Annotated in this window: 104 protein-coding genes and 5 pseudogenes (2 of these 109 running past the window's edge); 69 read left to right on the forward strand and 40 right to left on the reverse strand. The window is 39.3% G+C overall.

Going from position 1 to position 115,343, the window contains the following annotated elements; translation table 11 throughout:
- Window position 1, forward strand: partial view of a hypothetical protein gene (locus QI031_RS30915; RefSeq protein WP_281486407.1) — a 1-nt sliver only. Its footprint begins 866 nt before the window's first position; just 1 of its 867 coding nucleotides falls inside the window; its start codon lies beyond the left edge, outside the window; the stop codon is cut by the window's left edge — 1 of its three bases falls inside, at window position 1.
- Between the two features lie 140 nt (window positions 2-141).
- Here QI031_RS30915 and QI031_RS30920 read toward each other — a convergent pair whose 3' ends face one another.
- Window positions 142-399 carry a hypothetical protein gene (locus QI031_RS30920; protein WP_281486408.1) on the reverse strand — a complete coding sequence of 86 codons (258 nt, stop codon included), beginning with the start codon at window positions 397-399 and terminating at the stop codon, window positions 142-144.
- 264 nt (window positions 400-663) lie between these two features.
- Window positions 664-1,557: a tyrosine-type recombinase/integrase gene (locus tag QI031_RS30925; RefSeq protein WP_281486409.1), complete on the reverse strand. Its 894-nt coding sequence runs from the start codon at window positions 1,555-1,557 to the stop codon at window positions 664-666.
- Window positions 1,558-1,653: 96 nt separating this feature from the next.
- Here QI031_RS30925 and QI031_RS30930 point away from each other — a divergent pair, with 96 nt between their 5' ends.
- Together QI031_RS30930 and QI031_RS30935 are read left to right on the forward strand one after the other, a co-directional pair.
- Window positions 1,654-2,112 (forward strand): double zinc ribbon domain-containing protein, encoded by a 459-nt coding sequence (locus QI031_RS30930; RefSeq protein WP_281486410.1) that lies wholly within the window; start codon window positions 1,654-1,656, stop codon window positions 2,110-2,112.
- Window positions 2,113-2,253: 141 nt separating this feature from the next.
- The gene (locus tag QI031_RS30935) at window positions 2,254-2,859 is read left to right on the forward strand and encodes a Uma2 family endonuclease (RefSeq protein WP_281486411.1); all 606 of its coding nucleotides are present in this window, start codon (window positions 2,254-2,256) and stop codon (window positions 2,857-2,859) included.
- On the opposite strand, the pseudogene QI031_RS30940 reads toward QI031_RS30935, so the two are convergent.
- Window positions 2,856-3,335: pseudogene (locus QI031_RS30940) on the reverse strand (ATP-dependent DNA helicase); the annotation flags it as partial. The gene QI031_RS30935 and the pseudogene QI031_RS30940 overlap by 4 nt on opposite strands.
- A gap of 59 nt (window positions 3,336-3,394) precedes the next feature.
- Window positions 3,395-4,492, reverse strand: a complete 1,098-nt coding sequence (locus tag QI031_RS30945; RefSeq protein ID WP_281486412.1) for a glycosyltransferase family 1 protein — start codon at window positions 4,490-4,492, stop codon at window positions 3,395-3,397.
- Window positions 4,493-4,835: 343 nt separating this feature from the next.
- On the opposite strand from QI031_RS30945, the gene QI031_RS30950 reads away from it, so the two are divergent.
- Genes QI031_RS30950 through QI031_RS30965 form a run of 4 tightly spaced genes read left to right on the forward strand, consistent with a single transcriptional unit; the run spans window position 4,836 to window position 9,289 of the window.
- Window positions 4,836-5,984 carry a glycosyltransferase family 4 protein gene (locus QI031_RS30950; RefSeq protein WP_281486413.1) on the forward strand — a complete coding sequence of 383 codons (1,149 nt, stop codon included), beginning with the start codon at window positions 4,836-4,838 and terminating at the stop codon, window positions 5,982-5,984.
- A 6-nt stretch (window positions 5,985-5,990) separates the two neighbouring features.
- On the forward strand, window positions 5,991-6,911 hold the full coding sequence (locus QI031_RS30955) for an FkbM family methyltransferase (protein ID WP_281486414.1): 921 nt from the start codon (window positions 5,991-5,993) through the stop codon (window positions 6,909-6,911).
- Between the two features lie 41 nt (window positions 6,912-6,952).
- Window positions 6,953-8,098: a glycosyltransferase gene (locus tag QI031_RS30960; protein WP_281486415.1), complete on the forward strand. Its 1,146-nt coding sequence runs from the start codon at window positions 6,953-6,955 to the stop codon at window positions 8,096-8,098.
- Between the two features lie 6 nt (window positions 8,099-8,104).
- A complete protein-coding gene (locus QI031_RS30965; RefSeq protein WP_281486416.1) occupies window positions 8,105-9,289 on the forward strand; it encodes a glycosyltransferase family 4 protein in 1,185 nt (394 codons plus the stop codon).
- Here QI031_RS30965 and QI031_RS30970 read toward each other — a convergent pair.
- Complete coding sequence (locus QI031_RS30970; RefSeq protein ID WP_281486417.1) at window positions 9,275-10,411, reverse strand: acyltransferase family protein; 1,137 nt, start codon at window positions 10,409-10,411, stop codon at window positions 9,275-9,277. The two genes, QI031_RS30965 and QI031_RS30970, sit on opposite strands and share 15 nt — an antisense overlap.
- Before the next feature lie 279 nt (window positions 10,412-10,690).
- A complete protein-coding gene (locus tag QI031_RS30975; RefSeq protein WP_281486188.1) occupies window positions 10,691-12,778 on the reverse strand; it encodes a GumC family protein in 2,088 nt (695 codons plus the stop codon).
- A 613-nt stretch (window positions 12,779-13,391) separates the two neighbouring features.
- Between QI031_RS30975 and QI031_RS30980 the strand changes: the two genes are divergently transcribed.
- Window positions 13,392-14,000: a hypothetical protein gene (locus QI031_RS30980; protein WP_281486189.1), complete on the forward strand. Its 609-nt coding sequence runs from the start codon at window positions 13,392-13,394 to the stop codon at window positions 13,998-14,000.
- A 666-nt stretch (window positions 14,001-14,666) separates the two neighbouring features.
- Window positions 14,667-15,242, forward strand: coding sequence for a hypothetical protein (locus QI031_RS30985; RefSeq protein WP_281486190.1), 576 nt, complete (start codon window positions 14,667-14,669; stop codon window positions 15,240-15,242).
- Here the strand turns inward: QI031_RS30985 and QI031_RS30990 are convergent.
- Window positions 15,231-15,431: a hypothetical protein gene (locus QI031_RS30990; protein ID WP_281486191.1), complete on the reverse strand. Its 201-nt coding sequence runs from the start codon at window positions 15,429-15,431 to the stop codon at window positions 15,231-15,233. The genes QI031_RS30985 and QI031_RS30990 overlap by 12 nt on opposite strands.
- Before the next feature lie 371 nt (window positions 15,432-15,802).
- On the opposite strand from QI031_RS30990, the gene QI031_RS30995 reads away from it, so the two are divergent.
- From QI031_RS30995 to QI031_RS31005, 3 genes are all read left to right on the forward strand, one after another.
- On the forward strand, window positions 15,803-17,170 hold the full coding sequence (locus QI031_RS30995) for an IS4 family transposase (RefSeq protein ID WP_281486192.1): 1,368 nt from the start codon (window positions 15,803-15,805) through the stop codon (window positions 17,168-17,170).
- A gap of 183 nt (window positions 17,171-17,353) precedes the next feature.
- Window positions 17,354-17,518 carry a hypothetical protein gene (locus QI031_RS31000; protein WP_281486193.1) on the forward strand — a complete coding sequence of 55 codons (165 nt, stop codon included), beginning with the start codon at window positions 17,354-17,356 and terminating at the stop codon, window positions 17,516-17,518.
- Window positions 17,508-17,717, forward strand: coding sequence for a hypothetical protein (locus QI031_RS31005; RefSeq protein ID WP_281486194.1), 210 nt, complete (start codon window positions 17,508-17,510; stop codon window positions 17,715-17,717). The genes QI031_RS31000 and QI031_RS31005 overlap by 11 nt, the downstream gene beginning before the upstream one ends.
- Before the next feature lie 58 nt (window positions 17,718-17,775).
- Here the strand turns inward: QI031_RS31005 and hpsJ-A (QI031_RS31010) are convergent, their stop codons facing one another.
- Window positions 17,776-18,327, reverse strand: a complete 552-nt coding sequence (gene hpsJ-A, locus QI031_RS31010) for an HpsJ-like protein, cyanoexosortase A-associated (protein ID WP_281486195.1) — start codon at window positions 18,325-18,327, stop codon at window positions 17,776-17,778.
- 304 nt (window positions 18,328-18,631) lie between these two features.
- Window positions 18,632-19,863: pseudogene (locus tag QI031_RS31015) on the reverse strand (ISAzo13 family transposase).
- A 345-nt stretch (window positions 19,864-20,208) separates the two neighbouring features.
- Here QI031_RS31015 and QI031_RS31020 point away from each other — a divergent pair.
- Window positions 20,209-21,028: pseudogene (locus QI031_RS31020) on the forward strand (transposase).
- A 640-nt stretch (window positions 21,029-21,668) separates the two neighbouring features.
- Here QI031_RS31020 and QI031_RS31025 read toward each other — a convergent pair.
- Both QI031_RS31025 and QI031_RS31030 read right to left on the reverse strand, forming a co-directional pair.
- Entirely contained in the window at window positions 21,669-22,280 is a 612-nt protein-coding gene (locus QI031_RS31025) for a hypothetical protein (protein ID WP_281486196.1), read from the reverse strand.
- A gap of 1,000 nt (window positions 22,281-23,280) precedes the next feature.
- Entirely contained in the window at window positions 23,281-23,892 is a 612-nt protein-coding gene (locus QI031_RS31030; RefSeq protein ID WP_281486197.1) for a hypothetical protein, read from the reverse strand.
- Window positions 23,893-24,813: 921 nt separating this feature from the next.
- Here QI031_RS31030 and hpsJ-A (QI031_RS31035) point away from each other — a divergent pair.
- The 13 genes from hpsJ-A (QI031_RS31035) (at window position 24,814) to QI031_RS31095 (ending at window position 40,338) form a co-directional block, all read left to right on the forward strand.
- Window positions 24,814-25,545: an HpsJ-like protein, cyanoexosortase A-associated gene (gene hpsJ-A / locus QI031_RS31035; RefSeq protein ID WP_281486198.1), complete on the forward strand. Its 732-nt coding sequence runs from the start codon at window positions 24,814-24,816 to the stop codon at window positions 25,543-25,545.
- Window positions 25,546-25,573: 28 nt separating this feature from the next.
- Window positions 25,574-27,142, forward strand: a complete 1,569-nt coding sequence (locus QI031_RS31040) for a cyanoexosortase A system-associated protein (protein ID WP_281486199.1) — start codon at window positions 25,574-25,576, stop codon at window positions 27,140-27,142.
- A 412-nt stretch (window positions 27,143-27,554) separates the two neighbouring features.
- Complete coding sequence (locus QI031_RS31045; RefSeq protein ID WP_281486200.1) at window positions 27,555-28,763, forward strand: glycosyltransferase; 1,209 nt, start codon at window positions 27,555-27,557, stop codon at window positions 28,761-28,763.
- Entirely contained in the window at window positions 28,760-29,890 is a 1,131-nt protein-coding gene (locus QI031_RS31050; RefSeq protein ID WP_281486201.1) for a glycosyltransferase, read from the forward strand. The genes QI031_RS31045 and QI031_RS31050 overlap by 4 nt, the downstream gene beginning before the upstream one ends.
- The gene (locus QI031_RS31055; RefSeq protein WP_281486202.1) at window positions 29,887-30,600 is read left to right on the forward strand and encodes a class I SAM-dependent methyltransferase; all 714 of its coding nucleotides are present in this window, start codon (window positions 29,887-29,889) and stop codon (window positions 30,598-30,600) included. The genes QI031_RS31050 and QI031_RS31055 overlap by 4 nt, the downstream gene beginning before the upstream one ends.
- Window positions 30,601-30,615: 15 nt before the next feature.
- A complete protein-coding gene (locus QI031_RS31060) occupies window positions 30,616-31,530 on the forward strand; it encodes an FkbM family methyltransferase (protein WP_281486203.1) in 915 nt (304 codons plus the stop codon).
- 147 nt (window positions 31,531-31,677) lie between these two features.
- Window positions 31,678-33,051, forward strand: a complete 1,374-nt coding sequence (locus tag QI031_RS31065; protein ID WP_281486204.1) for a hypothetical protein — start codon at window positions 31,678-31,680, stop codon at window positions 33,049-33,051.
- The gene (locus QI031_RS31070; RefSeq protein WP_281486205.1) at window positions 33,048-34,181 is read left to right on the forward strand and encodes a glycosyltransferase family 4 protein; all 1,134 of its coding nucleotides are present in this window, start codon (window positions 33,048-33,050) and stop codon (window positions 34,179-34,181) included. Before QI031_RS31065 ends, QI031_RS31070 begins: the two co-directional genes overlap by 4 nt.
- A 10-nt stretch (window positions 34,182-34,191) precedes the next feature.
- Window positions 34,192-35,373, forward strand: coding sequence for a glycosyltransferase family 4 protein (locus tag QI031_RS31075; RefSeq protein ID WP_281486206.1), 1,182 nt, complete (start codon window positions 34,192-34,194; stop codon window positions 35,371-35,373).
- 408 nt (window positions 35,374-35,781) lie between these two features.
- The gene (locus tag QI031_RS31080; protein ID WP_281486207.1) at window positions 35,782-36,867 is read left to right on the forward strand and encodes a glycosyltransferase; all 1,086 of its coding nucleotides are present in this window, start codon (window positions 35,782-35,784) and stop codon (window positions 36,865-36,867) included.
- Between the two features lie 45 nt (window positions 36,868-36,912).
- Entirely contained in the window at window positions 36,913-38,052 is a 1,140-nt protein-coding gene (locus QI031_RS31085; RefSeq protein ID WP_281486208.1) for a glycosyltransferase family 4 protein, read from the forward strand.
- Window positions 38,037-38,702 carry a class I SAM-dependent methyltransferase gene (locus QI031_RS31090; RefSeq protein WP_281486209.1) on the forward strand — a complete coding sequence of 222 codons (666 nt, stop codon included), beginning with the start codon at window positions 38,037-38,039 and terminating at the stop codon, window positions 38,700-38,702. Before QI031_RS31085 ends, QI031_RS31090 begins: the two co-directional genes overlap by 16 nt.
- 94 nt (window positions 38,703-38,796) lie before the next feature.
- On the forward strand, window positions 38,797-40,338 hold the full coding sequence (locus tag QI031_RS31095) for a lipopolysaccharide biosynthesis protein (RefSeq protein ID WP_281486210.1): 1,542 nt from the start codon (window positions 38,797-38,799) through the stop codon (window positions 40,336-40,338).
- Between the two features lie 334 nt (window positions 40,339-40,672).
- On the opposite strand, the gene QI031_RS31100 is transcribed toward QI031_RS31095, so the two are convergent.
- Together QI031_RS31100 and QI031_RS31105 are read right to left on the reverse strand one after the other, a co-directional pair.
- Window positions 40,673-41,014, reverse strand: a complete 342-nt coding sequence (locus QI031_RS31100; protein ID WP_281486211.1) for a DUF5615 family PIN-like protein — start codon at window positions 41,012-41,014, stop codon at window positions 40,673-40,675.
- On the reverse strand, window positions 41,011-41,235 hold the full coding sequence (locus QI031_RS31105; RefSeq protein WP_281481552.1) for a DUF433 domain-containing protein: 225 nt from the start codon (window positions 41,233-41,235) through the stop codon (window positions 41,011-41,013). Before QI031_RS31105 ends, QI031_RS31100 begins: the two co-directional genes overlap by 4 nt.
- 862 nt (window positions 41,236-42,097) lie before the next feature.
- On the opposite strand from QI031_RS31105, the gene QI031_RS31110 reads away from it, so the two are divergent.
- On the forward strand, window positions 42,098-43,270 hold the full coding sequence (locus QI031_RS31110; protein WP_281486212.1) for a hypothetical protein: 1,173 nt from the start codon (window positions 42,098-42,100) through the stop codon (window positions 43,268-43,270).
- A gap of 306 nt (window positions 43,271-43,576) precedes the next feature.
- On the opposite strand, the gene QI031_RS31115 is transcribed toward QI031_RS31110, so the two are convergent.
- On the reverse strand, window positions 43,577-43,753 hold the full coding sequence (locus QI031_RS31115; RefSeq protein WP_281486213.1) for a hypothetical protein: 177 nt from the start codon (window positions 43,751-43,753) through the stop codon (window positions 43,577-43,579).
- A gap of 212 nt (window positions 43,754-43,965) precedes the next feature.
- Between QI031_RS31115 and QI031_RS31120 the strand changes: the two genes are divergently transcribed.
- Both QI031_RS31120 and QI031_RS31125 read left to right on the forward strand, forming a co-directional pair.
- Window positions 43,966-44,361: a hypothetical protein gene (locus tag QI031_RS31120; RefSeq protein WP_281486214.1), complete on the forward strand. Its 396-nt coding sequence runs from the start codon at window positions 43,966-43,968 to the stop codon at window positions 44,359-44,361.
- Between the two features lie 163 nt (window positions 44,362-44,524).
- Window positions 44,525-44,731, forward strand: a complete 207-nt coding sequence (locus tag QI031_RS31125) for a hypothetical protein (protein WP_281486215.1) — start codon at window positions 44,525-44,527, stop codon at window positions 44,729-44,731.
- Here the strand turns inward: QI031_RS31125 and QI031_RS31130 are convergent.
- Window positions 44,661-44,828 (reverse strand): annotated as a pseudogene (locus QI031_RS31130) (IS4 family transposase); the annotation flags it as partial. The gene QI031_RS31125 and the pseudogene QI031_RS31130 sit on opposite strands and share 71 nt — an antisense overlap.
- A gap of 224 nt (window positions 44,829-45,052) precedes the next feature.
- Complete coding sequence (locus tag QI031_RS31135; protein WP_281481729.1) at window positions 45,053-46,393, reverse strand: transposase; 1,341 nt, start codon at window positions 46,391-46,393, stop codon at window positions 45,053-45,055.
- Window positions 46,394-47,478: 1,085 nt separating this feature from the next.
- On the opposite strand from QI031_RS31135, the gene QI031_RS31140 reads away from it, so the two are divergent.
- Window positions 47,479-51,447, forward strand: a complete 3,969-nt coding sequence (locus tag QI031_RS31140) for an ELWxxDGT repeat protein (protein WP_281486216.1) — start codon at window positions 47,479-47,481, stop codon at window positions 51,445-51,447.
- 134 nt (window positions 51,448-51,581) lie between these two features.
- Window positions 51,582-51,842, forward strand: coding sequence for a hypothetical protein (locus tag QI031_RS31145; protein ID WP_281486217.1), 261 nt, complete (start codon window positions 51,582-51,584; stop codon window positions 51,840-51,842).
- Between the two features lie 562 nt (window positions 51,843-52,404).
- On the opposite strand, the gene QI031_RS31150 is transcribed toward QI031_RS31145, so the two are convergent.
- Both QI031_RS31150 and QI031_RS31155 read right to left on the reverse strand, forming a co-directional pair.
- Window positions 52,405-52,773 (reverse strand): calcium-binding protein, encoded by a 369-nt coding sequence (locus QI031_RS31150; RefSeq protein ID WP_281486218.1) that lies wholly within the window; start codon window positions 52,771-52,773, stop codon window positions 52,405-52,407.
- Between the two features lie 280 nt (window positions 52,774-53,053).
- A complete protein-coding gene (locus tag QI031_RS31155) occupies window positions 53,054-53,710 on the reverse strand; it encodes a hypothetical protein (protein ID WP_281486219.1) in 657 nt (218 codons plus the stop codon).
- Between the two features lie 177 nt (window positions 53,711-53,887).
- Here QI031_RS31155 and QI031_RS31160 point away from each other — a divergent pair, with 177 nt between their 5' ends.
- The 3 genes from QI031_RS31160 (at window position 53,888) to trxA (ending at window position 55,846) form a co-directional block, all read left to right on the forward strand.
- Window positions 53,888-54,250 carry a cupin domain-containing protein gene (locus tag QI031_RS31160; protein WP_281486220.1) on the forward strand — a complete coding sequence of 121 codons (363 nt, stop codon included), beginning with the start codon at window positions 53,888-53,890 and terminating at the stop codon, window positions 54,248-54,250.
- A 60-nt stretch (window positions 54,251-54,310) separates the two neighbouring features.
- The gene (locus QI031_RS31165) at window positions 54,311-55,276 is read left to right on the forward strand and encodes a DUF4351 domain-containing protein (RefSeq protein WP_281486221.1); all 966 of its coding nucleotides are present in this window, start codon (window positions 54,311-54,313) and stop codon (window positions 55,274-55,276) included.
- Between the two features lie 246 nt (window positions 55,277-55,522).
- Window positions 55,523-55,846, forward strand: coding sequence for a thioredoxin (gene trxA, locus QI031_RS31170; protein WP_281486222.1), 324 nt, complete (start codon window positions 55,523-55,525; stop codon window positions 55,844-55,846).
- Between the two features lie 24 nt (window positions 55,847-55,870).
- Here trxA and QI031_RS31175 read toward each other — a convergent pair whose 3' ends face one another.
- The 4 genes and pseudogenes from QI031_RS31175 to QI031_RS31190 all read right to left on the reverse strand — a co-directional run bounded on the left by QI031_RS31175 (window position 55,871) and on the right by QI031_RS31190 (window position 59,760).
- Complete coding sequence (locus QI031_RS31175) at window positions 55,871-56,956, reverse strand: hypothetical protein (protein WP_281486223.1); 1,086 nt, start codon at window positions 56,954-56,956, stop codon at window positions 55,871-55,873.
- A 4-nt stretch (window positions 56,957-56,960) separates the two neighbouring features.
- A pseudogene (locus QI031_RS31180) lies at window positions 56,961-57,937 on the reverse strand (RpoD/SigA family RNA polymerase sigma factor).
- Between the two features lie 115 nt (window positions 57,938-58,052).
- A complete protein-coding gene (locus QI031_RS31185; RefSeq protein ID WP_281486224.1) occupies window positions 58,053-59,054 on the reverse strand; it encodes a ParB/RepB/Spo0J family partition protein in 1,002 nt (333 codons plus the stop codon).
- Complete coding sequence (locus tag QI031_RS31190; protein WP_281486225.1) at window positions 59,008-59,760, reverse strand: ParA family protein; 753 nt, start codon at window positions 59,758-59,760, stop codon at window positions 59,008-59,010. The genes QI031_RS31185 and QI031_RS31190 overlap by 47 nt, the downstream gene beginning before the upstream one ends.
- 390 nt (window positions 59,761-60,150) lie before the next feature.
- On the opposite strand from QI031_RS31190, the gene QI031_RS31195 reads away from it, so the two are divergent.
- The 3 genes from QI031_RS31195 to QI031_RS31205 all read left to right on the forward strand — a co-directional run bounded on the left by QI031_RS31195 (window position 60,151) and on the right by QI031_RS31205 (window position 62,206).
- Window positions 60,151-60,354 (forward strand): hypothetical protein, encoded by a 204-nt coding sequence (locus QI031_RS31195; protein WP_281486226.1) that lies wholly within the window; start codon window positions 60,151-60,153, stop codon window positions 60,352-60,354.
- Between the two features lie 569 nt (window positions 60,355-60,923).
- A complete protein-coding gene (locus tag QI031_RS31200; RefSeq protein ID WP_281486227.1) occupies window positions 60,924-61,883 on the forward strand; it encodes a ParM/StbA family protein in 960 nt (319 codons plus the stop codon).
- Window positions 61,884-61,888: 5 nt separating this feature from the next.
- Entirely contained in the window at window positions 61,889-62,206 is a 318-nt protein-coding gene (locus tag QI031_RS31205) for a hypothetical protein (RefSeq protein WP_281486228.1), read from the forward strand.
- On the opposite strand, the gene QI031_RS31210 is transcribed toward QI031_RS31205, so the two are convergent.
- From QI031_RS31210 to QI031_RS31220, 3 genes are read right to left on the reverse strand one after another with little or no spacing between them, the layout of a single operon-like run.
- A complete protein-coding gene (locus QI031_RS31210) occupies window positions 62,158-62,640 on the reverse strand; it encodes a DUF1186 domain-containing protein (RefSeq protein WP_281486229.1) in 483 nt (160 codons plus the stop codon). The two genes, QI031_RS31205 and QI031_RS31210, sit on opposite strands and share 49 nt — an antisense overlap.
- Before the next feature lie 23 nt (window positions 62,641-62,663).
- Window positions 62,664-62,894 (reverse strand): hypothetical protein, encoded by a 231-nt coding sequence (locus QI031_RS31215; RefSeq protein ID WP_281486230.1) that lies wholly within the window; start codon window positions 62,892-62,894, stop codon window positions 62,664-62,666.
- A gap of 5 nt (window positions 62,895-62,899) precedes the next feature.
- On the reverse strand, window positions 62,900-63,106 hold the full coding sequence (locus QI031_RS31220) for a hypothetical protein (protein ID WP_281486231.1): 207 nt from the start codon (window positions 63,104-63,106) through the stop codon (window positions 62,900-62,902).
- Window positions 63,107-63,279: 173 nt separating this feature from the next.
- Between QI031_RS31220 and QI031_RS31225 the strand changes: the two genes are divergently transcribed.
- Window positions 63,280-63,666, forward strand: coding sequence for a hypothetical protein (locus tag QI031_RS31225; protein WP_281486232.1), 387 nt, complete (start codon window positions 63,280-63,282; stop codon window positions 63,664-63,666).
- Here QI031_RS31225 and QI031_RS31230 read toward each other — a convergent pair.
- Window positions 63,632-64,942, reverse strand: coding sequence for an IS701 family transposase (locus QI031_RS31230; protein ID WP_281481597.1), 1,311 nt, complete (start codon window positions 64,940-64,942; stop codon window positions 63,632-63,634). The genes QI031_RS31225 and QI031_RS31230 overlap by 35 nt on opposite strands.
- 167 nt (window positions 64,943-65,109) lie before the next feature.
- Here QI031_RS31230 and QI031_RS31235 point away from each other — a divergent pair, with 167 nt between their 5' ends.
- Together QI031_RS31235 and QI031_RS31240 are read left to right on the forward strand one after the other, a co-directional pair.
- Window positions 65,110-65,409, forward strand: a complete 300-nt coding sequence (locus QI031_RS31235; RefSeq protein ID WP_281486233.1) for a DUF2958 domain-containing protein — start codon at window positions 65,110-65,112, stop codon at window positions 65,407-65,409.
- 145 nt (window positions 65,410-65,554) lie between these two features.
- Complete coding sequence (locus QI031_RS31240) at window positions 65,555-66,349, forward strand: P63C domain-containing protein (protein WP_281486234.1); 795 nt, start codon at window positions 65,555-65,557, stop codon at window positions 66,347-66,349.
- A 153-nt stretch (window positions 66,350-66,502) separates the two neighbouring features.
- Here QI031_RS31240 and QI031_RS31245 read toward each other — a convergent pair whose 3' ends face one another.
- Together QI031_RS31245 and QI031_RS31250 are read right to left on the reverse strand one after the other, a co-directional pair.
- Window positions 66,503-66,757 (reverse strand): hypothetical protein, encoded by a 255-nt coding sequence (locus QI031_RS31245; protein WP_281486235.1) that lies wholly within the window; start codon window positions 66,755-66,757, stop codon window positions 66,503-66,505.
- Between the two features lie 75 nt (window positions 66,758-66,832).
- The gene (locus QI031_RS31250; protein ID WP_281486236.1) at window positions 66,833-67,111 is read right to left on the reverse strand and encodes an HNH endonuclease; all 279 of its coding nucleotides are present in this window, start codon (window positions 67,109-67,111) and stop codon (window positions 66,833-66,835) included.
- 215 nt (window positions 67,112-67,326) lie between these two features.
- Between QI031_RS31250 and QI031_RS31255 the strand changes: the two genes are divergently transcribed.
- The 6 genes from QI031_RS31255 to QI031_RS31280 all read left to right on the forward strand — a co-directional run bounded on the left by QI031_RS31255 (window position 67,327) and on the right by QI031_RS31280 (window position 74,983).
- On the forward strand, window positions 67,327-67,740 hold the full coding sequence (locus QI031_RS31255; RefSeq protein ID WP_281486237.1) for a hypothetical protein: 414 nt from the start codon (window positions 67,327-67,329) through the stop codon (window positions 67,738-67,740).
- 170 nt (window positions 67,741-67,910) lie between these two features.
- Window positions 67,911-68,165, forward strand: a complete 255-nt coding sequence (locus QI031_RS31260; protein ID WP_281486238.1) for a hypothetical protein — start codon at window positions 67,911-67,913, stop codon at window positions 68,163-68,165.
- Window positions 68,166-68,258: 93 nt separating this feature from the next.
- On the forward strand, window positions 68,259-72,521 hold the full coding sequence (locus QI031_RS31265) for a strawberry notch family protein (RefSeq protein ID WP_281486239.1): 4,263 nt from the start codon (window positions 68,259-68,261) through the stop codon (window positions 72,519-72,521).
- Between the two features lie 227 nt (window positions 72,522-72,748).
- The gene (locus tag QI031_RS31270; protein WP_281486240.1) at window positions 72,749-73,159 is read left to right on the forward strand and encodes a hypothetical protein; all 411 of its coding nucleotides are present in this window, start codon (window positions 72,749-72,751) and stop codon (window positions 73,157-73,159) included.
- Between the two features lie 89 nt (window positions 73,160-73,248).
- Window positions 73,249-74,040 (forward strand): hypothetical protein, encoded by a 792-nt coding sequence (locus QI031_RS31275; protein ID WP_281486241.1) that lies wholly within the window; start codon window positions 73,249-73,251, stop codon window positions 74,038-74,040.
- A gap of 136 nt (window positions 74,041-74,176) precedes the next feature.
- A complete protein-coding gene (locus tag QI031_RS31280; protein WP_281486242.1) occupies window positions 74,177-74,983 on the forward strand; it encodes a hypothetical protein in 807 nt (268 codons plus the stop codon).
- A 52-nt stretch (window positions 74,984-75,035) separates the two neighbouring features.
- Here the strand turns inward: QI031_RS31280 and QI031_RS31285 are convergent, their stop codons facing one another.
- Both QI031_RS31285 and QI031_RS31290 read right to left on the reverse strand, forming a co-directional pair.
- Entirely contained in the window at window positions 75,036-75,800 is a 765-nt protein-coding gene (locus QI031_RS31285; RefSeq protein ID WP_281486243.1) for a tetratricopeptide repeat protein, read from the reverse strand.
- Window positions 75,801-75,805: 5 nt separating this feature from the next.
- A complete protein-coding gene (locus QI031_RS31290; protein WP_281486244.1) occupies window positions 75,806-76,732 on the reverse strand; it encodes a hypothetical protein in 927 nt (308 codons plus the stop codon).
- Between the two features lie 149 nt (window positions 76,733-76,881).
- Here QI031_RS31290 and QI031_RS31295 point away from each other — a divergent pair, with 149 nt between their 5' ends.
- Complete coding sequence (locus tag QI031_RS31295) at window positions 76,882-78,303, forward strand: IS4 family transposase (protein WP_281481373.1); 1,422 nt, start codon at window positions 76,882-76,884, stop codon at window positions 78,301-78,303.
- An 87-nt stretch (window positions 78,304-78,390) separates the two neighbouring features.
- Window positions 78,391-78,792, forward strand: coding sequence for a hypothetical protein (locus QI031_RS31300; RefSeq protein WP_281481374.1), 402 nt, complete (start codon window positions 78,391-78,393; stop codon window positions 78,790-78,792).
- Between the two features lie 13 nt (window positions 78,793-78,805).
- Here QI031_RS31300 and QI031_RS31305 read toward each other — a convergent pair whose 3' ends face one another.
- Entirely contained in the window at window positions 78,806-83,128 is a 4,323-nt protein-coding gene (locus QI031_RS31305) for a hypothetical protein (protein WP_281486245.1), read from the reverse strand.
- 39 nt (window positions 83,129-83,167) lie between these two features.
- Here QI031_RS31305 and QI031_RS31310 point away from each other — a divergent pair, with 39 nt between their 5' ends.
- Entirely contained in the window at window positions 83,168-83,368 is a 201-nt protein-coding gene (locus QI031_RS31310) for a hypothetical protein (protein WP_281486246.1), read from the forward strand.
- On the opposite strand, the gene QI031_RS31315 is transcribed toward QI031_RS31310, so the two are convergent.
- Complete coding sequence (locus QI031_RS31315) at window positions 83,346-84,686, reverse strand: transposase (protein WP_281481729.1); 1,341 nt, start codon at window positions 84,684-84,686, stop codon at window positions 83,346-83,348. The genes QI031_RS31310 and QI031_RS31315 overlap by 23 nt on opposite strands.
- Before the next feature lie 266 nt (window positions 84,687-84,952).
- Here QI031_RS31315 and QI031_RS31320 point away from each other — a divergent pair, with 266 nt between their 5' ends.
- Entirely contained in the window at window positions 84,953-85,162 is a 210-nt protein-coding gene (locus tag QI031_RS31320; RefSeq protein WP_281486247.1) for a hypothetical protein, read from the forward strand.
- A 465-nt stretch (window positions 85,163-85,627) separates the two neighbouring features.
- Here QI031_RS31320 and QI031_RS31325 read toward each other — a convergent pair whose 3' ends face one another.
- From QI031_RS31325 to QI031_RS31340, 4 genes are all read right to left on the reverse strand, one after another.
- The gene (locus QI031_RS31325) at window positions 85,628-85,993 is read right to left on the reverse strand and encodes a hypothetical protein (protein WP_281486248.1); all 366 of its coding nucleotides are present in this window, start codon (window positions 85,991-85,993) and stop codon (window positions 85,628-85,630) included.
- 349 nt (window positions 85,994-86,342) lie between these two features.
- Window positions 86,343-86,759, reverse strand: a complete 417-nt coding sequence (locus QI031_RS31330) for a hypothetical protein (RefSeq protein WP_281486249.1) — start codon at window positions 86,757-86,759, stop codon at window positions 86,343-86,345.
- Window positions 86,756-87,958 (reverse strand): AIPR family protein, encoded by a 1,203-nt coding sequence (locus QI031_RS31335; protein ID WP_281486250.1) that lies wholly within the window; start codon window positions 87,956-87,958, stop codon window positions 86,756-86,758. The genes QI031_RS31330 and QI031_RS31335 overlap by 4 nt, the downstream gene beginning before the upstream one ends.
- 75 nt (window positions 87,959-88,033) lie before the next feature.
- Complete coding sequence (locus QI031_RS31340; protein ID WP_281486251.1) at window positions 88,034-90,208, reverse strand: ATP-binding cassette domain-containing protein; 2,175 nt, start codon at window positions 90,206-90,208, stop codon at window positions 88,034-88,036.
- Window positions 90,209-90,343: 135 nt separating this feature from the next.
- Here QI031_RS31340 and QI031_RS31345 point away from each other — a divergent pair, with 135 nt between their 5' ends.
- Together QI031_RS31345 and QI031_RS31350 are read left to right on the forward strand one after the other, a co-directional pair.
- A complete protein-coding gene (locus tag QI031_RS31345; protein ID WP_281486252.1) occupies window positions 90,344-90,571 on the forward strand; it encodes a hypothetical protein in 228 nt (75 codons plus the stop codon).
- Window positions 90,572-90,760: 189 nt separating this feature from the next.
- Entirely contained in the window at window positions 90,761-90,964 is a 204-nt protein-coding gene (locus QI031_RS31350; protein ID WP_281486253.1) for a hypothetical protein, read from the forward strand.
- Between the two features lie 128 nt (window positions 90,965-91,092).
- On the opposite strand, the gene QI031_RS31355 is transcribed toward QI031_RS31350, so the two are convergent.
- On the reverse strand, window positions 91,093-91,326 hold the full coding sequence (locus QI031_RS31355) for a hypothetical protein (protein ID WP_281486254.1): 234 nt from the start codon (window positions 91,324-91,326) through the stop codon (window positions 91,093-91,095).
- A 153-nt stretch (window positions 91,327-91,479) separates the two neighbouring features.
- On the opposite strand from QI031_RS31355, the gene QI031_RS31360 reads away from it, so the two are divergent.
- Window positions 91,480-92,286, forward strand: coding sequence for a P63C domain-containing protein (locus QI031_RS31360; protein ID WP_281486255.1), 807 nt, complete (start codon window positions 91,480-91,482; stop codon window positions 92,284-92,286).
- A 51-nt stretch (window positions 92,287-92,337) separates the two neighbouring features.
- On the opposite strand, the gene QI031_RS31365 is transcribed toward QI031_RS31360, so the two are convergent.
- Complete coding sequence (locus QI031_RS31365; protein WP_281486256.1) at window positions 92,338-93,558, reverse strand: ParM/StbA family protein; 1,221 nt, start codon at window positions 93,556-93,558, stop codon at window positions 92,338-92,340.
- Window positions 93,559-93,578: 20 nt separating this feature from the next.
- Complete coding sequence (locus QI031_RS31370) at window positions 93,579-94,016, reverse strand: hypothetical protein (protein WP_281486257.1); 438 nt, start codon at window positions 94,014-94,016, stop codon at window positions 93,579-93,581.
- Window positions 94,017-94,515: 499 nt separating this feature from the next.
- Here QI031_RS31370 and mobV point away from each other — a divergent pair, with 499 nt between their 5' ends.
- Window positions 94,516-96,225, forward strand: coding sequence for a MobV family relaxase (gene mobV / locus QI031_RS31375; RefSeq protein WP_281486258.1), 1,710 nt, complete (start codon window positions 94,516-94,518; stop codon window positions 96,223-96,225).
- Here mobV and QI031_RS31380 read toward each other — a convergent pair.
- Complete coding sequence (locus tag QI031_RS31380; RefSeq protein WP_281486259.1) at window positions 96,222-96,875, reverse strand: hypothetical protein; 654 nt, start codon at window positions 96,873-96,875, stop codon at window positions 96,222-96,224. The two genes, mobV and QI031_RS31380, sit on opposite strands and share 4 nt — an antisense overlap.
- 380 nt (window positions 96,876-97,255) lie before the next feature.
- On the opposite strand from QI031_RS31380, the gene QI031_RS31385 reads away from it, so the two are divergent.
- From QI031_RS31385 to QI031_RS31455, 15 genes are all read left to right on the forward strand, one after another.
- Window positions 97,256-98,878, forward strand: coding sequence for an AAA family ATPase (locus QI031_RS31385; RefSeq protein WP_281486260.1), 1,623 nt, complete (start codon window positions 97,256-97,258; stop codon window positions 98,876-98,878).
- A gap of 253 nt (window positions 98,879-99,131) precedes the next feature.
- Entirely contained in the window at window positions 99,132-99,692 is a 561-nt protein-coding gene (locus QI031_RS31390; protein ID WP_281486261.1) for a DUF192 domain-containing protein, read from the forward strand.
- 323 nt (window positions 99,693-100,015) lie between these two features.
- Window positions 100,016-100,972, forward strand: coding sequence for a tyrosine-type recombinase/integrase (locus QI031_RS31395; protein WP_281486262.1), 957 nt, complete (start codon window positions 100,016-100,018; stop codon window positions 100,970-100,972).
- Between the two features lie 533 nt (window positions 100,973-101,505).
- Window positions 101,506-102,090, forward strand: coding sequence for a hypothetical protein (locus tag QI031_RS31400; RefSeq protein ID WP_281486263.1), 585 nt, complete (start codon window positions 101,506-101,508; stop codon window positions 102,088-102,090).
- 303 nt (window positions 102,091-102,393) lie between these two features.
- Complete coding sequence (locus QI031_RS31405) at window positions 102,394-102,723, forward strand: hypothetical protein (RefSeq protein WP_281486264.1); 330 nt, start codon at window positions 102,394-102,396, stop codon at window positions 102,721-102,723.
- Between the two features lie 21 nt (window positions 102,724-102,744).
- Entirely contained in the window at window positions 102,745-105,567 is a 2,823-nt protein-coding gene (locus QI031_RS31410) for a hypothetical protein (RefSeq protein ID WP_281486265.1), read from the forward strand.
- Window positions 105,568-105,569: 2 nt separating this feature from the next.
- Window positions 105,570-106,277 carry a hypothetical protein gene (locus QI031_RS31415; RefSeq protein WP_281486266.1) on the forward strand — a complete coding sequence of 236 codons (708 nt, stop codon included), beginning with the start codon at window positions 105,570-105,572 and terminating at the stop codon, window positions 106,275-106,277.
- A 250-nt stretch (window positions 106,278-106,527) separates the two neighbouring features.
- Window positions 106,528-107,640, forward strand: coding sequence for a hypothetical protein (locus tag QI031_RS31420; protein WP_281486267.1), 1,113 nt, complete (start codon window positions 106,528-106,530; stop codon window positions 107,638-107,640).
- Window positions 107,641-107,850: 210 nt separating this feature from the next.
- On the forward strand, window positions 107,851-108,573 hold the full coding sequence (locus QI031_RS31425; RefSeq protein ID WP_343217881.1) for a hypothetical protein: 723 nt from the start codon (window positions 107,851-107,853) through the stop codon (window positions 108,571-108,573).
- A complete protein-coding gene (locus QI031_RS31430; RefSeq protein WP_281486269.1) occupies window positions 108,570-110,123 on the forward strand; it encodes a TrbI/VirB10 family protein in 1,554 nt (517 codons plus the stop codon). The genes QI031_RS31425 and QI031_RS31430 overlap by 4 nt, the downstream gene beginning before the upstream one ends.
- Complete coding sequence (locus tag QI031_RS31435; RefSeq protein ID WP_281486270.1) at window positions 110,120-110,845, forward strand: hypothetical protein; 726 nt, start codon at window positions 110,120-110,122, stop codon at window positions 110,843-110,845. The genes QI031_RS31430 and QI031_RS31435 overlap by 4 nt, the downstream gene beginning before the upstream one ends.
- Window positions 110,846-110,864: 19 nt before the next feature.
- A complete protein-coding gene (locus tag QI031_RS31440) occupies window positions 110,865-112,073 on the forward strand; it encodes a hypothetical protein (protein WP_281486271.1) in 1,209 nt (402 codons plus the stop codon).
- A 164-nt stretch (window positions 112,074-112,237) separates the two neighbouring features.
- Entirely contained in the window at window positions 112,238-114,025 is a 1,788-nt protein-coding gene (locus QI031_RS31445) for a type IV secretory system conjugative DNA transfer family protein (protein ID WP_281486272.1), read from the forward strand.
- 205 nt (window positions 114,026-114,230) lie between these two features.
- Window positions 114,231-114,737, forward strand: coding sequence for a relaxase/mobilization nuclease domain-containing protein (locus QI031_RS31450; RefSeq protein WP_281486273.1), 507 nt, complete (start codon window positions 114,231-114,233; stop codon window positions 114,735-114,737).
- 233 nt (window positions 114,738-114,970) lie between these two features.
- Window positions 114,971-115,343, forward strand: the start of a protein-coding gene (locus tag QI031_RS31455) for a DUF3854 domain-containing protein (protein WP_281486274.1). The gene runs 3,161 nt beyond the window's last position; 373 of the gene's 3,534 nt are visible here — the first part of the coding sequence; its start codon is at window positions 114,971-114,973; its stop codon lies beyond the right edge, outside the window.

Here is a 115,343-nt window from a genome sequence, read left to right on the forward strand (position 1 = left end):
AAGGCAGTATTTTCAGTTTGTGTTCTAGTAAGTCTTACTAGAACAATAAAGGTACTTGCCCTTGGAAACATAGAAAAAAGCTGTTAAGTGATTTTATTAGTGATTTTATTCTAGTAAGCTTTACTAGAACACGGACGATTTTCAACGGTTACAAACCCAGAAACTATTGCAGAAACTAATTCGTCGCTTCAATTCGTCTACCTCTCCCTTAGTAACAGCTGGTTTAGGTTGAGTAGGCTGGGTAGATAGAGAAAGAGAAACTGTTAGACGATTTTTTAAAGCATCCAACACAAACTCTTTGAGAGAAATACGCTCATCCTGCGCCCGTATTTTGACGGCTTCAAGTAATTCTTTCTCTCCCTCACCATTAAACTTAATGTTTAGTTGTGGTCTGCTCATGGGTAGACTAGCTAGACTTGTCTACCCAAATCATACATTACTGCGATCGCTCTGAGAACTATTAGCGATCGCCAACTTCTTAGCACAAGTAATACCGGGAGCAAAATAAGTTGGCGCAGAGATTTTTACCGCGTAAAAACTAGACGGTACAGTTTATTTTCGTAAACCCATATTTTGTTGAAGCGGAGTATGTATCATACTCTGTACCAATTTAATTATTTGAGATATTTGCTGTTTTAACAAAGCTTTTATACTACCTGCATTTTATATATTATTTATCAAATTATCTAAAGCCGTTTTTGCTACTAATTCTGCTCTAGAACTAGTTACTTTTTGATAGCGTAAGGTCGTTTGGATATTCTGATGTCCCATCAATGCCCGTAACTCCTCAATCCCCATGAGTCCCACCCGTTCTGTCGCAAAGGTATGGCGCAGGTCATGTAGTCGTATCCCTTCTAATTCGTCATTTTCCCCAATTGCTGCTTTCCAGTCTGCATTTACAGTTCGATAACTGACTGGAGTTATAACTTTGCTCTTTGGCTGTTGAGCCGTAAATAATGCTATTGAATCAGAATGACGATAATATTTTATATACTTATTTAAAGCTATTTCTGCATCTTCACTATAAAAACACCAACGTTGTTTGTTACCTTTACCCACGACTTGAAACTTACGTTGCTGTTGATTTATCTGCGATAGTTCCAGTGCTAGTAATTCCCCTACTCTAGCTCCGCTTCTATGTAACAGACGAGCGATCGCCTCTAACCGGGAATTAGCTTTTACGCTTGCATACATAGTTTCTAGCTGGGATGGTGTCAGATAGCGGATTATTTCATCTGTCTTGTGTTCCCCTCTTTCTCGTTCTGGTTTTCGCAAGCCCAGGCGACTAGCTGGGTTTGATTTAATGTAACTTTCTTCTACAGCAAAATTAAACAGAGCGCTGATTATTGCTTGATGACGATTATGGGTGGTATACCTTAATTCATCTAAACTTTGAAGATAATTTTTCAAGAGTTGACGATCTATCAATTCTATAGGTAATCTACCATGTTCTTTAAGCAAAGGTAGTAGCGTATATTCGTATGATTTAACTGTACTAGCTACTAATCCATTTCTGGTTAAAAATGCTGTAGCTACTTGTGCTAAAGTAATTGTCAATTTGCACCTCTTAATTATAGTAAAAGTATAATGTATGATTTAGATTAATAAAGTTGTTTTTACTGTTATATACATATTTAATTACATACTATACTCATGGATAATACCCCAAAACCTCAAGAATCATTGGCAGAATACGTCAAAAGAATACGTGCCAGCTTGGGCATGAGTCAAACTGAACTGGCACTTAAAGCTGGGATTCATCTTCAAAGCTTGGGTAAGATTGAACGCGCTATGACTACCAAGCTTAATAGTAAAAGTCAGCGTGGGTTAGCTGTAGCTTTGCAGGTTCCTAGCGAATATCTTGATGCTGTTGTTCGTGGTATACCTTTAGGTGCATCCGATTCTCTCAAGTTCTGTCCTCACTGTTGGCAGGCTGGAACAGCACCTGAAGAAATCTGGCTGTTGCCACGATCTCAGTTTTGTTTTCTGTGCGGTAATGGCTTACGTAATAGTTGCTCTCAGTGTCATGAACCAATTACGTCTTTAAAATTTAGATTTTGTCCTTACTGTGGTTTTCCTTACAAAGGACTTCAGAAACAGGATGTGACTTGAAGGAGATTTTGAATATGTTGTCCAACTTTACCTAACAAAAGTGGATGTCCAAGTTTACTATAAAAAAGTTAATTAACTATAATCCATCCGTTTTCTGCTGAAATTTCTAATTATGCTCTTCCCCATTTTGGAGATTTTTAGATGACATACACTCCACCTAAAATACTCAGCTTCGAGGAATTCATCACTGAATATGGAGATAATACACGCTACGAACTAATTGACGGAGAACTAAGAGACATGGAACCGACAGGCCCTCATGAAGCTGTGGCTGGTACTATCGCAGGTCGAATCTATGTCGAAATTTTTCATTCTCAGTTCAACTGGACAGTGCCGAAAACTTGTTTAATTAAACCTCCTGCGGCTGAAGCTACAGCTTTACGTCCTGATGTGATTGTTTTAGATCAAGAACAATTAAGTAATGAACCACTTTGGCAAAAAGAACCTATTATTTGTAACGGTAGCACTATTAAGCTTGTTGCTGAAGTTGTCAGTACAAATTGGCAAGATGACTATGCCAGAAAAGTGGAAGAATATGCTTTTCTTAACATCCCTGAATATTGGATTGTAGACTTTCGGGGATTGGGAGGTTTGCAATTTATTGGTAATCCTAAACAACCTACTTTTACTGTGTGTCAGTTAGTTAACGGTGTATACGAACAGCACCAATATCGTTTAGGAGATAATATTCTATCTAATTTATTGCCTAATTTAAAGATGAAACTTAACGATGTTATGCCGATTTAGACAGTCTGCAACAACCTCTGCCACAATCTTGTATATCTCTGCTGATCATCTGTAGTTCGCACAGCCAGGGATATCGCTTTCTTGGAACCCACTACAATTACCAACTTCCTCGCACGAGTCAGTCCTGTGTAAAATAAATTTCGCGTTAACATCATATAATGTTGCATGAAAAGAGGAAATATAACTACGGGAAATTCTCCCCCTTGGGACTTGTGGACTGAGATACTAAAGGCAAGAGCAATTTCATTCAAGTCAGCATAGTCATAAATTACACTACGTTCACCATACTGCACCATAATTTCTTGTTCTACGGTGTCAATGGTTTGGATAATTCCCAAATCACCGTTAAACACTTCCCGGTTATAGTCATTGGTTAGTTGGATAACGCGATCGCCTTCACGTAACAGATTTCCACCCCTATTAATCTCCACTTTGTCTGGTGCTGGTGGATTAATCAACTGCTGTAATACAGTATTGAACGGTCACACTCTTCTATTTCCTTGGTTTCAGCCGCTTTGTCACCCAGTCAGATTTCTCATTTTATTAAACAATTAATAAAAGTATGAGCTTGCATCGATAATTGATGATTTTGATACCAAGAGTAAGCGTTGTCTGCAACTATCTGCCCTGCTGACAAATTCATCTTGTACTGGTACTTGTCTCCTAGCCAGTAGTGTTTTCCTGCTTGCAAACCATCTACATTTTGTCCTTTATACCATGTGCCTATAGGCAGCAATCTGTGAGCGCAGTAAGCTGCAAAAACTCCTGATTTTGCCAAAAATTCAATAGGGTAGTTTAAAAAACCTGTCACCGAGTTTGCTAGTAGATTGCTTACTTCTTCAGCAGACTTAACTCCTAAACAGATGACAGGGATATTATTCACTGGCTTAATTTCAAAATTGAGAGGAGTACCAATATCTAGAATTGTCTCAATTTCTAACTCTAGACAAGTACGCTGTAACGCTAATTGTGATTGCTGATAAACACGTGATCGCATTCCAGCACCACCAAAAATTATCAATTGTCGAGGACGTTCTGATAAAGAAATTAAATTCTTTGGCTCACCAACATTGGAAAAAACAGGTAAAGTCGGAACTTGATGATGTTTTCCTTGACTTAATTTCGTGAGAATTTCAGCATAACCTTGTTTATTAGTAAGACAGCGATCGCTCAAACAAACCAAACGTGTAGCTAGATTTCTTTGCAGTGGTGATGTCCAAAATTGACTCGTCCAAATAGAACCAAAGGCATAGATTTCGTGAAACATCGTTACCAAATGCCGAGAAGTTCCAGCTTTTCGCCAACGCTCTAAACCTTCCACCAACCAAACTGGACAGCCTCGTTTTGCATAACCGTAACCTACATAATGTAACAAAACAGTAGTTCTTGAGTGCTGGTCTTTAGGTAGTAACTTTAACAAAGCTGCACTAGAATGTTCCGCTACCTGCTTAACTGTAAATCCCCTGATTAAAGGATCGCCAGACCAATTAGAATCACCAACAACAAAATCAGTCAGCAAGCCAAAGTATTGACGCACTTGTTCAGCTAAATTCAACCCATAGTCTCCTAAGCCATCAATAGCAGGGGGTAAACGAGGAACAATTGCGATGATGCTATCAATAATAGGTTTCATTTTAATAATACTTAGTCAGATCAATCAGATTAGCTACCATGCTACAGCAGTCAACATTTTGTACTTTAATTCGTCATACTGATAGTGTCATCAGTAAAAATATGGCTGAGTTAATATATCAACAGATCAAGTTGAAAAAGACAGAATATTAGGATACACAAGCTCTTCACCCGACTTTATCGAATCCTAATTAGTCAAAAACATCATTATTTTCCGCATTTCTCTACAAAATATCAGTGAAAATGCTACTTTCAGTAAATTTTTGGGAAACCTACAAGTACGGCTACTGAAATTTGTCAGTTAATTAGAAATAGGAATATATACGTAAGCGAGAATTTGATGTATGCCTAATACTCGAAAACTTCTCTCTATTGGTCACTCTTATGTGGTTAAATTAAACCGCCGATTGGTCAATGAAATAGCCCGTTTGGGACAAAGAGAATGGGAAGTAACTGCGGTTGCGCCTTCATTTATGCACGGAGATTTACGATCCATGCATTTAGAAGCTGACCTCAACGAAATCTGTAGGCTACAAGCACTACCAGTATATTTCAGTAAACCTGCTCACATTTTGACTTATGATTGGCGACTCAAAAAGATCATGCAGCAAGGTTGGAATTTAGTTCATTGTTGGGAGGAACCTTACATTGTTGCTGGTGGACAGATTGCCTGGTGGACACCAAAAAACACTCCACTTGTTTACTCTAGCTTTCAAAACAAATCTAAGCGATATCCACCCCCATTTAACTGGATTGAGCAGTATGCTATGAACCGCGCAACTGGATGGATTACTGGTGGACAAACTGTTGTGGAAACTTTAAAACATCGGCAAGGATATTCACTTCCGATGCGACTCATCCCGTTCGGTGTAGATATTGACCATTTCTATCCTTGTGTTAATGCTAAACACCAAATCCGCCGCTTTCTAAGTTGGGAAGAACAAGGAACACCAGTTATCGGCTTTCTGGGACGCTTTGTTTCTGAAAAAGGATTAGATTTACTGATGCGGGTTCTAGATAGTTTACAAACTCCTTGGCGAGCTTTGTTTGTTGGTAATGGCTCAATGGAATCATCTCTACGAACGTGGGCGAAACGTTATCCCGAACAAGTACGGATTTGCACAGATGTCAAACATAGTGAAGTTCCCCAATATCTCAACGCTATGGATATACTTGTCGCCCCCAGTCAAACTGTACCAAATTGGCGAGAACAATTTGGGCGGATGCTGATTGAGGCCTTTGCTTGTGGTATTCCTGTGATTGGTAGTGATAGCGGGGAAATTCCTTATGTTATTCAAGATGCGGGTTTGGTTGTGAGCGAGAAAGATGAGTCAGGTTGGGTTGCAGCTATTTCAGACTTGCTTAACAGTCCATCTCGACGACAAGAACTTGCTCAAAAAGGTTTAGAGCGATCGCATACACTCTATGCTTGGCCATTTGTTGCTAAACAACATTTGCAATTTTTTAACGACCTTTTAGACAATAAAAATTAAGTAGTTATGAAAGTAGCTTTACGTAATTCACTTGCTTACTTTTTGCGTTCTTTACCTTACTTTCGAGGTAAATATAGATTAAGTACAGCCTTAGTACCTTTAATGACAAACTATCAAATTGACGAAGATTGCTTAGTACAAATTAAAATGCAAGACGATAGCATTATACATCTTGATTTACGTAGCATTTTAGAGCAAAAAGTCTTTTTTTCAGGAGAATACGACAGTGGAATTATGCAAATGCTATCTAGTATTTTATACCCAGGAATAGTAATATTTGATGTTGGTGCAAATATTGGACTTTACTCTATATCTTTAGGTAAAAAACTCAAACAAATAGATGGCAACTCTCAAATATGGGCTTTTGAGCCAGTATCATCTAATTTTAATCGTCTAGCTAATCTAGTTAAAGTTAATCAATTAACAAATATAGTTTATCCAGTGAATACTGCTTTGGGAAACCAAGAGGAAACAATACAACTTTGTATGGTAGATGAAAAAAATAATTCATCTACTGGTAATGCTTTTTTGCTTAAGGAAAGTCTTATAAATCAACACAAACCTACTTGTTCATCGCCTATTACTAAGTTAGATAATTTAGTCGAAAAATATAATATTTCCAAGTGCGACATTATTAAAGTAGATATTGAAGGTGCTGAAATGGATTTTGTTTTAGGAGGAATGAACTTTCTCAAAAAGAGTAGACCAATTATTTATGGTGAGTTCAATCCATATTGGGTAAAACATTTTGGTTATTCATTTGTAGACGTAGCAGAGTTAATAATCCCTTTAAAATATAAATTGTATCAACAAGTAGGACGCAGAAATTTTGTTGAGATAAAGGAAATCAAAGCGGATATTTCAGATGTTCTAATGGTTCCTACAGAAAAATTGCCTCATATACTATCCAAATTAAATATACTCTAATAATTTATTGACTTTGGCAATTACTATGCAGCATCAATAAAATGTCTCAACTGCGTCTTGCAATTATTTGTGACTATATCGAAGAAAACTGGTATAGCATGGATCTCTGTTCTCAGATGCTACTCAAATACCTGAAAGCTGAACACATTGCATCTATCCAAGCTATGGAAGTTCGACCAAGATTTAACGGGCGTTTTCAAAAAATTCCCCGACTTTGCAAAAAGCGCTTTGCCTACAATAGCGATCGCCTAATTAATCGATTTTGGGACTATCCTCAATATCTTAGACAGCGATTAGCAGACTTTGATTTATATCACGTTACTGACCACAGCTATGCCCATTTAGTTCATGTTTTGCCCCCAGAACGCACGGGTGTATATTGTCATGATATTGATGCCTTTCGCTCCTTGCTAGAGCCAGCACAAGAACCTCGACCTAGATGGTATCAAGCCATGTCTCAAAGAATTTTGCGTGGTTTACAATCATGCGCCGTTGTATTTTATTCCACCGCAGAGGTAAAGAGACAAATTGAGCATTATCAATTAGTGGAGCGATCGCGCTTAGTTTATGCTCCTTTAGGTATCGCTCCAGAGTTTAGTACGACTCCTGAAAAAGCTAGTATTGCTGATCAACAAATACTAGCACAAATAGGTAAAGCGCCTTTTTTGCTTCACGTCGGTAGTTGCATTCCTCGCAAGCGCATTGATATTCTTTTACAAGTTTTTGCCCAATTACAAGCTATTTACCCCCAGTTGAGGCTTGTCAAAGTTAGTGGCGAGTGGACATCAACTCAACAACAACAAATTGCTCAGTTGAATATTAAAAACTCAATAATTCACCTACAAAATTTACAGCGTACAACCATAGCAGCACTTTACCGACAAGCATCGGCAATATTATTAACCAGTGAAGCAGAGGGCTTTGGTTTACCAATTTTTGAAGCCCTTGCCTGTGGAGCGATCGCAGTTGTTAGCGATATTCCTGTATTGCGTGAGGTAGGACAACAAGCAGTGGTTTACTGTCCAACTGCGGATGTTTCAGCTTGGGTAAATACGGTAGAACAGCTATTACTAAACCCCACTAGCGCCCCAGATATCAATCTTCGCTTGAGTCAGGCTCAAAAATATTCTTGGTCTACTCACACCCAGATTATTGCTCAATCTTATTCAGAATTAATCAGTGATTAAGACTATATGAAAATAGTATTTGTTAATCCAGTGGGAGTAATTGGCGGTGCAGAAAGAGTTTTGTTAAATATGTTGACTACTTTAAATGCACAGTCAAACATCCAACTTCACTTAATTGTAGGTACAGATGGAGCATTAATAGAGGAGGCTAAAAAGTTAGGCGTAGAGGTGACATTACTAAAATTGCCAGAAGAATTTAATCAATTGGGTGATAGTGCCTTTAAAGGTCGTAAAGCGATCGCAATATCAATATTGCTATTACAACTAGTTAAAATTTTACCCAGTATACAGAAATATCTCAGAGAATTTCAGCAATCGCTACGTGAACTGAATCCAGATTTAATTCACTCTAACGGTATTAAAACTCATTTACTAACTTCATTAGTTCGAGTCAAAGGTATACCCGTTGTTTGGCACATTCATGATTTTTATAGCTCACGACCATTAATAGCACAAGCTTTAAAATGGTTGAGCGATCGCGCCACTCTCGGAATTGCTATTTCTCAAGCTGTTGCTAAAGATGCTACAAGTTTACTACCCCGCTTACCCATAGAGGTAGTTTACAACATGATCGATGTCAATTACTTTTCCCCTGCTCCTTTATCTTTACATCTTCCTTTGCGGGTAGGACTAGTAGCTACTTTTGCTCGTTGGAAAGGTCATGATATTTTTTTAAAAGCAATAGCTAACATTGTGCGATCGCGTCCTGATTTAAAGGTTCGTTTTTATATCGTCGGTGGAGCGATTTATCAAACTCGTGGTTCTCAATTTTCTGAGCAAGAGTTAAAAAATCAAGCTTCAGATCTTGGGATTGCAGATAAAGTTGACTTTCTAGGTTTCCAGCAAGATATAGCAGAGATTTACCGTTGGTTAGATATAGTAGTTCATGCCAGTACCCAACCAGAACCATTTGGATTAGCAATAATAGAAGCTATGGCTTGTGGTAAACCAGTCATAGTATCCCAAGCAGGTGGAGCAGCCGAGCTATTTACTCACAATTATGATGCAATTGGTGTATCTCCAGGAGAACCAATTGCTCTGGCAGCAGCTATTTTAGACTTGCTCGAAAATACCGAAAAGCGCCAAGCAATATCACAAAAAGCGAGGTATACAGCCACCGAACGTTTCAGTAATGAGGATTTAGCTCAAAAAATTATGGCAGTATACAACTTTGTTTTAAATAGCAAGTAAAAATCTGGCAGCAGTTTTATTTAGAGAAATTAAATGTGTAATTATTAGACTAATAAAAAATATTATCATAGAAAATATAATTAGCGTCAATGGTGATAACTCAAAAGCCCAAATTTTTGGATATAATTTAACCATAATTGGCAGAAAGCCAGCAGTTATCAAAGCATGTGATAGATAGATTCCAAAACTAAAATAACCCAGTTTATTCGCAATTGAGCTAATTAATGTATTCTGAGAAATTAACCTAGATATTAAAATAGCATAAATAAACAACATATATGGTAAAAGTAAGTATAGTAAATGTATTTTAGATAGAAGAATTAAACCAATAAATAGGGGTACAAAAAGCCACAAAAGCAATTTAATTGACAAATTTTTTGGGTCAACAAGCATATACTTATAAAGTATCTTTTGAGACTGATGTTTATTAATAATAATACTGAATATTATGTATGGTATACACTTGATTGACCAAGATAAAATAACAAGTATCAATCTCATAAACTGAAATAGCCATAAATTGGTAAATGATGATGTATCAATTATCTGTTTGAATGCAATTCCTTTTCCTAATACAAAATCATTTCCAGTCGTAGACATCAAATCAAAAATATAAATACTTAGCAAAAAACAAAAGATAAGTAAGAAATAGTTTTGAATATTTTTTAAAATTTTTGTGGTTAGAATTACAGCTAAACTACCACATAATAACATTGGTAGAAAATATAATTGGACTCCAGATGCACCGAAAAATATAATGTTGATTGGATCAGCAACTAATCTATGGAAAGATTCTTGATTGCCTATTAATGAACCAATAAATCTCGCTAACAAATAAATTATTGTCCAAGCAAGGTAAGGAAATATAATTCTTTTAGTGCGATTGTTTAGATATGCTTTTGTATTTTTCGATAAAAGCAAATTACTACTAAAGTAAAAAGAGGTTATCAAAAAAAAAGGAACGCAAAAAATAACAAAAAAATTAGAAAGAGCTAGAGCTTCTTCATCTCTAGGTATTTCTCCAAGTCCATGAATAACAACTACCCCAAAAGCAGCTATACCTCTAAAAAGATCAATTCCTAATAGTCTTTTGTTCTGAATGCCAGCATTTTGTAAGAGCATAAGTAACTATTGTTCATCATCGTATTAAATCTATATGCATGAGATAAAAAAGAGACAGAGAATAGGGAACTCTTCAGATTATTAAATCTAAATTGAGAACTTTTCACGGAGTATTAAATTTGTTGCATGAATCAAAAGCCCTCACCCTAAATACCTCTTTCGGCTTTGGAGAAGGGACTTTAAGATTGGCTCGCCTTCTTCCAAAACTGAGAGAATAGATTGTAGAATGAGGGCATACAAGAGGTTGGTTATGGAATTGAAAACTGCTGTAATTCACATTTAAACTTTACTCATTGCGTAACCAGAATATTGCTGATTAGCTTTAATCCCATTAATTGCTATACCCAAAACATTTTGGTGAGCTTTCGCCAATAGTTCTTTAGAAAGAGAAATATTATCAGTATCAGCTACTCCTGGACGAACTACAAACAAAATTCCATTCGCCAGTTTGCCCAAAATAGTTGCATCAGCAGCTACCGTTAAAGGTGGAGTATCAATAATTACGAAATCATATTTTTGTGCGACTTGTCCGACAAATACAGCCATTTGGCTGGAATCAAGCAGTGCAGCAGGGTTGTTATTTAATTCACCAGCAGTTAAAACTTCCAGGTTGGGTACAACTTCAGTAACAGCTTCTTCCAAATCAGACTGGTTTCTCAAAACGTGACTTAACCCCACCTCATTTGAGATTTTCCAGATTTTGTATTGACTAGGATTACGTAAATCTGCATCTACTAACAAAACCTTACGTCCAAGTTGAGACATAGAAACAGCTAAGTTAGCAGCAATTGTCGATTTACCTTCTTTAGGTACAGCGCTCGATACCACAGTAACTTTGATTGGTTGCTCTGAATTAAAAACTCTTAGGTTAGTTTGCAGCATCCTAAAAGCTTCGCTGACAGGAGAATTAGGTTTATCTTTAACGATTAATTCTGGGATAAGATTCCCATTATTGAACGGCGGAATATAACCAAGTAAAGTGTACCCCAATAAATCTTTAGCCGATTGAGTAGTTTTGACAGTTTTATCAAATTTTTCCAAGACAAAAGCAGTGGCTGCACCCAGCACAAGACCACCAATTAGCCCTTGCAATAAGTTTATATATTGACGGCTTTTAATTGGTACTCCTGGAATTAATGCAGGTGTCACAACCAAAGCATTACTTACCTGTAGATTTTCTGCCACTTGCAGTTCTTGATATCGAGCTAGAAGGTTTTGATAGCTGGTATCAGTTGCGCTTATTTCACGCTCTAGCTGGCGTTGCTGCAATTCTAGCTGTGGCAAGGTATTAGCTCTTTGTCTGTAAGATACAATGACTTGACTTAAAGCTTTCAACCGCACTTGTAAACTAAGACGTTCCGCCTCAACGCTAGCATAGTTCCCTAAGATTCCCTGTTGCAGACCTTGACCTCTAAGCTGCACAATGTTTTCAGGATTTTTGCTTTGATTTAAACGTCCTGCGCTACCTATAAAACTTTGTTCTATGCGCCTTTTTAGTTCTTTTTTGAGAACAACTTCTTGTTCTTTGAGGTTAATGACTGTAGGGTGAGTATCTGTCAAACGTAGCCTCATAAGTTCAAGTTTTTGTTGGGCATCTTGCAACTGTCCGAGAACTAAAGTAGTTGATGGAGACTCACCTACAAAACCAGCAACTACAGCCTCCTGGGAACTCACACCAAATAGTTGCTTAATTGATTCCATCCGTGCGGTTTGAGAGGCTAAATCTGATCTAGTTGCAGCCATTTGTCTGTCTAAATCAGTAAGAATTGCAATGCTCGATGCTGCTTCTGCTTTCAGGTCTAAAACTCTGTTCTGTTGTTTAAAAACTTGCAACCTTTGTTCAGCTTCTTGTAATGCAGCTTTCCTCAGCGGTAGCTGTTGAGCAATAAAGTCTCTGGCTGACCTAGTTTGAGCGCGGTTGGCATTGATATCATTTTCTATATAGACCTTCATTAAGGTATTGACAATTGAAGCAGCCTTTCTGGGGTCTGTATCTACATAAGAAAGTTCTAGAATATCAGTATTTTCTAGATTTTTTACTTTTAGCTCGTTTAAGAATGCAAAAGGGTTGATATTCAAGTGGAGAGCGTTGATAGTCCTTTCGGCTATGGGCAAAGAACGCAGAACTGCAACTTCAGTTCCCATAGGTCTACCACTTACCGAACTCTCTAACTGTCCTAATTGGTTGCCGACTCCAGTAAGCGAAGAAGTAGAGTTCTTTTTTAAGACTAGTTGGCTGGTTGCTTGATAAACTGGCGTTTCTATTACAGTTTTAACTATAGCTAATGTCAAAAGTAGCCCAAAAACTATAGAAGCAGGCAACCATCGACGCTTTAGAATCGCCCAATATTGCAAATGTTCTTCCATATCTTTTGCTAGTTACTAGCTTGAATAGTGTTTTGCTTTATCCAATACATGAATATTTTGTAAAGTTCGTAGTGAGGACTTTAGTCCTCAAAAGTATGAGGGCTGAGAGGATGTCTCAAAAGTATACACGAGGTATAAATTTCTGATTTTGAGCGTCATGAAGTAGAACGTAGTATCCCACATAGGAGAGAAGAATCACTCCGTATCCGGCGCAAGTGACAGCATGACATTTTTGGCTTTTTAGACATCCTCTAAAGTCTTCACTATGAAATCTTTACTATTTGGCATTGGAAGTAGGACAATCCTATACGAAAAATAAATAATCAGACCTAGTAAAAATACTGAAATGACTCAGAATAAATCCGCTTGTGAATGATTTTTAGAGTCTATATTACTTACGTATGTGTTGTGTATAAAAAGTATTGACACGTATATATTTTATGGCTAGAATGTACAAAATTCGATAAGAACTAAATACACACGCAAATTAGTAGCTACAAAAACTGAAAACATCTATTTTTAAAGAAAAATTAGGCTCACTACTACTGCTCTTTTATGTGCTGTCTTGGTCTGATTGTTTTTAGTTTTTAAGTAATAAGAGGTAGAATTTTCTATGAAACTTTTTCAGATTTCAGTATTAGTTAGTGTTGCAACTGTTACGAGTATTCTTGCTACAACATCTCCATCTCAAGCTCTATCAAAGACTTTTAATCTGAACTTAGTATTACAATCTGGTACTGGCTCTGCAACAGGAACAGCGACTTTTGACGATAGTTTGTTAACACCTAACCAGTACATAGCTAGTACGAGTAGTACGGCAGGATTAGATGGATTTCAAATCAATTTTACAGGTTTATTATCTACACCTAGTGCTACAACCTTTACATTATCTGATTTGACTGGGTGGATATTGACCACGAATTCTAGTAGTCAAATAACTGACCTTAACTTTTTTATGAATTCTCCAAAAACAAACGCAAATGGTCTTTCAATACAAGGGGTTAGTCCCTTCACTTTGAACGTATATCAAGGCAACTCCAGTGGTTCAGCAATTGCCCAATTTGGCATTAACCCTACAGAAGCAGTTCCCTTCGACATACCTGGAGGTGCTACAATTCCGGCAGTGGGTGGGCTACTAGCTTTGGGATTGATGAGAAAAGCCAGAAAGAGCATAGCATCAAGTACCCGCGTCTCTCATCCCATCAGCGAGATGGTTAGTTAGGTTAAATTTTGCCACCGCTCAATTTGCTGTCATCATTGCAATTAAAACAGGTCAGCTTTGGCGTTGCATATTTGCAGAATAATTTAATTGATTTTATGGGATGGGTGTTTTGCTCGTCCTTTAATTTTTAAGTAGACAAGATACTTATCCAGTTGGCATTTAAACTACATCTATTTTAAGGAACGTAGGCGCAGCCTTCTTGAAGGGTAAACCAACATTATCAACCGTTCGTTGGGTAAAACGATCGCTCCATCCAACCTACCATTCTTATCCTATAAGTATTGAGTGCGATTGTTTTGTTCCTCTCTATGAAACACTGGGCGATCGCAATCCCATATTACATCTAATTACATCTGCCTACTTCAAGTCTAGAATACTTACGTAGTTGTTTATGTATACAAAATTGACAATAATCTATTTTCTGGCTAGGATGTACCAAATTCAATGTATAACCAAGTACACACGCGAATTGGTAGCCATAAAAGCTGAAAACATTTGTTCTTAGAAAAAAATTAGGCTGACTGCTACTGCTCTTTTCTGTGCTGTCTTAGTCTGATTGTTTTTAGTTTTCAATTACAGGTCATCTTGATTTTGCTGTTTTTCAGTTTATGTTCTTTTCTTTGACAACAGCAGAACAATCTTAATTCGTTTTATTGGAGAACTTTGATGAAGCTATTTCGTATTCTTCCATTAATTTTTAGTAGTGTTTCTGCTAGTATCCTTGCCAGTACATCCCCAGCCCACGCTATCACATGGAACTTTTCTATTAGTGGTAGTGGTGGTAACTATACTGGAACATTTGATACCACTGGAAATACTGGATCACAAAAATACACTAACCTAAGCTTTACAAATGTTGGTTCAGGGATAGTATACACACAAGATCCTAATGACACGTATAGAACCATCCAATTTAATGCTCCGAATATTTTCACCGCAGGCACGCAACTAAGAGGGGTAAACTCTGCGTTCTTGAATACTTCCAATTACGGACGGAATTTTGGAAACTTTCAAACAGGGACAACTTCAGGTACAGGTTATCAAGTATTTATTAGTAGTGTTGAGTATTATACTAATCCAAGCTCATCAGTGTCTAGTCTAGGTTCTGGAACTATGTCTTATTCTACGGCAGCAGTTCCTTTTGACATGCCTGGAGGTTCAACAATACCCGTATTAGGCGGGCTATTAGCTTTGGGCTTGATGAGAAAAGTCAGAAAGAGCATAGCATCCCTAGTTGTCTAATTGGTATGAAAGAGCTTGAGATTCAAGGATAGTAAGAATTTCTGTATGTTCATTGACCAAAGCTTGTATTGCACTAATTGGGTCATGATGAAGGCGATATTTGCGTTGGCGAGGAGCTTCTGCAAAAGCTAATCTACGACGTTGAACTTTATACTCCGTTATAAATATTTGCTGGATTGATTTGCTCAAGTAACTGTTTTTCACTTTCAGCCAGAAAAAGAACTTGATATTGACCTTGCATCACGTAATTCGGCAGTTGATTTGCGCCCACTAATCCGCCGCTGGTGACGACGCAAATGGCTAAACATAGCTTCCATTTTGAGATTATCTGGTGGCAAGCCAGGGATGTCATAGGAATGGCACTAAGAAAAGCTCTAAGCTATGCGGAGTAGAAGCTACAGCTTGAATGCCCACTCGCGTAGTCATGGCATGAGTCAGGCGATCGCTTCCTCCAAGATGATGTATAGTTGCCCCAACAATTTTTGAAGGTAGAAAAAGCTTACTCGTCCGTGAAATACTGTGTTTGAGACGAATAAGCTAAAACCAAAATTATTACTACTGTGACATTACGAGTACAAATTCTCAAGGACAAATTTAGTCAGAGTTTAGGGCTACCTTTTAAAGAACTATTGCCGGAATCAGCAATAAAACTTGCAATATCCGAGCTAAAAATTAAATATAAAAAGCGGTTATTTGACCCGTTAATAACTTTATGGGCATTTTTATCGCAAGTACTAGATACTGATAAAACTTGCCACAATGCTGTAAGTAAAATAATTGCACATTTGGCAGAATCAGAGTTAGAAATTCCATCAACTGATACGAGTGGTTACTGCCAAGCTAGGGCGAGACTCCCAGAAAAATTATTGGAGAAACTCTTCAATTATTCAGCACAAAATCTAGAAGAGAAAGTGACAGAAGAAAACTTATGGTGTGGTCGGAATGTGAAAGTGATAGATGGTTCGACTGTCTCCATGCCAGACACTGTAGAGAATCAAAAACAATACCCTCAACCTAGTAGTCAACAAACCGGATGTGGATTCCCAATTGCCAAAATTGGGGTGATATTCAGTTTAGCTACAGGAGCCGCTATTGCTTTATGTATCGATGTTCTGAACACCCATGATATTAAATTAGCAAGGAGATTGTACAGTTTTCTCAAACCAAATGATGTGCTTTTAGGGGATAGAGCGTTTTGCGCTTATGCTGATCTGTTTGCTATTAAACAACTTGATTGTGATGCTATATTTCGTAAGCATTCATCTCGCACAACTACTATGCGAAAAGGTAAAATTATTGGAGATTGTGACAAATTAGTTACTTGGTATAAGCCTAAAAGTTGTCCAAAAGGTTTGAGTAAAGATGAATTTGATGCTCTACCTAAAAATATAACTGTGCGAGAGATTTATTATTACATTGTTATTCCTGGTTTTCGCACAGGGCGAGTTAGCTTAATTACTACTCTTTTAGATAAAGCAACTTATTCTACTCTGGATATTGTTGGACTTTACGGTAAACGGTGGGATGTTAAACTAGATTTAAGACATTTAAAAACTACTTTGGGTATGGATATTTTACGATGTAAATCTCCTTCCATGATCCGCAAAGAAATTCATGTTTATTTACTGGCTTACAATTTAATTCGGAGCTTAATGTGGTCGGCTGGGATTACTCACAATACTCCTCCAAATCGTTTATCGCTTCAAGGTACTCGACATCATTTACTGAATTTTATTCCTAAATTGGAAACTGCTCACTCTCAAAAACGCATCCGACTTTATCGTAGTTTGCTGAAAATTATTGTTCACAAGGTTGTCCCCGACCGTCCTGCACGCACCGAACCACGAGTCACCAAACGCCGCCCCAAAGCTTATCCCAGATTGACCAAACCCCGGCATGAATTACGCAAACAATTACAAACTGCTTAATTAATAAGCATTTCGGCTTTTCTTAGTGCCATTCGGATGTCATAGCAGTGCGATAAATTAGTATCGTGGCACAAAGCAGGTCATGAACGAGTATTCAGGTTTGAACAGTTGGATAGCAATCGTTAACCAAAAGCTACCACACCTAAGTCGGCCACAAGGGAAAGTTTTGGCAATGTGGATGGAATGCGCTCTTGGATTGAATGCGGTTTCAAGGATACTAAACGTGGTGGACTACACTGGCATTTGACCAAAATCACTGACACCAAACGTGCCGAACGACATTGGTTAGCCATCGCTGTGGCTACTTTCTGGCTGGTCGGTGTTGGCAATGAGGCTGATGCTACATAGTAATAGTAGTTATGATGACTTGCCACCAACTCACATAGCACGTACTCAGCCACCAGCTAAAAAACCAACACGTTTTTTAAGTTGTTTTCGACGTGGTTTTATTCAGATTATTGTTGCCTTGTTACTCGCTCAACCTTTGCCTGTTGCTAGCTTCTTCCCTGAATCTTGGAGAAGTCCCACTGCTTTCTCATCTGCTTAAACAAAAAACCTACCCTTGAAAGCCCTGCCCTCTGCTCCTTTTCCTAATAACTGACTTTTCACCCAACATTCTTTTCAATAATCCTTGTCCAGCGAGTCAATCTCCATAGGATAATGAAGCAAACACCTGATATGATTGCGCCTAAATTAATTCTGACAGCAGTTTTAATTAGGTTTTTAATTTGCTCTCGCTTGGCTACATTCGCCGTGCTTACAGCATTTTGAGCAGATGTTTGAATTTGCTGATATATTTTATTCTTCAAATCTTGAGGAGATTTGCTAGCTGCGATTTCATTTTGCAGGTTTAAGCTATTGGCGATGTTAGTTAATTCTTGCTGAGAATTAACTGTTTTAAGTTTTTCGGTTACTTTTTGTAGTTGCTCTTGTTGTTGTGCTTGTTGATTAGTAAATTGATTATTAATATTTTTATAGAGGGTCAGGCTGTTATTAATTCCTAAAGGCAACATTAATAGATAAACTATACCGATTGGCAAAGCAACCCAAGAGAAAAATTTTAGAATAGATAGTTGTTTAGGTTTAATAATGCTGCTTTGGCTATACAAAAATATAAACATCAATCCCAGTAAAATAGACCATACATGATCTACCATTTGTCTGATCGCTTGAAATTCCCAGTTGGGATCTGTTAAGCGGGGGGGATAAGAATACCAAGGTAGTCAATCACGGAAAATATAATTAATGGGACTTCCAAAGAATAAATTATTCCAAGAAAAACAAGAGATAGGTTTTCTCAAGAATGATAATTATTTTAAGGGGGAGAAAAGGGGTTGCCGAGAGCAACCCCTTTTCTCCCCCTCATCTATGCATGAAGAATCTATACACTTGTCGTCTGCTTTGAAGTTAAACAGTGTAAATAAGGGATGTTTTGTAGCTAAATAAATGCTGTTATTAAAATCAAATAACTTTTGTTTTATTACAATAAATATCAATAAACCAATTACCTAAATTTGGGAAGACTTCATGAGTAGAATCGGTTAGCCGCTCAATCTGTTTTTCAATTTGAGCCATAGCTTTTTTTGTAAGTTTTACCCCATTCTCATAAGTTTCGTGTACTAGCTTAACTACTGGATGAGAACCTTTCCATTTCATAGTACTAGCAAACTTTAAAGCTGTCTCAACTTCATCTAAAATGCTGCCATTCCAATGATTCTCTAGTATTGCCAATGTCCTTTCTATCGGATTATATTTACTATGATAAGGTGGATAGTAAGCTAAACGTATATTTACTTGATGTTTGTGGGCAAACTCTACTATACGTTTCATAAATTGGGTACGCCGTGAACTATTCTGCGGCCCATTATCTTGATTGAGAAGTAGGGTTTGAATATCAGAAAAACGATGCTTTTCTGATAACCAAAAATCTTCTAAAATATCAACAATAAAATCGCTTGTAACTTTCGATTCCGTAAAGTATAAAAATAATTCATCAAACTCTGGAAGGAATATACCATAAGGAGTTACAGTTGTTTTTGGATTATAATCATGGTCATCAGCTTTCGCTCCATCCCTGCTTTTACCCCCGCGATCAAATGAGCCAATCTTAACGCGAGCTTTTGCATCCATGCTTAGACGTAAAATACTTTTATCTTCCGAAGCATCAATATTAACTAGGTCTAATTGCTCAAAGATGGCATCAGTTTGTGGGATTTTTTTTGAGGTTGAACTTTCTTTACCCTTCTGAGCTTATAACCTAAATTATTTAATTTGACTTGAATTGTTTCTGATGTATGTAAATTTTCATCACTATAACCATATTTTTCAATTAATTGCTTTCTGACTTCGGCTGTACTGAGTCTGCTATATAGTCTTTGACTTTTAAAACTAGGATCAGTCTGACTTTGCGAATCTACTATATTTTTTATATCTTCTAAAAGATTTGGCAAATGTTCTTCTGCTTTATAACGTCCTTTGCCACTCGTGTTATCAACGCAAGTAATACCACTTTCTAATTCTCTCATTCCTTTCCTAATAGTATCTCGATTCCATCCTAATTCTGATTATGTAAGTCTTTGCCCTCCTAAACCTAAGCCCTGAACTGTCGAAGCCATAAATTTACGTTTTGCTGCACCTTTTAATTGAGATGCAGTTTCAATCAACAACTTTTTGAGAGAATCAGTTAATACTATAGCCACCAGTTACCACACTCAAAAACAAACATCATTATTCAAATTACTACAAAAGGGGAATGAAGGGGCTGCTGTCGGCAGCCCCTTCATTCCCCCCTTTAAAATGATTATCATTCTTGTTAATGGAATAGTTTATTTTCTGGAAGTCTCTAACCCTCTTCTGTCACTCTCCGAAAACATTTGCCATTTCTGGTTTCTAGAGCTATTGTATAGCAAGCGATCGCGCAATTATTTTCTAATAACAAATACCAATACCGTTGCCAAAATAAGAGCATGAAGAGGTAGGGCGTTTCGTAGTAGAGTTATTGTCTCTCACAACGACAACTCGAAAGCTACAATCAGCCCATGCCAGACATTTTATCACTACTACAATGCTTGCTACCGCAGATAAACGCAACAACAATGCGGCAGTTGAACCAAATAATCTTGGCGATGTTAGCAATGAACGGCCGAGTCACTATGTTAGGAATATCACGTTGGGCTCTTATTGGTGGCAGTTATCGGACAATATTGAGGTTTTTTGGGACAGTAATACCTTGGGCGACGTTATTGTGGCTATTTTTTCGCAAGCATTTGTTTCGTGAAAATGAAGTATATTTGCTTGCAGGAGATGAAGTTGTAGTCAGCAAGTCAGGTAAACAGACTTATGGGCTGGATAGATTTTTTTCTAGCCTCGTCAGCAAACCTATATTAGGGCTATTTTTTTTACATTATCATTAGTAAGCGTTGAGCGAAGACACTTGTTTCCGATTCAAATGTTAGTAGTCATGTAATTTTATTTTCTAGCGACTTAAACCTATCATTTGACAAAATAATAGATTACTACAAACTCCGCTTCCAAATCGAGTTTAACTTCCGTGATGCCAAGCAATTTTGGGGGTTGGAAGATTTTATGAATCTGAGCCAAACTGCTGTGACTAATGCAGCCAATTTAGCATTTTTTATGGTCAATTTATCCCATCATCTTCTATCTGATTTTCGTCAACACAATCCTGATTCTGGCATTATTGACCTTAAGGCTCATTATCGTGGCTTTCGATATGTACATGAAATCTTAAAAATGCTTCCTCAAATCCCTGAGCCTATTTTATTGAATCAGATTTTTGCCAAGCTTACTTCTTTGGGACGTATTCATGCCGTTTCTACAGGCTTCAAAGCCTCGTAAATTGGCAACGGTATTTAAATACAAGACCAATTTTTTTCTAATAGTATAGCTTGTATTGATTGCCTCATCAGGCTTCTAGCGATCGCCATCCCGGAAAGTGACAGAAGAGGGCTAAGCAGGGTATAGCCAAGAAACCGCAATAAGCCGAATGATCGCTTTTCAATAATTTCTGTGATTTCAACTGGCGTTTTAAATAGTTTCTCGTGTTTTTTAGTCTTCATTACATTACGAGTTACAACAAAGTTTGTTAAGGTAGGGTGCGTTACCTTCTTAACGCACTCTCTTGATTTGATATTTGCACTTAGAAAGATATTTGGATAAATGCACTAAAATAGGTTGAGTTGTTTACCAGGTAAAGAAAAGGGCAAATCAGGAGATGAAAAAATTTATCCTAGCTACAGCATAATCTTGATTCCCGCTCGGCTTTTTTAGAGTTAGGTAACTCTCTGGATGATTGTGCCAAACGCTATAAGGGCTTTTGTAAGCGATACAAGTCACCCAAAAAGAAACAACAAAAATGCAGTTGGGGGAGTCGATTGTTGACAGATTTGGGCATCAGTAATAGCAGCACACCGTCCAAGAGGACAAAAGCCTCACCCCAACAGTTAAAACGGTAAATCAGGAAGTAGAAAAATTTGTTCTAGCTAACCGTTGCTGTGACAGGGTTGGCGAGGTGAGTTTTTGATGCTACGCTCTTTCTAGCCTTTCTCATTACGCCAAGAGCAAATAGTCCTCCCAATGACGGAATTGTTGCTCCTCCAGGGATCTCCAAGGGAACCGCAGCGCTAGCAGCAGAGTAGGTTACGCCAGTAAAACCACTGAAACCTGAGGAAACACAATCAGCAGCACCACAATTTCCAAAAAAGTTAAAGCCGTTATATGAAGAACTATTTGCAGGGTTTAGCATTAGTAGACGCGCCGTAGAGTCATTACTATATACTAAGAAATGAGCATTAGTTATTACCCCCCCTGCGACTGTGAAAGAATTCTCCCGAGTATAAGCTGTGTTTTGGGATAGCCCTAAGAAGTTAACTCCCAGCCAGTAGGGAGTCTGAAGAGCTGTAGAATTAGTTGATGTCACGATTACCTGTGACGCACTACTCGTAGCATTATCCGACAATCCATAGATAGTACCCGAAGCTGTCTTCGAGCCACTTGATATAGTGAAATTGAAATTCAGTGCATTAGCAGGTGATGTACTGGCAAGAATAGCAGCACCAACAACTAATGAAAAAATATGAGATAGCTTCATCAAAGTTCTCCGATAAAACGAATTGAAATATACCTGCTGTTGTAGAAGGAAAGAACATAAACTTGATTTCAGCAAAGTCAAGATTATGCACACTCAAGCTAAGGGGAGATGCTTATCTGCGTTTTGCTATATCGTTGCGGCTTGTTGTGGAACACTCAGAGGCCTTTAACACATAGAAAAAACAAGAAAACTGGCACCACGCAACGCAAAAAATAACTAACAATGATGCCTAATAAACAACCAATTCTGACTGTATTGGCTGTATAAACTGCGCAATCCTTGTTTCATTACTTACCATGATATTTCTACCTCTCCCGTATCTGTCAATAGATAGACAATAAATTTTACCTTAAAACTTTTACGTACGTAGATATCGCAAAAAACATCCCTGATTTTCTAAGTGCGAATAAAGAAATAAAGTATTTACACGCAAAGCTATGTAAAGTAGTCATTTGGCATTTAGTATTTACACTAGAAACCCTAGAACTATAACTCAATAAGCCAGCTTTTACGAAAAAATCACACTGATTATGATTAATATTTTGTATAAAATATACCAGTAATTACAACATAAGAATTATGTTGTAGAAACAAACGATCTTCATACCCCAAGAGCAGGGCGATCTTAGGCGATCGCTTGCTTCGCACCGAGCAGTAGCTCATCCACAAAAAAAGCGATCGCAGATTAAATCTAACTATGAGGGCGATCGCTTCTCATAACTCCTGCGTCAAGATCATCTCTGCAAAAAAACATTGCTGATTATGTCTTTGCTTTTCAATACACAAGGTTGGGTTGAACGAAGTGAAACCCAACAAAACCCCTCCTAAAAAGAAACCACAAAAATGCAGTTGGGGGAGTCGATTGTTGACAGATTTGGGCATCAGTAATAGTAGCAAACCGTCCAAGAGGACAAAAGCTTCACCCCAACAGTTATCTCTGCCTTTAGTCGTGGAGTGCCGGGTATCAAAAACGGCAAATCAGGAGGTGGAAAAATTTATCCTAGCTAATCGTTGCTGCTACAGAGTTGGCGAGGCGGGTTTTTAATGCTATGTTCTTTCTAGCTTTTCTCATTGCGCCAAGGGCTAGTAGTGCGCCGAATGCGGGAACTGTTGCACCACCGGGGATATCAAAGGGAACAGTTACATCACCAGCTTGATAGTTTCCAACCAAGGTTCCTCCAGCATCCAAATTGACATTACCACCAGTTCCCAACTGCACTACATTAAAATACCCACCTGATGCAGCCACAGTTCCTATGGAGCTGAAAGGAGTTGCACCATCAATATGAAAATACCCACCAGTTGTACCATTCCAACCATTAGTCACATAATCTATCGCATTGTAATTATTAGCCCAACCAGCAGATAAATGACTATTAGCATCAGTAAAAGTGAATGACTGTGCAGTAGCAACTTTAGTAAAAGTTATATTGATATTAGAATAACTACCATTGCTACTGTCATAATCAAAACTACCTGAACCCGTATATTGCCCGTTTGAGTAAGTAAAATTATTCAAAGTCCATTGAATAGCATGAGCTGGTGATGTATTGACAAGCATACCAGCAGCAACACTACTAACAACTAATAAAAGAATACGAGATAGCTTCATCAAAGTTCTCCAATAAAACGAATTGAAATATACCTGCTGTTGTAGAAGGAAAAAACATAAACTTGAACACAACAGAGTCAAGATTATGCACACTCAAGAATTACGGAAGATGCTTATCTGTGTTTTGCTATATCGTTGCGGCTTGTTGTGGAACACTCAGCGGCCTTTAACACATAGAAAAAAACAAGAAAACTGGCACCACGCAACGCAAAAAAATAACTAACTATGATGCCTGATAAACAACCAATCCTGACTGTATTGGCTGTATAAACAAAACAGCGCAATCCTTGTTTCATTACTTACCATGATATTTCCCCCTCTCCCGTATCTGTCAATGGGTAGATGATAAGTTTTTACTTTTTTTTGTTTACGTACGTAGATATCTCAAAAAACATCCCTGATTTTCTAGGTGCGAATAGAGAAATAAAGTATTTACACCCAAACCTATGTAAATTATTCATAAGGCATCTAGTATTTACACTAGAAACCATAAAGATTGAACTCAATAAGCCAGCTTTTCCGAAAAAATCACGCTGATTATGATTAATAATTGGTGTAAAATATACCAGTAATTACAACATAAGAATTATCTAAACACATTAATCGCACTGTAAGTCTGCAATAATTCTTTAATTATTTGACGATATTGTTCTACGTTTTGCCATTTAACAGTCATCTCTTCTTGAGGGTCAAAAACAATCAGTCGAACTTGGTAGCGTTGGATCGATCAACAATCGTGGTAGCTCCAAAGTGAAAAAGGAACCATTAATTACGTCTGCTTTTCTAATCTTGTGGTGGCGACTTTGGGTTTAAAAACCTATCTTAAGTGTTATTACTGAGGTTTTTAATTAAAGATTTAAGAATAATATACAAATTAATTACTGTTTGATGAAGAATGAGACTTTTTACAATTCAAATCGAATGACAACACAAAAACCGGAGAAACTTTCTCACAAGTCAATAGAAATAACAGAAGCTGTAGAAAAACGTTCATTTGCTTTATTACGTTTTCTTGGCTATACCTTGCTTATATTTTCTTTAATTGATTACCTTGGCATCCTTATTCCTCCCCGTTTAACAGATCCTGTTTGGGAATTTCAAGCTATTGGACAAATGGTAGATCACGTATGGTCTCCTTTGTTGGGATTGACATTTATATTTTTATATAATCAAACCAGTATCGTTAAACCAAGACGGGTTTCAAATCTCAAGTTTTTATCTTGGTTTGCCTTAGCAATTGGCATATTATATTTGCTGCTACTACCTTTAGGTATTAACAATAGTCTCACACTTTATAAAAACCTTAATGCTCAATTTACAAATCAGCAGGCACAACAACAAGAACAACTACAAAAAATAACTGATAAATTAAATGGAGTTGTATCTCTCCAAGAATTAAATAATCTAGCCAATAATCTAAATATTCAAAATGAAGCAGGTTCTAATCAATCTCCACAAGGTTTAAAAAGTAAAATATCTCAGCAAATTCAAACTGTTGCTCAAAATACTTTAGCCACAGCTAAAGTAGTCAAGCGACAACAAATTAAAAATCTAATTAAAGATGCTGTAAGAATAAATTTAGGAGCAATAATATCAGGTATTTGCTTTATTACTCTTTGGAATCTGACTCGTTGGACACGTGTCAATCATTAAGATATCTGAAATTAGCTGTTAGTAAAAAATGTTCATCAATAAACAAATACTTAGTCAAACAAAACAAGTATTTTCTCTTCGCCTTCAACCTTTATTTAAATACCAGCGGTTTTACATACTTGGTATTTTCAGTGTATTTGCTATTTTACATTTACATATAGTTAGTAATCATCCAGTTGAAGGTGATAATATTTCTTTTTATGTACTCTATTGGCTAGGTATTTTATTTTTACTGTGGCAAAATCAACAGCAAGATTACATAACAACTTGGTTTTCCAATCTACTAGGTTTAGGACTAACACTCATAGTTATAATCAGACCGCTACATTTGTGGAGTTTAGACTTATTGTTGTTTCGATTCGGCCCAGTTGTTGCGGTTTTTGGTTTAGGATTACTATCTTTTGGTTTTTCAGGCATCAAATATCACTGGCGCTTATTTTTGTTGTTGTGCTTGATGCTTTCTCCCTATGGCTTCATCAACGAAATTTTTGCTTTTCGACTGCATTTTAGTGAATTAACTGCAACTATATCTGCTTTCTCACTTCATTATTTGGGATTGAAAGCTACTGCACGAGATGCTTTCGTCACATTACCTACGGGTCAAGTCGAAGTTCTTTATTACTGCACAGGTGGATTATTGATTTTATGGCTACTAAAGCTCACTTTGTTAATCATGATAGTCATTATTCGCTTAACTTGGCAGCAGAGATTAGGACTAATTTCATGCGCTGTATTTACAGGATTTATAGTTGGCTGTATTCGTGTAGCATTGTTAGCTGTTGTAGTTAATAATCACAATTTATTTGAATATTGGCATAGCTATACGGGAGGTGCTTTGTTTATGGCACTAGCAACTATTACTTATGCAGCTTTATGTAATTGGATACTTCCATTAGAACTATTGTATTCTACAGAAAAAGATGATACTGATACTAAAATTATAGTAAATCATCAAAGAATTTTGTTTCTTGTTGTTACCTTAATAGGAATTATATTAACTAATATTTATTTGATTACTACTGGGCGATCGCTCGATACATTTGTTTTACCAGACTCAATTAATTTAAATAGTTGGCAGCAAGTAAAAGTTAAATCCTGGAGTAATCAAAAATCTAATACTCCAACAGATACTAAGGCTATAATAGTGCGATCGCAAAAAGATTATAGCTATGTTAAAAATAACCAGCACCTAGAGTTACAGATGCGCTATTTTACGAATACTAGAGGTGAATCAAATCCTTTTTTAGAGCAGACAAGCGCAAATCAAAAAAATATTAGATATGTAAAAGGAGTTGGCTATTATCTGTTATACAGCGATGCTAAACAAACTTATTTAACAGCTTGTATAAATCCGCGTGGAGGTAGCACCGTTACCTCAACTCAATTTATGCAAAATCGATACACTTATGATTTGACTTGGAGTCGTATAGTACCTTGGATTTTTGGTAAAGAAATTCTAAGGGATAATCGTTGTATATGGGCGCAATTGTCTATTCCCTTAAATGAAGTAGCAGATACTGAAGTTTATGCAATTTTAGAATCATTTTGGGTTGCTAATTATGCTAACTGGCAATCTATTTTTTTGAATATAAATTAAAAATTTAGTATAAATTCGTAAGTAATTATTTGTTATTTAAAATTTTTTCATTCATTTTTTGAATTTACGTATATTCTCTATTATTAAATTTATTCATTTCCAAATATAACTAAAATTGCTGATGATCACAGCAACTGACGTAGCATATTTTCACAGAAAATAATTTAGGATTAAACAATTATAAGAGAGCGCTGAATTACAAATAGAGCATATAATTTCACAAAGTTTTATATCTGTAGTCAAACAAGTTGTTAGTTTTTTTAAAGACTAAGCTAAAATCTGCTACTTGTAGTTTTATTTGACTCTGAGTTTACTTCAAGGTGCAACATTATTAACTCCAAGATTTTAAAAATACTTTTTGAGTTTTGGATTGCTCTTTTCATTAACCTTAACTGAAATGTATTTGGTTTAGATGCTAAAAACACTAAATTATCGCATCATCCATTTGTCTAAATACTATCCACCAGACCGTGGAGGCATTGAAACACATGTTCAAACCTTAGCTAGATCTCAAGCTGCTTTGGGTGCGGAAGTTCATGTGATTTGTGTGAATGCTTTTGATCAGCATGGACATTTTTCTAATAGAACTCAGACTGTTAACGAGACAGATTGTAATGTACAGGTCACACGACTGGGTCGCTTTTTGTCATTTGCGCGATTTGATTTTTGTCCAAAAGTTTTAAGTAATCTTTGCCGATTGCTTAACGAACCAAATACCTTACTTCATCTTCATACTCCTAATCCAACAATGCTCCTAGCTTTAACTTTGCTACCTAGGCGTTTACCTTTGGTAATTACGCACCATAGCGATATTATTAAGCAAAGAATATTGAAGTATGTATTACGTCCTTTTGAATATCTAGTTTACAGTCAAACATCACGAGTTCTTACCACTAGTTCTCAATATATTCAAGGATCAAAACTTTTACGTTTATATCGTCATAAATTAAGTATTCTTCCATTAGGAATAGACTTTTTGAATTATATTGAACTAAATCAATTAGCAGTTGATTTTAGCCAGTATTTAAAAGCAAAATATGGAGAGACAATCTGGCTAGTAGTTGGTAGACTCGTTTATTACAAAGCACTGCATATAGCAATTGAAGCTTTAACTTTAGTGCCAGGAACGCTAATTATAATTGGCACTGGCCCTCTAGAACAAGAACTAAAAGCATTAGCAAAAAAACTAGGAGTCAATGACCGCATTGTCTGGTTAGGCCATGTCAGTGAAGATGAGCTTATAGGTGCTTATCAGGCTGCGACATCTCTTTGGTTTCCTTCTAATGTACGCAGTGAAGGATTTGGTTTAGTTCAGGTGGAAGCTATGGCGAGTGGTTGTCCTGTAATTAATGCTGATATTCCTTGTAGTGGTGTTCCTTGGGTAAGTCGGCATGAACAAGAAGGCTTGACTGTACCAATTAACGATTCAATTGCTTTAGCGAGTGCAGCAAAACGTCTGCTCTATGAACCTGGTTTGCGTACCAAATTAGTAATAGCAAGCCGCAAACGATCTGAGTATTTTAACCAAGAAACTATGGCTCAACGAAGTTTTGAATTATATGAAGAAGTTTTGAGTCAAGAGAGTAACTATATTGGCATCGCAAAACCAGTTAATTTATGATGAAAGTTTTGCATATTTATGCGGGAAATCTATTTGGTGGTGTAGAAACACTACTGGTAACATTGGCAAAAGAGCGAAGTTTATGTATGCAGATGCAGCCTTACTTCGCTTTATGTTTTGCAGGTAGATTAACAAATGAATTGCGAAGCTGGAACGCAAATATTCAGCAGCTAGGTAATGTAAGGATTAGTCATCCTTGGACAGTGTGGAGAGCAAGATTACAACTTCAGCAATTATTGAGGCGAGAGCAATTTGATGTTGTGATTTGTCATTCTTGCTGGTCACAAGCGATTTTTGGCTCAGTTGTCAAAGCAAACAATTTACCACTTATCTTTTGGTGTCATGATGTGCCTAATGGTCAGCATTTTTTAGAACAGTGGGCTAAAAGGGTTTCACCAGATTTAGTAATTGCCAATAGTCGCTATACTCAAGCTGCTGTGCCAAAACTTTATCCTAAAATTAATTGTGAGACTCTCTATTTACCAGTAGCCTGTGCTGATATTGGTAATGATGCTTCGATTCGCCATACTGTAAGAGCCGAACTTAACACTTCCGATGATGCAATAGTAATTATTCAGGCATCTCGTCTAGAACCTTGGAAGGGACAAAGGGTGTTACTTTCAGCTTTGGCACAACTGCGCCATATACCAGGTTGGGTATGTTGGTTAACTGGAGGAGTACAACGTCCTCATGAAGCTGAATATCTACAAGAACTTAAAGTACAAGTACAACAACTCGGTATAGGCGATCGCGTGCTATTTTTAGGACAACGGCATGATGTACCCCGCTTGTTGGCTGCTGCTGATATCCACTGTCAACCTAATACTAGTGCAGAACCATTTGGAATTGCTTTTGTAGAAGCCCTTTATGCAGCCTTGCCAATAGTGACAACAGCCATAGGGGGAGCAGCAGAAATTGTCGATAATTCCTGTGGGCGTTTAGTTGCACCAAATGATATCAATATTTTGAGTGAAGTTTTAGGTTCTTTGATTGCCAATCCTAGCGAAAGAGCTACTTTAGCGGCTGGGGGCAAATCACGGGCTGAGTATCTCTGTAATCCTGTAAAGCAGTTAACTCAGCTTTACAATCTCCTTTGTGAAGTTGTTGAACATAAGGTTTTAGTATGATTGCATCTGATGACACAAAACAAATAGTACAAGCTGATGTTGAAAACCGAGCGCAACAAAGCCTTGGTGCTAGTAGTGAGCCTGTTTACCAAATGGTATCTCGAACATTAGCACAACAATATTCTGGTAATGGTGTACTTGTAGATGTTGGTTGTGGTAGTGGGAAGCTCTGGTCGTTTGTAGGCGATCGCTTTAACCACTATATTGGTGTAGATGCTGTACGTTATGCTGATTTACCGGCAGATACAGAATTTATTCCTTTTAATTTGGATGTTGGTAAAGCACCTTTGCCAGATGGCTGTGCTGATGTAGTGTGTGCAGTTGAAATTATTGAACATCTCGAAAACCCACGGGCTTTTGTACGGGAACTAGTCAGGTTAACCAAGCCGGGAGGATTAGTAATTGTCACTACTCCCAATCAGTTAAGCTTACTCAGTAAATTGACTTTAATACTGAAAAATCAGTTCAACGCCTTTCAAGAAGCACCCGGTCTTTATCCGGCGCACATAACAGCTTTACTTGAAATTGATTTTTACCGTATTTATACGGAGTGTAATCTTACTGATCTTCAAATACAATACAGCAACTATGGACGTATACCTTTTACGTCGTGGCACTGGCCAGAAAATCTAGGCTTTCGTGGACAGGCATTTAGTGACAATATTCTTTGTGTAGGGCAAAAGCCAAAGGTACAAATATATACTATTTAACTAAAGGTTGAGATTATGAGGCTTTCTGGAATATTGAAACCGGAATATTTTTATCAACCAAAAGTCGCTTGGCAAAGATTATTACCATTTCGAGCAGTATCAACTGCTGAATTTGTCAATCAAAAACTTCCTTGGGGTATGCATATTAGAGTTCGTCCACAGGAAGAACATGGACGAATTCTTGCTACACTTGGAGTCGTTGATCTAGCCGTAACAGAAACTCTTTGGCGATTAACTGAACCAGGAGAAATAGTAGTAGATGTTGGAGCTAATATCGGTTGTATGACCGCAGTTTTGGCGGCTCGTGTTAGTTCTATTTCTGGTAGTTGTATTTGGGCTTTTGAAGCTCACCCAGAAATATTTACAGAGTTGAAATACAACGTTGATCAATGGCAAGAGCAATTAACAAATACACAGTTTATTATTCAAAACCTTGCCATTTCCGATCAAAGTGGTACTGTAAAACTTCTCATTCCTAAATCATTTAGTAGCAACCGAGGACTCGCTAGTATTATTGCTAATGATGAAAATTTAAATTCAAACAGTTTAATAAACTCAGAAAATATAATTGTCAACTCATGCACTCTAGATAATATATTTCCTACACAACTAATAGGAGTTATGAAAATAGATGTAGAAGGTCATGAACTGAAAGTAATTAAAGGAGCAATAAATTTACTAAAACAAGGTAGAATTCGTGATTGCATTTTTGAGGAACATCTTGACTATCCTACTCCTGTAACTACATTATTTGAGACAATGGGCTACAAAATTTTTAGAATTGAGAGAAATATTATTAGCCCTATACTATTAGCTCCTGATTCTAACGATGCACGTACTCATTGGCAACCAACAAGTTTTATTGCTACCCGTAATCCTGAAAGTGTGATGAGTAAGTTTCAGAAACCTGGATGGCAAGTATTACAGTAAAAAAAATAATACTTTTTAATATAACTATGTTTAAAAGCTTATTTATATGGTGGCTCAGTTGACTCTAGTGAGGAATATTTTAGTAATTTTTAGCTAGATTATAAGTAAAAAATGCACATATTTTAAAATACTTTGTTAAATGAATTAATGAACATAAAAAATAGTCAAAGATTACAAGATTACTCTATATTGGAAAAGCTAAATTGGACATGGGCGCACACCTTTATTCTCTTACAATTTACCTTTCAAATATTGTTGTTATTTCCGCAACTTGGCATTCTCCGAGTCCCACTAAGAATTGCTTCTTTTGCTTTTTGTCTATTTTTATTAATATTGTTACGTCCAAAAGGTTCTAAGCATCCCGCTCATAACTCAGCAATTGTAGTACTAGCAATCATGCTGTTAGAGCTATGCCTACATCCATATATTAATTCAATGACGGCAGGAATAGCTCAATGTGCGATGTATCTTGCTATTTTCAGCCCCCTATTCTGGGTAAGAAGCCTAAAAATTACACAAATTGGTTTTCAAAGTTTAATGTTTCTCATGTGGGGTATTCATACTTTGAGTGCCAGCTTTGGAGTGTTACAGATATACTATCCTGGAAAATTTCAGCCTTCTCTTTCTACATTTATTCAAAACAGTACTTTTAAAGGAGACAACCTTTTAATTACTTTAGCTAATGGTGAAGAGGTTTATAGACCGATGGGTTTAACTGACACACCCGGAGGAGCAGCAATTGCTGGTTTTTATGCTTTTTTATTTGGTGTTGTGATTGCACTCAAATACAAAAACCCAACTGTACGTATTGCTGGTATAAGTAGTGCTGCTTTTGGTCTGTTTTGCATTTACCTAACTCAAGTTCGTTCTATTTTGGTATTCGCTGCTATTTCTATGATCTTTTTGGCAGTTGTGTTGATGAGGACAGGTCAAATTGCGCGTCTAACGATGATGGTATCAGGTGTGACAGCTTTGTTTGCAGCCACGTTTTCTTGGGCGATCGCAGTTGGCGGAAAGTCAACACTGCAAAGGTTATCTAGCTTGTTTGTTAGTTCTCCTCAAGAAGTTTATCAACAAAACCGGGGGAATTTTTTGCAAACTACTATTGAAACCCTACTGCCTCAATATCCTTTAGGGGCAGGTCTGGGGCGTTGGGGAATGATCAATAATTATTTTGGTGATAATACTGACCTGATATCTCAGCCAATTTGGGTCGAAATTCAGTGGACAGGATGGTTGCTCGATGGCGGAGTTCCACTGATATGTGCTTATATTGTTGCACTTTATTTAGCGTGTCAGACTGCTTGGAATATTGCCACTAGTAAGCAATTAGGTGACTTTGCGCTATGGGGTGGGTTGATTTTTGCCTATAACATCGGTGCTGTGGCAATTACTTTTAACTATCCTCTATTTATAAGTCAGGGCGGCATGGAGTTTTGGTTACTAAATGCCGTACTGTTTGTAGCTACTCGTAATAGCAAAGTTGGGGATAACAAACTTTTACAATCTGTCCAGCTATGAAGTCTTATCTACTGATAACAGGTGATTTTGTGAGAACGGGTGGGATGGACAGAGCTAATTTTGCTTTGGCTGACTACCTAGCAAGACAAAAACAACAAGTATATTTAGTTGCCCATCGGGTGGCAAATGAGTTGTTAGCTTATCCTAATGTTAAATTTCATCGAGTATCCAAGATAGCTAAGTCTTATTTATTCAGTAGTCCCTTGCTAAGTAGCATGGGACGCACTTTAGCACAACGCTTAACAAACGCTGGAGGACGAGTGCTAGTAAATGGCGGTAACTGCCAATGGGGAGATATCAACTGGGTGCATTACGTTCATGCAGCTTATCGACCTAACAATCCGACTGGGTTGTTACGTCAGTTGAAAAATGTAGTCTCTTATAAGCTGTTTTTGAAAACAGAACGACAAGCTTTGCAATTGGCGCGGGTAATTATTGTTAATTCAGATAAAACAAAAAGAGATTTAGTAGAGAAACTAGGGATTGCAGAACAGCGCCTCCACAAAGTTTATTATGGCATCGATCCCCAAGTCTTTTTTCCAGCGACACAACAGGAGCGTGTAGCACTTCGTCAGCAGCTTGGATGGCCTGCTGACAAAACGATTGTAATGTTCATTGGTGCTTTAGGCGATCGCCGCAAAGGATTCGATACACTTTTTGCAGCTTGGCAACAGTTATGTAATTTACCAAATTGGGATGCTGATTTGGTAGTAATTGGGGTTGGTACAGAACTGAAACTGTGGCAACACCGCGCTATTGTTGCAGACATCAGTTCACGTATTCATTTTCTGGGCTTTCGTACTGATGTGCCACATTTATTACAGGCGGCTGATTGCTTAGTTGCTCCTACTCGTTATGAAGCTTACGGTTTGGGAGTACATGAAGCCCTCTGTTGTGGTTTACCAAGCATAGTTAGTGCTAACGCTGGAGTTGCCGAACGCTATCCGCCAGAGTTGCAAGACTTGTTAATTACTAATCCTGAGAATGCTGTTGATTTAGCGGCGCGACTGCAAAAGTGGTGGTGCAATAAAAACCATTACAGCAAATTAGTATCTTCTCTTTCGCAAGCATTACGAGCTTACACTTGGGACGATATGGCAAAAAATATTTTAAACCATATAGAGCAATAGTTTTAAACAGATGAAATCTCTACGGATTTTGCTAGTAATCAATTCACCACCAATACCATTTGGTAATGCTGATGCTAGGTGGTACTACGTTTTGCTTAAAGGTTTAGTTGAAAAAGGTCATCACGTTACTGCATTTGCAACCTCTAGCAAATCAGAAGACATCGCCAAAGCTCAGGCTCTTTTTCCATCACCTAATTATGACTTGCGTTGCTATCTCATTCCTAAACAAAGTACTGGAATAATGGCAAAGATAAAAACTATACGGCAACCTTATTCCTACATCTTTAGTCAAGAGTTACGCCAAGATTTAGCGACAGAACTGACTAAACCTTATGATATTCTTCATCTAGAACAGCTTTGGAGTGGTTGGCTAGGACTTCAGCATCGCAAAAGAGCAGTAGCTAATGTTCATTATCTATTTTCATTAGATGGAGCTTTTGAGTATAACAACTCTCTAGAAACTCACTTTAGACGATTTTTTACCTACCAAGCTGAACAGAAATTGCTCAAAGCTTTTCCAAGAATAATTACATTATCAGAACGTTTAGCAAAGCATATTCAACAAGTTAATTCTCAAGCTCAAATTTATACAGTTCCATTAGGAATTGACTTTTCGCTCTATCCATTTGCTGAAAAAAAGCAGCTAAACCAGCAGCCAACAGTTGGATTAATTGGTGGATTTAACTGGACACCATCCTATTCTGCGGCTGAAAGACTTATAAATAAACTATGGCCAGAAATTAAACGCCGTGTTCCTAATGCCAAACTGCAAATTGTTGGGCGGTCTGCTAAAAATGCCCTTGCAGCATTCAGCCATATAAAAGATTTGGAAATTCACCAAGATGTACCAGATACTTTACCCTACTTTGCTAATACAGATGTGATGTTATATGCACCTCTTGCAGGTAGTGGCATGAAGGTTAAAGTAATGGAAGCTTTTGCTTTAGGTACACCAGTTGTTACCAATTCTGATGGTATAGAAGGTATCCCGGCTTGTGATGGTATTCACGCTGGTATTTGTGAAGATGATGAAGGTCTAATCAAACGAACTGTGGAGTTATTAGAGAATACATTTCTTCAAGATAAACTACGCCTAAAAGCTAGACAGTTAATTGAAGAATATTGTAGTCCTCAAGTAACGGTTGAGCAAATTGAACAAATTTATCAAATAATAAATAGTAACTTATTATGAATATTAAAAGTAGTTTTCGTGACTTATGGTTATTAACTAGTTTCTGGAATGGATGGGAAATGGTACGCTATTTACGAAACCCACAACCAGTTAAACAAGCAACATTATTTAACGGCAATAATATCGTACATCCACACGATAAAATAGGATTGGTTGAATCCATTCTCGAATTATGCTACGAACAAGCTTATTTTCCTCATGACTTCTATATGTAAAATTTAGTAACTATTAAAAATCACGTCTTTCTGTAGAGTAAGTCAAATAAATTTTTGAGCAGCTTTTACAAAAGCATTAAAAACCTCATAAAAAATATGATCAAGATTGTAGTCCTCAAGTAACGGTTGAACAAATTTATCAGAAAAAATATTAACACTTTAAGGAAGCTATATTTTTAATTTATTAACTAACATGCCAAAAATTATTGTTGTCAATAACTATTCTCTGAATTGGGATATTGAAGAAATTACAAATTTCAAAAAACCAAATCAGACTATCTGGGGAATAAATTATTTGCAAGAATGGGGTTATGATATACTATTGATTCCACAAACAACATCAAGTAATTTACATAGGTTAAATAATTTAATCAATAAGTTTTCTCCTGCTGACATGGGAGATTTTGGTCAACAATTTAAAGCTCTAAATGAATTAAATGAAGCAGATTTAATATACGATACTTCAGGAACTCAGGCACAAATTCTATCTTACATGAAAGCTATGGGTTTACTCCAAGTTCCTATTGTTAGTATTTTTCACAAAAAGCTTCAACCATCTAGATTTAAAAATATAAAAAAACCATTCATCACCTCATACGTGAAAGGAATAGATGCTTTTATATGTTTAAGTAAAACTTTTCAAAATAGCATCATTGCTTATGGAGGAGAAAAAAAAGCTTTTAAAGTGGACTGGGGGCCTGATTCTAATTTCTACTCTAGCTATGTTAAAAGCGACAGGGGTGACATTGTAGCTATAGGTAGAACTAACCGAGACTTTGTAACTCTGGGACTAGCAGCTTCTCAAATAAAAGTGCCTGTACATATTATTTGCTGTGAGTTTAATGTGACAGAAAAATTTAACAGCTTCGGAGAAAATGTAAAAGTTACTGTGATGCCAAATGATCAAGTTATCGATGGAAAACAATTTTATGATATTTTAGCTGGTTGTAGAGCGATCGCTATACCTCTGACACATTTAGGAGTAACACATCTAGCAGGATTAACCTCATTACTAGATGCTCTTGGAATGGGTAAACCAGTGATAATGACTAAAAATAACCACATCGACATTGATATTGAAGCAGAGGATATTGGCATTTCGGTAGAACTTGGAGATGTAACAGGTTGGGTAAAAGCAATGCAATGGTTTGAAGCAAATCCAAATAATGCATTAGTTATGGGGAAAAAAGCCAGAAAACTTGTTGATAATCATTTAAATTCTCGTATTTTTGCAGAGCGAGTCAAAGAGATTTTTGAACAGCTTTTACAGAAGCATTAAAAACCTCATAAATAATATGCAATTAAGTCAAAATACATAAAAAATATGATCAAGGTTGCATTTAATGCCAGACTTCTGACAACACCTACATTGAGAGGATGGAACCGCTACACTATAAATCTGTTGCAAGAATTAGCAGCATTGGGTATAAAACTTTTTTTGTACTCAGACCAGCCTTTACATTCAACGCATTTAGAAAAGTTACCTATAGATAGCTATTATGTACGCATTGCTCCCCCTATGCGCTATGTTTTATGGGAACAATATTGGTTGCCAAAACAATGTGAAAAAGACAAAATAGAGATTTTACACTGCCCAATGAACTTTGGTCTTCCTTGGTCAAGTCCTTGCCCTCGCGTATTGACTTTGCATGATGCAATAGACCAAGTTTATTACTCCCAAGATAAATCTTGGTATCAACAGTTGAATCTGACAGATATACAAAATAGAATTTATCATTGGATTGCGAGAAATCAAGCAGAGCGTATTATTACTGTTAGTCAGCATTCCAAACAAGATATTATTGAATATTTACATATCCCAGAAAACAAAATTACAGTTATTTACGAAGCTGCTAATAAAACTTTTCATCAGAAAATAACTCAATCTGAATCCTTACGAGTTCGTGATAAATATCAGTTACAACGTAGTTATATTTTTTATATTGGTGGCTGGGAAAAACGCAAAAATATTCCTTTCTTAATGAATGCTTTTGCTCAAGCTAATATAAAGGGCGTAGATTTAGTACTCGCTGGTGGTAAAGATGAAGAGCGTACTACACTAGTTAATTTGGCAGAATCGTTAGAAATAAAAAATCGTTTGCAGCTTTTAGGTTGGGTAGATGACGTAGATTTGCCAGCACTTTATGCTGAAGCTATCTGTTTTGTTTATCCTAGCGAATACGAAGGTTTTGGTCTGCAAATGTGTGAAGCAATGGCGGTTGGTTGTCCAGTTTTTGCTGCAAGATCTACTTGTTTACCAGAGGTTTTAGGCAATGGTGGTGAAACTTTTTCAATTTCTGAAACTGAAGAGCTAGTTAATTTATTGCAGTGCTTAGTAAACGATAGATCCTACTATTATCATCTAGCTAATCGAGCTAAAAACCGCAGCCAACAATTTAGTTGGCAAACCACTTCTCAAAGAACGCAAGAAGTTTACCAACAAATATTATGCAAGACAATCTAGTTTATTTAAATTATTGGGAAAGAAAAGAATTGCTAAAATCAGGAGTACCAAAATTCTTTTTAATTCGGTGGTGGTTATCATCAGAACTTTGTGAGGTTGAACAAGTTATTTTTAACACAATTAAAAATCGAGATACTATTCTTGATGTAGGAGCTGGTGATCTGAAAATAATGCAAAAAATGAAACAAGCAGGTTATTCAGGACAGTATCATACGCAAGATATAGGTGCAGAATTTAAATATGAATATACAACTTTAAATGAAATAAAACATCAATACTCAGCTATTTTATGTTTAGATATTATCGAGCATTTACAGTTAACAGAAGGTCTAGCAATGATTCATAAAATGATTGGTTTGTTAGCTCCAGGTGGTGTAATTATTTTACAAACTCCTAATGGACGCTGTGTAAGAAGTCCATTAGCTTCAGATATGACGCACATTCATTGTTACAATATCAATGATTTATGGTCTTATTTAACATGTATGGGATTACAAGTTGAAGGATATAGAGTTGTTTTTGAAGCAAAACAAAAAACTTGGAATCAGCGAATGATAGAAATAGTAGGGAAATATATTATTACTCGCATTTTAGGTCTTGATTATGCTGATAATATAATTTTGATTGGTTATAAGCAAAGTGTTAAATAATAAATGTGATATATAAATATTATCAAACTCTAAAAAATCCTCAACTTCCTTTCTTTTACTATTCCTAATATCCAATAAATTTAATATAAATAAAATGCATCGTACTGGACGTTCAGTAGTTAACTTTGCCACTGGACTTATGTTGCAAGTGATAACACTGAGCATAGGTTTATTCGCTACCCCTGTGCTACTAAGTTGGCTAGGTGACGATCGCTATGGAGCATTTCGCGCTGCAACTGATTGGGGAAATTATCTTAATCTCTTAGAACTGGGAATAGGTGGTTCATTATTGGCGCTGTTGGCAAAAGCGGTTGGAATTGGCGATCGCCACCAAATCCGTCTCACACTAGCAACGGGAATCAAAACCTACCTCAACATTATGGGTGTCATGATGCTGGTAGGAGTTGGATTGGGCTGTTTCATAACTAATTTAGTGCCTGTTAAAGGATTACTCGTAGGCGAACTCCAAAAGGGCTACTGGTTGGGATTGTTGGGTATTTTATTACTACCTTTAAGCCCTTTTCGCCTCTTAGCAGCCGCTAGTCAACGCAGTTATGCTGATAACGTGTTTATTATTTTTCAAAGTTTGATAGTTACTAGTGTGTCATTACTACTTGCACGAGCTAAATTTGGCATCACTGGACAATATATAGCTATATTATTAGGGAATATTTTCTTTCAATTAGTTATGTGTTGGGATGGGCTGCGTCGTTATCCAGATGTTTTTAGATATTTAGGCGATCGCAAATCCCAACTTCCTATCGAAAAACAAATCTGGCAACTGAACTGGCCGACATTAGCTTTAAATCTTTCTGGTCAGATGAGCTTGTTTACCGATAACATTATCATCTCCTCTAGCCTTAGTCCGGCAACCGTTGTGCCGTTTTTTGTTACCCAACGTTTGACAATGCTGGCACAATCGCAAATACAAGGCATTGGCAATGCTACCTGGGCAGCTCTTGCCGATCTGTATGCTAAAGGAGAACGAGAAAAGTTTAACACCCGTTTGATTGAATTAACACGGCTAGTAGCAGTGATGGGACTAGCTTTTATGGTGGCGATCGCAGCGTATAACCATTACTTTATTAAACTATGGGTAGGAGAAGACCGCTTCGGTGGTGATGGAATTACCTTACTAGCTGCCTGTAATGGGTTTTTGCTAGGGCTGTTGTCGCTTTGGGGATGGTGTTTTTCTGGTACTGGCAACCAAACTAAATTAGTGCGACCTGCTACACTAGCTGCTGTAATTAATTTTTTAGCCAGCATTATCAGTACTCACTTTTTTGGTATTATCGGACCGTTGTTGGGTACTTTTATTGCATTTACAACTGTTAGTTTATGGCAATTACCATTACTAATGCGGGAAGTTTTTGGTACATCTTTAAGACAACTTTTTTTAGCAGTTGCTCAACCTCTGACAGTTAGCCTTCCTTATAGTTTATGCATTTGGTGGATTGCCAAAAACCATACTCCGTGGGGATGGTTAGGATTAGCTACGGAAATGATTTTGACTGCACTCATTTACTTTGCGCTCACTTGGTTGTTAGTGTTAAATGAGTCTGAGCGTAAACAATGGGGTAATCGCTTAAAAATGCTATATTCAAGTTTAAAACAGTACGCTCATCATTCCAAATGATAACGGGAAAAGTCAGATAAGCCATTGAGGTCAACACACTCGCTGATTCAACCTCCTGTTATTCCCATACCCCTACAGCACCATCAGCACATTCGCCAGTACCGCAATCTGCCGCGCCACCAGTTGCTTCGCTTCAGTAACCGAACCGTGACGTAGTTCGTAAATGGCTTGGTGCAGTCCTGTGTGGGCATTGGTTGCACCGTTGGTTTTAAAGAGCGATCGCACTTAGACTAGGTATCTTTTCAAGTAAACTGTCAAAAGCAATCCGATCAATGCGGATACTTAGTAATTTTCTCTACTTCAGCACTTAGTACTGAGTCAAGTCAATTGATGGCTATTTGAATGCTTCGATCTGGTCTAGATAAACATTAATTAGCTTATTATCAATAACTAAATCTTCAATTTGTGGCCAAACACGGGCTAGAAACGAGTGAAATTCACTTTTTCGCAGATTTCCAAAGCGTAGATGCACTACTTTTGGTGGGGACAAATCAAGCATCAATCGATCCGAAAAATCTGCATCTTTGGTAACAATCACCAAATCTTTCTCTTTTGCATACTGCAATATCTGAGTATCACTCGGACTATCACCTAATATTGAAACATGGATGATGGAAAAAGATGGCGTAAATTGGATTTTAGAAGGTAGATTTTCATCAAATAAAAATCCATTCATGCAATTTTTCTAACTTCGTAGTGATTTGCCATTAACTTTGCCGCGAATTGCATACAAGCATAAATATCTTCTCGTTTTAGAGAGGGATACTCTTCCAGGATTTCTTCGATGGAATCACCTGCACCTAAAAATTCCATAACCGTTTGCACAGTAATTCGAGTGTTGGCAATAACAGGTCGTCCATTACAAATATCTGGATGAATATTTATTCGATTTTGCATCAGGATTCTCTCTTCTTCTTGAAAATCTCAAATTAGACTGTTAATACAATATTAGCCATACAGTACCACGCCTCACATTCGCTGTCTTCCGCAATCTACCACGCCACTATCTGCTTCGCTTCAGTCACGCCCACCATGCCGTAGTTCGTGGATAGCTTGATGCAGTCCGGTGGGGCATTCGTTGCGCCTGTGATTGCTGTTTGTAGAACTTGTGGCTCTGTCATGCTCACATTTTTTTGAGCATTCGTTTTTGATATTGCTGAAGACATCGCTTGTTACTCAGACTTAGCTAAACTTCCTGTAATTTCTGAGATGATTGAATTTCTGGCATTGGCTCTAATGCGGTAGTTACTGGGGAATATCGGCAATAGCAAATAACCACAGCCTCAAAATCATGATTGGGAATTTCTGGGTGGTTCCAGTGGGCAGATTAAATCTTTGAATCAAATAACTACAGCCTCAAAATCATGATTGGGAATTTCTGGGGCATATTCCCCTTACTTACTGTTTACGGTTTTCTTTGTGATTATACTTTCCTCGTAGCAATAAAAGAGGGATTAGGTGAAACTGATTGATTTAAGATTGTTTAGTAACTAGTGTTAGATGATTGATTGTAGGTAAAGGGTGATTACATGAAATGCGGTGAGCTTTACCAATTCTGGTTGCGCTGTACATTCATTTCTCACACCTTCATGATTTCATGTGAGGAAATCCAATGTTTGACTCCAGGAAAGTTATCCAATTTTTTGCCTTATCCAGTGTGTATGTAGTTTATCTTCTCACCACTGTAGAGACTTCTTTCGCAGCATTGTCAGTGATCGAAACTTCCAATGTATTACGGGCTGAAAAACTAAGGCAGCGAATGTCAGTGATTCTGGCATCAAGCGATGATAAAAAATCACAATTGCACCAGCAAACAAATGTAAAACTTGAAGAAATAGAAAATATACCACAAGTGATCCAAATAGGTGAACGTGAAGTAAACTACCGCGATATTCGTCTCGATTATTACAATAAATATCTCCGAACACTTAAACGTCTACCTTCTGAGGGGCAGTCAATAAAAATCCATACCAAAGACAGTAATATTCAACGACTACTCAAGCAACAGCTAAATGATGCACTTGAGATATATCAAATTGTTGGACAATTGCTAGATACTGGAGAGGTAGATATTAATTTAAATCATCCCTCAACGCTTCCAGCTATTCAAGTGGCGATCGCTGAAATGAATTTAGCAACTAATCCAAACGATCAGGCAACAGCTAACGAGGTATGTTTAAATATTGCCCAAAGATGGCAGCAGGATAGTCGAGCTTTAGAGAAAGCTGGTTTGGGTACACGTTCAGATGTGTTGCAAGCTCGTTATTGGGCAATGCAATGTGGAATTCAAAGAATGAGATTGGAAAAAAATAATTTGAATTCAAGTGTTAATAGCGAGTTTCAACCACAGCTGCAAAGACCTATAAAGTTAGAAGAGATAGAGCCGATCATTTTGGGAAAAAATAACATGATTGATCTGGCACCCATAGACAGTAAAGAACGCTTACGTCGAGAAGTTGAACAGATTATTAACCCTCTTATTGGTTACTACAATGCAAATATCAAACTTTTAAAACCAGTTACTACAAAACAGTTATTAGAGATTCGTACCGAGGATAGCGATCTTCAAAAGCTGCAAAAGCAGCTTTTGCCTGTAGCAGTTGAATTTAATCGACTTCAGGGACTTAGATTAACTGCTGGGATACTAACTAATACTATTGGTAGAGGAAGAAATACTGGTAAAGCAATAAGTAATTCTACTGCTGAGATAATGTTGTCAGCTATTCAGATTGCACTCGCTAACATGAATTTAGCAACTAACCTAAATGAGCGGGCGTTAGCTAACGAAGTAAGTTTAAAAATTGCTCAAACTTGGGAAAAAAACGCTGTTCTTGAGGAAAAAACTGCTTTTGATAAACGCATCGCAGTTTTATCAGCTCGTTATTGGAGAAGACACTGTGAAATTCAAAAGCTTCGGACAGAATCTAAGTAGTCGTGGCTGATCCAATACTTTTCGGTTACGATTTAAGGCTCTTCCATAGGTGTTATGCTAAACTTTAAAATAAAATTAGAGGCTATTTATAAAGTAAATCTAAAGGCGAGTAGGAGGGGATGAGCGCCCAGGCTGTCTAATTGGTATGTGAGAGTTTGAGACTCAAGCATAAAAAGAAGTTCCTGACATTGATTAACTAAAACTTATATTTTGCTAACTGAATGAGGATGAAGATAGCGTTTTTGTTAATAGGGTGCTTCTGCTAAAGCTAGTCAACAACGTTGAGCATTGTACCGTCCTACACCCCTACAACACCATCAGCACGTTCGCCAATACCGCTATCTGCCGCGCTACCAACTGCTTCGCTTCACTCACTGACCCATGCCGCAGTTCGTGAATGGCTTGGTGCAGTCCAGTGTGGGCGTTAGTCGCTGCTGCGATCGCTGTTTGTAAAGTTTGAGGGTTTGTTATTGGTTGACTCATTTAACCTGGTGTGGGCTTTAGCTGCAAGAGCGATTGCTCTATCTAGTGATTGCTGCTTTTTGGATTAACCTTTTAGCAGTAATTCTCTTGTCACCCAAAATTCTTTACCTTAGTTGCTAATATGACTTACATTGCAAGGGCTACCGTTGCTAGAGCCTTAAAAATCTAATAGCTTAGACATTGCTATTCCCAATTTTAGTAAAGCGATCGCATTGCTATGGAAAGTAGGCGATCGCTTTTGCTTTACGGTAGACAACTCAGAGCATAACATTTATTATATGGTGGAGTCAAGCCAGTCTTGTCAAGAATTGATTATGTTGGAATTAGATGTTATCGCCAGTATTAACTGGAATCCTGCCTATGGAGAGCGATTAAGAGAGATGCGCGGTAAAGTGTCTATGCAAATGTTAGCAGACGAAGTTACCGAAAAATTTGGTTATCGCGTTACTAAGCAGTATATTCAAATGATGGAAAAGCCCTTTGGTGAAAGAGCTTCCAAAACTGTACCTTTTCTACTGCTTCGTTATATATGCGCTTCATTAGGCAGGGACGTACAAGAAATATTTGATTCCCCAAAAATTACTAAAAAAATGACAAGACAGTCTTGACTTTTGACAAGACTGTCTTTACTATTAAATTAGTAGAAAAACAACATAATACCTCTAGGTAAGCGTTGTAAAACTACTGAAACAAAAGGCGATCACCCACTTCTTGGCCGGAGAGGAGATCGCCTTTTATGAAAACCCTATACATTTGTACAGGATCTATATTATGGCTTATCCCAAATACACACAGCAAGCATCTTCACGTTACAGCCTCAAAACAATTACTGTTGCCCCCAACGACGAACAAGTCACAGCCCAAGCCGGACTCGACCAGTTCATCACCTTAACGGGTGACAACGTGGTTAAAGAGCTTGTTGAATCAAGGATAGAGCCTGAAAGCCCCGCTGAAAATAGAGGCGTTTGTGAGGTTTGAGGTTCATCAATTCATGAGCTAAGTCAGACCATAATTCCATCCCGTAGATCCATAGCTGTCCATAGAGAGCAAAGCTAAAATCGCTCTGTCGAGGGGTCAGGGGAAACGCACCTTATTTTCTAACAAAAACTAATAAGGATTTCAAAATCATTTATATAATAGGACTTACGCAACTGGCACAGTGCGATCGCCTTAATAGTAGATAAGTATTACTTTGGCACAGTTCTGAAAGCTTTGTATTCGGAATAGAAATGGTATTAGTGAAGCACTATTGAAATATTTATGAGAAAATAAGTATCTTAGTCCAATACCTCTGCCAAATTACGAGGGTTCAACGCCCGTAGAAACGGGATGAATGCGTCCTAAAGAAGTAAGCTTGGCAAAAATCTGGTTTAATAAAATAGGCTCAGGGATTTCTGGAAGCATTTTTAAAATTTCATGGATATATCGAAAGCCACGATAATGAGCCTTAAGGTCAATAATGCCGGAGCCGGGATTAATGAGGCGAAAATCAGCGAGAAGATGATGAGATAAATTAACCATAAAAAATGCGAAATTAGCAGCGTTAGTTACCGCAGTTTGCCTCAGATTCATAAAATCTTCCAACCCCCAAAACTGCTTTGCATCACGGAAGTTAAACTCGATTTGAAAGCGGAGTTTGTAATAATCAATTATTTTTTCAAATGATAATTCCAGGTCACTGGAGAATAGAACTACATGGCTACGAACATTAGTCTTAAGATTGGTTTTGACTAAAATCACTACATTTAGAGCTTGGGCAAATTCTTTGTGAAGGAGAGTGGCTTGATAAATATCACTTTGAATCTCATCCTCAATGCTACTTTTAGATAAATATTTGTCAGGTATATTACTATAGTCTAGTTTGTCACCGTATTTACGACGAGAGCGTTTATGATAGTCAGGATTTTCATAAGGGATATATAATGCTGAATCGTGGCGCAACTTGGAAATTATGTGCAAGTTCACTTGTCGTGCCATCTGTAAAGCGTTGTTGTTACCAAAATGACCATCTACTACCAAGTATGTTAGGGGAATAAAATTAGCTACTAACTTGAATAGTGAATTAATCATCTTTTTAATTAGCAATAGTTCAGATGTGAATATCACTTCGGTTTTATTTTTGTTTTTACTCCCTTTTGGTCGTCCACGTCCACGTTTTTCTTTGGTTTTTATTTTTTCGCTTGACAACTGAATATTTGTTTTAGTATTACTCTTGATTACTTGTTCTATTTGAATCGGAAATGACTGTCTTTGCTCAACACTTACTAACGACAAGACAAAGAAAGATAGCCCTGATATAGGTTTGTTTACTAGGCTAGAGAAGAATCTATCCAACCCATAAGTCTGTTTACCCGACTTGCTGACTACAACTTCATCTCCGGCAAGCAAATATACTTCATCCTTTCGCCATAAATGTTTACGAAAAAACAGCCAAAACAATGTTGCCCAAGGTATTACTGTATGAAAAAATCTCAACATTGTCCGATAACTACCACCAATGTCTGTCCAACGAGAAATTCCCAACATGGTGGCTCGGCCGCTCATTGCTAACATGGCCATGATGATCTGGTTCATTCGGCGCATCGTCGTAGCGTTGATCTGCGGTAGCAGGCATTGTAACAGTGATAGGATGTCCAACATGGGCGAATTGTAGCTTTTGAGTTGTCGTTTGGGAAGACAACAACTCTACTACAAAGCGCCCTCTCTCTTCATACTCTTTTTTTGGCGAAGGTATTGCTAATAAAGAAAACTTCAATACCAGTCGTCTCTAGCTTGAGGCATACTTGCCTGTAAATTCATGCCTCCAAAGTAATACTTGAGAAATAGTTTGCGGATGGCAAAGTGTATTTTCTTCTGGCTGCTTTGTACTTTAAACATCTTGCAAAAGTAACTTTTGCTTTCCGGTTGGGGTGCATGTTAAAGGGAAAATTCCATCCCTTTCCCAAATGATATTCTCCAAACTCTTACCCAAGGCTGGAAAGGGCTGAAGCTGAGATTGCAGCAGGGGTTGGAGAGCGCTGGTCAGTTTTACACTGATCTAGTATCTAGGATTGGCGAGGCTGTTAATATTGCTGATGGGGAGCCTTACTGGAACGGCTATTTGGGTCAGTGGCAAGTCTGGGTTAACTTTGAGGGAGGGTGTAAGTCTGTGGTGTGCGATTGGTTGGTGGTAGTTTAAGTGCCTATATTCTGGATAATTTTTGTATTTATACAATTGTAGAAAGGTACATCTTACAACTATGAATATCTTATACATGAATTGCTACAGAAAGATTTCTACTAACGCATCAGTCGCTCATGAGCAGACACTCCGTTGAGCAGCTAGTTGTGCCGACAGACGCGGAAGTGGCGTAGAAATTCCCTCTTCTCCGTACTGCTTCACCTGTTGTACAAAATTACTACCAGTATCTTCATCATTATTTTATCTATGTAAAGTAGAAATAAATCTTCGCTACATCAAAATTTTGACATTGCTTTTTCAGTGCTAGTGATTTATTCTAAGTACTGAGTTATCAGCAATTTAACTGATAGCTGATTGCTGTTTAATTAGAGTTTTGTAAAGAATAGTTTTATTACTAAGCCAAAACAAATTTACAAGTTTATTTGATAAGTGTAAATCGAATTTTACTAATTTAAATATGATTTACTCTTGAAATAAAAGCTCAATTTATCTCAGAAAAACTATATTAATCAAGTATTTCTTCCACTAATTGAGATAAACCTTAATGGAAAGCACTCAAATATTACAATTATTTAACAAAACAAGCTCTCTAAGCCGCCTAGTATTCATTGACCCTACAGTTGAAGACTACCAAAGTCTAGTTGCAGGGGTATTACCGAATACGGAAGTTGTGATTTTGGATGCTGCACGAGACGGAGTAGAGCAAATTAGCGAAATATTGACACAAAGAACTGGAGTCACTAGTTTGCATCTTGTCTCTCACGGCGCGCCGGGGCGGATATATTTAGGTAACACTCAACTGGGACAATATACTCTCAATCGCTATGCCGAGCAATTGATGCACTGGGCTGATGCTTTGAGTGCTGACGCTCAAATATTGCTTTATGGTTGCAATGTTGCCCGAACAAAATTAGGCAAAACATTTGTGCAATGCTTGAGCGAACTAACAGGTGCTGTTGTATTGGCATCTGATGACAGGACAGGCAGTGCAGCACTAGGAGGAAACTGGGAATTAGAAGTTAGAACTGGAACTAGTAGTGTTGCTCTTGCTTTTGAATCAGCAACCTTGGAAGCATACGGGGAAGTGTTTGCTAAACCCTACTTAATCAAAGACATTTTTCTTGGCTCTAGTAGTTCTAAGATATCAGAGTTAATAAACGTTAATGGCACTGTTTATTTCGTTGCCGATGACGGCATTCATGGCCCAGAGTTATGGAAAAGTGATGGTACAAAACAAGGTACTGTCTTAGTTAAAGATATCTATCTAGGGACTAAAAATTCTAGAGTTTCCCAACTAACTCAGGTTAATGACACTCTATATTTTGCTGCTAACGATGGCACAGGTACAGATTACTTTGGGGATAAATTGTGGAAGACCGATGGTACTGAAACTGGTACTGTTGTAGTAAAGGGAGTAGACTATGGTTTTCGTACCAAAGTCGGCTCACTTGTAAATTTTGATGGCGTCCTCTATTTCGGTTTTGATGATGGTAATCATAGAACTAGCGAAAACACTAATGACTTATGGAAAACTGATGGCACAAAAGAAGGTACTGTTAAAGTCAAAGACTTAGGGAATCAAGGTTTCTTTGTTATTAATTCATTTTTGAACGTCAACGACACGCTGTTTTTCAATTTTTTCAGTACTGACTTTTATGGCTCTTTTGACTTGCCTTTTGATTTGTGGAAGAGTGATGGTACACAAGAGGGAACAATCCAGCTTTATAACCAAGATTCTATTTTATTAACTAGTATCAACGATACTCTCTATTTTTTCACAGTAAATAATTTTGACGATATTGAGGGCAATATTATTGGTTTAGAATTATGGAAAAGCGATGGCACAAAAGAAGGCACGGTCTTAGTTAAAGATATTAACTCAGGATCTTCTGGTTCCTTTCCCTTTAATGCTATTGACTTCAATGGTATCTTATATTTCAGTGCTAATGACGGTACTCACGGTGCAGAATTATGGAAAAGTGATGGCACAAAAGAAGGCACGGTCTTAGTTAAAGATATTAACTCAGGATCTGGTAATTCTGCTCCTTTTAACCTAACCAATGTCAACAACACCCTATATTTCGTAGCTAACGACGGTACTTACGGTGCAGAATTATGGAAAAGTGATGGCACAAAAGAAGGCACGGTCTTAGTTAAAGATATTAACTCAGGATCTGGTGATTCTGCTGCCTCCAGCCTGATTAACGTCAACGGAACTGTGTATTTTGTTGCAAATGATCGCATTCACGGTTTAGAGTTGTGGAAAAGCGATGGTACAGCAGAAGATACTGTCTTAGTCGCAGACATTAATCCTGGATCTGGTAGTTCCGATATATCTGACCTGAACTACTTTGATGGCATTCTCTACTTCTTAGCTGATGATGGCATGTACGGTAAAGAGTTGTGGGCATTAAGCATTAATCCTGCCGTAACTAATCCCGTAATCAGCATTACTGCCATCGATGCCAATGCTGCGGAAGCCGACAATGACCCAGCAGTATTTCGCATTAGCCGCAGTGGTGATACCAGTACTGCTCTTATTGTTAAATACAACATAGATGGCACTGCCATCAACGGTAAAGACTATAACCAACTCAACGGTACTATCACCATCGCCGCAGGTCAATCATTTGTAGATATTACTATTACCCCAGCAGATGAGATATTGAAAGAAGGCAGTGAAACTGTAAACCTAACTCTATTTAATCAATCTTACTACGCTGTAAATCAATCTCAAATCACTGCCACTGCTGTCATTGCCGATAATGTCAATACCGCAGCAGTGCCAACTCAACCATACCTAGTAAAAGATCCTGAATCTATTGATTTTAATTCATCAGAAATGATTAATATCAACGGCATTTTTTACTTTTATAAGTATGACAACATCTATGGCAATGAGTTGTGGAAAAGTGATGGTACTCAAGCTGGTACTGTTTTAGTCAAAGATATTAACCCTGGCGTTAGCAATTCTTTTAACAATAACAACGGCTATCCGTATTTTGAACCCGAACTCATCAACTTGAAAGATACCCTCTATTTCTTTGCCAACAACGGCACAAACGGTTATGAGTTATGGAAAAGTGATGGTACTCAAGCTGGTACTGTTTTAGTCAAAGATATTAATCCTGGTAGTTTTGGTTCATTTCCCTCTCAAGACTTCAATTACAACTTTCCATCCAATCTGACCGTTGTTAACGACATCCTTTATTTTGCTGCCAATGACGGTATCCACGGCGCAGAGTTGTGGGCAAGTGATGGTACAAAAGAAGGCACTGTCTTGGTCAAAGATCTTAACCCTGGTAGTAACGATTCTTTTGTCAAGAACGACGAATATTATCTGTTTTTTGAACCCGAACTTATCAACTTTAAAGATACCCTCTATTTCTTTGCCAACGACGGTACAAACGGTTATGAGTTATGGAAAAGTGATGGTACTCAAGCTGGTACTGTTTTAGTCAAAGATATTAATCCTGGTAGTTTTGGTTCATTTGCCCCTCAAGACTTCAATTACAACATATTTCCACCCAATCTGACCGTTGTTAACGACATCCTTTATTTTGCTGCCGATGACGGTACCCACGGTATAGAGTTGTGGGCAAGTGATGGTACAAAAGAAGGCACTGTCTTGGTCAAAGATGCAATACCTGGGGCTGATAGTTTTTATCCCTCTGATTTGACTAACGTTGATGACATTCTTTATTTTACTGCTGATGACAGGGTGAATGGGAGAGAGTTATGGGCATTGAACACTAATACAAGTCCATTCATCTCTACAGTCAGCATTACTGCCACCGATGCCAATGCTACTGAAGCTGGTAGTTCCCCTAGTATGTTGCGTATCAGTCGTACTGGCGATACTAATATCGCTTTAGCTGTCAAATATACCATTAGCGGTACTGCTATCAACGGCAGCGATTACACCCAACTCACTGGTATTGCCGGTATTGCCGTTGGTCAATCCTTTGTAGATATTAACATCACACCTGTAGATGATGACTTGGTGGAAACCAGCGAAACCATTATTCTCACCCTTACTACAGGAACTGACTACGATATAGATGCATCAAAAATATCTGCCAGCGTCATGATCGCCGATAATGACTTGAATATCATCAACGGTGGTAATAGTCGTGACCCATTAACTGGTACTGATGACAGCGATCGCATAGTTGGTGGTACTGGTGGCAAAACAATCACAGGCGGTACTGGCAATGATGAATTTGTTTACACTGATATTCGTGAAGTCGGCCACCGCATTACTGATTTTACTGTTGATAGTGACAAAATCGTTTTAACTCAACTGCTCGATAGCCTAGTTTCTGGTGGTTATAACGGCAGTGATGCATTTGCTGATGGTTATGTACGAGTGGTGCAAGGCAGCACTACTAATAGCACCATTCTTCAAATTGACCGTGATGGTCTCACAGGTTCGGCAGTTTTTAGACCATTCATTCAGTTGGACAATGTTACCCCACAGGCAATGAATAATATTAATAACTTTGTCTTTTAACCTAGTATCTCCCAAAGTCGGGACTTCCACCAATCTTAGCTTCCCCTGGGGAGGCGATCGCTGATGACCAAGGGCGGGAATTTGTCACACCGCCTGCTTTTGTTGTCGATAGAGATAAATCGGAGCGCAAATATTTGAGTATTTGTACCGACTGGAGTAATCATTCTACGGCTTGGCTCATACGTCATCGCTTGGGATTAAGAACGGTGCTGACGGATTTGATGGATGGGATTGAGGTGACAGGATCTGAAGCGATGATTGAGGCGATCGCAGATTTCTCCAAATGTACTGAAGTATCGGCAACGGCAGCGCGAAGAAAAGGAAAGAAGACGGCAGTAAGAACAGGAACAAAATGCGGCTTATGCGGCGAGGATGCAGACGCAATATGGAGTTAGTACGATTAGACCTTCATCTAATCTTTCGTCCACACCCCCCAATAATGGAGATGGAAGTAATAATTGGGGGGGTATGGACACAACCCATAGCATCAGTAACACATGGTGTCAGCGAGTTAAATATTATGCTCAGTTAGTTGCCCAGAAGGTACAATGCGGGGTGGGTATGGTACAACAAATACTCAGTGCGTTGACGAGTGATGAAAGGTGGGGGGTCAATCCAATTCGCAATTATAAATTCGCAATGTGCTAAACGCCCCGCTACCTCTAACGCAATTTATACAGTGGGGGCTTTGACTCCAAGGATGAAGCAATTGACAATTACGTTCACAATTGCGAATTGCGTTAGCGCAGCGTTAGCGAGTCTTCGAGCGTCACTGCGAATTGCGAATTGCTTGGTGATGGTTGAGTTTGAGGAGGTTTGCCCCGATGGGTTTGCTCAACTGGTGGCAGCTGCGCCTGAATGGGTTGCGTGGATGGGGTGATTTCCCTTTGCTTGCCACATAGCAGTTTCCTTGCTCCCAAGATTAGAGATTAGAATGCGCTTGCCGTCAGGTGGACATTAAAATTCGTATCCCATTGCTACCCAATAATGCCAGTCAGCTATGACTTGGGCAGTTTCTTGGTCAACATCAATGGGATTAATTTCAGATAGACGTGCGGAAAAAATATCGTCAAGGGTTCCTTCTTGGTATCGCACTTCTACGAACATATCGTGGGAACAATCATCTCCTACGGACATTTCTACAACTTCAACATCCCTTCCTTCAGGACGTTTGCGGGTTGTCCATTTTGCTTTGAAGGGGAAGCTCATGTTTTCGGCAAGGTAATAGTACCATCCAATTGCTCGTTCTTCTTCGTCGTATGCATCGACTACGACTTCCATGTCAATGCGTTCTTCTCGGTTTTCGTCTCGTTCCATCTGTGACATGGGTTTTCTTCCTTGTTTGAGCCTTGTAGTTATTAGAAAGTTTACAAAATCTTTGTACGTAAAAAAACTTTGGTAACAAATCAAAATTGGCTTTACTTGAGAGGACTTGTACTAGGCAAGAGTTATTGCCTTCAAACACGCTGATCAAAGTGTGCGTTATTTTCGGGAATAAATTGTGTAGGTTAATAATTGCCGTCTTACCCAACACTGGTATCCCTTGCTAAAACTTAAGTTTTCCGGTTTGAACAATTTCACTCACGGTTATTGGGTTTAAGAAAAGTTATTTCATAAGGGACTTAAGTGCTTTTTTTTGTGAAGAATTAGCAATTTTTAGTGCTTGTTGAAGATGTTCATCGGAGTTATAATCGACATGTTTTCTTACAAGTTCGACAATATTTTGAGCGTACTCTTCTGGCTTAGCAATCGCAGCGAGTGATTTGAAATAATAAGGTAGAACCCTATTCCAGTCAACACCTACCTGCCAAGAACCTGCCTCATCCGCGAAGAAAATGATGTCGTCACGACATTCATCAATCTCATCAAGAAGATTGATAAGCATCTCAAAAGCCTCTCTTATTTCAGTTAAATCCCCAGTTTCGCTTTCATCTATGCAACGTTGCATCAAGCGTTGAAATTCGGCAATAAAATTAATAGTGCCACGAGAAAGATCCATAAAATTGTGTGAATTAACTTGAAAATCCTCGTAGTAAACACCAGACATACTTTCTTCAAAAAAGATGCGGACTTCAACAAGTAATACCTGCTCAGAAGTCTCATCGACTAGGTTCAACGAATCAGGGTCGAAGAAATTCTCGATCAACTCAGACAAATGCTCTTGTGGTATTAGTTCTACTGCTCGATCTAGAAGTGATAGTAGATCTTCAGTTTTAAGCTCAGTACGAATTTTCTTTCTAAGAACTCGTATATTTATAGGCATACAGTTTTAACCTCATAGAGTGGAATGTGTCACAAATAAACTTTGAAACCATTGCTAGGATTGAGTAGGCATAGGAGAGAGGAAGAGTTGATTTATGAGTCTGATTCAAAGTTTATTGAGTTACCAAGCTTTTAACTACTACTCAAGTACAATTACAACAAATAACACTAAAGTAGTATGACAAAATCTAATAAAACTTACTGGAATCCATTGATTTTAGAAAACAGAGAAAAATGGCAAGCGATCAAAGGATTGGAAAAAATTGCCGAAGAACTGACCCTCAGCATAGATGAAGAAACTGGCGAATACACTCGTTTAACTCGATTTTACCCTGGTGCAGATACCACTTCTTTTGGTGCGAAAAGCCATCCTTATCCTGAAGAGATTTTTGTAGTTAATGGTCGTCTTTATGACCAAGCTTTTGATATGTGGTTAGAGAGCGGACATTATGCTAGTAGACCACCCGGTGAGATTCATGGGCCATTCAAGAGTGACATCGGGTGTGTTGTACTGGAAATATCTTTTCCTCATCGTACTTAGAAGTAAGTATTTTTTAATACTCATGATTCAGCAAGAGTTTAATTTCTGCTCTATCAAGCTATGACTGAAAAACGCGAAAGAGCAGACCAAGACAGCCCTTGGAAAGAAATTTTAGAAGCATACTTTCCTCAAGCAATGCAATTTTTCTTTCCACAAACATCTGCATTAATTAACTGGGAACTTCCCCACCAATTCCTTGATAAAGAATTTCAACAAATCGCCCGTGATGCAGAACAAGGAAGAAGATATGCAGATAAATTAGTTAAAGTTTGGCAACATCAAGGAGAAGAAATTTGGCTATTAATTCATGTAGAAATACAGGCAAAATCAGAAGACATTTTTGCACAGAGAATGTTTTCATACAACCTACGGATTTTTGACCGTTTTGCCAAACCAGCTATTAGTCTCGCTATTTTATGTGATACAGACCCGACATGGCGACCAAATCAATACAGTTATAATTACCCTGATACAAGGCTTAACTTTGAATTTGGAATAGTCAAGCTGCAAGATTACCAAACCCGTTGGACAGAATTAGAAATTAGTGATAATCCTTTTGCGACGGTGGTAATGGCACATTTAAAAACACAACAAACCACTAAAAAACCTCAAGAACGCAAAACCTGGAAATTCAGCTTAATTCGTCGATTGTATGAGCAAGGTTTGCAAGAAAAAGATATTCGTAACCTTTATCGTTTTATAGACTGGGTTATGATTTTACCAAAAGCATTAGAAGTCGAGTTTTGGCAAGAGTTCACACAATTTGAGCAGGAGCGTACTATGAGCTACATTACCACAGGGGAGCGCATTGGTTACGAGCGAGGAAGAGAGGAAGGTAAACAAGAAGGTGAGCAAAGTCTTGTGCTACGACAACTACAAAAACGGGTTGGGGATTTACCAGAAGATGTCCGGGTACATGTTCAAAATTTACCCATAAACCAATTGGAGGAACTTGGTGAAGCATTATTAGACTTTACAGCTATTGAAGACTTGTTTAACTGGTTAGCAGCCAATCAACTAGAGTAGAAAGTTTGACACACAATCTTCCCCAAATATTAGATGAAGCTGTCCAAGGCTGGAAAGGGCTGAAGCTGAGATTGCAGAACGGGTTGGGTAGCACGGGTCGATTCTACCAAGAACTTGTCTCTAAAGTTGGCAAGGCTGTTGTTTAAGAGTTAATTTCTCAATTAACAGTATGAAGTGACTGATTATCACATCGTGTTGAAGTAGGTGCAACACAGCTATGAGATAATGCTCTTTTGCAGAAAACTTATGACTGCCCTTTATATTCAAGACGAAACCGAGTTCGATATGCTCCTTGAGGGCGAATCGCTATTTGTAGTAGATTGCACTGCTACTTGGTGCGGCCCGTGCAAACTTATTGCCCCCTTGATAGATAAACTGGCATCAGAGTACAGCACTCGTGCCAAAGTCTTCAAGCTAGACCTCGATGCCAACCAACCTGTTGCTAAACGATTTGGTATTCGTAGTATTCCCGCCGTCATGATCTTTAAGCAAGGCGAGTTAGCAGAAACGATGGTCGGTGTTAAACCTTACGAAGAATTTAGCAGCACTCTCGATAAATATTTGGCTTGATTATCACAGATGAGTCACAGCATTTTAGCTAGCGTTTGCCTTTGATAACAACTTTGAATCCCAAGTATAAAGTCCTATTTCTCCAGGCACTCTTGAGAACCGCCCTGTACGATGTCCTCGTGATAATTCTTTTAGCACCTTGGATTTAATCTGATTGAATTGTTGAGTATCAACTTCTCCACATAATCCATTTATCACTTCAGCTATAGTGAATGTTTTACCTGGATTTTTTTGCAACAAACAGCTTATGGCATCAATCAGAACTTTTCCTGAAAATTCTTCAACCATTGGGAGCGAATTGGTTTGTGCTGCTGGTGAAGGTTTGTTGTTTTTACTCTGCTTAGAACTACTACTACGATTGGTGTTGAGCAATTTTAAATCAAGCGTGTAATACCCAGGTTTCCCAGGAACAAGCCACCATTTACCTGTTTCTCTACCGCGAGTCAGCGTTGATTGGACTCTGCCTTTTACTACTTTGAAAATATCTGGCTCCAACTCACCATAAAGCGATCGCATGATCAAACTTATGTGACATACACCTCCAGCATGTTTCTGCAATATTTTTAGAATCGCTTCAGTGCGATTTAGAGATTGATATTCCGGCAACATGGGAATTTCCGACCACAAGAGCGATTTTTCTTGAGATTCTTCTGGTGTATCTTGCTCTGTAGATAGTGACTCTGGTGAATCGTCGTCCTCTTGTGATGCTGAAGTTTCTGGTACAGAATTAGTCAGCTCCAACAATTCCAATGGTGGTTTAACAACGGCAGCACTGTTTACTGGTAGCATCTCGATATCTGGAAATTCCTCGGATGAAGTCTCTACTTCTAAATCGTTTATTTCATCAGAATCTACCAAGTTATCAGACGGCTCTGGGGTGCTAGTGTCATCTTCAAAGGGCAAAGTTTCTAAGCTGAAAGCTACTGGTTCAGTTACCTCGTTTGTATAACCCCAGCCAGATAACAATGCTTCTACATGATGGAGATTTGATATCGCTTGTGTGTATAACTTTTCGTACTTTTCTACAATCGGAGCATAGTAATCTCGTAATTCCAATAGTGGAGCAACAAAAGCATCAGGAGGAGACGGTAATTTTGATTCACTATCCATAGATTTAATTTAAAAGGTAATCTTTAACAGCGTGTTGCTGACGGCTTAGAATACTGATTGCTTTGTTCTGGATTTGCCGAACTCGTTCTCGACTGAGGTTGAGTTGTCTACCAATCTGTCCCAAATTTAATTCTGGTTCTGAACCAAGTCCAAAGCGCAAAGTTAGTACTTGCTGCTGTATGGGTGTTAAAGATCCCAGCATCGCCGTCATGTCGTGGTGTAGACATTCCTGAACAATATGCTCATCTGACAAGCTGCTTTCGTCAGGTAAAATGTCTAATAACTCTGTATCTTTATTGTCTCCCACACGCAAATCTAAAGAAACTGGCTGACGTGATTTACTGAGGTATTCCCTGATCTGGCTTGGTTGCAAGTCTTATGTTTCAGCAATTTCTATCACGCTGGGGAGACGACCGAGTGTTTGAGTTAGTTCGCGCTGTACCTTCTTGATTTTGTTCAGCTTTTCGCTAATGTGAATCGGTATGCGAATAGTCCTTGATTGTTCCGCGGTAAGCGAAGCCATGCCGTTAGGCTTATCGCTCTTGTTATTCCTTGGGTAATCCACCAGTATGCGTATGTAGAAAGTTTGTAACCACGGTTAGGGTCGAATTTTTCTACACCGCGTTGCAATCCCAGCGCCCCTTCTTGAATTAAGTCTAGCAATTCCATGTTGCGGTTCTGATACTTTTTGGCAATCGAAACCACCAGCCGCAGGTTTGCTGTCACCATCTTTTGTTTGGCCCGTTGACCAAGCTTCAGGATTTGGGTTAACTCGGCTTCCGTTTTACCTATGTCCGCAGCTAATTCAGTTACAGTTGGTTGGCGGTGTAGTTCTTGTGCGAGTTCAACTTTGTGTTGCTCAATTACCATCATCTGCTGTACTTGTCGAGCGTAGGCTATTTCTTGGGAGCCTGTCAACAAAGGGAAGCGTCCGATGTCTTGCAGGTAGAGGCGAACTAGATCTGAAGTGGGGGTAGGCATAAAACTTAGATAGTTGTACTTCAGTAATTGAAGATATTAAGTAATTAAGTATACATTTAATCAAAAAACCTAAAAATTTATTTTTCTTTTATAACCAGTAAATTTCACACAATTTTTATTCTAATAATGCTTCGATTTGTCCTAACAACTTCTCTAAAGTTTTTGCTTTCTTTGGATCTTCCCAAGCCTTAGTCTGCTTAACACGCTGGTAAGCTTCCTTCATCCGATTAGGAAGAACAAGATGTTGAGAAGATTTAGTAGGCTTAATTGACTGAAGATAACTTCTGATGTCTCTAATTGAAAGGTTTTCTTCAATAGTTTTTGCCAGAAGTTCATGTCGTTGATCTTCGTCTTTTAGTTGAGCAATGACACGGGCTTTGGTATATTCTAGTTGTCCTTGGCGCAAAAATTCGAGAACATCTTTAGGTAAGTTAAGTAAAGGTAAGCGGTGACTGCGAAAGCTATCTGGAGTTACCCTTCCTATTATTCTAAAGATATGCTCTACGATTTCCCATTGGCTACGAACAACGTTGTTCGTAATTTCTGCTTTTTGTTTTTGGAGGTTAGAAATATGGTTGAGCAGAGAAATTACTTCTCCTTGAGAACATTCTAAACGGATGGACAGCAGCTGCAAAATAGCTTCAGTTTCTTCAACCGGGTTTAAGTCTTCCCGTTGCAAATTTTCGAGGAGTGCGACCTGGAAAGCATCTTGGTCATTGAGGTTGCGGACAATAACCGGAACTTCTTCCATTCCAAGAGTTTGAGCCGCACGATAGCGGCGTTCCCCAGCTATAAGCTCATAATTACCGGATTCTAAAGGACGGACAAGCAATGGTTGCAAGATGCCATGTTCTTGAATAGAAACAACTAAGCTTTCCATTGCCTGAGTGGAAAAGTAACGCCGAGGTTGATGAGCAGCTAAATGAATTTGAGTTGTTAATAAAAATTGTTCAGTAGATTCGTTTTCTGTAAGTTGAGGATTATTGGTAACTCCCACTAAGTCAAGGAATTGTTTAGTTTTATTTGGAAATTCCATTTCATCTGCCATTGATAAGCGCCGTTTAGCCATATTAAACCTGTCCTGCCATTTCTCTGGCGATCGCTTGATAAGGTTCAATCAATTTTCTTTCAGTGGTATATCGATGGATTGGTTCACGCGCCAAGTTAGACTCTGGAAACTGAACAGACTTAGGAACTGGTTCAAAAATTTTAACCCCAGGAAGTTTAGTTTTAAGAGTTTTGAGAGCATCTTGGGTAGTGAGGGTACGGTCTGCCATTGTAGGCAAGACCCCTAAAATTTGCAAATTCGGATGAGTATCTTCATCACGAAGACCTTCGATAGTTTCTAACAATTGTCGCAAACCTTCCAAAGCAAAGAACTGGCATTGAACGGGGATCAAGACTGCATCTGCGGCCATTAATGCATTTAGAGTCAACATACCTAAGCTAGGTGGGCAATCAATGAGAATATGAGCAAATTCTTGTCGTAAAGGATTCAATTTCTTTCTCAGGATTCGACTGTTATCTGCTGAGGTTAGAATTTGCTTTTCTCCAGACGCTAAAGATATGTCAGCAGGAATTAGCTTGATACCATATTCAGTATCAATAATAGTCGCAGATGCACTTTGTTTGCGCTCTGTAAGTACTTCATAAGCAGTTTTCTGTTCTGGCTGAATCTTAATTCCTAGCCCTGTAGTCAAATTACCTTGAGGATCGAAGTCAACTACAAGACAGGATGAACTTTCAGCCAGCAATCCACCGAGCGCAATAGTGGAGGTTGTCTTAGCTACCCCCCCCTTTTGATTCGTGATTGCAATGATCATATTTTTTTCTTAGTATTATGTGATTAAAAAAATCTCAGTTTAATGGAATGAACTGATTCTAAGATAATTCCAGTAAATCGAAAAAAATTTTAAATGAAATCTACCTAACGTCCATCAAAGCCACCAAAGCAGCAACCAAAATCCAATGACCCCAGCCCCAAGACAGACTTAACTCCTATTGCTAATGAATCAGTAAAATCTCAGCCAGTTGTTAAGACTGTTGATAAGCCAGTAATATCTGAAGAAAAGCCGCCAAGCGTCTACACAGATCCACTTCAGGAATTAAACCAAAAATCCAAACCGCAACCAACAGATTCAATCTACCCAGAAAAACCACAGTTATCAATAGACCACTTTCAACATATCCAATTCCTAGATTGCGACAAACCAGTGGGTCGAATTATCTTTGAATGCTATTACTGCCAGCAAGGAATAATTAGCGAGTTTACTGGAGAGCCAGCAATGGGAGAATATAAAGGTCGTCCTTCAGCAATTAAAGTTAATATCCAATGCCCAAATTGTGAGCAAACAGCTATCAGGTTGACTACAGGGGAGGTACTTTCAACAACGGCTATTCCTTCACCGTGGCAGTAATGACGGCACACGCCAAGATTAAAACAGTTATCAGTTATCAGTGCTGACCCAAGGATTTAACTGATAACTGATAACTGCTCACTGTTAAAAGTGATTGGTGAGCGAGATTAACTTAGGAGTAATGCAAAAGTTAAAGCATATTCAACACGGTAGACTTTGCAATTGACTTTGTGTGTGAATGATAATTCAGTTGAAAAAACTGAACCGTAAATAAGTAGCAACCCATTTTTGCTTCGTTCTTCAAAAATCTCAATGGGTTACATATAGGGGCTTTATATACCCCAAAAACAATTTAGAATTTTAGTGATAATTTAACACCTAAATAGGGTATATATAGGTGATGCTTAGGATACTTTTTGATAACTTATAGTTTGTACCCCACTTGACACCCAACACATTTCTGATAAGCTCTTAAAGTTGAAGGAAACAGGGCAGAACATTCGGTGTAGCTCAGTCGAGCCATTCAGTCACTCTCTGCCTAACTCAATCCCCCTGCTTTAGTTCTTCTGTTTTTCCCAGTTACCCTAAACACATCACTTTCCTAATCGAACCGTATTGCCTTTCGCCTTATGTCCAACATTCACACCTTGCAAAAAATTTTTGCTGCTGGCTTTGATAACGGTTATGGTAGCTTGAAACTTTTAGTCGATGGTTTTGAAGTCGTTCGTGTCCCCAGCTATATTTCCACTGCCGACATGGAAGATGTCCCAGGAAGAGTCGTTTTCAAAGGTACTGCTTTCACTGTGGGAGAATCTGCTTTCCGTACTGGGTATCACTTTGATCGCAACACTGACCATAATGAAAACAAAGTCAATAATGCGCTGTTGATATTATTGGGTGCATTGGCACATCTGCCACACCGTAAGGCTTGGCATTTAAAATTAGTCGTCAGCTTGCATGATGTTGGTCTAGCCTCACAGTTAAGAAAAGTCCTTAACGGAGAATATCAACCAATACTTGCTGGCAAACAATCAGACGTAAAGATAGAAGTCCTCAAAGTAGTCCCTGAAGGAATGGGTGCATTGTTTGGGCATCAACTTCCCTCCAAATTAACCGTTTTAGATTTTGGTAATGGCACGACTTTGTATTCTCGCTACAACCAAGGTAAGCGAGAAGTTCATACCCCTTACCCCGCAGGTGTTGAAGTTCTTATCGATGATATCTCCAAAAAAATGAAACATCTTAACGGCGGTAAAATCGGCGATCCTTCCAAGATTAGATTTTGTCTAGAAATGGGACATACCAAGTACAACCGCGACATTGATATTAAAGATATCTACAGCGCTTGTTTGAAAGATTGGTATGATAAATACCTCAAAAAACCAGTCAGTCTCACACTTGATGCCAAACACCAAGGGGATGAAATCTGGGCGATTGGTGGAGGCTGTCTGTTACCTGGATTTAAGAAACTACTGGAGAAGAACGGGTTTACAATTCTGGAAAATCCCGTAGAAGCTAATGCCTTTGGGCTTTTAGAAATGGCGAAAACCATTATGAATAAAAATTCTGCAACCACATTAGGTAAGTGAGCGCAATGGCAGACAAACAAGATTTGGCACCAGAAAAGATTCGTATCAAAGATAGTTATCGTGAACGTATATTTGCAGAGTCACAACAACTAGGTAAAAGTTACCTAGAGACGCTTTATTTTATTGTTGATTGCTACTTTGCTTTTAAAAGGGGTGCATTCCCTATGCAACAACAAGTAGCTATCCCGCATACACCTACACCTACTTTCACCTCAATTACTACTGAGCAAAACCAGCAAGAGCAGCCGACTCCCCAGCCATCTACACAAGAAACTCAACAAGATTCTGATAGCGAAACATTCACCCTTGACTTTGATTTGTAACTGTTTAGTGTTTCAATACCTGCAAATATGTAGCTGTACTTGTGGGCGATCACAGTTTTCTGCTTTGGATTTTCTATTAATTGTTTTATTGGTTCAATATTCCCTTGACTAACAGAAGCCATTATCCTAGATAAATCCTCTGTTACCACATCTCCAGTTACATCTAATGCGATTTCTCCTGGAGCCGAAAAAAACTTGATAAATATAGGATATGCTAGTGGCTCTCTGAATTGCGCTAGAAGATATAAGCTATAAATATGTAGAATATAGTCATCTTTCCCTAATAACTCTTCGAGATTATTACTCCAGTTCTCTAAGGTTGATAGTAAGATGGGAGTAATAGCTTCCCTTTCTTCAATCGCTCTTTCTAAAGCTAAACGGGGAAACGTTCCAGTATTGTTTTCTAATTCAGATAAACTTTCTTCTAGTTGCATCTGTTTAAAGAATAAATCTTGCTCTAAAAATCAATTTCACATCCCTCAACAATTCCGTTGTATGCCGTTAATGGTTGAGTTTTCAAGTGCGGTGGTAATGAATCATCATCAAAAGTCAGCGTAACAATATGTGTATCTTTAATGCTGAGGGGTGATTTTTGGATATCAGTGATCTTTGCAGCTTGACCGTTACGCATACCGATTAAGTATCGCACTGGCTGACCAATCTCTATTTCTGAGAGTTTAATAGTCATCAATCTTAATCGCTAGGCTCATCTTGAGAGTGATTCTTGATTAGTTCTAATAGAGCTGACCTCGCCTTGTTTTGCCAGCCGGGGATTGCTTTTAACTCTGTCTTCATTGTCTGTGTAAGCCTTAGCTCAATTTTAGCGTTAAGTGGCTCATCTCCGGCGGCTTTAAACTGTGTAGCCTCTCTTATACCTTCAAAAGCTTTACGATTACTCATAAGTTTTACCGTGTCTACTTGGTAAATAATAGCAGAAATGATTAGATAATTATATAGATTTACTAGAGTTAATACCTTGTAGACATGGTATTGTATTAATATAAGGAATCAAAGAGCGATCGCTCACCCTAGGAAAGTCTGCGATCGCCCCTTCACCAAAACCGATAAAGGAAATGATGATTGTTACAACATTAGCACCAATTCAACAAGCACAGTCTACCGACGAAAACTCTGTCGCTTCCTTGCGATTGGCTTATATAGAAACCAGAGTGGACTACCAAATCCTTGAGCAGCAAATTAGAAATACTCCGATAGACCAATTCAATTTGCTGGTGCAACTCAACGAAAAATTAGTAGCAGCAGCACAGAGGATGGAAGCTGCGCTTGCTGCTTGGAGCGATGAACTAGACAGACTTATAGGCATACCAGTAGAGCTAGACCTATTACCCACCCCAGGGCTGAGATTGATTGACGGGTGGTTGCACGATAGCAGTGGCGGACGCACTTTAACCCTCTTTTGTCACTCTAGGCAGAGGAAAAATAGAAATAAGAGATATTGAAGTTTTGAAAAATTGAGCAAGTCAGATTATTAACAATCATTTGAAGTTGAAAAAATCCCTCAGATAGCTTAGGGACTGTAAAGACCGCTAACCAAGGTTTAATTAAGTTAAATAATGTAAATGGCTGAAGTATCAAACGGAGGTTATTCAGAATACTATTCCAACCATTGCCTTGATTCCACCCAGGATGTGATGAAAATCTAGATTCAGATTGTGGTGGTAATTTTAGCAGTTGTTCGGAATGAAGACTAACCAACAGATAGGCACTAAAAACAATTTCCCACCACTTCTCTATTTGTGAATAATGAGTTAGGCGAAAATCTGCCCATCCTAATTCATTTTTACTTTGTTTTAAACCATATTCTACCCAAGTTCTTAAACCATAAAAATTGCCCACATCTCTTGGAGTAATCTCTGGATATTTACTCATGACATACCAAGTCGTGTTTTTTGGAAGAACTTCAATATCCGTTGTTATTTGCCAATACCTTACTTCCGATTTTTTGCCACATATTATCTCTCTAATATATCTATTCTCTGAACTTAAATCCGAGAAAACACGCTTGAATCTTTGCCAATCTGAGTATTTTACTTTTGAGTCTGTAATTCCCCATGCTCTATGGTTTGAGCGAATCGCTACAATAAAATTAAGATTTAATTCATTTAGTACGCTTAAAAAACTTTTACTACTTTCACCATATAAACTATCCGCCAGCACCAGATTGAATCTAAACCCCATCGACCGCAATTTTCTTATCATTATCCCGGCGATTTCGGGTTTGGTTAAATATTTCTCTCCTGGTTGTAGTCTTTCCCTCGGTTTATATACTTCAAATATTAGAGGAAACGTCATTCCAGATAAGACTGCATATGCTGTAACCGCCACAATACCGTTATCTGTTTTACCTAAATTTCCAATGTATTGTCGTTTCACATAATCAGTCGTATTTCCTTTTTTCTTATCCCCTGTCTCATCAATTATTAGTATGATTGGGCGACCTTGAAGTATATATAATATTAATTCTAACCTTTGCCTCCTTAATTCTTGTACATCCCAGGGTGATTCTGTTAAAAAATGGTGTAATGCTTGATGATTATCTAGCCCTACAATTTTCGCTATTTCCGGTAAAGTTTTACGTTTTATATCAGAAACACATCCCATGTGTAGGTACTTAAAAGCTTCAAAGCTTCTAACTTCTGGAAAGAGGTTTTGATACAAATGGCAGTATTCGTCCACAAATTTTACTGTGGGTGCGCTTCGGCGAGGCTCAACCATACTCTCTGTCTGGTGTTTTTGCGATCGCTCCTAATTATACTTTGTCGAGAGTGATAAAAGAGGGTTAATGCTTGGCTAGTCCCAATAACAGCTAGAACTCTTACCCCACAAAGAGTTTTAGCTGTCCTTTGTATTTTGTTCGCTTCATTTAACAACGAGGTTTCGCAATGGAATTATTAACCGCAGAGATTCGCGCTCAATTGCCTGCTCTTTACGCACAAGAAAAGATTGCTGACCCGATCGCTTATGTGAAATTTTTTAATCCCACCAGTGACTGGACTTGGTATGCAACCGAGTTTGACGGTGAGGATACTTTTTTTGGTTTGGTGCAAGGGTTTGAGTCAGAGTTAGGGTACTTCAGCCTTAGCGAATTACAAGAATATTGTGGAGCGCTGGGTATTGGAATTGAGAGAGATTTGCAGTTTAAACCCACACCGCTTTCACAACTTCGCAGCAGCGACGACTAATCAATCATAATCCCCGCAAATTACCGGGGATTCAAACTGCATAGGGAGCGCGTTAAATCACCACTAGACGGATTTTCTACCTGTTGGGCGTTCTCTTCAAAAATTTTCACTAACCACAATCATAAACTTTAAGGACAATCGAAATATGTCTGATGATATTCTACGGCAAGAAATAGACGGTATCGAATATTTTACCGTTGCCAGTACTGGAGAATCAGGAATGAGCCAACGGGGATTATCTCGGCTATGTGGAGTTCGGCTAAGTACAGTGCAGAACGTACTAGAAAACCTGACCGAAAACAAAGCCCCCCAATGGCTTCAAACCCTTGCAGAAGGAGGATTATACCTGACCGATAAAACCACTGTTAAAGGCGGTGAAACCAGGCCAATTAAAGCTAATGTTTGCTGGGGAGTCCTTCGCTACTACGAGCGCAAGGGGAAGCTGGAAGCAGCTAAAGCTTTAGATGCGATTGGGACAATTGGTATAAACAGCTTCATCCAAGCCAAGACGGGATGGTTGCCAGAGCGATACCAATCATCTCGTAAACAACGGCAGGAAGTTAGCCGTATTCTAGAAACCCCGCAACCTTGGACTCGCATGTTTGAGAGCGAGTTTGAAGAACATTTGTCCAGGATTACTAAGCTGCATAAGAAGAGTATTAGAAATGGGCTGTATTATTGGGAACTAGTATACAACTGGATGACTCCTGAAGAGAAAGCCAAGCTTGATGAAGTCAACCCTGTTCTTTCCAGTGGACGAAGACGGCACAAAATCCACCAGATGTTAGACGAAGAAACCAAACAAAGACTATCACCACATGTCACATCAGTACTAACTCTAATGCAATCAGCAAACACGATTGCAGAATTGCGGCGATTAATACAGCGACGTTATGGTGTTGACCAACCCAATTTGTTCGATGGCTGGAATTTGGGATAGTTGAGATATTCGTTTAATAGTACAATAGTACTGTTAATGTTGAACTGCTTGAAGGTTCAAAGTCAAAACATACCTAAGAAGCTTCTGGGATAATCAGCCAGAAGCTTTCTTAATCTGCGACAAGCCGTCCTTAAGCGTGTACGCACCTAAATTTCAAAGACTATTCGCCAAATCCACATCACTTTTATAAGTCATAGGTCTAGCCTTCCTTGTCCTGAGAGGGACGGCTGATTTTTTCGGTGCTTGTGGTGGCCGGCATCTTTCGCAGTACAGCGGACGAACCCCAAAAGTTTCTCTTTGCGTGGGTTGATCGCACTTCTTGCAGACGAAGTTGAAGATGCGCGTGTGGATCTCGCGTTTATGCGCTTTGACTGTGTACTCTCGGACTTGAATTATCTTGCTGGGCATTGATTAGCTTTGTGGTCTTACTTCTTCAATCATAGTTTCTGGTTGTGGTTTTGCAATATTTGTGCATCGCCAGGACTAGAACAATGACAATTGCCCAGGAGAAACATTGCCTCGTCTGAATTGGTGGTATGAGAGATGACAGCGAGGACAAAGGCAGCCTAAGTTCTCCAAGCGATTGTCAGACGGGTCGCGGTTCCAGTGGTGAACTTGCAGGGTATAGGCGCGGCGCTTTCCGGTCAAATCAGGATTTTTCTCGCCAGGGCGCAACCCAGGACGACCGCACTTACTGCAACGCCAGTTGGAGGATTCTTTGATAGATGTGGCGAGTTGTTTCCAGTTTTGGGGATAGGACATACCCTGTAATTAAAATGTGATCAACCTCAAAATTAACACGTCACACAAACAACGAGTCAATTTTCGGCAGCAGAAAGTTCAAGTAGCTCTATAGAACTAGGAAAGAAAGGCTACGCCTGAAATTGGTGAAAATATTAGCGCGCTTTTCATTTAGCTAAAGAAAGAAAAGCTGCGCTTAAAAAATGTGAACAATAAAAGTATTGAGGAAAAATTCAATGGACATTCAATCTATTCTGACAATAGCTATCGAAGTTGTGTTCTGGGCTTTTACGGGTCTAATAATTTTCGATTTTATCAATGGACTTTTCGTTTTGGATATTAACCCCATTACAGTAGTTTCAGATCTACAACCACAAGTAAAACAAGAAACTATGCCAGCAGTGACTCCAGCGCCTCAAATTGAATTACCGATTGACCCTTGGGAACTGAACGCAGAAACTCAACAAGTTAGTGTCAAAACTTCATCAGTTGTACCTCCATTTTCTGAATTAAAATTGCTGCCACAAGCTAAACAAGTGGAACAGAAATCGAAGCGCAACAGCACTTCTAAAAAGACTACTTCTGCTGCAAAAACAACGTCTACCAAAACTCCACAAAAACAAGGTAGAACGCGCAAGCAAGCTGCTTAACCCCAATTTATCGGCTTTAACACTAAGCGATCGCATATAGCAAAGTATTAATTTAAACAATGCAATCGGCTCATTGTCCTTTGGTAGTAGCACTCAAATATGCTCCAGATAAGCAAATGTTCAAGCCCCCGCTGCGAGAAGTGGGTTAATAACTCAAGGAGAAACTCACAATGGATTTTATTTTAGTTGCACAACTGCTTTTATTTATTGGTTTTGCATTTATAGGCAGCCAATTTGTAAAAGTAATTATGAAGAGATACCCAATTATTCTATTTTCAGATTATCATTACTGGCTTTTAATGTTTGGTTTCTGTTCTTTTGTATCGCTTGCTTTCTGCATAACAACTGGTGAATTATACCAACTTAGATATACAGTGAAAGATGCAATTATAGCTAGTTTATTTGCATACACTCGTAGAGTTTAATTATTTTTAGATTTGCGGAAACAAGAGAAAGTAGTTTTGACTTTCTCTTGTTTTTTTAGCTGCACCGAATTTTAGCAAAAAATAAATATACTCATGATGAACCAAATCGCTACAGCTACACAGGGTTCTCTGTTCGACCTGCAAACCATTATTGATTACGGGCAATCAGTGGTCAATGTTGCCCAGGAACTAACTAAAACCTTAATTGATCAACGTCCGCTAACTACCAGAACAATCCAGTCACACATGAATCGTCATTTTCACGGCACAGCAGCACAAGGGGCTTGGCAGTGGAAAGATGCTTATGAAGCTGTAGAAGTTGCTCAAATACTATATCTGCGTTACCAAGGATTATGCTGTGATAATCCTCTATTAAGATTACAACAGTTGGAGGCACTCTGCCCAACTCATACCCGCCGCAGTGAGGAGCAGTTGCAACTACAGCAGTTTTCCACACCTTTGCCCCTGGCTTACTTAGTGGCTTTGGCGGGGCAAATCACCAGTAGTGATTTGGCACTTGAACCCAGTGCTGGTACTGGGATCTTGGCACAGTTCGCTCGTCTTAAAGGTGCGAGTCTCATGCTTAATGAAATCTCGCAGGACAGAGCGAAGATTCTGCGGCGGTTGTTCCCTGGTGTTCCGTTATTCTCTGTTAACGCCGAACAAATCAACGATTACCTCGTAGGGAAAACTCAGCCCTCTGTGGTGCTGATGAATCCACCGTTTTCATCATCGCCCAAAATCAGCGATCGCAATCCTCATGCTACCCCTCGGCATATCAACTCAGCATTGCAACGACTGGCAGATGGTGGGCGGTTGGTAACATTAACTGCTAACTGGTTTTCACCAGCAAATCCTACTTGGCGAGATACTTTTACCAAGATACAGGATACAGCGCAAGTAGTGCTTTCAGTTGGTGTCTGTGGTAAAGCTTTTGCCAAGCACGGGACGCAGATAGATACCCGGATTACGGTAATCGATAAAGTTCCGGCTGCTGAAAAAGCCTACATCCCGTGTATTCCTAAAACCCTAGACTTGACTGAAATACTGGCACTGATTGAGCAATTACCAGGGCGACCAGTATGGGAACGTTCTATTTCAAATGTGGCAACATTCTCCAAGAAAGTCGTTAACTTGCCAAAGCGTCAAGTAGTTGCACAGCCAGAAACCTCCACAGAAATCCCAGATGTAGTTGTTCTGGAGTACGAGGTTATCGAGTGGGTTGCCAGCGAAGGTTTAAAAGATGTACTCTATGAAACCTATCGCCCACAAAGGCTGAGAATCAAGGACGCTTTACCCCATCCCTCACTCCTTTGCGAAAGCGCAGCCCTGGCACTTGTTTCACCACCAGCACCTACTTACAAACCACATCTCCCACATAATATTGTTACCCAAGGCTTGCTTTCAGAGGCACAACTTGAAAGCGTGATATACGCAGGACAAGCCCACTCTGAATATCTATCAGGCTCATACTTAGTAGATGATTCGTGGGATAACGTGAAGGTAGCAGCCAACAACGAAGAAAATGCCGTGAAATTTCGCCGTGGCTGGTTCTTGGGTGATGGGACGGGCGCTGGTAAGGGTAGACAGTGTGCGGGAATCATCCTCGACAATTGGTGTCAAGGACGTAAAAAAGCCATCTGGGTATCAAAAAGTTCTGCACTGATTGAAGATGCCCGACGTGATTGGTTTGCTTTAGGTGGTAGTGAAAAGGACATTATTGACCTCAGCAATATCAAACTAGGCGATCCAATCCCTTTCACTCAAGGCATTATGTTCTGCACGTACTCAACCTTGCGCTCACAAAAGGGAGGTAAAAGCCGACTCAAGCAAATCATTGACTGGGCAGGATCGGGCTTTGAGGGAGCGATCGCTTATGACGAGTGCCACGCAATGGGTAACGCGATGGCTACTGAGGGGAAACTCGGCTTGGTCAAAGCATCCATGCAGGGTATTGTTGGGCTGAGGCTACAAAATGCGCTACCTCAAGCACGGGTTGTCTACGTATCAGCGACCGGAGCTACCAAAGTGTCTAACTTGTCTTATGCCAATCGTTTGGGGCTTTGGCAGACTGGAGATTTCCCGTTTACCTCCCGTGAGGATTTCGTAGAATCAATCGAAGGTGGTGGCATTGCTGCAATGGAGGTTGTTGCACGGGATCTCAAAGCACTTGGTTTATATCTGGCGCGATCACTCAGTTTTGAAGGTGTTGAGTACGACACATTAAAAATTGAACTCACGCCCACCCAAGAACGGATTTATGACAGTTACGCCGATGCTTTTCAAATTATCCACTGCAACTTACATGAAGCACTAGAAGCGTGTAACATTTCTGGCTCAAAAACATATAACCGCATGGCTAAAATGTCTGCGATGTCTCAGTTTGAATCGCATAAGCAACGATTCTTCAATCACTTGTTAACTGGCATGAAATGCCCGAAACTAATTAAAGCCATTGAACAAGATATCGCCCAGGGTCATGCTGTTGTCATCCAGATAGTTTCGACTAATGAGGAACTGTTAAAACGGCGACTGAATGAGGTTCCCGCAGACGAGTTGAAGGATTTAAACCTTGACTTGACTCCCCGTGAATACGTGATGGATTACCTGTTAAGTGCGTTTCCTGTTCACTTGCATGAAATCCACTCAGGCGAAGATGGTGAGGAACGTTCAGAACCCGCTTTTGATGCCGATGGTTCGCCCATTCTCTCACAAGCAGCCCTTGGGTTACGAGATGCACTGGTTGACAAACTGGCAAGCCTTGACCCAATTCCTGGAGCTTTAGAACAACTATTGTGGTATCTCGGTCACAAGAATATTGCTGAAGTCACAGGACGTAGCAAACGAGTCCTTAAGGATGAAAATGGACGGCTGTTTGTGGATTCACGGGGTAGTGGTGCAAATATTGCTGAAACTACAGCATTTATGGCTGATGAAAAACAAATTCTTATCTTCTCTGATGCTGGTGGTACTGGTCGCAGTTATCACGCTGACCTCAATGCTGTAAATCGTAGACGGCGATCGCACTATTTGCTTGAAGCCGGTTGGAGAGCAGACAACGCTATTCAGGGATTAGGGCGATCGCATCGTACAAACCAAGCTTCTGCACCCGTGTTCAAACCTGTGACAACGAACGTGCGTGGTGAACGCCGATTCATCAGCACTATTGCTCGGCGGCTGGACAGTCTCGGCGCACTCACACGGGGTCAGAGACAAACGGGCGGTAACGGTATGTTTGATGCCAAGGACAATCTAGAATCTCAGTACGCTGAATATGCTTTATACGAATTGTTCAAGCAGATTTTCCAGGGTCGATTCTATGAGGTTCCTTTGGGTAAATTTGAAAAGATGACTGGACTCAGCCTAACTTCTCATGAAGGCGGGATGAAGATAGACCTCCCACCACTGCGGCAATTCCTCAATCGCTTGCTGGCTTTGACAATTGGGATGCAGAACCTGATTTTCGAGAGGTTTGAACTGCTGTTGAGTCAACAGATCGAAACTGCGATCGCCAATGGAATCTTTGAAGCTGGTGTTGAAACGCTTCGGGCTGAACGGTTTACGGTTAAAAGTTGCGAATCAGTTTATACACATCCTGCCACTGGGAGCGTAACGAACTATCTCAAGATAGAACGTATTCAACACAACAACATCAAAACTGCTGAGGAGATGCTGGATTTTGCTGCTAAATACCAAGGACAACTCATGGTGAATGAGAAGTCTAGTAATGCGGCTGTATCAATTCCTACGCACAGCTTCTTTGATAGTGATGGTGCTGCTGTGCCACGGGTTCTACTCGTGCGACCTCAAAAGGAAATTCGCGTATCTCAAGAACAAGTGGAAAATTCTACTTGGCAGCAGGTTTCGGTTGATGCGTTTGTTGCGGCGTGGTCAAATGAGATAGACCAATTGCCCAAATTCACTACTGATTATATTCACCTTGTGACAGGCATACTACTACCCATCTGGAAGGTGCTACCCCAAAAGAACAATCGAGTCTTCAGGCTGCAAACCAGTGATGGTGAGAAAATTCTGGGTCGGGTGGTAAATGCAGTAGATATTCAATCTGTGGCTGAACAGCTTGGGATGAAAAACAAGCTGCTTTCTCCAATTGAATTGGTATCACTGGTACTCAACGAAGGGTACTCACAGCAATTGCCGGGAGGTGTAACGTTGCGACGTTCTTATATCGCAGGGGAGCCTCGCATAGAACTGGTTGATACTTTATCCTTGGCAGACCGACTTGTGGCTGTAGGTTGTTTTACCGAAATAATCCAGTGGCGTAAGCGGGTGTTTATTCCAGCTAACTCCAAAGCGGCAGAGATTTTGGCTGGCGTAATTGAGATTCTGGGATAAAAAGCAGAATATTACATCTTCAATAAATTCTAACCTCTCACCCTTTTTCTTTGCTCTGGTTTCTCCCGGAGCAAAGAAATCTACATCCTTTATGACTATACCCAATTTAGACGAAGTGAAAAGGTAAAGACCTAACAAAGTTTCATCTGAAACCCGTAGTTAAGAGAAATATTGACAACCGCTACGCGAAAAACTTGCAGACATTTCTGAATAATTTACCACAAAAAATGAAGCGAAAAATAATTGCTCTATCAACTGCTTTTGCTTTTTCTACATTAGCTCTACCTTCGATTGCGTTTGCTGGGTCTGCCAGTAGAGTTATTCCAGGTGGGACAGTTGGTGTATCATGTACTTCATTGTCTGAGACAAGAAAAACGGTTACATACAATTTTCTTGTCAGAGGTGACAAACAATACCCTGCAATTAATGGGGTGAAACTTACCATTACAGGCATCGACGGTACAGAAAGAAAAGACATTTCTGCAATTATCCCACCTCAGACTGTTATTGTACGTCAAGTTGAGGATTTCGTTACTCCAATCTTGTCAGTGGCATTAACTGGTTCAGCGGTAGGCGTGAATTTGCAGGGTATTCACAATTATGAGGTTTCGCCACCGCTTATTGCCCAGTGCAATTGAGCTAAAGTAGAAAAATAGTTAAGTTCCCATACGAAACAAAACAGTTTTGTTTCGTATGGGACAACTAAAGGTGAACTGAGAAAAAAATTATGATTTCCTACAAATTAGGAATATTGACACCAGATACAAACACAGAAATAGAAAATAATTGGTTCTTAGATCGCGCTTTCAATAGTCACGTTGATTTTTGTATTTGGGTATTAAAAATAGATGGTTTGAAAGTTCCTCCTTTTGATCAACATCCGAATGGGAGTAGAATACTTCAAGACAAAGGAATGGATGTTGAGTCCTGGCGACTGTGGTTAAATAAAGTTGTGGCTACTCAAGATTATCGCTTGCATTTTGAAGTCTCAGACTTACAATCGAAAGTAGAAGAAGAATTAGCATCTCTTCAAGCATTAACTGCTCAGATGGTTCAGCAAGACGGCACTCTTCCAGTCATCGATTGGTCTGCTGTTCGCTCGTCTCTTACTCATGTTTATACATGGAAACATGAACTGTATCGACAGGCAGTTCAACAACTAGGCTCTCTTTCTCCACAAACTGTCCCACCCGATGTTTGGCAAGGTAAAGCCGAGATCAAGAATTTACTGAACGATTTATGGCAAAACTATCAATTGCTGAACAATAAAACAAATACAGGTATTGAGTATCTACTAGCAATTGAAAATCGACTGATAACGGAAGATTTATATTCACAGCTTGAGCAATACCGAACACATTTAAAAGCTTTACAAATCTTCTTAGTCAACTATCCAAGCCTTGTGGAATATATTGTTCCTCCATTCTCAGCGATTCTGTCACTAACAGATGAAGCACCGTTAAGTGAGCAATTTCAACAGCGTAGTTTGAGAGTAGCAGAGGCTCTTTCTGTACTTTGATATTCCCAACCACTTGAGACTTGGGAGTGTTAAAACAATCCAAAGAAGGTCAAAACGTAGATAGTTAACTATTATAATTTTTTTTAATCTAGACAGAGAAAAAAGAGAGGAAGTCTAACCAAAGGGATAAAAATAGATGATTTGGTCAGGTATTTATAATGATTTAAATAACTTAATTATGTTTGATATCTCCCAAATTTCATCAAAACAGCCGTGGGCATTAAATAGTTCTTTTAACTCCCACATAGATTTTTGTGTTTGGGTTTTGCAAAATAGTGGGTTACAAATATCTCCTTTTAACCACCATAATTCTACTAATACATCACTACAACTGCCATTAGATGCTCTGAGTTGGTCTAATTGGCTAAGTTTAGTTGTAGCAACACAAGATGACAGATTGAACTGGCATATTCCAGACATATCTGAAGAAGTGTCAAGGCAATTATCAAGAACCAGACAATTGATGCAGCAGCATGGTGAACATTTAGCCCAACAAAGTGGAATTTCTGATCCAAGTCAAGTATTTGATCAACAAGCCCAGCAATTAAATCAATATTTACATTGGCAAGAAGAACAATATCAACAAGCAATTGCTAGAGTTGGCTTGTTATCTACCGACACTCCCCCAGCTTTGGCTTGGGATGGTGAGCCGAGTATACGAGAGCAACTTGAGTCTTTATGGTCAGTCTATCAGGCAACTCCAAAAGATACTAACCGATTAGACGACCTGGAAATTATAGATATCTTCTACCAAGACCTTAAACAGCAATTTAGTAGTCAACTACCAACTTTGAAAGTTTATCTTGTGCAGTATTCCACACCTATATTTTTCCCAGTTAAGCCAGTATCAATTTTAGTTTCCCAAGTTAAAGATTTGCCAATTCAATATTTAAGAGATGGAATATTTCAAGCTGCTGAAAGTTTAGTAACTTTCGCAAACTAACTAACCCCAAAGCAGCAGAAATTTTGACTATGAGTAGCTTCATCAAAGTGGCTCATCTTTTCTTTTCTGCCATCCTACTCTCAAGCCCAAACAAATCCTTGTAGACTTCATAATCTTGGAAGAGTTGCATTATCAAACTTCTCGTAAAAACACAATAAATCGTATTTCTTCGCGCTTCGTACAAATCAAAAGCCTTAAATAAATCTTCTTTAGAACCCTGTTGATTGCCCAGATAAAATCTCACCGTTCCTCTACCACAGTAAGCTTCTGGGCAATTAGCATCTATAGATAATGCCTTTTCTAAATCAGAAAGTGATTTTTCTAGTTCTCTTAGTACAAAATAGATATTTCCCCTGTTGATATAAGCTTCTAAACAGTTGGGATCAATTGAAATTATGTGATTATAGTCTTCTATCGCTGCTGGATTGTCACCAGTTAGATTCTTATAGGTATAAGCCCGATTTAGATAAGCTTGAATTAAACTTGGATTCAGTGAAATAGCTTGATTAAAATCTTCAAGAACTTGATTAAACTCCGACTTATGACAGATTTTGGAACGAGCTAAGCCCCGATTATTGTAAGCTTCAGCAAAATTTGGATTCATTGTTATTGCATTATCAAAAAGCTGAATAGCATTTTCAAATTTTTCTATACCAAATTGAACCATGCCTATAGCATTGTGAACTTCAGCAAAATTTGGATGAAAATAAAGGGCATTTCTAAAGCATTCTGAAACCCCTGATAAATTTCCTGATTTGAGATATTCAATCCCCTTGTCGTACCACAATCTTGCTTGCTCTATGTCTACTGTATTCATAAGTTTTAAATTTCCATGCCCTGAGCCTTGGACTTCGCAACAAATTGATCAATCTGGCTATTAGCCTGTTCAAAAGTTTGTAGGACTTCAGGCGTAACTTTATTGATTTGCACTTTACCAGATTGCAGACTTAAAACTACTTCTCCATTCTTCTGAGCGATCGCTAAATCTCTTTGCTCCGTATTGAAAGTTAAATCATACATTTTACCCTTAACTTGTGTTGAACCATCTTCAAGAGTTACTCCCCCCAGCATCCCAATTCTTTGAGCAATTTGGGTTAGTCGGCTTATGTTCCGATGATCTTCAGTATCCTTATTCATTGCTGCTAAAGCTTTCTGCGATGGTTGCTGCCCTGAATCCAACTCAGTAGCTATCTCCATAATTCGCTGTTTGTACTGGTCGGATTTGCCAAGTTTATCTGCGACATCGTACCAATTTCGTAGATGATCATTGGTTACTATTGGTCGGTTTTCTACACCATCAGATTCGGTTTCCGCTACTTCATGATTATGGGAGGAATTAATAAGAGTTTTTGGTTCTGTCCAAGGTACAATTTCACCATTAACATAATCTCCCAATGGCTCTAGATGCAATCCCCAAACCTGCCGTTTCCCCGTGAATAGTTCTGGTAATGCCTTGGGTGAATGTTTTTCAATATTCGCCCACTGCTGTTGATAAACAGGATCAGCAATCATAGATTGGGTAATTTCATACTGCTTGCCAACTCGAAAGGCGACTTGTTTATTTCCTCCATTGGCTAGAGCAATGTCTCCTTCTTTGAAGCCGTACTGTTTATAAGGTTCGTAAGCCCTGGTGGTATGAGTTCTGCCATATCCCCGCATGGCATCAATACAAGTATCCACAGGTAAAAGATTAGTCTCACCATGCATTATCAAGGGATAATTCATGGGAATGGGCTTGCCTGAAATCATGGCAGAAATAGGCACAGTAGGAGAAAAATCTGACTTTTCACGGGATGTGGAAAAGGGGAGTTGGTTCGCGTAAAATTTACGCGAACCAATGCCAGAGAATTAACTTGTGATTTTAGATATTGTCGTGGTAGGTGTGTCAATGAGTGCAAATGAAAATCTTAGAGAAGAACCTGTATGAGGAGTGTAACTTTGGAGACAAACGTTTAACCCAAAGGGCAGCATTTATAGGTGAACTTTTATCGGTAAAATATGGTCAGCCTTTATCGAAAATATTTAAAACTGCTAGCGACCTCAAACGTGGTTACGAATTTTTCTCTAATCCAAAAACAAATTTTGAGAAATTGACTCAACCTTACTTTAAACAAACAGCCCAAGAAATAAACGGCGCTCCTGTGGTGCTAGCTGTAGGAGATACAACTTTTTTAGATTATAAAAAAATATTAGACAAAAGAGAAGAATACGGCCCAATAGGTAATGGCGGAAATGGATTAATTTTACATAGCTGTTTAGCTATAGAACCTGATTTTGGGCAGCCATTAGGGTTATTGTGGGAGAAGCTGTGGCATAGAGAGCATAAAGCTTCACAGCCGATTAATGAAAGCCAAGAAGCTAAAAAAGAGCGTCTAAAAAAAGAGCGAAAAGCCAAAAGAAATAAAGAATTTAAAGAGAAAGAATCTTATAGATGGGTTGAGGCTTTCTCAAAGATAGAAAAACAGTTTTCTACTTTAGAAATTCCACTAGGGGGATTATCGTCGAAGATAATTCATGTCTTTGACCGAGAAGGTGATATTGCAGAAGTCTTCGCCCAAATCAGTCAAACTAAAAACGCGGGTGTAATAGTCAGGGCGGCACACAACCGTTGTCTAGAAGGAGAGAATGAGCATTTATGGTCATACGTAACTTCCACTGCTGTCAAGTTTGTAAAAGACGTTGGACTAGCCGAAACTAAAAAGCGTAATGCCAGAACTGCCACCTTAGAAGTCAGATATTGTCCAGTATCAATTAGTTCGCCAACAAGGCTGAAAAATCAAGGCAGTTTTCATGTTTATGCAGTCTATGCCAGAGAAATTAATTGTCCAGAAAATTGTGAACCAGTAGAGTGGATGCTACTAACTACTGAATCAGTTGATTCAGAACAATCAGCAGCACAAATCCTCCGTTGGTATACGTATCGTTGGCGAGTTGAAGAGTATCATAAAATTCTCAAATCGGGGTGTAAGGCTGAAAGCTACCGATTAGCTGGTGAGAGTATGTCAACGATGTTGGGATTTTTAACTGTGATTGCCGCACAGCTATTGCGAATGACGTACTTACACCGTAACTGCCCGCACCTTGATGCTAGTGTGGTGTTAACTCAAGTACAAATGGATGTACTGTTAGCTAGTAGCCCGCCTAAATTCAAAAAAGATATCGAATTTACCGTTGATTGGGCAATCCGCGCTATCGCCCGCCTGGGGGGATACTTAGAACATCGAAAAAACAGTGCCATTGGTATACAGGTTTTATGGAGAGGTTGGTTAGAGTTAGAAACCCTGTGCCAAGGTTGGCTATTACACCAAAATCTTAAATAATTCGCTTCAAACGGTAAACACCTACCTGACTCCATCAGAAAATAATTCGCGTAAATTATCCGCGAACCGTAACGCCCGGTTTGTTATATGCCTCAGTCGCCAAAATCTTCAATTCAAGATGATTTAGCCAAACGTGTAGACGCGGTAGTCAAAATTAAACAGCGCCTTGAGCAAGAAATTCATTCGATACTCGCTTTGGGTAAGGTCGCTCCTGCTTCTTGTTGGATTGTTCGCTATCAAGCTAAGGGGCGGAATGATAATTATTGGTATTACAAACTACAGGCTTCTTCCCCAATCTTTCCCACAAAGACCGATGGTAAATTATCTCGATATCAGCATTTGGGTAAAGCTGGTAGTCAAGCTTACATAGATGCCCTTGAGCAAATTACCCGTCGCGCTAAAATTGAAGCTTTAGATCGCTCCATTGAGTCTCTAAACCTTGGTTTGAAAGATTTAATCGAAGAAACCTCCAAATATCGTCAACAATAAAAGTTGGTTCGCGTTAATCATACGCGAACCAACTCCCCTTTTCCACATCCCGTGAAAAGTCAGGAGAAAAATCGGTTCTTTTCTCGCTTCCTTTTTCTGCTCTGTCCATTTGCTCAAGAGTCCTCTGTTCCCCGTTTAGTTGAGATTTGACTGGAGCTTGGGTAATAACTGCTTGTACTGGCGGCTTCAAATGCTTAGGTCGATTCGGCAGTGAGTTTACTTGTTGTTGATACTCATCTGCTGAAGAGATCACCTCTCCAAACTTTTTGGTCATGGCTTTAGCAACTGGTTCAGGAATAGTTGAACTTACCAAATTAAATACTGCTAGCCCCTTTTTCGTTTCCTTGGGTACATCCTCTAAAGGAACTTGAGAAAACGCCACATTCTGATTAGTCAACCATTTAGTTACTGATTCGACTTTATGGTTATCAACTACCATACCCATTAGTCCCAATGTTCTGTCTTCCGGTGTAGTGAATAGGAATGTCGGACGTTCTTTGATTTTTTGCAGTATTGGTTCTGCTTGCTGTATCATCTGCTGTTGTTGTGCGTTAGCTGATTGAGTACCAAAAGCTTGGCTTTGTTTCGTCCAGACTTGAGGATATTCAACAGTGGCAGGATCAACTTTTAGTACTGTTGTTGTGAAATTACTTTGTAGTGTCGCTTGTACTTGCGTTAGCTGACCAGATTTAAGAACTCCTAACCCTTTTAGAGCTTCTTTGTCCTTCTTGAAAAACAATACTCCTAACGGTTCCCCATTGATAAATACTGCATCTTTGACTTTTGATAATGGTACTTCTAGGCTGACTTTTCTATAAGTTGTATCATTAAATGTCTGCCCCTGAATCTTATTAATTTTTAGTAAATTACCGTTTGGCGAGGTTGCGAGCGCAAATCCTTGATCACTATCCGAAATCGTCGTCAGCTTTAGATTTAGCTGGTTTCCATCTTTGACATAGTTAAAGGCTTGAAGTTGTTTGACTGAATCAGCATCTAATTCCCCTAGTATTTTACCATCCAGCTTGATATTGACTGCATGGTTTGGGACTTCTGCACTACCAATTTCTAAGGTTACAGATTCGGCATTAAAACTTTGACCTGCATGAGCAAATTTGCTAATTTCTCGAATGGTAAAATTTATGGGTGGTTTTCCTGGTACTGAAACCGTGGCATTAGCAGTAGAAGCTTCTTTTTGTATGATATTGGCTTGCGCTTTTGTGCCAATTGGTAGCTGCCCCGTTCTCGGCTTTAACATGGCGTATTCTTTGTAATCACCATCGTCCGAAAGTACAAATACTAGTCTAGAAGCGTGGCGTTCATGTCCTGGTGGGTGGTGGCTAGCTCTAATTTCTACAGGGTATTTTTCCTGTGGATTCCAGGTTTTATCCTTAAAACTGTTAGCCTCACTGTCAAGCGTCACCAAAGTCATCTGGGTAAATTGTAGTTGATTTAGTCGGGAAACAATTTCGTTGGGGAAAGCGGCGAAGACAAAGTTGGGGATCTTCTTGGAGGTTTGGACTGCTGGTTGCTGTTTATCTTCTAATTCATCTTGCCTTGCTGCGTCAACATTCCAAGCTGCCGCTGCTGCCGATAATCGCTCTTGCTCTGGGATATTTGCTCTGAATGCTTCGGCTGTTTCGTAAGCTTGTTGGAGCATCAGCTTAGTTTCTTCTCGACTCATTTGTGGCTTCAGTTCAACAATAGTCGCCCCACTAGTTGCCATTCCAGCTTTTAGGTTGTAATCTGCGACTGACTGCTGGCTAACAGTTCCCAGCCGACGGTATTTTGGTTTTCCGTCTTCTGTTTCATTATCAATCTGCGCTAGAGCCATTAATGTATGTGGGCATTCTTTTTCGGTAATCTCTTTTAATTTCAGATTAATTGTTTGAGCTTGACAAATGCCAAGATGACCGTAGGGAGTCAGGTTTGTGATTTCTAATTGCGCCCCTTGTTGTGTTTGGATGATCGCCTTGAGGCCTTTTTCGGTTTCGCGCCGTTTTTCCATTGCTATAGCCACACTGAATTTTGTGTCAAATTCATGCTTGGCAACAATCGCCGCAAATCTTTGTTGGGGAGTAAAATCAACTCCACCGAATAAGTCCTTAAACTGAACTATGGGGCGAGATTCTAGTTGGGACTGTTGGAAATATTTGTTAGTTTGGCTAATTAGAAGTTCTACTGGTGAGTAGCCTGTAGGTGTAATCCCAGAATTTAAATAAGCTGTTTTTGACTTTTTATCTTTAATATAGTTAACATTACGATACAAGTAGCGGCTGTTTTCCCTGATTAAATCCATCTCAGGTTTTTTCGCACTTTTGAATAAATCTACTGCTATTTGATTGTGATAACATCCCTCCTCAATCATCTTTCGGTACATCAAGCTGTTGTCATCCATTGCCTGATGTAGAATTTCTGGCGTTATGTTAGGATTTGATGCTATAGCTACAACAGATTGCATGAAAGGTTTATACTCTGCTCTAATTGGTTTGGGTTTCTCGCCATGTTCTTGGTCAAATAAACTTTGATAGTGGCTAGATACTTGGTTTAAATATTCCGATTTTTGTTCTAAAGTACCGTAAGTTTTAAGTACCTCAATTTCTGACTCTAATGCCTCCAGCGCTGTAACTTGATTATTGATAATACCCACGCTAATACTATCGCTCATGTGAATGGCGATTTCTTCAAATGGCGGTTGTTTTCCATCTACATAAAAAGACTGTTTCTTTTCTTTGACAGTAGGCCGATAAGCATTTTCTGGCTGGTTTCTGTACTCGGCTTCAGCCGTGAAGTTTGGATATAAGCTTGCGAGTGCTACACCGATACAATCGCCATCATAATCTCGTGCTTGGCGTTCTGATTCTGTTTCCGCTGGGTCTACAAAATCAACATCAATTCCTTGTGCTTCTAGTTCTGCAATTCTTAAACATATCCGCTTATGGTCTTCATCGTTAACTACAATAATTCCTTGTAAATCTGTACCATCTGGAGCTAAACGGTCTTCAACAAGTTTATTTTCGGAAACACATAGGCCATTAGAATTAAGAAATGGAGAACGGAAGTTAAGAACTTTTTCATCATTTTTCATCCAAGGTACACAGATTTCCCCATTTTTGAGTTCTTTGGAGGGAATGATCATTCCTCTATCAAAAGTTAGTGTTCTTCCAAGTGCAATATTTCGCCACTGACTTTGTACAAATCTGCTAAGTTCCTTTGTCACCTTCTCTGTTTCTAAAAGTTGGCAATGACCGAGTAAATCAGCTTTGATGAGTTTGTACATGAATAAGTCATCTTTTGTATTATACTCATCCAATTCCTCGCCTGGCTCTAACTCTTCATTTACCCTCAAGCTACTAATAGAAGTTTCTTGGTTGCTAACTCCTTGTTCTGTAGTTTGGCTAGTTGATTTCTTGCGCCTTTCATATTCCTCGCAATAAAGTTGAGCAACTAACCTTGGGTCATCTTGGGCTTCTACTAGCTTTTGGGCTTGTACTTCTAATTCCTCGACAAAATCTTTAAGTCCACGAGGAAAAGATGCCAGTAATTGCGAAATTGACATCTGACCTTTTTGTGATTGTGCTTTTTCACCCAACCAAATAGTTTGCTGGTATAGTCCTGGTTTGATTTGAGGTTTACTTGGCCCAGCCGGATTGTCTTTATCTGTACCCTTAAAACTACTAACGGGGATAATCAGGTCTATTTTGGGTTTATTGTTGGGGTTAGTATATTCTATTTCATCAAAGCTGTATGGTCGTAATGTCCCTTTTCCAAATCTATATTTAGTATCCTCTCCATCTCCTTCCCTCCACCCCAAACGGTGTTGAATCACGCGGTAACTTTTATCTGGCTGTTCTTCTCTTTTAGTTAACTTATCATAAAGTTCAATTGAGATTTGTCCATAGCAATCGCCTACTAACTTGAAAGCATCCTCTTGGTCAATAAGTCCTCCATTATCACCATTAGAATCATCCACAACTAAAATATTTAATTCTTCATTAAGTGCATTTTTACAAGCACCTAAAAAGATTGAACCGTAAGCCCCTCTGTCTTTTCTATCGGGACATAATTTATCAATCACTTCTATACATTCCGGCTCACCATACAGTAATCGGGTTTTAGAAGATAATAAAAGAGTATGTCCATCTGGATGATTTCTTAAATCCGATGATGTACTATGCTCATCTATATGTCCAAAAGAAAATTCTTTCTCTGAAAAGTAAAACTCTAATAGGGTATTATCTAATTTTTCAGTTAAAATTGATTGTGGGTTCTTATTATCCCCATCACTATGAATCCATTGATTTAATCTAGTGTCGAAGTGTTTGAACTCTAGAGACATAGTTTTATTTAAGTATTCAAAAATTTTCAGGAGTTTAATATGTCAGGAACAAGAATAAAACGCTGGCTAAATATGCACGGTAAAGAGTTTAATGCTGATGGAATATTGAAAGATGAAGTAAGACAGCAAAAGTTAGCTAAAGGCGCACATCCAGAAGCCATTGATGACTATGCCCGTAGGTTAAAAATTAAATATGATCAGCAATACCTCTGCCAAATTACGAGGGTTCAACGCCCGTAGAAACGGGATGAATGCGTCCTAAAGAAGTAAGCTTGGCAAAAATCTGGTTTAATAAAATAGGCTCAGGGATTTCTGGAAGCATTTTTAAAATTTCATGGATATATCGAAAGCCACGATAATGAGCCTTAAGGTCAATAATGCCGGAGCCGGGATTAATGAGGCGAAAATCAGCGAGAAGATGATGAGATAAATTAACCATAAAAAATGCGAAATTAGCAGCGTTAGTTACCGCAGTTTGCCTCAGATTCATAAAATCTTCCAACCCCCAAAACTGCTTTGCATCACGGAAGTTAAACTCGATTTGAAAGCGGAGTTTGTAATAATCAATTATTTTTTCAAATGATAATTCCAGGTCACTGGAGAATAGAACTACATGGCTACGAACATTAGTCTTAAGATTGGTTTTGACTAAAATCACTACATTTAGAGCTTGGGCAAATTCTTTGTGAAGGAGAGTGGCTTGATAAATATCACTTTGAATCTCATCCTCAATGCTACTTTTAGATAAATATTTGTCAGGTATATTACTATAGTCTAGTTTGTCACCGTATTTACGACGAGAGCGTTTATGATAGTCAGGATTTTCATAAGGGATATATAATGCTGAATCGTGGCGCAACTTGGAAATTATGTGCAAGTTCACTTGTCGTGCCATCTGTAAAGCGTTGTTGTTACCAAAATGACCATCTACTACCAAGTATGTTAGGGGAATAAAATTAGCTACTAACTTGAATAGTGAATTAATCATCTTTTTAATTAGCAATAGTTCAGATGTGAATATCACTTCGGTTTTATTTTTGTTTTTACTCCCTTTTGGTCGTCCACGTCCACGTTTTTCTTTGGTTTTTATTTTTTCGCTTGACAACTGAATATTTGTTTTAGTATTACTCTTGATTACTTGTTCTATTTGAATCGGAAATGACTGTCTTTGCTCAACACTTACTAACGACAAGACAAAGAAAGATAGCCCTGATATAGGTTTGTTTACTAGGCTAGAGAAGAATCTATCCAACCCATAAGTCTGTTTACCCGACTTGCTGACTACAACTTCATCTCCGGCAAGCAAATATACTTCATCCTTTCGCCATAAATGTTTACGAAAAAACAGCCAAAACAATGTTGCCCAAGGTATTACTGTATGAAAAAATCTCAACATTGTCCGATAACTACCACCAATGTCTGTCCAACGAGAAATTCCCAACATGGTGGCTCGGCCGCTCATTGCTAACATGGCCATGATGATCTGGTTCATTCGGCGCATCGTCGTAGCGTTGATCTGCGGTAGCAGGCATTGTAACAGTGATAGGATGTCCAACATGGGCGAATTGTAGCTTTTGAGTTGTCGTTTGGGAAGACAACAACTCTACTACAAAGCGCCCTCTCTCTTCATACTCTTTTTTTGGCGAAGGTATTGATCAGTGGAAGCATTTAGATGAAACTGACCCAGAGCCGTGGCCTGTTTACACTGCTTACGATTTCTTCACGCCAACGGAAAAACAACAGTTTAATCCTGATGGTTCTCTCAAGCCCGAATACATAGAATCTGAGCTTCGACGTGGCACTAGCTCAGGATGGCTTGAGGAAATGGAAAGGCGTAAGAAAATTGAAGTTGATAATTACAATGCAGTATCTGCTGCTCATGCAGAGCAGGGCATTAACTTTGGTGAGCAAGAAATGAATAGCAGAATGTATGCCAGCAGAACCTATACCCAACGCCGCAAGCAGATGGAACAAGATCTGCGAAACTTTGAAGATGCTGATAGCCTACCCTTCGACAAGGACACAGCATTTTAGGTCAACGTTGGTTCTAGCACTACGATTGCCATGCCGAATTATGGCATAATTGCATACATGGAGAAGCTGAAGGCGTTAATACTTTCAGCTTTTTGCTTAGACTTCTGACGCTGAGTGACCGAACAATTCGCAATTCGCAGTGACGCTCGAAGACTCGCTAACGCTGCGAAGATCGCAATTCGCTTTTTAAGGACGTAATTGTAAATTGAGCCGTTGGGGATACAAGCCCACGCCAGTTCGTTCAAGTCGGGAAACCCCGAAGTTGCTCCACTTGGGCAAAGCCCAAGACCGCACTTCTCTTCGCCCACACGACTGGCTCCTCAATTCATTGAGGAAAAAATAAAAAGACGTAGTATCAATGTTCAAGCCCCCGCCGCGAGAAGTGGGGTAATAATTGCGAATTGCGATCTTCGGTAGCGGGGCGTTTAGCCCATTGGAAATTGCGAACTAGTATGACCATCTAGATCAACGCTGCCCAACAGCAGGTGGGTTAACTACAGCTTGTGAAGGTTCATTAGACTTGAATACTCCATTGAAAAAAGCAATCATTCCTAAAACAGCAAATGCAGTAATGATTACCCTTTGGAAGGAATTGAATACAGACTTCTCTTTTACTACTTCATTCCATACTTTTTTAAACTGGTCTTCTTTTGTCTGCGCTGACGTTAAATAATAAAGAGCTTCAATTAAGGGAGAAACATCTTCTCCTTTTTGAGCTTTCTGGCACAACAAAATTTCAAGTTGCTCCTGACGACGCTCAGGGGTAGACAAGTCTATATTTTGCAGTTCGGGACGTATACCATTCAGGGGTTTAATTTGTAGTTGTTCCATAATTTTTCTTTGATGATTTTGTAAGTAAAAAGGTGTAGAACAGCCTTCTACACCCTATAATCTGCAAAGTGGGAGTGGGAAACTATATGCAAGGATTCAGAAGTCAGAATACAGAAATCAGAATAATTAAAGAACTAAGGAACAAGGAAGTTGATAAAGGAATGTACTACTCATCATTTATTCTGACTCCTGACTCCTGACTCCTGACTCCTGACTTCTGGGTGCTAAATTCTTCTCCATATATTCACCTACCACCGCAGAGTTTATATGTTCTATCCTCACAAAATCAATTGACCAAAGTACGGAAAAAAACGGTACTTCGGTCTATAGAAAAATTAAACTATTTATGCTATATCTCTAATTCAAAATTTTGGCTTTGATGGCGGGAATGCTCTCTTGTTGGTGCTACATCTGGCGAATCTGGCTCAAACGGATCTGTGCCGTCAACAAATATTTCCTGTGCCAAAGTTCTGCCGTCACCATCGGTGTCACTATTTAAGACATATTCTAAAACCTGTGATGGCATCCCCTGGCGCACTGCTTGGGCATAGAAAGCTTTCACAAACTCCACCGAGGCTTCGCTACTGGACAAAACCTGCATCGTGCGTTCGGCATCAACTATAGTCATTTTGGAGATGTCTTTGATACCAGCTTCTTGCCAAATATCACTGAAATATTCTAGATATCGGTCATCGAAATTCTGCTCTTGGGCAAACTTTGCTAGTTCTTGTGATTGTGCTTCTATATTTTCAGGCATGGCAATCATGAAGTGAGTTTCAGTTCTTCGCGCTTAGTATTTGAAGTGACCATTTTCATCAACTGCTGATTCAGGTAACTCTGCGCCGAAACGTAAAGATTATCCCAAATCACAGGGTTACGACAGATTTTGCTCCCTACTGTATTTCCGGCCAGCTTCTCTGACACCAAATACTTACGGTAATAGTTCGCCCACAGATGTTGTAGAAAATCCTCAGCGAACTCATCAAAAGGAATAATCCAATTGTAATTCTCATCCAAAAATACCCGATAAGCAGCAACAATCGGCATGGCAATATCAGCAGGTGCAGCGAAGCCAAATGAATACCGACTATCTGGTAACAACGTATTCTTGCGCGGGTCAATTGAAGCTAGGTCAACAACGCCCTTCCTTTTTGGCTTGGTGATGTGTTCTTCAATTACCTGAAATAGCCGTTGCTCAATCCACAACCCCTTTGGTAGTAACGGCAGCAACTTCGATAGTCTTTGTCTTTCAGCCTCACTCAAGGAAGGCGTGTTACTAACAGGTGGGTGTTTGGTTCTGCTGTTGCTGTCAGGATTGTATTTATTTCTATCCAAGCAGTTCATCAACTTAATCAAATGGTTGACGTTGCACTGGGGACTCTTGGGCGCACCGCTTTGGTTTTGGTAATAGGCAACCCGAAATTTTGTTTCTTGCTCACGCTCCAGTTTAGCTAAAAACTGCTTTAGGAATTTATAATCACCCCTGGCGTTAACTTTTGAACGCGCATCCACTGGTGCAGTAGTATTTGAGGCTAGGGCTATATCTTTTGCTTCGTCTTCAGAAAGCCCAATATGAATAGTAACTTTTACCCTCGCTTGGGCAACGTCATAGTTGTAATTCTTAGCTTGCTCAAACGCCAGAATTGTGTGACCGCCGTTAATGATGCCATCGCTACCACCCTCGGAGGCCTCCAGTATCTCTAGTTCTAATTCGGTTTTATTTTTATTGGGTTTAACTTTATTGGCACACAGTACGATTCCACTGTGACGCTCGAAGAATTTTTCGGGCTGAGTCGTTAAACTATCAAAAATTTGCCTGTATGTCGCACTTTTCTTGTTGGGTTCGCGGATATTTGGTTCTAAAGGTAAATCTGTAGGGAATTTATCAACGTGGGCAGTAGCGATAATACATTGTGGGTTGGCATTAATATAGTTGTCTATCTTAAGAGTCCAATTTTTTGGCATGGTTTATTTTTTAGTGAAACTTAATTTAAATATGTTAACGCTACGAGTATTTAGAAATGATAGTATTTATTTTTATTAACCTTTGATAAATTGAGAACCCAAAACAATCATCATTAATAGCGCAATTAGTCTCAACATAGAAATTGAACTTTCTACAAAGTTAATCTGAAAAGTGTTTCCATAGCTATCAAAAACACCTTGAATTAGCAAACGTGCTTTTAGTAAATCAGCGCTCAAAACTGATGATTTTTTTATTTTACCAAGCCCTGGAAATTTGCACTGTTTGAATACATTTTTCCCATAGCAGTTACAGACAGCGGCTTGTTTTTCTGACAATACTTTTCGTTGCTGTTCAGTTTTTTGCCAGCAAGAGTCTTTCGCCACATCTGCACCCAGCCCACTCAGCGATACCAAAGATTCAAAAGGGTATTTGGTTAGCATCATAGAGTTAAATGTTTTGCCCACAGAGTTAAACTCGTTGGTTGGAAGAATACCACCTCCAAATACCACTTGGGGAACTAGCACCAGAATTGTTAATAAAGGTGCAACACTTTGACTCGGTGCAACAGCAGAAACTAATAACCCTAAAATCATACTCCCGAACGAAGCAAGGAAAAGGCTGAAATACATTGCTGCTAAAGTGCTGTTGTCAACAGTTAATTTCACCGCAGCGACCATACAAGCTAAAAGTACTGCTGATTGGTAGAGTGCTAGTAGAAATGCTAACTGAAACTTGGATGCCACATAAGGAACTACACCCAGTCCCGCGCTACGTTCTCGACGGTAAATGGCTGTTTCTTTAGCAATTTCTGACATCGTAGCCAGTGACCCAGACATTACAGCCATAATCACTGTGACAAATAGCATCGTAATTGCCTGGGAAGCGTTACCAGTCTTAGTGTTAAACAAGTCAGACGTCCACAGTGCAAAATTTAATGACCCCAAGATGGGCGCTCCCAAAAGCATTAATGCCAAGCTGATCCTGTTTTTCAATAGTACGGTCAAGTTACGACGACACAGCACCCACCATTGTTGGCGAAACTCCGGCTTGATTGGCACAGGCTTAATTGTGTTTTGAGGAATCGTTTTTTGGCGTTCCCCAACAAACTTTCTGTAGAACGCATACGACTTAAATCCCTCTTCCCATTGTGACGGCGACAACTGACGTTCTACTCTGGCGTAAATTGAATCGAAATCTTGGACTTTGAAATAGTTAAAAGCTAACTTTGGAGGGCCAACATAAGCTAGTCTGCCACCCTTCGCCAGAAAAACTACCATATCAGCGATCGCTACATTCTTGGTAGCATGAGTAATCAAGATTACTGTACTTCCGGCATTTGCTAAACTCCGCAGCAGGTGCATGATTTGTAATTCCGTGCCAGGGTCAAGTCCTGAAGTTGCTTCATCCAGGAAAAATAAACTGGGATTACTGATTAGTTCTACCGCAATGCTTAAGCGTTTGCGCTGTCCACCACTGAGTCGTTCAATGGAGACATTCTTGCGCCCAGTCAGTTGCAATTGTTCAAGTACTTCTGTTATGCGTTGCTGCCTGTAAGATGACGATACCGAAGGGAGCCGCAGATGAGCAGCATAGTTAAGTGCTTCCCCCACAGTTAATTCTAAGTGAACGATATCATCCTGCGGCACATAGCCAATTTTGTTTTTGAAAGCGTTGAAATTCTTGTAGAGATCACAGCCGTCAACAAGTACTTTACCTTTGGCGCGGCGTTGTCCATTGAGTGCATCCATCAACGTTGACTTTCCACCACCGCTAACCCCAGCAATGACTACGAACTCTTTGGGAAGAAATGATAGCGAGATATCGTTGAGCAAAGTTGTCCCAAACACTGGTCTAGTAGATTTGTGCAGTCCAATGGCATCTAATCTCATGCGCTCAATGGAGAGAGTTTGATGTTGCTTTGCATGAAATACTGGGATTTTGGCTGGTGCTGGAGAACTAATTTTTATCTCTATAATCACTAAACCAAGCTGTATCAGATTTCCGTCTGACAAAGCTTTGAGTCGATATGCTTCTAGCCGGATGCCTCCAACGCGTGTGCCATTAATACTCCCCTCATCTACCAAATAATACTGACCTTCTTTGAACGCAATCTTAGCGTGTCCTTTATCTACGCTATGATCGTGAATCACCAAATCATTATATTTGTCGCTGCCAATACTGAAAGGGGTTTTTTGAACCGTGCATTGCTGAGTAGGATTCGTGTGAACAGTCAGATCTAGAGTCTGCATTTGTGCATTGCTACGGAAATAGCCTCTGTATTTCATCGCTCTCCAGCAGATGATACAACAGTTAGGACAAAGATGATATCTTCAAATATATATAGTAAGTAAATTTCAAATAAAACATATTTAGGCTTATCATAAATGTCAAAGTACGTCTGTAGTTCAAAAGATAGTAATGTTTGGCATCTTCCACCAGAAGCAGTCGCACAGCAAACATTTCAAACTGAGGAAGAAGCAATCCAATGGTTTAAACAAAAATATCCTGAGCGAAATTTAGATTTTTCTGGTTATGAGTTTGACGGCAATTATTATAAAAATTATGTTTCTGATAGTAAAACGGAACTTGGGTACATTAATCAGCGTCCTTGATAACTTCACAAAGTATTTTTTCCAGAAGAGCTAAACCAGAAAATAATAGGCTTATTTTTATTTTGAATATGTTAACGCTGTAGGTATGAGAATTTAGGCAGCATTCCATCATTTAGAACTTGGCGATAGTAGCTACATCAATGTGATTTCTCAAGAAACGCTACGCGAAAATTAGGCAAAATCGCTCAAATGAGGAAAAATAAATTGAATAGTAATAAATACTCCATTACCGAGATTAATAACTGTGAGCCACCAACAGAGGTTAAAGCAGTAAAAGTTCATGAATATATTCCATCTATCAATGAGGATTGGATATACGTTGGTGGAACCTACTGGACAAGAGAAGAGGTCGAAAGAGAGTTTGGAGAAGAACAGTTAGAACCAGATCAATAATTCCAAAGCGATTGCTGACCAAAACGGGATGTGGGGTGTAGGGGAAGAGGTTGTTTTCCCACACCCTGCCCTCACAAGGTTTCACCTTTTCTTAATGTTCCCCCTACACCCTTTTCATGAAAGCTTTCTCATGTCCCTGTTCCTTTGTCCTCTGGCTTTTTGGAGAGTAGTCCATCATTTTTCAATTGAGTAATCACCGCATTTCTAACATATTCGGCTGTAGTTATACCTAGTACTTGCGGTAACGATCGCAGAATAGCGTCTATTTCAGGCGGGAACTTAGCACCAATTGTTCTTGCTTGACCACCGATTCCTTTACCTTCCGACTCAAATCCTCTCTTGCCTTTAACTGGTTTTCCCATCACTTTTATCCTTGATTATTTACAGGTTATCCTGTAAAATATATCAAGTCAAGGATTGAGAAATTATTGACTAAAGACGGGTGTTAAAGCCCGTCTCCGTACTCCTTTCTCAAGGGAGTACTAACCACAATTCGCAAGCTTTAAGGACGAATCATGGCTAAGAAGAATTATAAAGCAGCAGAAGCTGTCGAGTTTTACATTGGCAATTATCGATTTGATGCAGTTCGCGTTATTGAGACAAAAGAATATAGAATGTCTCAAGGACAAATACTTACGCCTATAGGTGTAAACCGTAACTGGCTTGGCACGTTACCTAAAAAGGCTCCTAAAGTATATCAAAGTCTTGTGGAGCAAGGGCTAAATCATGATACCCTCTCGACGCAATATACAGTAAATAGCGCAGGTACAAGAGCAGATACAATACCTTTAAGAAATGTTAGAATAATCTGGCGTTACTTTGATAAACAGGGAAATCTTGAAGCTCAAAAGCTGATTGATGCCTTGTCAGAGGATTCGTTAATCAGTAGGTTTGAGCAAGTTTGGGGAGAGTCACGGACAGTTGAGCAACGACGCTTTGATGACTCCCGGATTTTGGACACGCCACGTCCCTGGACAAGAATGTTTGAGAGTGAATTTGAGGAAAATTTAGCAAGGATTACCAAGTTGCATAAAAAGAGTATCAGAAATGGACTGTATTATTGGGAGTTCATCTATGGTTGGATGACCCCAGAAGAGAAAGCCAAACTCGATATCGTTAATCCCGTTCTGCCAAATGGGCGGAGGCGGAACAAGATTCATCAAATGCTATCTGACCAAACAAAAGAGAGATTAACCCCACACGTTACATCAATTTTAATCCTGATGAAGTCAGCTAATTCTGTAGACGAATTGCGGCGATTGGTTAGTCGGCAATACGGGGTTGACCAACCCAATCTTTTTGATGGCTGGAATTTAGGGTAGTTAGCTAGATCGGGAGCGATCGCAATCAGAGCGATCGCTTCCAATTCAAGACTAAACTCCAGGATGCATAGTCAGAAACCCGTTTTTCTCCCAAACTTCTTTGGGTGGGGTGGAATTTCGTACAGGCTGGGATTGGTAAGAATCTGGGACTAAATTCTGTTTGCGTTCATAACCAAAGTTGTGGTCTAACATTTTGATGTAAGTAATATGTGCAGTCCATACATCAGTGATTCTGTCACCCAGTCCTTGAGTATCGAGCTGTTTAGGAAGTTGGACTCCACCATTCCAAACAATTGGTACGTCCTCTTTTTGAAAATGTTCAGTTAATTCCTTACGCACAAACTCAGCAGTCCCGCCGCAAATGATAACTTCATCCAATACAGCAATATTTCTAATCCACCGAATTAAAGCTCGACAGTAATCATCACGGACATCTGGCAAAACCGAGTTAAACAACTTTAAATCAGATTCAACTTCAAAAGATGTGGCCTTGCGTGATAAAGATTGTAGTGCATTAAGATTGCCTTTACTGGCTGACACTAAAGCGAGTGGTATACGTAAATCATCTTTTAATAGCCCAACAGCAGTACGCTCCACAAATTGCTGCACTAACCAATTCATCCCCAACTCCGTAGATTCAGCCTTTGTTGGATTACCTTTAGCCGAAAGAAAAAAACTAGCATTCCGGTAGCCCAACATCAACATTCCAATATTTTTTTGTCCAAACAATGCTCCTAAACCCCGACTCCGGTAAGCCATAATCCCACTCCCCTCTGGAGCTACGTAAAAATTATGTAGTTTAACTTTTAACTTGCCTGTTGGTGTGACAATTCCTTTTCTCAATGCTGATGCCAACTTCTTACCCAAATCTTTGCCATCCGAAATTTCTCCCGGTGGTAGCAACAATTGCACGGAAGCGTCAACACCTTTACTCAAGCCCAATTGACGACACGCTAACCATAATAATCCTGCTACTTTTGGTAAGGCATAGTGAGATTTTAGATCCCTGAGCGCTGGTGTGCCAGCAAAAGTATTTTTAGCTAGAGCGCCCAAAACATAATACTCATCACCTATTCCTACCCAAGTGCAGTTTTCTGACAACTGAGTAATTGAGTTTTTTCCTACATCTGCGATTTCTGGCTCCATTGCCACTACCATCGGCACACCCGAAGGGTATATCTGAACAATTATCTTGTTCTGGCTCCCACCTAAATCAACGGACACAGCTACCCTGGTATAAACGGGCGCAATCTCTTTTTTCGGCGTATTCATTAATTAATGTTTCTCTACTACTACTCAACACCAAACAGCTTGTTAATCTGTTTCACTTCTTCTGGCAGTTCTAATTCCATCAAATCGTCAGTGTCCTCATCCCAGGTTTGGTCATCCGAGGTGGACACTAGTGTTTCATCCGAGGTACTATCGCCAACTTCAGCGTTGTTCACAATAACAGCAGTTTTGACATGAGATTCCAGAAAAACCTCACGAATCAAAGCCGCTTGTGCTTCTAATTTTTTAATTGACCAAATTGCCCTCTGCCTCAGTTCTTCACCATCCACTCCATCAGCAGATTTGACAAAGGGCGACCAATATTCAAGGAGGGTCAACATCACTATCTCTGGTAAGCTCCCTAAATCAAAGGGTTCTGTTTGTAGATAATTAATTACCTGTCCGTCGATAGTATCTAACGTTCGCTTGATTGAAAGAATTACTTGCTGGTTCTGTTCCATTTTTTTTCATGCAAATTTTTCCCTAGTCAGGTACAACAGTCCCACTTCGTTTTACTTTCACTTTGCAGAATCAAAATGCAGAATATGGTTAAAGTCTAACCGAAATATTTTCCTTTACAAACTTAATTTTAATCACCACTAAATCTATCTAATTAGTGGGCTTTAAATTTCTAAATTGTATACCAAACTACAGTTTCTCTAAGACTGTTCTGCAACTAGTCTGCGACTGCTCTATGACTGCTGTATGACTAGTTTGGGGAATCACGGGGAGCAATTGCTCATTTCTCTACGACTAGTCTACGACTGCTCTACGACTGTTCTACGACTGTCGTAGGGAATCACGATTTTCTATATACAACAATTCTTCGATTAAATAATAAGATAACCGTACTTATTACGTTTATTTTGCTTAATTTAGATTCCAGCCATTTGGGCATGGCGTTTAAGGTGAAAAAATGGAAATTTTGGTTGAAAATAATTTTAACAGAGGAAGGGGCGGATGGCTTACGCTATAGCGCGATTAAAGAAATTAAAGCGAAGCAACCTGACAGGCAGCGCATCTCACGCCAGCCGTGAACGAGAAACCCCTAACGCAGATCCAAACCAAAATAATATTAGATTCATTGGCAGTAATAACCCAGAGGAACGACTGGAAGATTTAGTGTTAGCCAAAATTGCCGAGCAAGAGCAGAAACGGAAAATTCGCACAGATGGGGTTTACTGTGTAGAATTTCTGTTGAGTGCATCTCCCAGTTATTTCCGCCCAGATTGCCCAACGAACGCAGGGTATTATGAACCTCAGAAACTAGATAATTGGCTAGAAGCAACGCATCAGTGGTTAGCGGATGAATACAGCGATCGCATTGTCAGGGCAGAATTACACTTAGATGAAGCGACTCCCCACATTCACGCTTATTTTGTGCCTGTGGATGACCAAGGACAATTACGCTGTAATCATTACTTTGATGGACGGCAGAAGATTCATAAATTCCAGGATTCCTACTATGATACGATGCGGCTGATAGGGCTGGAACGTGGGATCAAAGGGAGTAGAGCGCAGCACCAGGACATCAAGGACTTTTACCGCATAGTCGAGGAGGGACGAGACTTAGAAGCATCAGACTTAAGCGAAGAACAGTTACAAGCAAAAGCCGCTGATCGCGACAGGGCAACTCGGCGTAAAGAGGAGATGGAAGCTACAGCCAAAGCTTTAGCCAAAGAAAATGAACTGTTGCAAAAACGGGTTCAGGAATTGGAGCAACAGACAGAGCAATTACGCGACCTAGCCCTAGAAGATGTAGCTTGGGAGTTGGGATTAAATCGTGAACGACAAAGATGGCATGGTCAAAATCACATCATTAATATAGATGGGTCAAAATTCAGTGAGCTTGATCCCAGTTCTTCGTTAGAAGGGAACGGTGCGATTGATTTGGTGATGCACGTTAATGAGTGTAATTTTCGTCAAGCGATCGCTTGGCTAAATGACTGCTTTGGTGAAGCTGGGGCAGAAAGAGCAGCTCTAGCTCAGGCGCGAAAGGTGACTGCTGAGATTATTCAGTCAGAACCACGCCCCACATTCCAGCTAAGAGTTGAAGATAAAACTAAGTGGCTCTCTGTCTCTAATTACTTGACCCAGAAACGAGGCATACCATCAAATTTTGTAGAAGTGCTGCATAACCGGGGGCTGGTTTATGCTGATGACCAACAAAATGCTGTGTTTGTGATGCGGAATCTTGACGGTCAAGCTACTGGCGCATTCAAGCGAGGGACACGGGGAGAAAACAACAACTTTAAGGGTTATGAGAAAGGGACTAAGCGCCGTGATAGCTGGTTTCACTTTCATTTAGGCGGACAGCCAACAGAACCAGCACAAAGATTAGTACTGTGTAAGTCGCCTATCGATGCCGTGTCCTTCGCCATGCTGGAATATCAAGTCAAAGGTGTACCAACTAGAACACTTTACATGGCAGTGGATGACCCCAAAAACTTACCAGTGGAGCAATTGCAGCATATTCCTACTGTAAAAGTGGCTTTTGACCCAGATCACACTGGCGATGCAGCGGCACGAGGTGTTAAGGAATTATTGCCACAGGCTAGAAAACTCAAGTGTAAAGCTAATGATTGGAATGAGGAACTGGTGAATTTTTCACGTCAATTACAACAGCATCACTCCCAACAACGGCATGAGAATCAGGGAATGGAGCTTTAAGGAGTTGTTTCATTGTCTTTCTTCCACTCATCAATCGTCTTACAACCTTGATCAGTTGTAGGAATTAACCCATTTGAGGATACACCAAAGTTTGTCAAGGAAGCATTTTCTGTTTCTGCATCTGCAATTGCATCTCGTAATATCTGCTCTTTTTCTTGTTTTGGTACAATTTCCACTTTTACATCTGTAGGTTGAGGATTACTTCCTTTCTTCAATAAAAACTTTTTTATCGCGTATAATTGCTGTTCTTTAGGAGTGCCTGAGACAAGACATCCCCTAGCTTTGATAAAAAGAGTTGAGTCTAATGAAATATCAGCGAAGCTAGGCTTATTGATAAACTTTATTTCTCCTGCCGGCCCCCATACAAAAATCGGTTTTTGGAAACCTTCTGCGGGAACATCTCTAGTTTCATCACAACCTTTATTTACCTTTCTGTTCAAATTTATCTTGGAATCACCACAAACTTTCCAAGAAACTTTATAGAGATCAGGAGTGCTTTCTACAAAATTCTGGAATTTTTGCTCTTGCTCTGCCTCTGCTGCTTTTTGAGCATTTGCTGCTTTCTGTTCTGGTGATTGGCATGATGACAATCCAACACTTACCAGTAAACCAAACACATAAACCTGAGTTTTATTAAGTTTTAAAATCATAAATAATACCTGATTACCTCAAATATTTTCATCAACATTTTACTAGGAAATTAAGTACAAAGCTCAATTGATCAAATATACTTATTTAAGTTGGATATTAATATAGTAAACAAAAAATATAGTGAATAATCTGGTTTCAAACATTAAGCTACACTTGGCTTATAGCACTGATGAAAAATGCTGAATTAAACAAGCTAAATAGTATTTTTACTCAGCGCTAACCAATGCCAGTTGCACAAGCACAAAGAATGTATAAGAGTGGGATGGGATAGTCTAGTCAAAAAGCAATAGCCAAAAGTACTGTATTTTTAGGTACTTTTGGCTGGAGAAACAATTTGTTACAACTTTTATGATCAGGACGACCTTAACTTTAAAAACTGATGAATACTGCGCTGACACAGCAAGTATTTGACCTAATCAGACTAAACAACCCCTTGATTGCGGTAGAATCTCCACTGCAAGAGAGACTCAGGCTACTCAAAAACCTTGCCGGGGAATGCCAGCAGAAGAACGTCAACTGCTATATATGGACACTCGAAGATGACCAATTGCATCAGTTACAGGTTAATGAGGACTTAGTTTTACAGCAAGTACTAGATTATCAATCAATTGCCAAAAACCGACGTGAACATTACTTTGAGGTTCTGCGATTTTGGAAAACTACTAATTTACAAGGAATCCTGATACTAGAAGGAATATTTCCTTGGTTGGGTACAAATACCAGCGACCCCGATTTCTTTTTGACTGCTGAGTGGATTAAGTCTGCCCTCATTAATTTAAAACTTTACAATCGCAACTCAAATAAAACAGCGATTCTCTTGGGGCCAAACGCCAGCCTTTCATCTGACATTGCGGCGGAAATTCCGACCGTTACACAAAAACTGCCAACAGTTGAGGAAATCAGCACTCACCTACTGGGAGTACTGCCCAATAATTACAGTGAAACGGAAATTCATGAGATAGCCCTGGCTACTGTGGGGATGTACTTGGCAGATATTGACTATGGTATTAAACAAGCGATCGCTTCTGGAAGTACCAACGCCCAAGAACTGACAAAAAAACTTTCCGCTTACAAAGTTGACCTGCTTAGACGAGTTTACAATATTGAATTTCTCCAGCCCCCAGCGATTGAAGTTGGCGGACTGGACTTGATGCAGTCAGCCTTTAAAAGATACAAACGACTGTTAACGCCACTAGCCAAAGCATATAATCTGAGATTACCCAAGGGTATTTTGTTGATTGGCCCCCCAGGTACAGGTAAATCTTATTCAGCTAAAGCTTGCTCCCAGCAATTGGGTATTCCCATGATCATCTTAGAATGGGGCAGCTTCCGTAGTTACGGCAACCTCGCAGAGTACAAACTGAAAAACTTACTGTCACTGGTAGACAGAATTAACCGTGTAATTCTATACCTAGACGACTTTGATAAAGGATTTGCTGGGGATGATGATTTATCTAGGCGACTGGCAGGGATGCTGTTAACCTGGATGCAAGAAAGGACATCGGATGTTTTGATTATTGCTTCTGCCAATAATATAGAATGGCTACCACCAGAACTGACCAGAAGCGGAAGATTTGACGATATTTTTAAGGTGGACTTACCTAACAATGGAGAACGGCACTCGATTTTCACTCTGCACTTAGCTAGATTTGATTATCGATTCCGTAATGGAAATGGGTTCAGTGATGAGGAGTGGCACAGATTGCTGAAAGCCACACATCGCTGTGTTGGTGCGGAAATTCAGGCGATTGTAGAAAGGGCGGTCATTTCTACTTTCTGTCTAATGTTTAAAGATGATGTTCTACCTGTGGGTGAACTGCCGCCATTGAACATTACACTATCAGCTTTGTTAGAAGCGAGAAATAACATTAATCCTCTGGCAATCCGCGAAGCTGAACGGATTGAGAGTATGCGGAATAAAGCTGATTTACAGGGTCAAGCATCTAGTCCGGTTGACTCATCTATATATAGTGTCGGCAATGTCGATATTTTTGGTGGATAAAAGGGAACAGGGAATAGGGAACGGGCAACAGGGAAACCTTCGCAGCCCACGAGGGGCGTAAAGCATGCGGCATAAACAACTGCGCTCAGAGCGTAGCAGTACGAAGTACGGCTTTAAACCTTGCAACTGTTAGAGACGCTACGGCGAACGGGACTATTTCTTTCTCTGTTCCCTGTTCTCTGTTCCCTGTTCCCTGTTCCCTGTTCCCTGTTCCCTGTTCCCTGTTCCCGTCCCGAAGGGGCTTATGTAAATTATGCAGTTATTAAAATCAAAATCTCAAATTGATTTGTACAGTGCGGGTTTTAAATTATTGAATATCCTGGGGCCAGTTGCGGGGATATTAATTATTCTTGCTTCATCAACTATCGCTTACTTACAAACTCGTCCTCAGCATTTACCTATAACGCATACCCTAACCCACAATAGTCGGACTTTTCACCTGGAAGTTGCCACCACGCCAGAGGAATTAGAGAAGGGGTTGAAATTTCGGTCATCTTTACCCAGAGATCGCGGGATGTTATTCAAGCTTGGCAAGGAGTACAAAGATGTCCCTTTTTGGATGTCCCAAGTCAAAATTCCTTTGGACATTATTTTTCTTAAAGACAATGTGGTGACGACGGTAATTCATAATGCCCCGCCCTGTGCAAAAAATCCTTGCCCGATTTATAAAGGCAGTATGGCTACTCAGGTTTTGGAACTCTCCCCCGGTGTAGCCAAAATTCAAGTCGGTGAAAGGCTAAATATCCAGCCAACACCAGTTTTGCATAAAACTGATGTCGCAACTGATAGCAAAATGTCCTTTGTCACAAAATAAAATTCCGGCTCAAGCTACAGCTTTGATATCAGTATAAGCGATCGCCAGATCAGCGAAGTTTTCACTTTCAGCAAGCGGTAAAGTAATTTCCATTAAAATAATTGGCTTACTTCTCAAGTTACTCTCTGGTGGGTGTTTGGGGGAATGCGTGGAAAAATAAGTTATGGAAACTAGAGTTTACCAAAACTATTATTGTGGTTGGGATTATACCCAAGAGCGCCTGTGGGTGAGGGCGTTTTACCCAAGGCGAGGCGATCGCGTTTGTCGATTGGTGAGAAAATGATGATCTACGCTACCTAATACGGTGTGGCGCAGTATGGCTCATGGGTTCACAATCGACAAAACAAATTGATTTAGTGCTGTCCACGCCGCCGCCTTTGACACTTCACCCAGGGGCAGTCTATTTGTCTAGTTTAACTAGCGGAAGTAGGCGGACAATGCAGAAAGCACTGAATGTCATTGCCCGATTGCTGACTAGTAATGAATGCGATGCTTTGTCGTTGGATTGGTCAAAATTACGCTACCAGCATACAGCAGCAATTAGAGCAGTGTTGATGGAAAAGTACGCTCCTACTACTGCCAACCGAATGCTTTGTGCTTTGCGACGCGTTCTCAAGGAAGCTGTACGGTTGAGGTTGATGAGTGCCGAAGATTATCAACGTGCCGTAGACCTCAAGAAAGTGCAGGGTAATTCCCCTTTGCGGGGAAGGTTGTTGGAAACTTCGGAAATTGCGGCACTTTTACGCGATTGCAAGCAAGATGAAGATTTAATTGGGGTACGAGATGCAGCATTAATTGCTGTTCTCAGTGGTTCTGGGGTGCGTCGCTCTGAAGTCGTAGCCTTAAATGTAAGGGATTTCAACCGAGAAGATGGCTCTTTGAAAGTACGCAAGGGCAAAGGGAGAAAATATCGGACTGTATATTTGCCAGTAGGAGCAGTAGCAGCTTTAGAAGATTGGTTAAAAATTAGAGGTAATACCCCAGGAGCTTTGATTTGTCCAGTAAAGCGTGGCGGTCACATTCATATTCGGCAGATGACAGATCAGGCTGTCATGGCAATTTTGAAAAAACGTGCCACTAGTGCCAAGGTAGACGCTTTTAGCCCACACGACTTTCGGCGCACATTTATCAGTAGATTACTAGAATCTGGTGTTGATCTTTTAATTGTCAGTCAGCTAGCGGGACACGCCGACCCCGCTACAACCCAAAAATATGATTTGCGTTCTGAGGCTGCCAAGCGCCAAGCTGTTCAGTTTTTGCACATTCCTTATGAGGATTGAAGAGAAAAGGGAACAGGGAACTCTTAACAGGGAACAGGGAACAGTGGTAAGAATTAAAAGGAAAGAGGGAATAGGGAAATGCGTGTGATGAAGGATTTAAACCCAACGGTGTCCGAGTCCGAATGAACAAACAACAAAACTTGGATCTCGCCTCAACTTTTCTTGCTGTTAAGAGTTCCCTGCGATGCACTGACTTGTGCTGAGTGTAGTCGAAGTAGCTTATCGAAGTGTTCCTTGTTCCGCGTTCCCTCCCCCGAAGGGAGTTTAAAAAACACCAATAAAGGGAAAAAAGTCAATAGGCTCTCTATCAGTTGTTTCTCTAATCCGCGTCATTTAACATCAAATTTTATACTAGTATGCTGATACCAAACAGCTACAGCATTGATAAAAGAATTGTATTGACTATACTTACTGCTAAATAAATTGTATTAAATATTCTCTGTAGCCAAAAGTACTGTTTTTTTCAGTACTTTAGTTTGTAGGTTTATTTTTGGGCATCTCGAATAATATGCGTATCGTTTCAGGAGAATGAAATGCATACTTACCCCTACGATACCGAAAGCGTTGCGAATACAGCAGTACTGCCTCCAGTCAAGAATAATAGCACGATAAAAAATAGCACACTCGGACTGATGGGAGTTACGGGTGCTTTGATGATAGTGTCAATGTCAGTCCACAATATCCTTTTAGGTGGATTAATGATTGCGGCTGCGATGATCATTGCGCTACCAAAGCAATCTCAAGCTTTGTTTACCAACTTTGACAAGCTACAACGCAAGTATGGAGTCAATCTGTATGCGGTGTTGTTTACGATTTTGACGATTGTTTGTGTACTCGACTTTGCAGCAGCGCCAGTATCGGCGCAGTTTTTTAATAATGCTCAAACCTGGATGACTAATACTTTTGGCAATGCTGGAAACGCACAAACAGGAGCAGTAATAGAATTATTTTTTAACGTATTGCGGGGTTTATTCTTGCTATACATAGGCATCAGCTTAGTCCGAGTTGTTCAAGCAGCAAGAAATGATGAAGATTGGCAGTCCTTAGCCCGAACTCCATTAATCATCGTGCTGGCGGTTTTTGTAGGGGATTTAGCCACTGGCTTGATTACTGGCTGATCTGGGGGAGTGTGGGAGCATAGGAAGAGGCAGGGGAGCAGGGAGCAGGGAGACAAGGAGAGAAGTGCGGTCTTGGGGGTTTCCCCCATGAGCGACTGCTGAAAGGGTTTCCCGGCAGCCGCGGAAGTGCCGTCCAAGACTTGAACTTCCTCACCAAGTGGAGCAACTTCGGGAGAAAGAGGTAATTCCTCTTCATCTCCTCTGCACCCCGCACCCTGCCCCAATTCCTCTTCTTCATTCCCCCTCTGCCCCTCCGCACCTCCGCACCTCTGTTCCCTCTGAACTCAATTAATTCTTCAGACGATGAGAAATGAAAAGAAATTTCGGACTGTAAATAGAATCTTGGGAGACAAACCCCGATTAGGGCCATTTCCCGCTGACCAGATTTTCCCTTGGGCAGCAATAGCAATACTAAATGTATTCGTTGTTTATTACACTTTCAAAGCTGGATGGTTGGCAACTGGGTTAAGTATTGCTTGGGGCTGCGCCACTTGGTGGGTAGTTTCTACAAATAAAGATTTTTTCGGGAAGTTTGTCGGCGTACCAAGAATTAATAGAGGATATATGCCTTTTAAAACGATAAAGAAGAATACAGGAGTCAGGAGTCAGAAGTCAGAATATTTTGATAGATAAGCTAAACATTTAAAATGAACAATGAAACCTTCAAAAACTCCAAGACATCCAGATAAATTAGGTAAGAGAAAATTAGAAACAGAGCAGGTTAACGTTGCCAAAATATTAACTCCTTTTGAGGATATTATTCATTTGGCTGGAATCTGTAGTTTGAATTTAGGAGGTAGAAGAGGTGTAGGTGCATTGATTCTCAAAAAAGGTGAAGATATTCAAATTAAATTTTGTTTTGATTGCTTAGGTATTCATCCCAATTTAGCAAGTGAACAAATACTACCGATGTTTGAAGGTATAGAAGCGGGGCTGAAGGAAATACCTGACAACGAGTCATTGACCATACATTTAGGGTCATTTACAGATGATTATGCACGGCAGCAAGAATTAAAAAAGATTGAGAGCAATTGTCCAATACAGCAACTAAAACTGTTAACGCGTAGTGAAAGGTTACGAATCAAAGGTTTAACTCAAGCTGGAGTACGTAAAAACAAATTCTTGAGATTATGGTGTACTTATACTGTTGCTGGTGACAATGAACGCAGTAAGGATTTCGTAGAGTCTTTAATTAGAAAATTAGAAAAAGGGTGGTATAAATTCACAGGAGAAATTCACTCTATTAATAACACCAAGATTGACAGCATTCTGCGAAATTCATTTAATGATGGCTTTCAAGGATGGGAGGCTTTACTTAGTAATAAGATGAAGCTGGGTGTTAAAGCTCTGAGCGCTGAAGAAATCTGGTCAGTCATCTGGCAACAATTTAATCATTCTGAGCCAACGGCAATCCCTAACCCTTTAAAGATAAATGAAATAGATGGATTAATCGAAACCCAAACAAGTGATTTTCACATTCGGCATCATATTTTAGAGAATGAGCAGTCAGTTCCGTTCTTAGATCGCAAATGGGTGAGAATCCAAGATAAATATATTGGAGCGCTTAACTTTAGTCAAAAGCCAGGGGGATGGATTGATGAACAAGGTCAATTAAGATATCTATGGGAATTGATATCTAGAGATAGTATTTTTGATACTGAAATATTTTGTCAGGTAATAAAAGCCAACGAAGGAATCACGAAAACCAATCTACAAAGACTAACTAAACAGTCAATTACTTCTAGCACATTATCTAACGATAAAGGCAATATTGATGTGAAGGCGGGACTCAATATTGAGGAGTCCGTAGAAGCCCAAAAGACGATTTATAAGGGCAGTGTTGTCGTGCAAACGGCTGTAGTTTTTCTCGTGCATCGTCAGTCTACACGGGAATTAGATGAAGCTTGCCGTTACCTTGCCAGTTACTTCTTGCGTCCGGCGGCAGTTGACCGAGAGGTAGAGTATGCCTGGAAAGTATGGTTGCAGTGTTGTCCATTCGTTTGGGAGGCGTTACTGACCAAGCCTTTTAACCGCCGACTGCCTTATTTTAGTTCAGAAGCTCCAGGGTTAATGCCGTTGATTCGCACAGCCACTGGTGACACAACAGGATTTGAATTAATTGCAGAAGAAGGCGGAACACCTGTTTACCTAGATTTATATCAAAATCACAAGAATTTGGCTGTCTTTGGTGCGACTCGTTCTGGTAAATCAGTCTTGGTTGCAGGTATTTTAACTCCGGCACTTGCTCAAGATATCCCGGTTGTGGCATTGGATTACCCGAAGCCAGATGGTACTAGCACGTTTACAGACTACACCAATTTACTAGGCAGTGATGGGGCTTACTTCGATATTTCTAAAGAATACAATAACTTGTTTGAGTTGCCGAATCTGCGAGGATTAGAACCAGAAGTTATCAATGAAAGATTGAATGATTTTAAGGAGTTTCTCAAGTCAGTTTTGATGACAATGGTTGTGGGGACTAGCATGATTGGGGTTAGTCAGTCGATGATTACTAATATTGAGTCAATCATCGCTTTGACTTTAAAAATATTTTTCAATGATGATGAAATTAAACTGCGTTACAAGTTGGCATTGGAAGCTGGAGTAGGAACTAAGGCGTGGACAGAAACGCCAACACTACAGGACTTTTATAAATACTGTTCACCTGCATTTATTAAATTAGATTCTATTGCTAGTAAAAGCCAGGATATTTTATCAGCACTAGAGCAAATTAGATTACGCTTAAATTACTGGTTAACTACAAGAGTAGGGCAATCAATTTCTCGACCTTCTAGTTTTAGAACTGATGCCAAATTACTTGTTTTTGCATTAAGGAATTTATCAAGTGAGGCTGATGCAGCGATATTAGCTCTGAGTGCTTATGCGGCGGCACTGAGACGAGCATTAGCATCAAAAGCCAGTATATTTTTCTTGGATGAAGCACCAATTTTATTTGAATTTGAATCAATTGCTGATTTGATTAGTAGATTATGTGCTAATGGTGCAAAAGCTGGTATTCGCGTGATTCTTTCTGCTCAAGAACCAGAAAGTATTTATCAGTCCAAAGCTGCGGCCAAAATCTTCGCTAACATCACTACACGTTTGGTTGGCAGGATTCAATCAAGTGCCGTTGACCCATTTATAACAAGGTTTAAGTACCCATTAGAAATCATTCGGGTTAATAGTACAGAAGCTTTTTATCCCAAAAAGGAGGGGATTTATTCTCAGTGGTTACTTGATGATAATGGCAAGCTTACTTTCTGCCGTTACTATCCCGCACACTGTTTACTGGCATCCGTTGCCAATAATCCGCATGAACAAGAACTGCGTACTCTTTTCTTAAAAGAATATCAAGATAATTCCTTGTTAGGAATGATTAAATTTACCGAGGATTATATCAGGATGATTCGAGGAGAAGAGTTATCAAATGAAGCAAAACAATTAATGTCAAAATTGCCAAAAATTAAGGTTGCTTGATTATGAAGAAGAATCGGACAATCGCTATAGTACTTTCTGCCACTCTAGGGAGTTTATTGATAGCTACACCTAGCTATGGAGTAACTATTACTGATTTTTTTAGCTCTATAGTTTCGGATTTTAAAGGTGAGGTAAGCGAGATGCAAACTTGGGCAAAATCGCAAATTGATCAAGCTTGGGCTGGGATTAAACAAGATGCTCAAGCTGCAATTGATAATACTACTGGTCAAATGGGAGCGCCTGACCCTATTGCTAGCAGTGGTGAATTAAAAAATCGAATTGCTAGTATTTACTCATTACCAGTTGCCCAACAAAAGGCAGAAGATTTAGAGCGAGAACTCACAAGAGCTTCAATCATGAGTGTTGTAGGTAAAACGGGACAGGTAGATACATCTAAAAAAATAGAAAAAACAACACAAATAGCACAAGAAGCTCAAAATCTTGCTGACCAAGCGCAAAACATGGATGCTTCTCAAAATGTCCTCAAGGCGATCGCGGCTCAAAATACTTTAGTCGTTTCAATGTTGGCACAGCAACGCACAGACTCACTACAAGCAAGACATGACAGTTCATACTCCAATCTCATGCTGACTCAAGTAGCGCAGAATATGGCAAATGTGCGTAAAAAAGAAGATTTGAATGATCTCGGTACTCTTTCTTTGAGCCATGAACTGATCGGCATGTCTCGTTTAGATCCCACTTATAAGTAAGGGCAGAGGTGCGGAGGGGCAGAGGGGAATGAAGAATGTCTTGAATTTGTTCATAATCTTTCTTTCTCCCGAAGTTGCTCCACTTGGTGAGGAAGTTCAAGTCTTGGCGGTTCCCGTCGAGTTGAAACTTCCGTTAGCGCAAGCGTTAGCGACGCAGGAGCGTCACCCGGAGGGGGAGGCCCCAAGACCGCACTTCTCTCCTTGTCTCCCTACTTCCCTGCTCCTCTGCTCCCCTACTCCCCTATTTCTTATGCTTTCAAAAAATTATTTATTTGCTCAATCTCAATTTGCTGGTGCTGACTTATTAGAGCAAGCAAGCAAGACGGCAGATTTCATTGCTCAAGGTTTCAATGATCTTTGGGATGAAACTATAAGGGGTGATGTGTATATTGCTATGTGCAAAGTAGGCGTATTATTCGCTGTTGCCACCCTCACTTTCTTTATGGTTGAGTGGACAAAGAAAATGCTCAATGGCGAGGAACAGCGTGCTTATTCAGAATTTATTTGGGTGCTGATAGTTATAGTTCTTCTAGCAAATAATGGCAAAGTCTTAGGAGAAAGCACTCTAGGAATTAGAAATTACATCAATAATACAAACAAATATGTATTAGAGCGTACAGCACAGGGTGTTGACTTAAGAGCTGCATACCAAAAAGCTATGGGCGTAGAAGCAGTCCGTGGGGCTATTGGTAAAGAAATAGGGAAATGCGAAACCTCATCTCTAACTCCAGAAGAATCTGTTAAATGTTTGGAGGATGCTAAGAATAGACTTCAACGAGACTATCCTAGCTATTTTACTGGTTCTAGTGGGCCTTTCTCATGGATCATTCAAAAGATTGACAGGATTATCCAAGCTCCAATAGAGGCAATTAACGGTGGGGCTAATCCTCTACAAGTAATACTTTCCCCTTTTAGTGCTTACATCGGTTCTTCGGTAATTGAAATTGTTTCCATTGTCCTGATTGGTTTGAATGGAGCTTATCAATGGGCGATTGAACTAACGATGCTGCTGACGGCACTTATTGGGCCTTTAGCTGTGGGTGGTTCTTTATTACCTTATGGTGGTAAAGCAATTTTTACTTGGCTAACTGGATATTTTGCTGTAGGAATGGCAAAGCTTTGTTTCAATGTAATTTCAGGATTAGCCGGACAATTGATTGCGACTTCTAGAGCAGATCAACCTCTATTCTTCTTATTCACAATTGGCATTTTCGCTCCTTTCTTAGCAACTGGATTGGCGGCTGGTGGTGGTTTAGCTGTGCTTCAACAAATCAATAAAGCCTCTGAAACCTATAGTGCCATCGCTATTGATGCTAGTAAAGCAGTATTTACAAGAGGTCGCAGTTTAGCGTCCAAATTTTAATAGAGGGAATAGGGAATAGGGAACAGGGAACAGAAGAGTTAAACAAGGAGTTTTAAATGTCAGATATTAGTGATTTTCAAGACCTCTTCCCTGCTCCTGTTTCACATCCTGTTTAGTATAAAAAGTACGGGATATCCAGCAATGTTTAATGCCAAAAATAGTACAAAGCCGAAGTCAGAGCCTTTGCAACTTCTGAAGTATAACAAATCTGTGCCAACAAGAATTGGAATAATATCACTAGCTGGATTTTCGATGGCGTTCTTTTCTTTGTTACTACAACTACTTAATTATGGTGCAGTCAGTAGTTTAGGTAAAAAGCAATTAGCACTAGTGCAATTATCATCAGGAGAATCAGTTATTGCCCAAGCGGTAGAGCCTAGTGAAAGGTCAAATGAAGTTATTAAGAAATTTATTTCTGATACTTTTATCAAGATGTTTAATTGGGATGGGTTAGTTAAAACCTTTAATGAAAAAGGAGAACCTATTACCAAACAAGATACTGGAATAGATGTAGGTAGAACTGAAGGCTCTAATGGCAGAGTAACTACTTCTGCTTACGAAGCAGCATTTGCTATTAGTGAAAAGCAAGATTTTCGGACAGCATTTTTGCGTAAGTTAGCTGTTATGACCCCGGCAGGGATATTTAACGGGGATACACAAGTATCTTTGATTCCTCGATTCATTTCAGATCCCCGCAAAATTAAAGATGGGAAGTGGGAAATAGATTTAGTAGCCACTCTTGTTACTTTTACAAGAGTTGATAATGCTGGTCAGGGCATTTCTTTCAACAAGACTATTACTGTGGAAGCTATTGATACACCACAGGAGATTCCTGGTGGCACTACTGCTTTAGCCAAGAGCATTTATCAAAGTAGAAGATTGGGACTAGAAATTACACAAATTGTTGATTTAAATATTGCTAAGAGAAAATGAAAGATACTCACATTGATAGCTCATCAACTGTAGATGACTTCCTAAAAATAGATGATGACTTAAAAGATTCAGCACCTATTTTAGACCAGAACCAAGATGAAACACCATCAGAATTAGAGCCAGAAATACAACCAGTCCTAACTAAACACACAATAGTAACTTCTCCGTGGTCAAGACTGTTAATAATCGCAGTTCCTTTCGGATTAACTTTCTTAGCTATATTTTGGTTACTCAATGGTATTTTTAATCCCTCAAGTCCATCTGTTAAAACTGCCGAACAGCCCAAGAATGAATCATCAACACTAGAACAAGTTGACCAAAAAGATGGTGAAGTTTACGCTAAATTAGCGCTGAATCAACAGCAAGATGAATTGAGCAAAATCAATAAAGATAAATCCGAAAAACCTCAAACAACTGTTGTGAAAACGGAAAAAGTAGTTGAAAAATCACCACCGACTCCACCACCGACGCAACAACCAAGACCCGCAACTACCAGAAATAATTATCCTCCAGAGCCAAGACGTAGTTATGCAGCTACTCCTACTAAAGTTTCAGCACGAACAGCTAAACCTGTTGATCCTACTACTGAGTTTAACCGTCTTCGTAGCCTTGGCTCTTATGGAAAGATAGCTTACGCCGATACCTCTGATACGAATATTAATGAAACTGCACCAGACCTTTCTCAATCACTAGATCCCTCACTTACGCAAACTGAACAAGTCGAACAGTCAAATAATGTTGAGCCTACGATTACCGAAATCCCACAAGAAAGTACACCAAACTCTATTGAAAAAATCCGCCCCCGGTGGCAGCCACAAACTAAAGCTAATAAATCCGCAACTTTAGCTAATAACTACTTACCAGGGGAAAATCAAATTCTTCAAGAGAAACAAACTCGTTATTTAACAGTAGGTGAGTTTGCTAATGGGGTTTTGATTACACCTGTAGTCAAACAAGAAGTTGATACCAAAAATGAAAGTCAACAAACTGATGACGGCAGACGTTTTGTAGCTAAACTTACGGAAGATTTGCGTGACAACTATGGTGATGTAGCGATTCCGTCTGGGAGTCTACTAGCTGTTGAAGTAGTGTCAGTAGATGGTGGTAGCTACGCAAACGTGCAAGTAACTAGCATTATCAAGGATAAAACTGAATATCCCATAAGTAAAGGTGCGATCGCGGTACAAGGGTCAGGTGGTAAACCATTGATTGCTAAGAAATTTCAGGACAAGGGCGGTGAAATTACTCAGTACGACATGACTGTTGGACTAGTATCAGCTTTAGGCAAAGTGGGAGAGGTCATAAATCAACCCGACAGTGAAGAAGAAGTAGAAGATGAATTTACAGGGAGGATTCGGCGGCGAAGTAGTGGCAATCGCCGCGATCTTAGTGGTGCGTTGCTTGAGGGTGCATTTAGCAGACTGTCACAAATTGTAGGCGATCGCGCTCAAACTTCTACAGAAGAAATCCTTGCTCGTCCCAACGTCTGGTATATCCCCCAAGAAACTAAGGTGACATTTTTGGTAAATCGCACCCTGGAGTTGCCATGAAAAATTTACTGATTTGTGGCGCAGTTGCTATTACTTGTTTCAATCCAGTAAATGCGATCGCAGTCCCTGTAGTTCGCACGATTAAACAAACTCAAGCGAGTGGAGAATCTGCCAAACTTCAAACTATCAATGTCTGGAATGGTCACGGCGTGATCATCTCATTCTACGAAGTTGGGGAAACAATTAAAAGGGTATGGTTAGACGACCCCTCTCAAATCCTGGTTGACACCGATGGTTGTTTAGAAGGCATCGACCAAAATTGCCAAAATACCGGCGCGGGGCTTATCCATCTCAAGCGTATCAAAAAAGTTAACGTTCCAGGCTTACCGCAGACACTAACAACTCTACTGACAATTATCACGCAAACATCTGATGGTGAACGCAAGGCTTACAGTTTTCGTTTAACGACTTCTAATGGCATTCCTAAATACAGCCAAGTAGTAATAAAAAGTGATGTTGCTGTTGAAGAAAAGAAAGTAGCAATTCCCCAACTTCAATCATTAATAACCAGTTCCAAAACTACACGTAATATCAGGAATGGCATAGCTGTTGCAATCAGAAAAAAGTGGATTAATCCTAAAGATGAATTACACCAACGTTTAGAGAAATTCATCATTTTGCTGTATATGGGTGATGAAATTTCAACTGCTGCTGATAAAGCATCCGTATCTATGGAGTTGGTCAATAAACTAATTAGTCTTGGCAATTCTTCTCAAACTTAATCTTCAATGCAATAGAAAAATGAATACAGATAAACTATCACCAAAAGCTAAGAAGGATATTACCAATTATCTCATCTTGTGGGGATTATTGGGGGGATTATTTATCCATAGTTTTATCAAGCATGGGTTATTGAATCAAGCCATTGGTTACATTCTTCCCCCTGCGACAGCGCAAGTTCCCATAGTTGATTCAAGTAATGGTTTCATGCCTGATTGGTCACGCCTTAAGTTCAGCGACATGATTATATCTGAAGATGGTAAAGTAACTTACCGAGGCTCTAGAGGAACTGAAACGAGAATTTGGAATGCTGGACAAAGTATTGCAGAATTTATGGAGCTTGGTGATTTTGAAACTCTAGAATTATCAATAGAAAAACTCAATCTTTCAACAATAGCTAGAGTGCAAGGATTAAATTTAAGTCAACTGAAGCTTTCAGATTTGGAATTAACAAAATGGCAGACATTGCCTAATTTAGTCAAAGCAATTCCGGGATTGGGCAACAAATCTGTGACGAGCGTTAAACCTATTAGTGATTTTTTGAGAAGATTTGGAATTACTAGTGGCACAATAGGTAATGCTAGCAGATTTAGCAGAATTGCTAATGTACAACTAGGAAGAGTAATTAACTTAAATAACTACTCTCTCACTTCCATACCCAATATTCAAAATGCATCTCTGAATCGCTTTAGGGATTGGCAAGATAGCAAAATTAACGGAGTGCCAGGACTAGATAATCTTACCTGGGATAACTTCCCTGGACTCAACAGACTTAATCTATCGTTCGTTGGTAAAGTAGATCTTCCACTTGGAGACTTAGAAGCGAACCGAGTTCGTTCTATATCTGGCAGTTATCAAGAAGGTTTCAATATTCCATGTAACAAACCTAGCTGCGCTCACTTTGAAGCTTCAGGAATCGGCAAGACCACGGGGACGCAGTGGATATCTGGTAAGTCCCAACAAGTAAGAGGTGGATTTGGGATTCTTAGAGCTTTGAATGGTGGGAAAGAACCCACTGGCAGAAATCCTTTTGGTTCCGCTTTTAAGCAAGTGGTTTGGGAAGTCAACGAGGCGGAAGGCTCAGTACAAACCACAATGTTTTTCAGGATTTGTAAAACCATTCCTTTCATTGGACGTACTTGCTCTCCTTATTTTATCGGGCCTGTCCCATTCATTAAATATCGAGAAAAAGACCCGATCATCTTTGGTCAGCCCAACACTTTGCCCTAATTAGAAGAAGTCAGAAGTCAAAAATCAGAAATCAAAATTGATGAATTTAGCCTGGGATTGGGAAATCATAATTTCTTTGTTTTTTATCGTTCTATCTGAATATCAAAGTCTTCTTGATTCTGGCTCCTTACTCCTGGATTCTGAATCCTTAACCCTAATCAAATATGAGTAAGAATCAAATAACTTCCACAAGCACCCAGCCATTTCGTTTTGAACAGCTAAAAAACCCTCAGAACGACATTGGCAAGTATACTCACCATTTGTTTACACCAAATGGATTAGCAGTTGTCAGTATGTTGGCTGCTTATATCCTAATGAGAGTATTTTTTGGTGACGGTTCTAATAAGAAAAAAATTGCTACTAGTTATTGGGGAGGTGCTAAAGAAACTGCTACAGCTAAGAAAAAAGCCCTCAAACAAATAAAAGCACCTCGATGTGATGGTGCTGCTCTTTATATTGGTAAGCATAAATTCCAGGGTACTAAGAAGGAAAAGGGGGCTGGCACTACTTTTTATATTCCTGATGTCCAGCGAGGGACGGCGGCGATTGGTACTACTGGGAGTGGTAAAACTTTCAGTGCTATTAACCCTGCGATTTACTCTGCCATCGACCAAGGGTTTCCGATAGTTGCCTATGACTTTAAATATCCGTCACAAGCTAAAATAGCTGCCTATGCTAAGAGCCAAGGCTATGATGTACATATTTTTGCGCCTGGATTTCCTGAATCTGAAGTATGCAATCCACTCGACTTTTTACGAGACAGTAGTGATGCTGAAACTGCCCGACAAATTGCTACTGTTATCAATAAAAACTTCCGCATTCTTAGTAATAGTAGCGAAGATGGTTTCTTTGCTCCATCTGGAGATCAGCTGACCCAAGCTATCTTGATGCTGACTAAAGAGTTTGGCGAACGCGCTGATGTGATGACGAGTGCCGCCATACTTGGGAGTGAACAGATGGTGCAAAGACTTATGGCAGCTAACCTCAACCCGTGGATAAAGATTGCCTTTGGTCAGTTGTTCAGTTCCGCTGCATCCGAGAAAACTGTTGCTGGTATCGTGTCCACAGCTAGCATCATGTTCACTCGGTTTATGGCCAAGAATACTATTGGTTGCTTCATAGGTAAGACTACATTGCCCTTAGAAATCAAAGGTAAGCAGATGATCATCTTTGGGCTAGACAGAGAACGCCGGGATGCTGTCAGCCCCCTGCTGACAAGTATTCTGCACATGACCATTGCTCGGAACATTGCTAAAAAACGTTCAGACCCGTTGATAGTAGCTCTAGATGAATTGCCTTCCATATACTTACCCGACTTATTCAAATGGCTCAACGAATCTCGAAGTGAGGGTTTCTGCGGTATCCTCGGCTGGCAGAACATGGGTCAATTAGAGAAGAATTATGGCAAAGAAGTAGCTAAAACTATTCTTGGTGCTTGCGGTACTAAGTTTATTTTCAATCCTGGTGAAAATGAGTCTGCACAATTATTTTCCAGCTTTTTAGGTGATGAAGAAATCAAATACAAGCACAAGAGTCGCTCTACAGGTGGAGGTAAAACCAACACTACTACTAGTGACCAAGAGAAGACTAAAAAACTACTAGAATCAGCCCAGTTTTTGAAACTACCAGTAGGAAAATGTGTATTTATCAACCCTGCTTATTCTAATAAAAATGAGGGTTCGGTTCCTTTACTGAAATCTATCAAAATTCCTAAGGCTATTTTAGACATTGAAGAATATAACCAGCAGCAATGGACCAAATTTGTCAGTCTTTTAGCTAGAAAAAGTACCCAGAAGTTCCCGACTCAGCATGATTTAGACATCAGAATCGCTGACATCAATAATCGTTTCCCTATTCCTCAAAATCCCAAAGACGCTGCAAATAATTCTTTACCTTTAGATATCTCGGAGGTGGGTTCGTTGTTTGATGCTGATTCAAGTGTTTTTATTTAAATCAGGGAACAGGGAACAGGGAACAGGGAACTCTTAACAGCAAGAAAATTAAGGCTAGATACAAGTTTTCTTACTTGTTTTTTTTCTCGGACACAGTTGGTTCTAAATCCTTCATCAAACAGCCCCTATTTCCTATTCCCTCTTTCCTCTTTCCTCTTAATTATTACTACTGTTCCCCGTTCCCTCTTACTCAGGACTTCCACACATGCGAATGATAATTGAAGAATCTGCTATTAGTGATTTTAGTGTTATTGAAGAATTAGCATCGAGCCAAAACAGATGTCTATCCAGTTTTCTAGATATTAATGCTCCTGTTTCACAAATTATTGAGAGTTTTCAGACTCTTTCTCAAAGGCGACCAAAACTTAGAAAACTAGGAATTTATACCAAAATCAGTTTAAAAAATCTTTGTGTTTCCCTTCAAGAATCATCTTGCCGACAAATTTTAAATCAATATATTCGTGGTATCGGTTGGGATGATTTACAGTATATTAGCTTTTTTGAAACGGCATCTGATTGTCTCTATATACATATTATTTTTAATCGCGTTACTCCTGAGACTAAACTGATTGATTTAAATTGCCTGGGAGCTTCTTGGCAACAATATGAAGTCCTCCGTAAATCCTGCTACCAGATTATCCAAAATTCTTTGTCTAACAGAATACAGGAGTCAACTTCAATTCGCAATTCGCAATTCGCAACTCGCAATTAAATCAGTGGTTGCTCTGAAACCATATAATTACCAATTACCAATTACCAATCACCAATTATTTGGTCAGAATACAGAAATCAGAATAATTAAAGAACTAAGGAACAAAGAAGTTGATCAAGAAATATACTACTCATCATTCATTCTGACTCCTGACTTCTGACTCCTGACTTCTGACCAAAACAATTGCGAATTGGTTTGACTCCTGTATTCTTCTTATTACTATCTAAACAGCTATGTTTGATGAACGACACTTACAATTGAGTTCTGCTTATGCCAAAAGTAGTGAATACTTTGCTAGAGCAGTAATAGCTCCTTGTTTAAAACATGTGCTGGACGCGATCGAGTCCGCAATAGATGATGAAATAAACAAGAGATTAAAGCTGGAAGTTGGCGAAGAAACTTATGTGATGACTCCCGATGAAAATGGTGGTTATAAATGGGAGAAATTTGACCCCGAAACCAAGGAATTTAATCAAGCCGAATTTGCAGAACAAGAAGAATTTGAAGAATTATTAACAGAGCTTTTAACATCTTCTGGTGAATTTCCACTTTTACCACCGACCGGGACAGATATACCTTTACCCGGTTCTACCACGCCACCTGATT

The sequence above is a fragment of the Halotia branconii CENA392 genome (genome assembly GCF_029953635.1).
GTDB lineage: Bacteria > Cyanobacteriota > Cyanobacteriia > Cyanobacteriales > Nostocaceae > Halotia > Halotia branconii.

Coding starts and splice junctions, on each gene's coding strand:
- QI031_RS30920 (WP_281486408.1), bottom strand. CDS start 399: ATGAGCAGACCACAACTAAACATTAAGTTTAATGGTGAGGGAGAGAAA.
- QI031_RS30930 (WP_281486410.1), top strand. CDS start 1,654: ATGGATAATACCCCAAAACCTCAAGAATCATTGGCAGAATACGTCAAA.
- QI031_RS30935 (WP_281486411.1), top strand. CDS start 2,254: ATGACATACACTCCACCTAAAATACTCAGCTTCGAGGAATTCATCACT.
- QI031_RS30945 (WP_281486412.1), bottom strand. CDS start 4,492: ATGAAACCTATTATTGATAGCATCATCGCAATTGTTCCTCGTTTACCC.
- QI031_RS30950 (WP_281486413.1), top strand. CDS start 4,836: ATGCCTAATACTCGAAAACTTCTCTCTATTGGTCACTCTTATGTGGTT.
- QI031_RS30955 (WP_281486414.1), top strand. CDS start 5,991: ATGAAAGTAGCTTTACGTAATTCACTTGCTTACTTTTTGCGTTCTTTA.
- QI031_RS30960 (WP_281486415.1), top strand. CDS start 6,953: ATGTCTCAACTGCGTCTTGCAATTATTTGTGACTATATCGAAGAAAAC.
- QI031_RS30965 (WP_281486416.1), top strand. CDS start 8,105: ATGAAAATAGTATTTGTTAATCCAGTGGGAGTAATTGGCGGTGCAGAA.
- QI031_RS30970 (WP_281486417.1), bottom strand. CDS start 10,411: ATGCTCTTACAAAATGCTGGCATTCAGAACAAAAGACTATTAGGAATT.
- QI031_RS30975 (WP_281486188.1), bottom strand. CDS start 12,778: ATGGAAGAACATTTGCAATATTGGGCGATTCTAAAGCGTCGATGGTTG.
- QI031_RS30980 (WP_281486189.1), top strand. CDS start 13,392: ATGAAACTTTTTCAGATTTCAGTATTAGTTAGTGTTGCAACTGTTACG.
- QI031_RS30985 (WP_281486190.1), top strand. CDS start 14,667: ATGAAGCTATTTCGTATTCTTCCATTAATTTTTAGTAGTGTTTCTGCT.
- QI031_RS31000 (WP_281486193.1), top strand. CDS start 17,354: ATGCGCTCTTGGATTGAATGCGGTTTCAAGGATACTAAACGTGGTGGA.
- QI031_RS31005 (WP_281486194.1), top strand. CDS start 17,508: ATGCTACATAGTAATAGTAGTTATGATGACTTGCCACCAACTCACATA.
- hpsJ-A (WP_281486195.1), bottom strand. CDS start 18,327: ATGGTAGATCATGTATGGTCTATTTTACTGGGATTGATGTTTATATTT.
- QI031_RS31025 (WP_281486196.1), bottom strand. CDS start 22,280: ATGAAGCTATCTCATATTTTTTCATTAGTTGTTGGTGCTGCTATTCTT.
- QI031_RS31030 (WP_281486197.1), bottom strand. CDS start 23,892: ATGAAGCTATCTCGTATTCTTTTATTAGTTGTTAGTAGTGTTGCTGCT.
- hpsJ-A (WP_281486198.1), top strand. CDS start 24,814: ATGACAACACAAAAACCGGAGAAACTTTCTCACAAGTCAATAGAAATA.
- QI031_RS31040 (WP_281486199.1), top strand. CDS start 25,574: ATGTTCATCAATAAACAAATACTTAGTCAAACAAAACAAGTATTTTCT.
- QI031_RS31045 (WP_281486200.1), top strand. CDS start 27,555: ATGCTAAAAACACTAAATTATCGCATCATCCATTTGTCTAAATACTAT.
- QI031_RS31050 (WP_281486201.1), top strand. CDS start 28,760: ATGATGAAAGTTTTGCATATTTATGCGGGAAATCTATTTGGTGGTGTA.
- QI031_RS31055 (WP_281486202.1), top strand. CDS start 29,887: ATGATTGCATCTGATGACACAAAACAAATAGTACAAGCTGATGTTGAA.
- QI031_RS31060 (WP_281486203.1), top strand. CDS start 30,616: ATGAGGCTTTCTGGAATATTGAAACCGGAATATTTTTATCAACCAAAA.
- QI031_RS31065 (WP_281486204.1), top strand. CDS start 31,678: ATGAACATAAAAAATAGTCAAAGATTACAAGATTACTCTATATTGGAA.
- QI031_RS31070 (WP_281486205.1), top strand. CDS start 33,048: ATGAAGTCTTATCTACTGATAACAGGTGATTTTGTGAGAACGGGTGGG.
- QI031_RS31075 (WP_281486206.1), top strand. CDS start 34,192: ATGAAATCTCTACGGATTTTGCTAGTAATCAATTCACCACCAATACCA.
- QI031_RS31080 (WP_281486207.1), top strand. CDS start 35,782: ATGCCAAAAATTATTGTTGTCAATAACTATTCTCTGAATTGGGATATT.
- QI031_RS31085 (WP_281486208.1), top strand. CDS start 36,913: ATGATCAAGGTTGCATTTAATGCCAGACTTCTGACAACACCTACATTG.
- QI031_RS31090 (WP_281486209.1), top strand. CDS start 38,037: ATGCAAGACAATCTAGTTTATTTAAATTATTGGGAAAGAAAAGAATTG.
- QI031_RS31095 (WP_281486210.1), top strand. CDS start 38,797: ATGCATCGTACTGGACGTTCAGTAGTTAACTTTGCCACTGGACTTATG.
- QI031_RS31100 (WP_281486211.1), bottom strand. CDS start 41,014: ATGAATGGATTTTTATTTGATGAAAATCTACCTTCTAAAATCCAATTT.
- QI031_RS31105 (WP_281481552.1), bottom strand. CDS start 41,235: ATGCAAAATCGAATAAATATTCATCCAGATATTTGTAATGGACGACCT.
- QI031_RS31110 (WP_281486212.1), top strand. CDS start 42,098: ATGTCAGTGATTCTGGCATCAAGCGATGATAAAAAATCACAATTGCAC.
- QI031_RS31115 (WP_281486213.1), bottom strand. CDS start 43,753: ATGAGTCAACCAATAACAAACCCTCAAACTTTACAAACAGCGATCGCA.
- QI031_RS31125 (WP_281486215.1), top strand. CDS start 44,525: ATGGCTTATCCCAAATACACACAGCAAGCATCTTCACGTTACAGCCTC.
- QI031_RS31135 (WP_281481729.1), bottom strand. CDS start 46,393: ATGTTGGACATCCTATCACTGTTACAATGCCTGCTACCGCAGATCAAC.
- QI031_RS31140 (WP_281486216.1), top strand. CDS start 47,479: ATGGAAAGCACTCAAATATTACAATTATTTAACAAAACAAGCTCTCTA.
- QI031_RS31150 (WP_281486218.1), bottom strand. CDS start 52,773: ATGTCACAGATGGAACGAGACGAAAACCGAGAAGAACGCATTGACATG.
- QI031_RS31155 (WP_281486219.1), bottom strand. CDS start 53,710: ATGCCTATAAATATACGAGTTCTTAGAAAGAAAATTCGTACTGAGCTT.
- QI031_RS31160 (WP_281486220.1), top strand. CDS start 53,888: ATGACAAAATCTAATAAAACTTACTGGAATCCATTGATTTTAGAAAAC.
- QI031_RS31165 (WP_281486221.1), top strand. CDS start 54,311: ATGACTGAAAAACGCGAAAGAGCAGACCAAGACAGCCCTTGGAAAGAA.
- trxA (WP_281486222.1), top strand. CDS start 55,523: ATGACTGCCCTTTATATTCAAGACGAAACCGAGTTCGATATGCTCCTT.
- QI031_RS31175 (WP_281486223.1), bottom strand. CDS start 56,956: ATGGATAGTGAATCAAAATTACCGTCTCCTCCTGATGCTTTTGTTGCT.
- QI031_RS31190 (WP_281486225.1), bottom strand. CDS start 59,760: ATGATCATTGCAATCACGAATCAAAAGGGGGGGGTAGCTAAGACAACC.
- QI031_RS31200 (WP_281486227.1), top strand. CDS start 60,924: ATGTCCAACATTCACACCTTGCAAAAAATTTTTGCTGCTGGCTTTGAT.
- QI031_RS31205 (WP_281486228.1), top strand. CDS start 61,889: ATGGCAGACAAACAAGATTTGGCACCAGAAAAGATTCGTATCAAAGAT.
- QI031_RS31210 (WP_281486229.1), bottom strand. CDS start 62,640: ATGCAACTAGAAGAAAGTTTATCTGAATTAGAAAACAATACTGGAACG.
- QI031_RS31215 (WP_281486230.1), bottom strand. CDS start 62,894: ATGACTATTAAACTCTCAGAAATAGAGATTGGTCAGCCAGTGCGATAC.
- QI031_RS31220 (WP_281486231.1), bottom strand. CDS start 63,106: ATGAGTAATCGTAAAGCTTTTGAAGGTATAAGAGAGGCTACACAGTTT.
- QI031_RS31225 (WP_281486232.1), top strand. CDS start 63,280: ATGATGATTGTTACAACATTAGCACCAATTCAACAAGCACAGTCTACC.
- QI031_RS31230 (WP_281481597.1), bottom strand. CDS start 64,942: ATGGTTGAGCCTCGCCGAAGCGCACCCACAGTAAAATTTGTGGACGAA.
- QI031_RS31235 (WP_281486233.1), top strand. CDS start 65,110: ATGGAATTATTAACCGCAGAGATTCGCGCTCAATTGCCTGCTCTTTAC.
- QI031_RS31240 (WP_281486234.1), top strand. CDS start 65,555: ATGTCTGATGATATTCTACGGCAAGAAATAGACGGTATCGAATATTTT.
- QI031_RS31245 (WP_281486235.1), bottom strand. CDS start 66,757: ATGCCCAGCAAGATAATTCAAGTCCGAGAGTACACAGTCAAAGCGCAT.
- QI031_RS31250 (WP_281486236.1), bottom strand. CDS start 67,111: ATGTCCTATCCCCAAAACTGGAAACAACTCGCCACATCTATCAAAGAA.
- QI031_RS31255 (WP_281486237.1), top strand. CDS start 67,327: ATGGACATTCAATCTATTCTGACAATAGCTATCGAAGTTGTGTTCTGG.
- QI031_RS31260 (WP_281486238.1), top strand. CDS start 67,911: ATGGATTTTATTTTAGTTGCACAACTGCTTTTATTTATTGGTTTTGCA.
- QI031_RS31265 (WP_281486239.1), top strand. CDS start 68,259: ATGATGAACCAAATCGCTACAGCTACACAGGGTTCTCTGTTCGACCTG.
- QI031_RS31270 (WP_281486240.1), top strand. CDS start 72,749: ATGAAGCGAAAAATAATTGCTCTATCAACTGCTTTTGCTTTTTCTACA.
- QI031_RS31275 (WP_281486241.1), top strand. CDS start 73,249: ATGATTTCCTACAAATTAGGAATATTGACACCAGATACAAACACAGAA.
- QI031_RS31280 (WP_281486242.1), top strand. CDS start 74,177: ATGATTTGGTCAGGTATTTATAATGATTTAAATAACTTAATTATGTTT.
- QI031_RS31285 (WP_281486243.1), bottom strand. CDS start 75,800: ATGAATACAGTAGACATAGAGCAAGCAAGATTGTGGTACGACAAGGGG.
- QI031_RS31290 (WP_281486244.1), bottom strand. CDS start 76,732: ATGATTTCAGGCAAGCCCATTCCCATGAATTATCCCTTGATAATGCAT.
- QI031_RS31295 (WP_281481373.1), top strand. CDS start 76,882: ATGAAAATCTTAGAGAAGAACCTGTATGAGGAGTGTAACTTTGGAGAC.
- QI031_RS31300 (WP_281481374.1), top strand. CDS start 78,391: ATGCCTCAGTCGCCAAAATCTTCAATTCAAGATGATTTAGCCAAACGT.
- QI031_RS31305 (WP_281486245.1), bottom strand. CDS start 83,128: ATGTCTCTAGAGTTCAAACACTTCGACACTAGATTAAATCAATGGATT.
- QI031_RS31310 (WP_281486246.1), top strand. CDS start 83,168: ATGTCAGGAACAAGAATAAAACGCTGGCTAAATATGCACGGTAAAGAG.
- QI031_RS31315 (WP_281481729.1), bottom strand. CDS start 84,686: ATGTTGGACATCCTATCACTGTTACAATGCCTGCTACCGCAGATCAAC.
- QI031_RS31320 (WP_281486247.1), top strand. CDS start 84,953: ATGGAAAGGCGTAAGAAAATTGAAGTTGATAATTACAATGCAGTATCT.
- QI031_RS31325 (WP_281486248.1), bottom strand. CDS start 85,993: ATGGAACAACTACAAATTAAACCCCTGAATGGTATACGTCCCGAACTG.
- QI031_RS31330 (WP_281486249.1), bottom strand. CDS start 86,759: ATGATTGCCATGCCTGAAAATATAGAAGCACAATCACAAGAACTAGCA.
- QI031_RS31335 (WP_281486250.1), bottom strand. CDS start 87,958: ATGCCAAAAAATTGGACTCTTAAGATAGACAACTATATTAATGCCAAC.
- QI031_RS31340 (WP_281486251.1), bottom strand. CDS start 90,208: ATGCAGACTCTAGATCTGACTGTTCACACGAATCCTACTCAGCAATGC.
- QI031_RS31345 (WP_281486252.1), top strand. CDS start 90,344: ATGTCAAAGTACGTCTGTAGTTCAAAAGATAGTAATGTTTGGCATCTT.
- QI031_RS31350 (WP_281486253.1), top strand. CDS start 90,761: ATGAGGAAAAATAAATTGAATAGTAATAAATACTCCATTACCGAGATT.
- QI031_RS31355 (WP_281486254.1), bottom strand. CDS start 91,326: ATGGGAAAACCAGTTAAAGGCAAGAGAGGATTTGAGTCGGAAGGTAAA.
- QI031_RS31360 (WP_281486255.1), top strand. CDS start 91,480: ATGGCTAAGAAGAATTATAAAGCAGCAGAAGCTGTCGAGTTTTACATT.
- QI031_RS31365 (WP_281486256.1), bottom strand. CDS start 93,558: ATGAATACGCCGAAAAAAGAGATTGCGCCCGTTTATACCAGGGTAGCT.
- QI031_RS31370 (WP_281486257.1), bottom strand. CDS start 94,016: ATGGAACAGAACCAGCAAGTAATTCTTTCAATCAAGCGAACGTTAGAT.
- mobV (WP_281486258.1), top strand. CDS start 94,516: ATGGCTTACGCTATAGCGCGATTAAAGAAATTAAAGCGAAGCAACCTG.
- QI031_RS31380 (WP_281486259.1), bottom strand. CDS start 96,875: ATGATTTTAAAACTTAATAAAACTCAGGTTTATGTGTTTGGTTTACTG.
- QI031_RS31385 (WP_281486260.1), top strand. CDS start 97,256: ATGAATACTGCGCTGACACAGCAAGTATTTGACCTAATCAGACTAAAC.
- QI031_RS31390 (WP_281486261.1), top strand. CDS start 99,132: ATGCAGTTATTAAAATCAAAATCTCAAATTGATTTGTACAGTGCGGGT.
- QI031_RS31395 (WP_281486262.1), top strand. CDS start 100,016: ATGGGTTCACAATCGACAAAACAAATTGATTTAGTGCTGTCCACGCCG.
- QI031_RS31400 (WP_281486263.1), top strand. CDS start 101,506: ATGCATACTTACCCCTACGATACCGAAAGCGTTGCGAATACAGCAGTA.
- QI031_RS31405 (WP_281486264.1), top strand. CDS start 102,394: ATGAGAAATGAAAAGAAATTTCGGACTGTAAATAGAATCTTGGGAGAC.
- QI031_RS31410 (WP_281486265.1), top strand. CDS start 102,745: ATGAAACCTTCAAAAACTCCAAGACATCCAGATAAATTAGGTAAGAGA.
- QI031_RS31415 (WP_281486266.1), top strand. CDS start 105,570: ATGAAGAAGAATCGGACAATCGCTATAGTACTTTCTGCCACTCTAGGG.
- QI031_RS31420 (WP_281486267.1), top strand. CDS start 106,528: ATGCTTTCAAAAAATTATTTATTTGCTCAATCTCAATTTGCTGGTGCT.
- QI031_RS31430 (WP_281486269.1), top strand. CDS start 108,570: ATGAAAGATACTCACATTGATAGCTCATCAACTGTAGATGACTTCCTA.
- QI031_RS31435 (WP_281486270.1), top strand. CDS start 110,120: ATGAAAAATTTACTGATTTGTGGCGCAGTTGCTATTACTTGTTTCAAT.
- QI031_RS31440 (WP_281486271.1), top strand. CDS start 110,865: ATGAATACAGATAAACTATCACCAAAAGCTAAGAAGGATATTACCAAT.
- QI031_RS31445 (WP_281486272.1), top strand. CDS start 112,238: ATGAGTAAGAATCAAATAACTTCCACAAGCACCCAGCCATTTCGTTTT.
- QI031_RS31450 (WP_281486273.1), top strand. CDS start 114,231: ATGCGAATGATAATTGAAGAATCTGCTATTAGTGATTTTAGTGTTATT.